Genomic DNA, 115343 nt, shown 5'->3' on the forward strand with positions numbered 1-115343 from the left:
GGCGCTGTCAATCTTCTTAGCTTCTTCTTTCTTCTTGGTAAATTCTTTCCAGTCGCTGATCTCAAGGTCAACGCACTTTTTGTAGTTAACAACTGAAATGAACTCTTGCAGGGATTGATTGTTTTTGACCATTTCTCTTTTCCAGCGGTAAAGAGTAGTTCGGGCAATCCCAGTTTCTTTAGAGATCTTTTGTAAACTAGCATAATTGATAAACCATTCATCTACTATCTTTGAAGCATTTTCAGGATAGGAAAATTCTCGGATTTTTTTAGGCTGCCATTGTTTGGACATGTAAATCAGCTCCTTTATACTTTGTATATTTGTTTTATTATAACACAAGAAAAATTTTAAATAATATATGTGTATTATTTTTATAATTGGTATTGATGGAATATAATTTTAACAAAATTCGGCTTTGTTTTGTTCTATAATTACTTTAAGACTAACTCAAAGTCAAAAAATGTAAAGTATTTAATTAGGAGAAAATAATAATGGAAATAATCAATCTTGATCATATTGTATTAACTGTTAAAAACTTAAATCTCTCTATTAAGTTTTATAACCAAGTTATCGGCTTACCCATTATTCACGAACAAACAAATTCAAATTTTGCCAGCTTAAAGTGTGGTAAATCACTTCTACGATTACGCAAAGTTGAAAATAATGTTAACGCGATTGTAGCAAGTAAACTTGCTGTGGGAGTTTATGATTTTTGCTTAGAAACAAACTCCTCTGTTAAAAGTATTATTTCCAATTATAACAAACACAATATCCCTATTGAACTTGGTCCTATAACTAAACATGGTGCTAAAGGAAAAATGACATCCATTTATGTACGTGATCCAGATAATAATTTAGTCGAAGTATCGACATATAATAACTAGCGACCAATTTTATTAGTTATTCAAGGAATGCCTTACACTTAAATTTTAATTTAAATTATTTTCTAAATAAAAAGCATGTACTAAGTAACACTATTTTTATTATTATCTTTCTAAAATAATAATATATAGTTACTCTATTTATTCATAGCGATATATATTTAACCCCGTCTTAACTATGCGGAAAGAAAATAAAGAAATATATAATTTAAGTGCATATTGGTTTTAAATTAGTTAAAAATGACCTACACTAAATATTGGACAGGAAATAAACCAACACAAAGAGTCTTAACTTTCCACCGCTGAGATTCTACAATTTTCTGTTTTTGTTGTTATAAATTGACCGTTTTTTTAACTTATATTATATTTTTAATAATACAATATGTGCTTTAAAATGCTTATTTTATAAGATTTTTGCACATATAATTAGTCTATATTTATATAATGTAAGTAAATATTATTAAAATAGTCTATTTATTTTTAATAAAAACTTCTATAGTCTATAGCTATAGAATTATAAGTATTTTGAAAGGGTCGAATGCTTCATGGCTAATATAGGACAGGAAATTTCTCGTCGTCGTCGCGAGCAAAAATTAACTCAAGAAGATTTAGCTGAATTAAGTGACTTATCAGTTAATTTTATTTCACGTCTCGAGAGAACTAAAGATCAGAATGTAAGTATTCAGAAGTTAGATGCGATTGCACAAGCATTGAACACCACAACTCCAGAGCTTATTAATAGCGCATACGATGTTGCTCGTTCAAAGAGTGCTTCTACGGACAATACCCCTGTATTTATCCGCAAGGTAATCAATGAGCTTAGAAAGTTGCCTCAAGGCACTTCTGAGAGAGTATGTAAATCACTCATCGTAATGTTAAAAGAGATTACTTCTGCTTCTGGCAACGTTAGTGTTACTCCTCTTTCTGAGGAACAAATTTCCGTTGACAAGAAGCAAAAGTAGAATACTTAATTCTATAAACCAAAATACCCCGTTGTAGTTTTCGAATTGCTACAACGGGGTATTTCTTATTAAAAATTATTATTTAACAACTTATGCTATACGCTAATCATTAAAGCGAGGATCATCTACTTCAATAGTTTCAATAACTACATCTTCAACTGGCTTATCAGCTTTATCCTTTTTAACTTTAGCAATTTTATCAACAATATCCATACCATCAACTACTTGACCAAATACAGTATGACGGCCATCAAGCCAAGGAGTTCCGCCTTGCTTGTATTGCTTAATAATCTCTTTTGGATAGCCTGCAGGCTCCATTTCACGAATCATGCGTTTAGGCATATTTTTGTTTTGCACGATAAAGAATTGGCTACCATTAGTATTTGGACCAGAGTTTGCCATTGAAAGTGCACCACGCAAATTAAATAATTCGCGAGAAAATTCATCTTCAAACGGATGACCCCAGATACTTTCACCACCAGTTCCATCACCTTTAGGATCTCCACCTTGAATCATAAAATCACTGATTACACGGTGAAAAGTAGTTTTATCATAATAGCCTTTTTTAGCTAAACGAACAAAATTTTCAACAGTCATTGGTGCAAGTTCTTCGAATAAAGCTACTGTTACATCTCCCTGATTGGTTTTAATAATAGCCTTAATTGTCTTTGCATCGTCAATATTTAATTGTGGATATGATGACATAATATTCTCCCCTTTAATTAATAATATATTTCAATTTTATCATTATGTATCTCTTAAGCCTATTAAAATATCTTAATGACACAAAAAAACTGGTGGATATACTTTAAAGTATATCTACCAGTTTTTTTATAAATTAGCCTTCAAAAGCATCAGTCAATGGTGGAACAACTTGCTTCTTACGAGAAACAACACCTGGAAGCTTAACTTCTGAATCTTCAAGTTTCTTACCAAACGCCTTTTCAAAAGTAGCCTTGTTATCATCTGAACCAACAACTAAAGCTTCGGAATCTGAATCTAAGATATTAGTAATCAAAAGCATGAACATATCATAGCCATTTTCCTTTGAAGAATTTTCCATTGTCTTAAGGAAAGCTTCTTTACGTGCCATTGCTTCTGGTAAGTCAACAACGTTAATTTGTGCAACACGTACGTTATTACCATTTAATTCAAAACTCTTTGCATCTAAATCAATTAATTCTTCTTCTGACTTATCAGCAATATTAGCACCAGCCTTAAGCATTCTAAGACCATATTCTTCATAATCTACATCGGCAATTTTAGCTAAAGCATCAACTGCTTCTTTATCATCTGCAGTAGTTGTTGGTGACTTCAAAAGCAAAGTATCTGAAATAATTGCTGAAAGCATCAAACCAGCTAAATTCTTTGGAATTTCAACTTCATTTTCATTAAACATCTTCCAAACGATAGTACTAGTGCAGCCTACTGGTTCAGCACGGTAGTAAAGTGGCTTAGAAGTATTAAAGTTCATGATACGGTGGTGATCAACAACATTGGATACGTCAACATCTTCAATATCTGAAACACTTTGTTGAGGTTCATTGTGATCAACAAGCATAACTGAATTAACTTCATTTGCTGCAGTCTTAATTACTCGTGGAGCTTCAAAGCCAAATGTCTTAAGTGCATATGCAGTTTCATCATTTGGATTGCCAAGAGCAACAGCTTCAGTATTATAACCCAACTTGTTTTGTAAATATGAAAATGCAATAGCAGTACCAATTGCATCAGTATCAGGATTTTGGTGTCCAAAAACTAATTCTTTTTCCATTGAAAAGATCCTCTCTTTTTCTGTTTTTATGTTCTCTTCTAGTCTACTAAAATAATGCCTATTATCCAAGTGTTTAATAGGCATTATTTATTGTATATTTTTAATTGAATAAATCTGAAACGTCTCTACTTTTATCGCTGAGAGGTCTACCAAGTTCCAGAGAAACTGGTGCACCATCTACTTTAGGTTCTAAAACAAATGAACCATTAGAATATCTATCTCCTAATGGAAATTCATTAGTCTTAATCTTATAATGACGATCACTACTTGTAGTTAAAAGTAAAGTATGGTTTTGTCCATATGAAGTCATCACAGAAATGCGGTGTGGGTTAGTCTTAAGTTCTCTAAGGACTAATACTCCACGCTTAGCACGAGAGACCTTATTAACTAAATCTAAATTAAATTGCTTAAATGCTCCACGTTGAGTTACAAGTCCCACCTTAACCAAATTTATAAACTCAGGCTTTACTAAGACGCTGCCAACAATAAAGTCAGCATCTTTTAAGTTAACAGATTTTACCCCAACTGCCTTAGCACCAGAAGTTGGAACTTCATTAATATCATATCTTACAGCATAAGCTTGATTAGTAAATAAAGTTATTTCTTGATTTGAATCAACATCTACAATATCAACATTAAGCAAACGACTATCTTCAGTCTTCATCTTAATTGCAGTCATAGCACGAGACTTATAAGTTCTAGTTGGTTGTAAATTAGCAAGTTCTAATTGCTTAATGTAACCATCGTTAGTAACTAAGAGGAAGTTCTTTTGACTAGATAAATCTTTAAAGTCAAATACACGAATTATTTGCTCATCAGGACCCAATCCTATTTCTTGTGATAAGTGCTGACCTGTTTCTTTCCATCTAGTTTCAACTAATTCATGAACTGGACGATAAATTACATTTCCGCGATTGGTGAATAAGTACAAATTATTTAAAGTAGATAAAGTTTTTTCATAAATAACTTTATCACCATCAGGTAATCCATTATCTCCTGGTTCAGTAGATTGGAATGAACGTATAGATGAACGCTTAAGATAACCATCTCGGCTAATTAAGACACGAACTTTTTCTTCAGCAACTAAAGCAGTTTCATCAATCTTAATTTTTGCACTTTCTTCTGAAATTTCAGTCCTACGCTCACTACCAAAGTCTTTCTTTACTTGACGAAGTTCTTTAATAATTTCTTTTTCTAAAGTATCTCTATCAGACAAAAGCTTTCTAAACTTTTCTGCTTTTTTATTTAAGTCTGCTTGTTCAGCCATTAAAGCATCAACATCAGTATTAGTTAAACGATAAAGTTGAAGAGAAACAATAGCTTCAGCTTGACGTTCAGTGAAGGCAAACTTTTTAATAAGGTTCTTTTTAGCATCAGCTTTGTTTTTAGAAGCACGGATTTCTTTAATTACTGAATCTAAGATATCCATTGCATGAATTAAACCTTCAATTATTTCAAGTCGTGCTTCTGCCTTATCTAAATCATATTGAGTTCTTTTAGTAATAACTTCTTCTTCATGTTCCAAGTATGATGATAAAATTCTCTTAAGTCCTACTTGAACAGGAGTCATATGATCAATCGCAACCATATTAAAGTTATAGGAAACTTGTAAGTCAGTATTTTTGAATAAATAATTCAAGATATTTTGTGCATCTGCACCTTTTTTTAGTTCAATTACTACTGAAAGTCCATGACGGTCAGTTTCATCTCTAACTTCAGCAATCCCATCAATTTCTTTATTTAAGCGAATTTCATCAATTTTCTTAACCAACATCGCCTTATTCACATCAAATGGAATTTCTGTGGCAACAATTTCTTGACGATGACCACGAATTTCTTGGATTGTGGTTTTAGCCCTTACTTGAATACGGCCACGACCAGTTTCATAAGCTTCTTTAATTCCTTTAGTGCCCATAATGATTGCACCAGTTGGAAAATCAGGACCTTTCACATATTTCATTAAATCTTCAAGAGTTGCATCAGGATGTTTAAGCAAGTAAATAGTCGCATCAATGACTTCACTTAAATTATGTGGTGGAATTTCTGTTGCATAACCTGATGAAATACCAGTTGAACCATTTACTAAAAGATTTGGAAAACGAGCTGGAAGGACAGTTGGTTCATACTCAGTATCATCAAAGTTAAGAACCATATTGACAGTATTTTTATCAATATCTTGTAAAAGCATATTAGAAATTTTGCTTAAACGAGACTCAGTATAACGCATGGCAGCTGGACCATCACCGTCCATAGAACCGTTATTTCCGTGCATTTCTACAAGTGGTTCGCGCATCTTCCAATCTTGAGATAAGTGCACTAAAGCTCCATAAATAGAACTATCACCATGTGGGTGAAAGTTACCCATAATGTTACCAACAGCCTTAGCTGCCTTTTTAAATGGCTTATCATAAGTATTTCCGTCTTGGTACATTGCATACAGAATACGACGTTGAACAGGCTTTAAGCCATCACGAATATCAGGCAAGGCACGTTCTTGAATAATGTATTTAGAATAACGGCCAAATCTTTCACCCATTACCTGTTCAAGGGGCATTTCTTTAATTCGTTCTTTAATGGTCATTAAATCAAAAACCTTCTTTAATCATTTTCTTTATCAAGAATGGAAGCATCTTCCCCCATTCTAAACTCAACATTTTCTTCAATCCACTTTCTTCTAGCAGCTACTTTATCACCCATTAAAGTGGTTACTCGGCGTTCAGCTAAAGCTGCGTCATCAATTCTGACGCGAATTAGCATTCTTGATTCAGGATTCATAGTTGTTTGCCATAATTGTTCAGCATTCATTTCACCTAAACCCTTAAATCGTTGTAGGGAATAGCCACGTCCCATTTCTTTTTCTTGCTCAGCTAATTCTTCATCAGTCCAAGCATACTTAATATTAGCTTTATTTCCGCGACCCTTTTGAAGACGATATAGTGGAGGAAGTGCAATGTAGACTTTTCCTTGTTCAATCATTGGGCGCATGTAGCGATAAAAGAATGTCAAAAGTAAAATTTGAATATGAGCACCATCATCATCGGCGTCTGTCATAATAATAACCTTATCATAGTTTGAGTCTTCTGCTTTAAATTCTGTTCCGACTCCAGCACCAATAGTATAAATCATGGTGTTAATTTCTTCATTTTTAAAGATGTCTTGTAATTTTGCCTTTTGAGTATTTAATACCTTACCACGAAGAGGTAAAATCGCCTGAAACTTACGATCACGTCCTTGCTTGGCACTACCGCCAGCAGAATCCCCTTCGACTAAGAAAAGTTCATTCTTTTTAGGATTGCGAGATTGAGCAGGGGTTAATTTCCCTGATAAGACTTCTTTTTTGCGGCGTTTTTTACCATTTCGACTCTCATCTCTAGCCTTTTTGGCAGCTTCACGTGCATCCCTTGCCCGTTGAGCCTTTTTAACTAAATCTTGAGCAAGTTCCCCGTTTTCCATTAAGTAATAAGACATCTTCTCATATACTAATGAATCGACTGCTGAACGAGCTTGTGGAGTTCCGAGTTTACCTTTGGTTTGTCCTTCAAATTCAAGAAGCTCTTCTGGTATCTTAATTGATAAAACTGCACTTAATCCTTCACGATAATCAGAACCATCAATATTTTTATCTTTCTTACCAAGTAAGCCTTGTTTCTTGGCGTAATCATTAAAAGCACGTGTAAATCCACTTCTAGCTCCTACTTCATGACTACCACCATCTGCAGTACGCACATTATTAACAAAAGAAACTAAGTTTTCTGAATAACCATCGCTATATTGACCACTGAACTCAATTTCCATACCATCTTGCTTACCTTCAAAGTAAAAGACATCACTAATTGTGCCTTTACCTTCATTAAGATAAGAAACAAATGACTTAATACCATCATCATACTTAAACTCGTCGTGATGTTCTGGATCACGCTCATCAGTTAAAGTAAATTTGACTCCTTTAAGCAAAAAGGCACTTTCACGAATTCGCTCTTGGATAGTTTCGTATTTATATTTAGTTGTTGAAAAAATCGTATCATCTGGTTTAAAAGTTATAGTTGTACCTGTTTTTTCATCAGTATCACCTAAACATTTAAGAGTACCAATTGGATGACCACCATTTTCAAATTCTTCTTCGTAGGCTTTTCCATCACGAACCACATGCACCTTCATATAACTGGACAGTGCATTAACTACAGATGAACCTACACCGTGAAGACCTCCGGAAGTTTTATAATTTTGTTCAGTAAATTTACCTCCAGCGTGCAACACAGTAAGAATAACTTCAATTGTTGGTTTCCCTGATTTGTGCATTCCTGTAGGCATTCCTCGTCCAAAGTCACGCACAGTTATACTATTATCTTTGTGGATGGTTACATCAATTTCTTTACCATAGCCAGCCATAGCTTCGTCAACAGAATTATCGACAATTTCATAAACTAACTGGTTAAGTCCATGTATATCAGTTGAGCCAATATACATACCTGGACGCTTACGTACAGCCTCTAATCCATGTAAAATCTGAATTGAAGAATCATCATAAGTATTAGCTTTAGCCACTAAAATTCCTCCACTTATTCATAAATTTAGTCCACTCCATATATTTATAAGCAAAATTTTGCTAAAATAGCCATAGATTTAAATGGAGTGATTAACATATGTCTGCATTAGAAATTGCATCGTTATTTATTTTAGCATACTTGATTGGGTCCTTCCCAACTGGTGTGATTGTGGGGAAGATATTTTTCCATAAAGATATTCGCAAATATGGTTCTGGTAATATTGGAACAACTAATACTTTTAGAGTTTTAGGACCTGTTGCAGGAGTTATTGTTTTCCTGATTGACTTTTTCAAGGGAACACTTGCAACAATATTACCTGTTTTATTTCATTTGGGACCACATTATTTGTGTCTATTTTTTGGATTAGCAGCTATTTTAGGACATGCCTTTTCTATCTTTTTAAAATTTAAAGGTGGAAAAGCTGTCGCAACAACTGCAGGCTTCCTTTTAGGATACAATGTACATTTCTTCTTGATCTGTGCAATTATTTTCTTTCCCTTATTGTTTATCACAAGTATGGTATCTTTAACGAGCTTAATTTCAATTATTTTGATTTTTATTGCGTCGTTTTTCTTTCATGATATCGCGTTAACTATCTTAAGTGGCTTACTGGTATTTTTAATTTACTGGAGTCACCGTTCAAATATTAAACGTCTTAAAAATCATGAAGAAAACCTTGTGCCATTCGGCTTAGTCTATTGGTATAAAAAATATCGCAATAAAAAATAAGTATTTTTTGCAAACAATAGTTCGTAAGAATACATTCTAAAAGATTTGATTTCAATAATCAAATCTTTTTTATTTTATCTTAATACGTAGTTCAGTAATAAAATGTGTATTTTTTCCAGAATATTTTATAGGCCATGATTCTTCTATAACTAAAAAATCAGATAACTGATACTTGGTTATTGCCATATCTCGTAGTTTATTATAAAAAAACAAATATTTTTCTCTCGACCATTTAAATGCAATACCTAGATATTCCCCATTCATATGACTTATATTATAAGAAGTTCGTATAGTTAAATTTTCCAATAATTCTTTAAACATACTTTGATAATTAATTTGCTCTAATTTATTATACTTTTTTCCATAAAAAATAAAGCCATATTCAGGATTAGGAATTAAATTATGGTTTATAATTTTTTGATCTAATTTTGCAATTTCCTTATCAGGATAGTCATTTGGGGTAACAGGGGTTTGTAAGGATTGAGACAATATCATTTTATCTACTTTTCTTACATATATCTGATTTAAATTATTTTGTAAAAAAGTAAGTTCTACACTCTTATTCTTTTGGAATTGTATTAATTTTAAGGAATGTTGTAAAGTTTTAATTTTATTTTGAATTATTTGCTCTTGGTCTTGCCAAAAAGGAGCTGTGTTTGACTTTTGGTAATTATTAATGATTTGAGAAATATTTTCAAGATTCATTCCACTAGCTTGAAGATATTTTATGATATTAAACAAAAAAACTTGATTTATTTCATAATACCGATATTTTGAATGTGGGTCTTGATAAGAAGCTTTAAGGATACCTTTTTTATCATAAAAACGTAATGTTTGCACGCTAGTATTACAAATCTTAGCCATTTTTCCTATTGAAATTAATTTCATATTTCCTCCTTGACTCTATTGTTACTGTAGAGTTTATCATTTAATTAAACAAGAATAATCATAGAAAAGGAAGGACATTATGAGTAAAACAATAAGATTAGAAATCCCTGACTGGCAAGCTGGTAATAATCCCGTGTATAAACTAGGCTCACAAATACTATCAGTCATTGCTCCAAACAACAATAATCAAAAAGAAATTAAAATTCCAGTTCCTGATACTCCTCAAAAGTTAACAAAAGAAAATGGTATATATGGGAAAAGTATTATCAAACAAACAATGCTTAAAACATATCAAGTAATAAAAAAAGAAAAACCTGATAAAATTATTACTTTTGGCGGTAATTGTTTAGTTTCGCAAGCTCCCATTGATTACTTAAATGACCATTACAATAACTTAGGTGTGATTTGGTTTGATGCTCACCCTGATATATCTAATCCAAAAATGTTTTATAATGAACATGCTATGGTTTTAGGAAATTTGTTAAAACATGGAGATCCAGAACTTGCACAATTAATTACTCATCCTTTAACAAGTAAACAAATATATTATGCAGGTTTGCAATCACCCACTATTCAAGAAAAAAGAGAACTTGATAAATTAGCTATAAATTATTCAATTCAAAAAAATACAATATTAGATCTTAATTTAATTCTTGACTGGATCAAAAAGAATGACTTTGATGGTATATATATCCATTTAGATATGGATGTAATGAATCCCCACACATTTTATGCAACATATTTCAATAATCCTGAACTAAGTGTTATTCCTGATAATGCCGCTACAGGTATTATTAAAAGACAAAGCGTATGGTCAACAATTTCAGAATTAAGTAAAAAAGCCAATTTAGTAGGTTTTACAATGGCTGAATTTTTACCTTGGAGTGCTAAACAATTACAAGACTTAATGAAGAATACTACAATTTTTAACAATTAGGACAGACAAAAAAACACCTTTCGGTGTCTTTTTTTATTTATTTAAATCAATTTTATCGATATCAATCATCCATGCAATGGCAATTGACTTTTCTCCCAAGTGTGTAGCAATTACTGGACTAAATTCCACAACATCAATTGGCATTTCTGGGAAATTATTCTCAATAAACTCTCTGATTCCTTCAGCTTGCTTGGCATCATTAGAGTGAAAGACAAAGAAACGTAATTTATCTTTATAATCTAATTTGCTAGTTCTTTCTAAAGCTAGATTTTCCACTTTAGCTACTGCTCGCTTAAGAGAACGAATCTTATCAAAGGCAATAATCTTACCATCTTCGTTAAATGTAAGAAGTGGCTTAATATGAAGCATAGTTCCAATAAAGGCACCAGCATTGCTAAGACGACCACCACGGCTTAAGTTCTTTAAATCATCTACAACAAATAATTCATCAATTGTTGCTCTAATAGAATCTAGCTTAGCAATAATTTCCTGTGGCTCAAGACCATTCTTAATCATTCTAGCAGCTGCTAAAACTAAATAGCCTTGAAGACGAACGGTCATCTTAGAGTCATATGGATATAATCCATATTCTGGATAATTGCGCGCCATATTCTCTAATGTATTATAAAAACCTGAAATTCCGCTTGATAAAGTAATCGTAATTATTGCTTCATAGCCCTCTTCATGAAGCTTATTAAATAAAGCAAGCATCTCTCCCATACTTGGCTGTGAAGTTTTGGGGAATGCTGCACCTTGTTTTTGGGTTTCAAAAAGTTCGGCAGATGTAATATTAACCCCTTCTAAATATTCCTTGTCGCCAATGATAATTGGAATTGGAGCAACGATTACATTGTTGTCCTTAACTTCCTTTTCAGTTAAGACACTAGTACTATCGGTAACTAATGCAATCTTCATTTCTTTAACCCTTTCCATTCTATTAATTATATAGAGAAATTATAACACAAAAAAGTATATGTGACGACTTTAACAAGATAAGCTTTCAATAATAAGCTCTAAATTCTGTGAAAATTCATTTTGCTGATGTCTATCTAAATCAAAGAAAATTTTTTGTTCAATCAAACATAACTCACTTTTTAATTCATTAGCTTTTCTTAAACCAGCTAAACTAAGATGAATATGCTTACTCGTATCTGTTTTTGATCGTGTTATCTCAACTAAATTACGGGTTTTACTTTGCTGAAGTTGACGGCTAAGTGTAGATAAAGAAATGTGCATTTGTTGAGCCATTTTCCCCATTGCAACTTTTTCATTTTTATTTTTATCAAAAAATAGCAATATTCGCATTTGTGATACATTCAATCCGCAGCGATTATTAACTTCTTTATTGATAAAATCTGAAATTGTACCAAATGACAAAACATCCATTTATATTTTCTCCTAAGCAAAAATTGATAACCAACATTATATCACTATTTTTTAAAAAACAAATTAAAAAAATACCATATACTTATGTCTTTTAAACACAATTATTCTATATTACACTTATGTATTCTTAATAATTAGTCATTCCTCTTATCTATGTTATAATAATTGATGTTTTGAGGTGATATAAATGGCATTTGATGGTTTATTTATCCATAGCTTACTACATGAATTAAGTCCAGAAATCATAGATGGACGTTTATCAAAAATTTATCAACCATTTGAACAAGATTTGGTATTGGTATTTCGAAAAAATCGAAAAAATAAACAATTGCTTATTTCTGCTAACGCACAATATCCACGGATGTACTTAACTAAGCAATCTATTTCTAATCCAGATAAGGCTCCAACTTTTGTAATGGTTCTTAGAAAATATTTAGAAGGTTCTGTATTGCAATCAATTGAACAAGTTGGAGTTGATAGAATTATTAACTATCATTTTAGTAATCGCAATGAACTTGGAGACGAAGTTGAGTTAGTTTTATCAGTTGAACTTATGGGTCGACACAGCAACGTCATCTTATATGATCAACAAGACGGTCATATAATTGATTTGCTTAAAAGAATCAATCCGGATGAAAATCGCGCCCGAATTTTATTGCCAAAGGCTAAATATGAACTCCCTCCACTAAAGCCTGGAATCAATGGTCTAAATGTTACAGAAAATGAATTTAAAGATTTAAAAAATAAATATCCTGATGAAACAGAATTAGCCAAAAACATAGATGGATTAGATCGTGATGACCGTTTAGAACTTAGCGGCTATTTGGAAGACGATTATTCTTATTCTTCTTTTAAAACTTTTTTTGATCAATTTGATAATCCACGCGGTTTTGTTCTTAAAACTCCCAAAAATAAGCGGAAAATTTTTTGTTACTTACCCTACCATCTAGATTTAGAAAAAGAAAGTTCTGATCCTAATTTAGATCATGCTCTAGATGAATTTTATGAGTATCAAGCAAATCGTGACTGGGTAAAGCAACGTGCAAGTCAAGTTGAACGCATAGTTAAAAATGAGCAAAAAAAGCTATCAAAAAAGATTATTAAGCTCAAAAAACAACTTGATTTAGCAGAAAACTCTGAAGGATACAGAATTCGTGGTGAAATCTTAAATGCTAATTTAGGAATGGTTAAGCCAGGAATGACTAAAGTTGAACTTCCTAACTATTATGATAATAATAATCCAATAGAAGTTAAACTTGATCCTGCACTTTCACCTGCTCGCAATGCTCAAAAATATTTTACTAAATATAAAAAACTCCGCGATTCAATTAAACATGTAAACGAACAAATTAAAATAGCTGAAAATAATTTACAATATTTTGACTCAATTCAAACGGCAATTGATAATGCCAATCCACAAGATATTGAACAAATTACTGATGAACTAATTAACCAAGGTTATTTACATAAGAAGCAAACCAAGAAACGTCGCAAGAAGATCACTGAACGCAATCTGAACAAGTTTAAGCTAACTTCTGGTAAAACTGTCCTAGTTGGTAAAAATAACTACCAAAATGATTGGTTAACCCTTAAAAAGGCAAATAAATCTGATTATTGGTTCCATGTAAAAAATATGCCAGGTTCACATGTGATTTTACAAGATGATAATCCAAGTGAACAAGATATTCAAGAAGCAGCCGAAATTGCTGCCTACTTTTCTAAAGGAAAATTATCAGCTCACGTACCAGTTGATTATGTTCAAGATAAACGCGTTAAAAAGCCAAATGGCGCTAAGCCTGGTTTTGTAATTTATACAGGACAAAACTCAATCGAAGTTACACCGGAAGAAAAAGAAGTTCTTACTAAAAAAATAAATTAATCACTTACTAAAGTACAAAGCGCATGTTAAGTATAATTACTTAACATGCGCTTTTTTAGTTTATTTACTTTATATGTACCTTTTCATTAAATTGGCTGAGTTGTCAATGCCAAAGACTCCAATACATCAAGAATCAATTCAGCTGTTTCAATACTTGAAAATACTGGAATATGAGTATAGAGTGCCTGATCTCTAATAATAGTTGCATCATCACTTGCTGCATCTGATAAGTTAGTAATATTTACTACCATTACAATTTTATGCTGACGAATTTTTTCTAATAAATTACGCGGATCAGTATGTACCTTATCAACAACTCCAGTAGTAATCCCCGCTTCAGCGAATATATTAGCAGTTCCTTCAGTAGCAACCAATTTAAATCCTAAACGGTCAAATCTTCTAGCAAGCTTTGTAACTCTTGCTTTTTCTTCATCCCTAACAGAAATAAAAATAGTACCATAACTCGGAATATGTAAATCACTTGCCTCATATCCTTTATATAACGCCTTAGCTAAATGAGTATCACGGCCCATTACCGATCCTGAGGATTTCATTTTAGAATCAAAAGTATTTCCACTACTATAGTTAATATATGAGAATACCGGCATTTTGACATGAATAAAATCATTTGTTGGCCATAATTTTTCTTCATATCCCATTTCAGTTAAATTTTTACCAATTAAAACCTCTGTAGCACATGCAGTAATATTCTTACCTAAAGATTGAGATAAAAAGGCCACATTATGACCAGCATATGGTTTAATCTGTAATAAATATAGTGTTTCTCCTACTCTTAGATAATGAAGATTAAATATTCCTCTCATCCCTACTTTTTTAATTAAAGAGATGGAATACTTAGTTAGCTTTACTTTACCATCACTTGAAAGGTTTTGAGGTTTAAAAACAGCAATTGAATCGGAAGCGTGCGAACCAGTTTGTTCAAGATGTTCAATAATACCAGGAATAGTTACATGATTACCATCAGAAATAGCTGTAACTTCATATTTATTTCCTTCAATAAAACGTGATACCGAAATCTCATCTAATTGATTTTCAGTTAAATATTTATTGAATGCTGGCATATCATATACAACAGCTGATTTTTGTTTGATTTCTTTACTAATTCCTCCAACTAATAAAGGAAAGCCGTATAATTCTACAAACCTTTTAACTTCTGCTTTATCAGTAGTTATCAATGATGGTACACGTTTAAGCTTTTTAAAAGGCTCTGATAATAATTGATTGATTTTATCACGAGGATTAATATCTTCTCGACCTAAGATATGTAAACCGTTATCAATTAATTTTTGACTCAATGCACTAACTTTTTTACCAGAAAATTGTAAAAGAATATCTTTGATTCCCTCTTTTTTGGCTACTGCTAAAATATTTTCCACTGTAATTGGATCAAAATATACTCTATCAACATCTGTATATCTTGTAGCTACAGATTCATCATTATTAGATAATAAAATTGTTGCATAGCCATTTTTGTGAAGTGCCTGTACTGCATGAGCTAACATATAATCAAACTCACTCGTTACCGATACTTGCAAGGGCAGCATCCCTATTACTAAAACCTTCTTTTCAGCAACTAATGGCTTTACTTCATCTTGTACACCATAACCACTATAAAAAGCATGTACATTTGGACGATAAATACCTGCAGAACCATCTATCTCTAAATAAGATGGAGTTAGATTTAAACTTTCAATTTGCTTTTTAACTTGATCTACTGGTATTTGGGCAATTTTAGCAATTAAATAATTTGAAAAACCTCGTTTTTTTGCTTCTTCAAGCAAATCATCACTTAAATTATCATGAATCTTAATTGCTATTTTAACTAAATGACGCAATTTTTGATAATAAATAGGATGTAGATGAGTTATATCTTGAATTTCAGAATAAGGAATTTCTTTAGCAATAGCTGCAAGTAACTTTATTAAGTGCATTTCATCAGCTTCACTTAAGTCTTGTTTAATATCATTGATATCTTTATTAAACTCATCCATAAATATAGAATAAGCAATATCAATATCAATTGTTGAATACAAACCTTTTAAAAAAGCTGTTTCAAAATTACGCCCAATTCCCATTGCTTCTCCACTCGCTTGCATGGCTTTACCTAATTTATAATGATTAGAACCATAGTTCGATAAAGACCAATAAGGCATTTTAATTGCAATTGCATCAAGAGTTGGTTCAATCGCTGCATTTAAACCAGAAAGTGGATCAGTAATTTCATTAAGCATATAACCTATTGCAACCTTAGAAACAATATAACCTACACTATATAATCCTGCTCGCTGAATCCAAACTGAACTTCGAGTTAATCTAGGTTTTATTGTTAAAACTTTAGTTTGAATCTGAGTACCATGAAACTTAACTGCAAAATGTATACTTAAAATTCCCAAAACATCGAGTTCAGAAGCTATTTCTTTAGTTATTTGTCGAATTTCTTGGATTTGATCATTATTAAGTGTAAGTGAAGGCATAACAGTTGCAGAATCGCCAGAATTGATTGCAACAGGTTCAATTGAATCTGCAAAATTAACAAAGACAATATTTCCCTCTTTATCTCGAATAATATTTACAATTACTTCTTCCCAAGAAGATAAATCTTCCGTTAAACGATAATGCTTCCATGAAAAACTTTCACTTTGACTTTCGTTTTTAAAATATGTCATTAACTCTTGAGCGTTTTTAAAGCCAAGATGTTCATTATGCACATACTTATGATATTTAGTAACAAGAACTGGAAATGAAACTTCATCTTGAATCCTTTTAGCTCGAACTTCAAAATCATCATGAGCAATTTCATCAAGTTTCCATGAACGATTGACATCTACACCTAATTTTTGTAAAAACGCGGTCCTTTTTTGCTGGTTACCCATTACAAGCGTTCTTGGATTCAAAGTTAGCAGCTTAATATCCATTTGCTGTAAAATTCCATCTTGAATTAATTTATGTGCAACTTTAAGCGCTGTTGTTGAACCGTATGCTGTCATAATTGCATCTGGCTCTTCCATTCGTAAAATACGCTTTAAAAAATCCAGTGTCATCGGCTCTAAATAAACCGTAACTCCTGGACGTTTATCAGTAGAAATTGTTGCAGGATTTGGATTGACAATTACAACTTCAATTCCTTCTTCAGTAAGTGCTTCAATAGCATCTGTTGCTAATAAATCCATTTCTGCTACACTTCCAATTAATGTAGGGCCAGAGCCAATTATTAAAATTTTGCTCAAATCATTTTCTAAAGGCATTTTCTCTTCCTCCTTTCTTATTCCATCATTTCTAAGAAATAATCAAAAATATCATTTGCATCTAAACTTCCTGGAGCTCCTTCCGGATTAAATGCTGTTGCAATAATTTTTTCTTTATTATTACAAAATCCAGCTAATAAATCAGTATGCAAGTCAAAAAACTCTTGATTCATATTCATTTGCATACTTTCAGGAAGAATAAGTTGATCAATGTCCATTGAAGTTTGCCAGATTTGACTTGAATTTTGTTCAATAACTGGATAATTAATACCATCAAATTCTTGCGGTAATTTTACTAATTCAAATTCTAAGTAGTCACTTAAAGCTAAAAATCCTAATCCTATCCCTAAAATTGGTAACTTACCATAAAAATAATCAAAAACTGGCTTTAATGTATTCTTTAACTCTTCTGGTTTACCTGGACCATTAGAAATAATAATTCCATCGGGGCGAAGATTTTCAATATCACTAGGTTTTGCATTATAAGGCAAAACAGTAACGTTTGCTTGTCTTAAAGAAAGCTCTCTTAACATTGAATGTTTTAAACCTAAATCTAAAACAGCTACCGTTTTTCCCATATTTGGTGCAGCATAAGCATTTTTGGTGGAAACTGTCATTGATTTATTTTTAGGTAAAACCAAAGCCTTAATTTGATCAAAGGCATGAGCATCATCTGTATCCATAATGGATGCTTTAATTGTTCCTTCTTCCATTAAACGATGAACTAAAGCTCGAGTATCAACATTAAAAATAGCTGGAATCTTTTTTTCTTTTAAAAAACTTTCAAGATCTTGAAAGTTTTCACTATCTGAAATATTCCACGCAATATCACTAGCAATAATTCCCTTAACAGTAGGGTCAATACTTTCATAATCAATTGCATTGATACCGGTATTACCTATCATTGGAGTTGTAAAAACTAAAATTTTACCAGCATTTGTTGGATCTGTAAGCGATTCTTGATAGCCAAAATTCCCAGTTTGGATTGCAAGTTCACCAGTAGAAATAATAGTTGAGCCAATCCCTTCACCAGGAAAAGAACTACCATCTTCAAGAATTAAATAGCGTTTCATTATATCACTTGTTTCCTAAGTATTGTTAATTGATCTTTAAAGACTTGTGGTGGTTCTACCGAAAATTCAAGCCACTTTCCTGTAGTTGGCTGCTCAAAACCTAATACTTTAGCATGTAAAAATTGACCATTGCCTTTTAAAGTTTCCCTTGGCCCATATAAAGGGTCTCCAGCAACCGGGTGGCCAATATAATCCATGTGAACTCTGATTTGATGAGTGCGGCCTGTTTCTAATTGACACATAATTAAGCTATAACCCTTAAATTGTTCTAAAACCTGAAAATGTGTTACTGCATCTTTACCGTTTTCCACAACAGCCATCTTTTTACGATTATTAGGATTACGTCCAATAGGCGCATCAATTTTACCTGCTTCTTCACCAAAGTTTCCATGGACAATTGCTAAATATTGACGCTTATTAGTTTTATGAGCAAGTTGAGATTCTAAACTTTCACGAGCCTTTACATTTTTAGCAATCATTAAAAGCCCCGATGTATCCTTATCTATTCTATGAACAATCCCAGGACGAAAACCTTCCGGACTTTCTGCTAAGTCCTTTGTATGATACAAAAGTGCATTAACTAAAGTGTGGTCAGGATGCCCAGCTGAAGGGTGAACCACCATTCCTTGAGGCTTATTAACCACAATTACGTCTTCATCTTCATAAACAATGTCTAAAGGAATATCTTGTGCTTCTAAGTTAAGTGGTTTAAGCGCTGGAACAGTAACACTTATTACATCCCCATTAGAAATTTTATAAGATACTTTTTCTTTTTTATTATTAACTAAAATATTATCATCTTTAACTAACTCTTTAACTCTGCTACGAGATAGTTCATCAATTTTATCAGAGACATATTTATCTAATCTCCCAGATTCATTTTTAACGGTCAATTCATATTTTGACATCATTTTCATCCTTATCAAAAAATATCAAATAAATAAAAATCAAAATCACACCAATAGTAATTGCGCTATCAGCAATATTAAAAATATTAAAATGAATAAAATCAAGCTGAAGCATATCAACTACATATTTTAAATGCAAGCGGTCAATAAAATTTCCAATTATTCCACCAAGCACCAAAGCAATTCCAATATCAAATAGTTTACTAGTATATTTTTTATTAAACAAGAAATATACACATGCTCCAATAGCTATGATACTAATGATATAGAATAACCACATTTTCCCTGGTAAAATATTCCAAGCGGCACCATTATTCTGTAAATAATCAAAGGACAATACACCTGGTATTATTTGATGAACTTCACCAACAGAATAATTATTTACAATATATGATTTTAATCCTTGATCTGCGACTACTACTAATAATGAGATAATTAAATATAAATATTGCATATTTTAAAATAATCCACTAATTTTTCCATTGTTGTCAACGTCAATATCTAAGGCTGCAGGGTGCTTAGGAAGACCTGGCATATCTAATACATGACCTGTAGTAACTACGATAAAATGGGCACCGTTTTTAAGGCTTAGGCCTTTAACGTGAAGGGTAAAATCACTTGGAGCACCTAAAGCAGTCTTATCATCACTAAATGAATATTGAGTCTTAGCAATAATAACTGGTAATTTATCCTTCCCTAGCTTTTTTAATTCTTGAATGTCATGTTCAGCTTTTTCGCTATATTCTACATCCTTAGCATGATAAATTTTTTTAGCTACTTTTTCAATTTTAGTTTTAACATCATCATTTTCATTATAAGTTGAAATTAAATCACTTTTACCAGAATCAGCTAAATCAATAACAGCTTGTGCAGCTTCTACCCCACCAATCGAGCCTTGATCATGATAGTTAACTACTTCTGCATGAATACCTTGCTCTTCTACTAAATTTTTAAGTAAATCTAGTTCTGCACCAGTATCAGTACTAAAACGATTAATCAATACAATAACTGGAACGTTGTATGAACGCATATTATTCATATGACGCTTTAAGTTGTTAAAGCCTTCCCTTAAGGCGGTTAAGTTTTCTTCATCAAGTTTGTCAGTAGACTTTAATGCCTGATATTTTAATGCACGAACAGTTGCTACCACAACACTAGCATCAGGAGTTTTATCTAAATGCTTAGAAACAAAATCCATAAACTTTTGTCCACCAAGATCACTACCGAATCCAGCTTCAGTTAAAGTATAATCACTAAGATGAAGTGCCAAGTTAGTCGCAATTACAGAGTTTGCACCATGAGCAATATTTGCAAAAGGTCCTCCATGAACCAAAGTAGGTGTATGTTCTAAAGTTTGAACAATATTAGGCTTCAATGCTGTTGAAAGAAGAGCCGCAATTGCTCCTTCAAAGCCTAATTGTTTTACATAAACTGGCTCATCATCAACAGTATAAGCTACAAGCATATCACCAATGCGCTTTTTTAAATCGTCAATATCAGTTGCTAAGCAAAGGATTGCCATCAATTCATTAGCAACTGTTATAGCAAAACTAGCTTGATGTTCAATACCATTAAATTTAGAACCTTGCCCTACAGTAACTTTTCTAAGAGTACGATCATTTACATCAATTCCTCGTTTAAGCATGATTCTATTTGGATCAATATTTAAACTATTATCTTGATAAATATAATTATCGACTAAGGCAGCTAATGTATCAATTGCACTAGTTAATGCGTGCATATCACCAGTGAAATGAAGATTAATATCTTCCATAGGAATAATTTGTGCCATTCCACCCCCAGTAGCTCCACCTTTAAGGCCAAAAACTGGACCCATAGATGGTTCACGAAGAGCAATCATAGTTTTCTTGTGTAATTGATTATTAATTGCATCCCCTAAGCCAATCGTAATTGTAGATTTTCCTTCTCCAGCAGGTGTTGGAGAAATAGAAGTTACCAAAATCAATTTCCCCAAATGCTTATTTTGACGTGCTTTATTAAGTGCTTGCCAAGTAATCTTTGCCTTATCATAACCGTATGGCTCTAAATCATCCTTATTTAAACCAACCTTTTCGGCGACTTTAGTAATTGGCAATTCTTCAGTTTCTTGTGCAATTTGAATATCTGTTTTCATCTGCGCGCCTCTTTCTAATTAATATTGATAAAATTCAATCTTTATTATAGCAAACAATCCTAGCTTAACATACAATCTAAAATAGATATGAAAAAAGACATTCAATCATAATGAATTAAATGCCTTTTCATAATTATTTATGTTTTAGTCTTCTGTTATAAAGTTTGTTAAAGGAACTTCTACTTGAGAAGTAATCTTTTCGTCAAGTGTATTAGTTGTTATTAAATAAATTTTATTTGCAACTTTATCATAAATTAGATGAGTATAATTATGAGAAGTATCATCAATATGAGAGTAAACTCGTCGTATCAAACTTTCCAATAATTCTATTTCTACTTTTGTTAATTTATTAGTATTATTCACTTCAATTTTTTTACCATATAAATTTTCAGTTCTAATTTTTAAAATCGATATAGCCAAGTTAACTTCTGCTGATGAAAGATTACGCTTAGAGTTAAGTAAAGATTGATATTCCTTAATAGTTTCATCATAGTTTTGTCTAGTTGAATATGATGATAATTTATATCTTGTAGTATTTTTAGTAGAAAGTGCCTTTTGTATTGAATTGCGTAATTGTAAGATCTGTGTATCAGTAGCTTTTATTTTTGCATTTTCTTTTGCCTCAAGCATAGTATTAATTAATTTAGGTCTCTTTACCCCACTATAATATTCTACATCCGCAGCTTTAATAAACGCATTTCCAAATTTAAATACTTTAGGATTATATACTCCTGGCTTAATTTCTTTATAAAATCCCTTTTCTGTAGCAACAATATGATAGAATAATTCAGCTTTATTTTCACTTGGAATCCATAAGTACATTTTACTATCAACACCGATCAATTGATGTTGTTGATAAAAATAATTATTTGGTGTAATGTTTTCACCCTGAGCATTATAAAATTGCAATCCATCTTTAGGCGGACGAACTAAATAAGTATTCAAATCTGAATATTCACCTAAATCAGTAACATTATTTCTAATAGTTACATCATCTTCCCAAATATAATTGTCAGTTCCTTTAACTCGATAAGCATTTTTCCAGCCATTTCCACCATCAGAAAAATGTACTGTAGCATCAGTAATTAATTTTTGGCCTTTCTTTAATGTTTTTCCACTATCTATTGCATCATTATCAGCATTTACTATTAATAATGGTGTTTTGTTCTTCTTAACAGTAATAGTAGACCGATTAAAAATTAGTGGATTAGATCCGATATTTGAAATATTGGCAACCTTAATATATTGATTTTCATTAATTTTAAAGTAATTATTACCTTTAATCTTAGTAATACTTAATTTATAATTATGACCTTTGCGGTAAAAATAATAATTTGTAGCATTATCATCTTTAATATATTTACCAGAAAAAGGATAACTTAATCCTTCACGTAAAAGTTTTTTAGTATTTTTTCCTTTTTTATTATAAATATATGCATTATGGCTAAGTGATAATACTTCTTTATTATTAATCTTAAAAAGATCATCAGCAGCTACATAAGCACCGTTTCCTACATAATAGTAATAATTATCTTTAATCTTAATCGGATTTCCATAATATTTAAGCGTTGTATCCTTATTAAAAGTCGTAAAATCTTTACCTTTATATTTAAAAATGTATCTTCCTCGAGAATTATACAATGATGTAAATTTAGAAACTGTTAAAGTATCCTTTTGCTTAGCAGCTTGAACAACTTGAATAGGATTAGTATTGTATACTAATCCTATAGTTGGAATTGTCATTAAAGTTGCTACAGAAATTAAAGTGATTTTATTTTTTAGATTCATTATTCCATCTCCTAATATTATTAAAATATAATAGTTATCTTATAACAACTATAATTCAATAATTGAAAATTTACAAAAAAAGATGCTGAACCTTAGTCCAGCATCTATATAATTATCTATTTGGTGTTACTGTAACAGTTACAGTCTTTATTTTTGACCAATTACTCTTTAAATTACTATTAAGTGCACGAACACGAACTTCATATACTTGTCCTTTTTTAAAGTCGCTTCCAGTATCATTTGTAGGATCAGAAATTTCATCACTAGTTTTACTTTTAGTTAAAAATGTAGTCCAATTTTGCGTACCTTTTAAACGATAAGCAATTTCATAACTATCAACATTAGAATTCAAATTCCAGTTAACTGAAATATATGGTTCATCTTGTCCATGATCATCATAATAGCTAACTTCTAACATAGGTGTTTTAGGAGTTATAGGTTTAGTATCATTTACTGCATAATAGGTATATTCAACAGGCTTGGAAATAGGACCATAATTATTTTCAGCATTGATTTTTTTAATGGTACCTACGGCTAAAGTATAAGTTTGGCCGTTTATAAGCTGGACTTTGGGAATTATTTGACTTAAAACATTCGGGTATGGATTTTGATAGTTAAATACACGCGCTGCATCGAGAGAAGCAACATTAAAGGCATTATGCTTATTACTTTCTTGATAATATACCCCATAGCCAGTAGCATCTTCTGCTTTACTATATTCAACAGTTAATCCATCTTTAGTTGACTTAACATCGGTAATGCCACTTACTGATGGAATATTTTCAGCATTTGAAGTAGTTAATCGAAAACTATACCGCCCCCTAGCTGGCGTTAAATTCATTACATAAGTTCCTTTAGTTAAGTTCCAAGAGTACTTTTTATGCGTTATCTTTCCTTTAATCTTTAAACCTGTTTGCTCATAATAATAACTGGATACTGGTGTAATCCTAACAGAATTATCATTAAAAATATTAGATCTTGCGTTTTGATAAACCGGCATTGATGAATAATCAAGCGTTACTTTTTGATCCTTATCAATAGTAAATTGATAATAACCTCCTGCATTATATTTTGGAGTTTGATACATATCCTCCATTCCTTTAACAGTTTGACCAATTTTTATTGAGGTTGGTTTAGAAATATTAGAAGGATATTTTTTATATGAAAATGTTTCTAAATGCTTTCTAATAGAAGTGATTTTAGTATATTTAGTTTTAATTTTCTTGCTTTTTGTATCAGTTGTAGTTAAATGATAATTTCCAGCTCTAAGATAAAATACCTTTGTATCTTTTTGAGAAGTTTTATAAGGAATACATTTCCAATCAGAAGTATTAGAAATAGTATATTTAGCTTTCGTAGTAACGGTTAGCTTGCTTGGTGCTTTAAAACGCAAATTATATGTATTTCCTTTTTTAATATAACTTGTACTATTATTGGGCATAGAAATTTTAGCAGCATTCGCTGGCGCAGAACTTAAGCCCAGTAATATTCCAACTACTGCTATACTTAATAAATACTGTTTTTTCATAAATAAGTTTCTCCTAATATCAAACTTTTTTAACTTTAAAAAACAATCAATGACTTTTACTCTTTACAATATAGCTTCCAGATTAAATTACTTCCCACCAAATCTCACTAAATAAAAAGTTTGATATTTACTTAGCTTAATCTCATAAAAATTAAACTTCCAAATTCTCTTAATTAGTTTTGGTGTTTGCGGTATTTTCACTTTAAACTTAAAAGGAATGCGAAAATATTCCTTATTCCAATAAGAAGTCAAAATAGTATAAATCAAAATTACAAAGAATAATCCCAACACAGCAAGTGAACCCCAACTAATCGCTGTGTTTTTTTCATAAAAAATTATCAAACTGATAAATAAAACTACAAACATCCAGCTATAGTAAATGAGTCCGGCTTTACCTAAAAATACGTAATGTTTTTTCTTCATTCAGTCACCTATTAGTATCTGATTTTAACTTGCAAATTACTATGATTACTTGTATCATACAAAGTTTTTAAATATAGACGATACTCTGGATGCTGCTTAATTAAAGTTTGATAAGCTTCTGTTTTATGAATTTTATTTAATTCTGACACTTTCAAGTTATTATGTCCTGTATAAAAATTATAATTCATTCGAGCAAACAGATTTCCCATCGACCTTACTAAATCCAAGCTATTATGATTTTTACGTAAATCGCTTTGCATTAACTCTGCCGCTATACTTCCAAGTTGTAAGTTCTCTAAGTATTCATGAAAATGACTTAAAGTATAGTCTTCTTTTTCTTCACTAGTTAAGTATTTGTTCATATCAAAAGTCTTGCGGACATAAGTTATATGATGTTGATGAATACGAACTACACCATAGCCTTGATCATTTGAACAAAAACTAGAAGTTACAATTTCCGTAGTTGGTGTTGTACCTTGTGGACCTAAAATATTTTGAGCATGAATATGCCCTGAAAAAGCCAATTTAACATTATAGCGAGAACATAGTCTTTGCAACTCCGTTGCATCATCTAAGACATATCCATGATTAACTGCTGGATTATGAGCATATAAATTATGATGCATAAAAATAATAGATTGCAAATTATTCTCCGAAGCATATTTTAGTTGTTTTTCTATCCATTTTAATTGCTTTTTGCCAATCGCGCCTCGAGTATGTGGAGCTTCAGTAGTTTCTTCTTTACCGTAGTAATTAGAATCTAGCATTAATAAAAAGTAATTTGGATTAAGCTGAACACTATAAGCCAAAGAATTAGAATCTTTATTTTTAGCACAACGATATGATTTACTGAAGATCGACTTCCAAAACATTGGACTAATTTCTCCTGCGAAAAATTGCTTTTTGCCATGAAATTCTCTAGCCCATCCATCAAAAATATCATGATTACCAGGAACAACCAACAACTTTGTTTCTTTTAAAGGCTTAAAAATTTGTGCAAATTTTTCTGCAGAAACTCTTTCTCCATTAAAAGTAACATCCCCTGTAACAATAATGGCCGCAGGCTTTTTTTCTTGAGCCATCCTCATAAAAGCCGTCAAAACTGTCTCTTGATAATATAAATCTTTACCTTGACTTGTTTTTTGCATTCTAGAAAAAGCCTGCCCATTATCATGTAGACTGTCAGCAATTAAATGTGTATCAGAAATTACCCAAAATTCTGTGTTTAAATCTTCAGTTATCATAATTTATCTTCTATTTGCCCAATATTGGTAGAAATCTACTCTCAAATTACCATTGAATAACTTACGCTTCTTAGTAGCTTTTGCACCAAAGAATTTTTCAAAATTAGGATCAGCAGTTAAATAATACTGACTAAAATCAGAATATTTCCCTAGCACTTCTCCCATTTGCTTATATAATTCCTCTGCACCTTTACGGTCCTTTAATCTTTTACCGTATGGAGGGTTAGCAATAATAATTCCATTTTCTAAATCAGTAGTAAAATCTTTTACAGCTACTTGCTTGAAGCGAATATCTTGTAATACACCTGCATTATGAGCGTTAAGTTTAGCAATTTCAAGTACTGATTGATCAATATCACTAGCCCAAATTGGTGCTTCAAGGGGCTTTACCATTGTTTTTGCTTCTTCTAATGCCTTTTGATGAAGAGTTGGATCAAACCAGTCAAAATTATCAAAAGCAAACTTTCTCCATGTGCCCGGTGCAATATTCTTGGCAATTAAAGCTGCTTCAATTGCTAAAGTACCTGAACCTGTCATTGGATCAATTAAAGGGTGAGTACCATTATATGGAGTTAAGCGTAATAAGCCCGCAGCAAAGTTTTCCTTCATTGGGGCCCCACCATGTTCAACGCGATAACCTCGTTTAAATAAACTTTCTCCAGTAGTATCAAGAGAGATTCTTGCAACATCTTTATAAATATGAATATCTAATGGATACTCACTACCAGTTTCTGGCAAAAAACCGCGTCTGTGATACTGATCAGTCATCTTATCTACGATAGCTTTTTTAACAATTGACTGAACATCTGGTTCTGAATGAAGCTTAGATCTTACAGCACGACCTTGAACCGGAAACTTTGCATCAACTGGCAATAACTGAGCCCAATCAAAAGCATAAATTTCATTATATAAAGTATCAAAATCCAGTGCTTTAAACTCTTTAAGCAAAATTTTTACTCGATCTGCAGTTCTAAGCCATAAATTAGTTTTAACAATATCTTCTTGCGTTCCTTCAAAAAAAACACGTCCATTTTCTGTGCGAGTATCATAACCTAATGCTTGTAATTCTTTAGCAACTACACTTTCAAAGCCCGCACCCATTGTTGTATATAATGTATATTTTTTCATGATTTCTCTTTTCAAAATTATTTTTCTTAAAAAAAGAGCCAAGCTCCAAAAGAAGCTCAGCTCTTGCCAGTGCAAATTTCTATAAGCCACGTTCTGTTCCAGTTGCTCTTGGCAAAAACAACCTTCAGCAGCCATCTATCTTTATTGCAGTAGCAATAACCCGACCTTTAGTTCATTTTCTTAGGTCGAAACGCCCCCACCAAATTTGGGTTGCACACTCGCAGGGTTTACCTCGTTCCACCAAAATCGTTTCCAATTTTGCTTCGTCACTGTGGCACTTTCAGGATACTTATGCATATCAAAGACTTAGCATTTTCTCCGCCGTAATATAGATACCTATATTCTCCAGCTTATTAGGCTGAATACGGGCACTACAAGCCATCGCAGCTTGTGTGTGCGTGGACTTTCCTCAGCTAGCTTAAAGCTAACCGCGACTGCTCGAAATTAACACCATTTGATATTATACCAAAACTTTTTACTTTTGTAACCCATAAACATGCTGTTCAAGATTATAAACTTTTCTTTCTAAAGTTGAAATGCGTTGAATAATTGCCATATTAGTAGAAATTTCACCTGAGCTTTCATTATCAACACTGAAAGTCGGCTTTCTACGTTTAGTTGGTGTATATGTCTTGATATCTTCTTGCGCTTCTGGTTCCGCAACAGATTTTTCAGTATTTGCGATTTCAACTTTTTGAGCTTTTTTCTTTTCATCCATTAATTGACGTTGCAAGGTTCCAATTTGACCATACAAATCTTCAATAATCTGATGAAATGTTTCATAATCTGAAATAATTTGATCTAGATAAGCATCAACCTCATCTGGATCATAACCTTTTACTTTTGATCTAAATTGTTTTTTTAATACATCTTGTGCAGATAATTTAATATCATTTAAATTTGCCATCGATATTGACAACTCCTTTACCTAACAATCCCTATTTTAGCAAAAACTTGCAATAGGTAAAACTAAATTTACTAGTTTAGAAAAAGTTTTAATAATTACTATCAATTTCTTAAATTATGATTTTCTTGATATTGTTCAGCGAAATCTTGTAAATCGTAAAAATCAATTAAATCTAAAGGATAATCTTTATTTTCCTGTGTGTTTTTGATTAACTGATAATCGTATTTTGGCTTACCTGGATGTTCAGGATCATAAATCATTAAAGCTTGATCTGTATGATCAATGATAAATTTTTGATAGTTTTTAAGTTGAGCAGGAGTTGAATATGGAAGATTGGAAGTAGAAGCAAAAAAATCTGCTCCATTTTTGATATTAATAAATTTAGCTTGATTATTTTCATTCCACCTATCTGCAAAATTAGTGTAAGGAATAATAACAGAAAATCTAATATTATATTCCTCTCTTAACTTCATCATTATTTCTGAACACCATTGCTCTACACCTAAATTTGCCCCTGTAATGACCCAGTCAATTTCTGAATTTTCAAGTTTATCAATTAAATAGTTTTTCAGAGCATACTTAATTACTTTAATTTTAGGATCATTATCATTGAATACATTTAATTCAAAGCTGCGATATCCAGTAATCCAGATTCTATTCACTAAGATTCCTCCTTATTCAAAAATTTAATCAATATTGTTATAATTGTATACTAACAGGAGTTGAAGGTAATGGTCAAATATCCAAGCGGTAGTACAGCCGCATTTAGAAAACCGGTTAAAAGGCCAAAAGTTCGACGCTCATTTTCTCACAGAAAAGGTGTTAGTTTTTCGGATCGAGGAATGACGCTTGAACAACAGATTAATGAATCAAATAAATACTACCTTGATGAAGGGATTGCCGTAGTGCATAAAAAGCCGACTCCTATTCAAATTGTAAAAGTCGACTACCCTCAACGTTCAAAAGCTGTTATTAGAGAGGCTTATTTTAGACAAGCTTCTACTACTGACTACAATGGCGTTTATCAAGGATACTATCTTGATTTCGAAGCTAAAGAAACCCATAATAAAACAAACTTTCCTCTCAAAAACTTTCATGAGCATCAAATTTTTCATTTGAATGCATGTTTGAAACAACAAGGAATATGTTTTACAATTATTGGATTCTCTAGCTTAGGTCGATACTTTGTTACACCGGCAAGTTTTGTAATTGCGGCATGGCAAGATAAAAATAAAAGTTCGATGAAGCTGGAAGAATTAGAAGAAAACTCAATTGAAATTTCAAGTGGTTTTCGTCCAACTCTTCCTTATATAGATGCAGTCGATCAATTAATTAAAGGTAGGAAATAAAGGATGGCAAGTAATTCAGATAATCATAATGAAATGCGTCGTGAATCACGCAGAGATTATCATGGTCATAAATCTAGACTATGGTTAAAAGTTGTCAGATGGTTCTTTTTAATAGTTTTACTCTTAGTAGTATCTGGGATTGGACTTTTTGCTTTTTATGCAAAAGACACTCCTAATATTAGTCAAGATCAACTTCAAAGCGGAGGAACATCTAGTCTATATACAAATGATGGCAAGTTTTTGCTTTCTTTAGGTTCAGAAAAAAGAATCTATGTAAAAAATAACCAAATTCCTCAACAGTTAAAAGATGCTATTGTTTCTGTAGAAGATAAACGTTTTTATAAAGATAAAATCGGTGTTGATCCTGTAAGAATTGTTGCTTCAATGCTTACTAACGCCAAAAGTAACAGTATTGCAGCAGGTGGGTCAACAATTACTCAGCAATTAGTTAAATTAACAGTCTTTTCAACTGCTACTTCTCAGCGTACTTTAAAACGTAAAGCACAAGAAGCATGGCTAGCTATGAAAGTTCAAAGAGAATTTTCTAAGGATCAAATTTTGGAGTTCTATATAAATAAAGTTTATATGAACTATGGCAATTATGGGATGGGAACTGCTGCAAACTATTATTACAACAAGCCTTTGAAAAAACTAGACTTAGCTCAAATAGCACTTATTGCAGGGATGCCTAATGCACCAGTAGCCTATGATCCATACTTATACCCTGAAAAAGCTACTTATCGTCGAAATATTGTTCTTAAAACCATGCTTGATAATGATAAGATCACTCAAGCTGAATACGATCAAGCAACTAAAGAAAGTATTACTAAAGGACTTCGTCCACGACATTCAAATAATGAATCTCAAAGACGAAAAATTGATGATCCATATATTAAAGAAGTAATTTCTGAAGTTAAACAAAAAGGATTTGATCCATATAATGATAATTTAAAAATTACAGTTAATATTGATCAAAAAGCTCAAAATAAACTTTATGAATTAGCTAACAGTGGCGCTGTTCCATTTACTAATGACAAAATGCAGATTGGTGCAACTATTGTTGATCCAACTAACGGTCATGTAGTCGCAATTCTCGGTGGTCGTCATCTTCCATCAGTCCAATTAGGACTTGATAGAGCAGTTCAAACAGGTCGTTCAACTGGTTCTTCAATTAAGCCGGTGCTTGATTATGCTCCAGCAATTCAATATTTAAATTGGTCAACTGCTAAGATGCTTGATGATAGCAAGTATGTTTATCCAGGTACCAATATTCAACTTTATGATTGGGACAATAAATATGATGGAATGATGACAATGCGTAAAGCCTTGGAACAATCACGTAACGTCCCAGCTGTTAAAACTTTAGCAAAGGTTGGTGTGGGGCGTGCATCAATTTTCGCAAGAAGAATGGGAATCAATGTTCCAGCTAATTCTGGTTTATCAGTTGCTATTGGTGCTAACGCTTCTAGTTTACAAATGGCTGGTGCATATAGTGCATTTGCAACTATGGGTATTTATCATAAGCCACAATTTGTTTCCAGAATTGAAACACCTGATGGTTTAGCGAGAAATTATGATTCCCCTGGTGTACGTGTAATGAAGAAGTCAACTGCTTACATGATTACAGATATGCTTAAAGATGTAATCAAATCCGGCTCTGGTACGAATGCTAAAATTTCTGGACTTTATCAAGCTGGTAAAACTGGTACTGTTAAGTATTCAGATGAAGAATTAGTTAGATACCCTGCATATGCTTCCACACCAAAGGATTCATGGTTTGTAGGTTATACTAAGAGCTATGTAATGGGAGTTTGGACTGGATATGACAATTTGAAGGATGGAACAATTTCTGGCGTTGGCCAACAATCAGCTCAATTAATGTATAAGAATATGATGAGCTACTTAATGCAAGACAAAGAAAACATTGACTGGAACAAGCCAAGTTCTGTAATTCGTGCCAAAATTGTTAATAATTCTAACCCACCTCAAGTTGCTACCAGCGGTGGTACTTGGCAATTATTTGTAAAGGGTCATGCTCCAGCTGGTGCTGGTGATAATGATGCTAGTTATGATGAAGATGATGAAAAGACAGATACTTCATCATCTAGTCGAACTGATGACTCCAATACCACAACTGTAACAGCAGATGACGAAGCTGATAGAGAATCTTCAAGAACTGAGCGAATTGAAGAAAGACGTTCTAGTTCCTCAAGTAGCCAATCAAGTGAAATTAGACAATCATCTAGTGAAAATCATCAATCATCAAGTAGTAGCGCTTCATCTAGCCAGAGCCAGCGTCCAACTGGAGGTCGTGATGAAGATGAAGATAACGATGATTAATTTGATATAAGAAAAAACTACAGATACTTTAATTAGGGTCTGTAGTTTTTTATATGTTTTTTTAAGTGGTAAAAAGTTATAAAATATATTTAAAGTTATTAAATATAAGGAAGGTAAAAATTTGTCAATTACACAAGTTGCTAGTCAAATTATAATTATTTTTTTGTTAATGCTATTAGGTGCATTAATTCGCGAGAGTGGTTTTCTCCATTCTCAATCTATCAGCGATATTACTAATATTGCTTTGTATTTTTTGTCACCAATGGTAATTTTTAAAGCATTTCAACAAGATTTTTCTCTGCAAAAATTTCAAATATTTATTAAATTAGTACTTGCAGTATTTATTGGTTATTTAGTCACTATTATTGTAGCCAAAATTATTTTTCATAAAATCAAAGACGAAAATTTAAAGTCAATTTTGCTTTATGGTAGCATATATTCAAATAACGGCTTCATGGGTGTGCCACTTGCACAAGCTCTATTTGGAAGCACTGGAGTCTTTTATAGTGTGGCATCCCTTATCGGATTCAACGTTATGTCTTGGACTCAAGGCATTAGCATGTTTAAAAAATCTACCCATCCATTATCACATCTTGAAAAATTAAAAAAAATCATCCTAAACCCTAATATTTTAGCTATACTTGCTGGTTTGATTATTTTTATTTTTTCAATAAAATTACCGGCAATTTTATCATCATTCCTAAATTATGGTAGTCAAGCTTTTACACCAATCTCAATGATAGTAATTGGTAGTAATTTAGTAGGACTTAAATTAAAAGATATTAAACTTACAGGTTCTTTAACTGTAGCACTACTTTTACGTAATTTTATTTTTCCATTAGTTAACTTAATGATTCTTTGGGTAATTGGAATCCATGGAATTCCAATGGTTACAACAGTTTTGCTTGCTGCATGTCCAGTAGCAGGCTTGGTTGTATTGTTTACCTTACAAGCTAAAGGAAACACTAAGCCAGCAGTCATTTTAATGAGCATCTCGACAATTTTAAGTTTAATTACAATCCCATTTATTTACTTTTGTACGAGTTGGTTCAAATAAAAAAATCCAAACTACTTAATTTGATATGAACTCTAAAATTAGGGCGAAAATTTCGGGGCTCATATCAATTGTAGCTTGGATTTTTTTGTTAGACTAAGTTCATTTAATAATACGTTAATCTCGTATAATTTTATTTAAATTACCTTTTCTTAATTCCTTATGAGTAATAAAATATAGCAATTTCATGCTACTTTAGTATTTCATTTACATTATAAATAATTTCTTCAGCTTCTGGAATTGAAAGCCATTTTTCAGGAGATCGTTTTAACTGACTAAGCAACTTATTTAATTTAGCATTGACTTTTACTTCAGAATAATAATTAACCACTAATGCTTTATACAGACCTTCTGCTTGAATATCAGTAAAAATCTGATGATTATTTTCATTTATTCTAAAATATCCTTCTGCAATTGCTGCAAAAACCGTATTTTTATTACGAATATTTTTTATAGTGCTGCTAATTTGATAATCATGACTAATAACTTTTAACAAAGCTAAATTATCTTCATTATTAACGCCTAATCTCTTCCAATAATGAAAACCCGCATGAATAGCTTGAGTATGAACATTTCTACTTAAAACTTTTACTTTTCCGCGATTAATTTTAACTAAATAATTTTTCCAGAAATAAACATTACCATTAATTAATTGCCCATTATCCATTACATCTACTGAAGAGATATTCTTTTCTTCTAAAAACATTGAATTTGGATAACCAATAACATTTTTTTCTACTTTTTGTAATAATTCTGAAGAAAGACTTTTAATTGCTACAAGATAAGAACGATTTAATCTAGGATTAAACAGACCTAATTTTTTAATATTAATAAAATCCCTATGAGTAGAATGCATCCCCATTATATAGTAAATTAATATTTGCAAAGTATAGTTACTAGTTGGTGCACTTTTTGACACTTTAAAATCCCATAGAGTATCCTCAGTTAAATAATCACCATTGCCAGAATTTATAAAGTCTGTATATCCACTTTCAAAATCAAAGCCATTCGTAATTATGGGACCATTTTTCTTCCAAAAATTAATATTTCGATTAACCATAACTTCTATATTATGAATTGTATCATTATCAGGATTAATCAGTTCAATTGGCTTATATGCACTAGGATTTACTTGATAACATACATTATATCCAACTAATTTACAAGCATTGATAATCGATTGCTCATCTAATCCTTTAACTTTTGCTAAAAGATCTTTTGCAATAGAATAATGTTCATCTGCAAATGTCATCGTGAATAAATCAGTTACAGTGTTATCTAAATAATATGCACCTTTTAATGAAGTAGCAAAGCTTTCAGCAGGCTTTATACCCATCATAAAACGTGTAAGAGAATCAATTGCTAAGCTTACTAATGAGGAAGAAATATTTTCTTTAGAATATAGTTCTTCTCCATCATTAAATTGTGTCATTTTAAATGATTTTCGTGGTAAATATCCACCGTAGGGTTGCTTTACTTGTTTAATTCTGTCAATTACTGAAGTCATGATCAATGCCTCGCTCAATTTTGTTAAGTTAATTATAACTGTTAATCAAGCAAAAAAATAGCGGGAATTTTTCCTGCTATTTTAAACACTTCCACTTTTATTAATTTTACATAATTTCAGTTATTGCTTTAATTAGCCAATATCTTTTTGAACTCTGCAATTAATTTTTTGTTTATTAAGGAATCACTTTTATACACAGCTGAATAGTTTTGTTTTAATTGCTTTCCATTTTTTAACAAAAACATTTTTTGTAATTGGTCATTTTCTAATAACGGGGCTGTATTTTCATTCATTAGAAAATATCCCGAACCACTTGCAGCCATTAAAGCAGCTTCATTAAAACTATCCACAGCAATAAATGGGCTAGTAATACCTAAAATATCTTTCTGATAATGTAATTCTCCTCTTTCTTCTTTAGGTGTAGCAATTAATATATCAGGTATGTTCTTCAGTTGTTCTAGCTCAACTGTTTGCTCACTTCTCATAAAATTACCAGCTTGTAAAAGGACAACCAAACTAACTTTAGTAATTGATTCAACTAAAAAATCATCAAAGTTATTATCTCGCGGATCAGTAATTGCAATATCTATTTTTTTATCTTCAAATTCATTTTTAACTTGATCTTGATACAAAGGAATTAAATTCACTTGAATATCCGAATTATTTTTTTCAAAAGCCATTTTAGCTTCTGTAATATCTTTTGTACCAAAACTCTTAAAGTAGCCTACATTAATTGTTTTCATAATTTTCCTCCAAAAGAAAAAGGGCATTACGCCCTAAATCTTATTCTTTATCGTCTTCACCGTGGTATGTAATACTAAATCCTGCATTAAATTCTTTACCAGACTCTAAATGATTCATACCATATTTATCTTCTAACTTGCCATTTGCGTCTTGACGATCAGCTATTCCCCACCAAGGTTCTATGCAGACGTAGTTTGCGGTTTCTGGATATTGTGACCAAACACCAACAAATGGTGCATCCCTCGTCCAAACATTGATGTGGAATCTATTTTTATCTGTTTTGAGTGAGAATTTATTATCATGACCACGTAATTCAAAAATCAACGCATCATTTTTAAATAAGTCATCACTCAAAGTAATTAAACTATCAGTTGAAGCAAGAGAACGATTATCCCAATCTAGATATGAACCTTTAAGCGGAATTTGAACTCTTGCCTTAGAAGGTGCTGTAGCAAAGTAATAATCTTCTTTACCAACTTCTTCATCAACTGGAACATTAAATCCAGGGTGACCACCCACGCCAAAAATCAACTCTTTATCATCGGTATTTTTGACTGAAAAGTTTTCTTCTAATAAATTATTGAGCAAGTTATAATTTACACGAAATTCAAATTTGAATGGGTATACTTTACGAGTTTCTTCGTTGTCCTTTAGTAAGAATGTGATACTTTCTTTAGTATGCTTTTCCACTTCAAATTCTTGATCTCTAGCAAAACCATGCTGACCTAAGTGATAGCTTTTTCCATTGTAAGTATATTCATCATTTTTTAAACGACCTACGATTGGAAAAAGAACCGGTGCATGACGACCCCAAACTTTTGGATCTGCTTGCCACATGTATTCATGTCCAGTATGAATGCCCTTTACACTTACAATTTCTGCTCCTTTAGTAGAAATTGTAACTTTTAACATATTATTTTCAATTGTATAGTCCATGTTATTTGCCCTTTATTAAAGAATAAACTTAGTAAGATCCTTATTAGTAATTATATCACTAAGTTTGTCTTCAACATATGCTTCAGTAATGGTAATTTCTCCCATTTCCATATCAGGACCTTCATAAAGAACATCTTCTAATAATTTTTCAAGAATAGTTGAAAGTCTACGTGCTCCAATATTATCAGTGCCTTGGTTGACATCAAAAGCAATTTGAGCAATTTTATCTACTGCTTCTTGAGTAAATACAAGTTTAATTCCATCAGCATGCATTAAAGCAATGTATTGCTTTAATAAGGAGTTTTCTGGATCTTTCAAAATCTTAACAAAATCATCCTTAGTAAGTGCGTTTAATTCTACACGAATTGGAAAACGACCTTGAAGTTCTGGAATCAAATCACTAGGCTTACTTTCTGCAAAGGCACCAGCTGCAATAAATAAAATGTGGTCAGTTGATACTGGACCATATTTTGTTTGAATAGTTGAACCTTCTACAATAGGTAAAATATCACGTTGAACACCTTCACGAGATACTTCTCCTGAAGTTTTCTTGTTGCCAGCAGTAATCTTGTCAATTTCATCAATAAAAATAATACCGTTATTAGTAGTACGTTCAATAGCCTTTTGATAAATATTATCATAGTCGACCATCTTACGTGATTGATCTTGAATCAAAACTTCACGAGCTTCTCTTACAGGTAAGGTACGCTTAACTTTCTTCTTAGGAGTTAAGCGATCAAGCATAGAGCTCATGTCCATACCCATTTGCCCCATCATATCACTCATTGGGTTAACTTTTGGTGCTTGATCAACTTCAATAGTTACTTCTTTATCTTCTAAAAGTCCTTGCTTTAATTTTTCTGCAACACTTAAACGTTTTTCACGAATATCAGCTGGAACTTCATCTTCCTTATTATCGTTTTGATCGTTGCTATCAAGACCTCCACCAAGCATTGAAAGCATACTTTGAAGTTGTTGCATTTGATCTTCGCGCTTTTCTTTCTTTTCTACTGGAACAAGCAAACGAATAAGTTCTTTATTTGCTTCTTTAGTAGCTTCACTACGTACTCGATCAAATTGGTCCTTTTCTTCCATTCTAACAGCTTCATTTACTAAGTCACGAACCATTGATTCTACATCTCGGCCTACGTAACCCACTTCAGTAAACTTAGTAGCTTCCACTTTTACAAATGGTGCATCAACAATAGTTGCAAGACGACGTGCAATTTCAGTCTTACCAACACCAGTAGGTCCGGCCATTAATAAGTTTTTTGGTGTGATATCTTTTTGCATGTCTTTTGAAAGTTGCATTCGACGATAACGATTGTAAAGTGCAATTGCAACTGACTTTTTAGCTTCATCTTGGCCAATAATATATTGATTTAAAATATCTACGATTTTTTTTGGAGTTTTAATTGCCATATCTTTCTCCTTAATTAAAGTTCATCTGTATGAATTTGGTCATCAGTAAAAATATCAATTCCTGAAGCAATCTTTACTGCTTCATGTGCAATTTCTGTTGCGTCCATTTCATCAGTATGTCTTGTCATAGCAATTGCAGCAGCTTGTGCAAAATTACCGCCTGAACCAATTGCAACTACATTTTCATCTGGTTCAATAACTTCGCCACCACCAGAAATCAAAAGTAAATCATCCTTATTAAAAGCAATAAGCATTGCATTTAACTTTTGTAAAGTTGGATCTTTTCTCCATTCTTGTGCCATTTCAACAGCTGCGCGACGAAGATCACCACTATAAGTTTCAAGTTTGCCTTCTAGCATATCTTGCAAACTAACAGCGTCTGCAACACCGCCTGCAAATCCAATAACTACACGATCATGATAAATACGACGAATTTTTTTAGCAGTTGCTTTAGCAATTACCTTTTCGCCTAAAGTTACTTGACCATCTCCAGCAATAGCTGTTTTTCCATTATATTTAACTGAACAGATTGTTGTCATAATTTACCCCTCAATTTATAAATGTCTACTTTTATAATTATATTACTTATTGAAAGCAATTACATTTATTATTTTAAAACACTTTCTTTAAATTTGTCTAAACTTTCTAATCCACGTTCACTAACTTTTAAGTGACGTTCTTTTTTATTGCGGATTTTCTTACCTTCTAAACCTGGCAAAAGCGCAAAGCTAGCATTCATTGGTTGGAAATGCTTCGGATTAGTAGTTGTAACATAATTTGCCATTGAACCTAAAGCAGTATCTTTTGGAAAGGCAACTGTATCCTCACCAAGAGCACGACGTGCTGCATTGATTCCTGCAACTAATCCACTTCCTGCACTTTCTACATAGCCTTCAACTCCAGTCATTTGTCCAGCAAAGAATAAACCAGCTTGATTTTTTGCTTCATAACCAGCAGTTAACACTTCAGGGGAAGCCATATAAGTGTTACGGTGCATTTTACCATAACGAACAAAACGAGCATTTTCAAGTCCTGGGATCATTGAAAAGACACGCTTTTGCTCACCATATTTTAAGTGAGTTTGAAAACCAACAATATTATACATTGAAGCAGCTGCATTATCTTGACGAAGTTGAACTACTGCATATGGAGTTTTACCAGTATGAGGATCTTCCAATCCAACTGGTTTAAGTGGACCAAAAAGCATAGTTTTTGCTCCACGACCTGCCATAACCTCAATTGGCATACAGCCTTCAAAAACATCTTGCTTTTCAAAACCGTGCATTTCTGCAGTTTCTGCTTTGATTAATTCTTTAGCAAACTTTTCATATTGTTCTTTATCCATTGGACAATTGAGATATGCAGCTTCACCACGATCATAGCGAGACTTTTTATAAACAATATCCATATCAATTGAATCAGAAGCTACAATTGGTGCAGCAGCATCAAAGAAGTGCAAACTATCTGTACCAGAAAACTTTTGAATTTCTTTGGCTAAAGCATCACTAGTCAATGGACCTGTTGCAATTACAGTAATACCATCTTTAGGAATTTCTGTAATTTCTTCATCATGAATTGTCACATTGTCTAAATTATGGATAGTATCTGTTACATATTTACTAAAACGATCACGATCTACAGCTAATGCTCCTCCAGCAGGAACCTGAGTTTCATCAGCTGCCTTCAATATAAGAGAATCAAGATGACGCATTTCTTCTTTTAAAAGTCCAACGGCATTTGATAATTGATTAGACCGCATGGAATTAGTACAAACAAGCTCTGCTAATTCTCCAGTCTCATGAGCAGGAGTTGTTTTCTTTGGACGCATTTCATAAAGATCAACGTGGATACCGCGTTTAGCAAGTTGCCAAGTAGCTTCACTACCCGCTAGTCCTCCACCAATAACTGTTACTTTTTTAGGCATGTGTCTCATCCTTTACTTAAAAATTTCCTATTTATCAATATATCATTAAATCATCAAAAGACTATAATTATCTGCATGAATATTAATTATTTTTAATATTTTTTACAAAAAAGCGCATTAAGAACTGATATGATCTCAAATAATTAAAAAATCAATCAATGTTACCTAATGCGTTTTTTATTTGCTAATTTTCATTATCTTCCTGTGGTTCTTCTTTATAATCACCATTTGGACATAGTACTACTAGACCTTTTTTTGTCTTCTTTTGAACTAAGAAATGACCATCATTTGGACAATTACGTCCAATTGGTTGATCCCAAGATACAAAATCACAGTCTGGATAACGTGAACAACCATAAAACTTACGGTTTCGCTTAGATTTCTTTTCTACTACATCACCTTTACCACATTTTGGACAAGTAACACCAACTTTTTTAACTATTGGTTTAGTATTACGGCAATCTGGGAAACGTGAACAAGCATAGAATTTTCCATATCTACCAAGTTTTATTACCATTGGAGCTCCACAAATATCACAGTTAAATCCTGCAGGCTCATCTTTAATTTGAATCTTTTCAATCTTTTCTTCAGCTGTATCCAGTTCTTTTTTTAATGGTTGGTAGTAATTATCTACTACATTGGTCCATTGTTTTTTACCACCTTCAACATTGTCCAGATCATCTTCAAGCTGAGCTGTGAAATCTACGTTAACAATATCTGGGAAAAATTCTTCAATTAACTTATCAACAATTTCTCCTAATTCTGTTGGAACAATTGAACGCCCCTCAAGTTTTACGTAGTAACGTCTTTGAATAGTATCAATAGTAGGAGCATAAGTAGATGGACGACCAACACCATTTTCTTCAAGAGCATGTACTAAACTAGCTTCAGTATAACGAGCTGGTGGTAAAGTAAAGTGCTGTTTATTATCGGATTTATCTAATTTAACCTTGTCGCCTTCTTCAAGATTTGGCAATTCAACATTTTTTTCATGTTGATTATCATAAACTTTAGTAAATCCGGCGAATTTCATTTTTGAACCAGTGGTTCTAAAAATCACACCGTTTTGAACAATATCTGCTCTTACAGTGTCATAAACTGCTGGTGTCATTTCACTTGCTAAAAATCTCGACCAAATAAGTTTATATAAACGATATTGTTCTGTAGTTAAAACTTTTTTCAATGAATCTGGTGTTCTATATACACTAGTTGGACGAATTGCTTCATGGGCATCTTGAGCATCTTCTTGATTTTTAAAGTGACGTTGGCTTTTTGCAGCAAATTCTGCTCCATAATTTTCATGCAAAAACTTAGAAGCTTCTGCTTGAGCAACCGGAGAAGTACGCTTAGAGTCAGTTCTCATATAAGTAATTAAGCCGACAGTTCCTTCTTTACCTAAACTAATTCCCTCATATAGCTGCTGGGCAATACTCATAGTTCTTCTAGTTCTATACCCTAAACGTTTATTAGCTTCTTGTTGCATAGTTGAAGTAGTAAATGGAGCAGCTGGCTGGCGACGACGCTGGCGAGTAACTACTTTTTCAACAGTAAAATCTTTCTTTTTATCAATTTTACTTAAAATTTCCTGCACAGCATCGTTATTCGGTAGTTCTTTCTTTTTACCATCTATTCCATAAAAACTAGACTTAAAGAGCTTCTTACCCTTTTTAAAATCAGCATCTATTGTCCAATATTCTTTAGGCTTGAAATTCTTGATTTCTTTTTCACGGTCGATTACTAATTTTAATGCTACAGATTGAACTCTACCAGCACTGAGGCCTTTTTTGACCTTTGCCCATAAAATAGGAGATAAGGAATATCCCACAATTCTATCTAACACACGCCTTGCTTGTTGAGCATCTACTGTATCCATATCAATTGTGCGAGGATGCTTAAAGCTTTCCTTAACTGCATCTTTTGTAACTTCATTAAAAGTTACACGGTTTTTAGCATTTTCATCTAAATCTAAAGCATGAGCTACATGCCATGCAATAGCCTCTCCTTCACGATCCGGGTCAGAAGCCAAATAAACATCTTTAGCTTTTTTAGCTTCCTTTTTTAATTCTTTAATTGTATCGCCTTTGCCACGAATTGAAATATATTTTGGTTTATAGTTATTTTCAAAATCAATTCCCATTTGTGATTTTGGTAAATCACGAATATGACCTTTAGAAGCAATAACATGATAGTTACTTCCAAGATACTTTTCAATGGTTTTAGCTTTTGCAGGAGATTCCACAATTACTAGTGTCTTTTTACGTTTTTTAGTTGTTTTCTTTTTTGGTTTACTTACTTTAGTAGGCATTAAATGCCTCCTTTATTTTATTATTTAAAAAATCTACTAGCTTGAGAATAAAATACCTGTGTTGGAATTGTCAAATCTTTCTGTTTTTAAATTAAAATCTACTATTGGAGTTGCTCCTGCTTCAATCAATTTGTTAGGTCCTTTAGAAAGGTTACTTGTTATAGGTCCGGGAACTGCATATACATCTCGATTTTCTTGTAATGCGAGATTAGCTGTAATTAATGAGCCGGATTGTTCGCGAGCTTCAGTAACAATTACACTTTGAGATAAACCAGCTAAAATACGATTTCTTTCAGGAAAACGAAACGGTCTAGGAGGAGTATCTGGTAAATATTCACTGAGAAGTAAACCTGATTCAATAATTTCATTTTGAAGATTCTGATTTTCAGCAGGATAATAGTGATTTAACCCATTACCAATAACAGCAATTGTTTTTCCATTATTGGCAAGGGATGCTTCATGAGCCATTTTATCTACGCCTTTTGCTAGGCCACTTGCAACTACATATCCTTGCTTAATTAATTTAGGAGTAAGTTCAGTTATTACATTTTGACTATAAACTGTTGCAGCGCGTGCACCAACAATAGTAATGATATTTTTCTGCATTAAACTAACATCCCCACGAGCAAATAAAATCAAAGGTGGTTGATAAATTTGCCTCAATTTTTCTGGATATTCATCATCAAAGAAACTGACAACTTTACACTGAGCATTTATTCTGTCGATAGTTCTTTTATAATCATCATTATGATACGCATTAAGTGCCTTTTCACGCAAGTCAAAAGATAATTGCATTTGTTCTAAATTTTCTATATCAACTTCATCAGTATCAAGCTGACTTGCGATTTGAAGCATTTTCACGTATCCAATACCCTTTTGCAATTTTAATCTCAATAAAAATTCTTTAATATTCATGGTAAAAGCCTCCATTAACAATTACGTCAAAAAATGGAGACTTTTCGTATTATTTATAAAAATTGCTTACTGGGGCAAAAGTTTTCCTATGGATTGGAGTTGGTCCGTATTTTTTCAAAGCATTAATATGAATCTTAGTTCCATAACCAGCATTTTTTGAAAAACCATATTCTGGATAAATTTTATCATAATCATCCATTAGCTTGTCTCGAAACACTTTGGCGACAATTGATGCAGCAGCAATTGAATTAGATTTTGCATCCCCTTTGATTAATTCTGTTTGTGGAATATCAAGAGGCACATTCATAGCATCTACCAAAAGAGCATCTGGTTTTTGTGATAAATTAAGTACAGCATCTTTCATTGCTAATCTATCCGCCTCATAAATATTAACTTTATCAATTATTTTCGGGCTCTTTATTCCAATTCCTACAGCTACTGCTTTTTCTAAAATTTTAGGATATAATTCCCATCTTCTGTTAGGACTCAGTTTTTTTGAATCATTAACTTCTAATAAATCAAAACTTTCGTCAATAATAACTGCTGCTGTAACTACAGGACCTGCAAGAGGACCACGTCCTACTTCATCTACTCCAGCAACAATTTGTCCTTTTTTCCAAAATTCTCTTTCATACTTAAATCTAGTAAGAAACTCTGTCTTTTTTTGAGCTAATTTTTCTTGTTTTCTAGTATAGCTCTGTAATAACTTTTGAACGCCACTTCTTGAATCTTGACGAAGAGCTATTAATTCTTCTTCATTAACTTCTTCACTATTTAAAAGCTCTTTTATTTCCTTAATTGTCATTTTTTACTCTATCTAAAGTAATTCTACCAATTTTTCCTTTTCTCAATCTTTGAAGCATATAAAGAGAGAATCTATCATAATCATCCCTCATCCCATATACATTAGTCATTGCTAATAATAAATCCGGGTCACTAATGTTTTCAATATTTTCTTTACTTGTTCGAGCAAACTTTACCAAGTCATTCATGTAATACTTACGTAAATTTTTTAAAACAAATAAAGCCACATCGTCTGCATGAAAAATACTGTCTTTTATTGCACCAAATGCTGCCAGCTTGTAACCAACTTCTTGATCTTCAAATTTAGGCCACAAAATTCCCGGTGTATCTAAAATTTGAATATTAGTTTTAGTCTTTAACCAAGTTTGTCCTTTAGTTACACCCGGCTTGTTACCAACTTCAGCAACGTTTCTTCCCACCAAACGATTAATAATCGTAGATTTACCACAGTTTGGAATTCCTGCTAAAGCAATTCTAATTGTAGGATTTGAGGCACCTTTTTCTTCTAGCTTTTTAGTTTTAGCACTGGCTGCTTTTTTTATTAAATGAATTAAAGCTTGCATATTTGTATTATGAAGTGAATCCATTGCCATTACAAACTTACCAGGTTGTTGTAATTTCTTTTGCCATAATTTAGTCATTACAGGATCTGCTAAGTCGGCTTTATTCAAAATGATTAAGTGTGGTTTATTGCCAACAAGTTCTTCAATCATTGGATTACGTGAAGCTTGTGGAATTCGTGCATCTAAAACTTCCACAATCACATCAATCAATCCTAATTTATCTTCTAATTGATTACGAGCCTTGTTCATATGACCTGGATACCATTGAATTGTTGCCATAATATTCTCCTTTTTAATTAAAACTATTCTTCATCACGTAAAAATATCACTTCAGCTAACAAAATTTGTCGATATAACGATTTAAAGCTACTGCGATATTCATCTTGTTGCTGAGCGATTTGACCTAAATAATTTCTTTCTAACCTAAACGCATATCGATAAACTTCATCTCGAAATTCTCTTTCATTTTCTGAAAGTTCAGGATTTTTAATAGATTTTTTTAACTCACGTAAAAAATCTTGCATCGAAGTTTCATTAATTTGTGCATTAAGATCAAACTTTATTTGCTTTCTAATTTTTTTAGGAAGATAAATTTTATCAAGTTCTGTTAATGCATAATCGACCATTTTTCGTCTAATTTTATTTATTTCTGCTTCCTGTTCTAAATCAGTCTTCTGCTTAGGCAAGATAAATTTAAATAAGACGGTCGGAATCACCATACTCAAGATTATCAAAACAGCTTCACTGAATAAAATCAAGTGAAAATTATTACTACTAATTAAAGTATGATCTAATGTGTAAGCTAACGCAAAAGTTACTGCTCCATGAATTCCTCCAAGAGCAAAAATCCACGCATCTTTATTTGATAATTTTTCCACAAAAAAACTATATAAATATCTAACTAATACGTTAGCAATGTATAAAATTATACCAATCCAAATTGCTAAGTCAATTCTATTAGGTAAAAGTGCTCCATCGCTTGTTTCAACAATAGTTAATCCTAGTCCAATAAAAACAATAGTATTCAAAAAATCACTTATAAAATTACTCAATTGAATACTGCTATAAATCATATAGATATTCGTTAATCGACTTCGTTCAAGTTCAGCTCTATGAACTAATCCTGCAACTACAACAGCAATAATTCCTGAAATATGAAGCCATTCAGCAAAATAATACAATAAAAAAGGCGTTAGCAAATATATAGCTATTAAAGCATTAGCTGGATTATAACTTCCTTTGACAAAACGTAAATTAGTACGTACTAATTTTTGCCTGAATAAAACTAAAATTCCTGCTACAAGTAATCCAACAAGTATGCCACCTCCTGCTGAATATAAAAAACTAGTTATGGTATGCGTTATTTCTAGTTTTTTAGATAAGTACCATGTCGTTGCCATTTCTAATAAGATTATTCCTGACGCATCATTAAATAAAGACTCGCTTTGTAAATATTTGCTAACCTTACTTGGCATTTTTAAACCATGAGTAACAGATTCAGTTGCTGTAGCATCAGTTGGAGTTGAAATTGCTGCCAAAATAAAACTTAATGGTAAAGCAAGTCCAATTAACCACTTTATCCCAAAAGCTGCTATAACAGTTGCAAGAACAATCATAATAACCGTAATACTGACAATTGACTTCCAACTACGTGCAATTGCATATAAGCTATTCTTCTGTCCTTCAAAAAATAATAAAGGCGCTACAACTAATCCCATAAATAGTTCCGGATTTCCCATAAATATTCCTGAATCAAATTGAGGAATAAAAGCAATTAAGACTCCAATGCCTAAAGCCACATAGTTTACTGAAATATTTCTTAAAAACCAATTTTGAACAATCATTGCTAAGCAAGAGCTCAAAACTAAAACTGTAATTCCATAAAGTACTTGCATATATTTCTCTCACCTTCAATTAAAAAAGCCCCCCATATGGGGACTAATTTTTAATATGACATTTTTTCTTCATACATTTTATATGTTTCATCAAAAATTGACATACTTGACAAATAACTAGCATTTAATTCTAAATAATCTGATAACTTTTCATAATTTTGTTCTTGTTTTGGAAAAGTTGTATCATATTGTGCATCATTTGCGAATTGAGCTATTTCACTTTTAGAACTAGAATTTCTAAGAGTCATCAAATAACGGTAAAAACTTTCTCGATAAGCCATAACTTACTCCGTATAATAAAGAATTGCATATGCGCCATTTCCTGCGTGTGTAGCAATTATTGGACTGGTTTCTTGAACTAAAACGTTAATTTTAGGATTTATTGCTCGAATTTTATCAGCTAATTCTTCCATTGCCTCTGGCGTATCTACATAAGATATTCCTACTTCTGGAATTCTATCTTTATTTGCTTCAATATCTGCTAAAACCCTTTCATCAAATGCTTTAGAAAACTTCTTACCGCGTCCTTTTTTAGCGACAATTAGTTCACCACCTGGCATTTGAAGCTCAATTCGAATATTGAGAAGAGTAGCTATTTTACCTGATAAAGCACCCAGACGGCCACCTTTAATTAGATTCTTTAAGTCTACAACCATCATATGCAATTTTTGACTCTTTTTAATTTTATTAATATGTTCAAGAATCTCTTCGACGTTTTTACCTTCTTGTGCATCTTTAGCTGCTGCTAAAACTTGAAATCCTTCTGCACGGTCTGTTAATTCTGAATCAACTAGATAAACATGGTCTGACTGATTTGCAATTTCTGCTGCTTGTCTAGCGGCATCAATTGTACCGCTAAGTGCTTTTGCCAAAAAAATTCCAATTACTTCGCTGCCATCTTTTGTAAGATCTTTAATTGTTTCTGCAAAACGACCAATTGGTGGCTGACTAGTTTGCGGAAGCTCTTTAGCTTCATTCATTTTGCGTACAAAGTCGCTACGACTTATGTCTACTCCATCAACATAAGTCTTGCCATCTATGGAAATTGATAATGGAACAACTGTAATGTTGTATTTTTCAATTTCTTCGGATGTTAGTTGAACAGATGAATCTGTCATAATTTTAATTTTTGACAATGTATTCGCCCTCAATTCTAATATACTTTTTTATCCTGTGATAAAATATAAGCATGTATATAAGCTAGTATATCAAAAAAATTAATTAAAAAAACTAGAAAAAGGATGATAAAAATAATTATGAATTTAAAAGAGCTTTGGCAAGAGCCAAAAAATCGCTCCAAAACATACTATATCTTAGATAATATTTTTAGTGCAATAACACATGGGATAGGATTTGGATTATCTGTTGCAGGATTAGTAGTACTTATTGTAAGAGCAGCTCATACAGGAAGTGCGATGCGAGTTGTTACTTTTACAATTTATGGCTCATGTTTAGTCCTTCTTTATCTATTTTCTACTTTGTATCACAGTCTAATTTTTACTAAGGCTAAAAATGTTTTTCAAATATTTGATCATTCATCTATTTTTTTGCTAATTGCGGGTTCTTACACTCCATATTCCTTAGTTGCAATTGGAGGAGCTTGGGGATGGACTTTATTCGGACTTATCTGGGGATTAACTATCTTTGGTATTTTATATTATATTTTTAATCGTGGAAAACACGTAGTATTTGATACTATTTTATATGTTGCAATGGGATGGTTAGTAATTTTATCAGGAAGCTATCTTTATGTTCGTCTTAGTCCAGCTGGATTTTGGCTACTTGTTGGAGGCGGAGTTGCTTATACAGTAGGAGCAATTTTATTTACCATGCGTAATGTGCCTTTTATCCATGTTATTTGGCATATGTTTGTAATGCTGGGATCCATCTTGATGTATTTTTCAGTTTTATTATATGTTTAAAAAACTCAGGAATTATTTCCTGAGTTTTTCTTTTACTAATTTTGTTCTTGAATAAATTTTTTTATTGCCGACTCTGAATTTTCCAATTCATTTGAAACAACTTTTTCTTTAATTTTATCTAGCATCATTCCTAATTTAGGTCCTGGACGCACTCCCTGCTGAATAAGAAAACGACCATCAATAACAAGCTCTGAGGCCTTTTTTATTGGTAAAGAAGTATAACGGTCAACTAATGCCTTTGAATCTACTGGTTGGCCTAAAATATGGGCTACATCAATTGTATTAAGCAGTATTTCTTGACCTATCTTAAATAATTCATAATCACTTGGCGTACGTTCAGCTAATAAATCAAAACATTCTACGATTCTTTCTACTGAATCAGTAGTTGCGTTTGAATTTTTCCAATCACGCATAAATTTGCCAATTTTTTCATTGGGTAATTTTAACAAAATAATTATAATTGCCCAAAGACTAGTTTCTAAGGTTGGACTAAACTTTAAACTTGGAAAAATAGACAATAAATCACTTTGTCCAGCAAAGTCTGGTACATCTTCACTTAATTTAGTATCTAAAAATATCTGAAATGCTTGCCGTGAATGAGGCCCTAATCCCATCTTAACAAACTCATCACGAATTCTTTCTACTGAAATTTTCTGGAGTAACTCATGATTATCACTAACTGCTTGTTGAGTTTTTTCTTCTAAACTAAATTCTAACTGACTCATAAATCTAACTGCACGCATCATTCTAAGGGCATCTTCATGAAAACGCGTCTCAGGATTACCCACAGCTCGTATAACGCGCTTTTGTAAGTCATCCAGTCCATTAAACAAATCAACAATTTCACCGCTTGTACTCATTGCTAGAGCATTAATTGTAAAATCTCGTCTTTTTAAATCTTCTTCCAAGTTTTGAACGAAAGTTACATGATCTGGTCTACGATAATCTTGGTAGCCTGATTCAGTTCTAAAGGTAGTAATTTCATAACTTTCTCCACTGTACAAAACTGTAACAGTACCATGCTTAATTCCTGTATCAATAGTTTTTTCAAACAATTCTTTTACTTCTTCAGGATATGCACTAGTTGCTATATCCACATCATGGATATGTCTATCTAAAAGCAAATCACGGACTGATCCACCAACAAAGTAAGCTTCAAATCCAGCCGATTCTAATTTTTCTAAAACTGGCATTGCTTTTGTAAATATTTCTGGTAATTTTTCTATTTTCATCACTAAATCAACTCGTTTAATCTGTATTTATTTTAAAAATATGATAATTTAAAAGTAAGAGCCATATTTAAAAAGAAGGAGGTAATATTATGAAAAAAATTAATTCTAAAACAATTTTCGAATTGTTTATGATTGCAATTGGATGCGCAATTTATGGCTTAAGCCTCGATATGATTTCTGTTCCTAATAAATTAGCTGACGGAGGAATCAGTGGGATTGCACTAATTCTTCGTCACTTTTGGAAAATTAATATGGGATTATCTACATTAATTCTCAATATTCCTTTAATTATTTTAGGATACCATTTTATGGGAAAACATTTATTAGCATACACTATTTGGGGAACAATCTGTCTCTCCTTCTTTTTAGCATTTTGGCGTCTTGTTCCTATTATATCGCAACTTAATCTTGAGCACGACCTATTCTTGTCAGCAATTTTAGCTGGTAGCTTATCTGGATTTGGTCTGGGGTTGGTTTTTCGCTATAATGGCACTTCTGGTGGCACAGATATTATAGCGCGGATATTTCAATTAAAGTTAGGTATTCCTTCTGGAAAAACCTTACTAGCTTGTGATGCGCTTGTTTTATTGGCTTCACTTTCATATCTTGACATTAAACATATGATGTATACTTTGTTTGCATCATATGTTTTAGCCAAAGTAATGGATACTGTCCAACAAGGTGCTTATTCTGCAAGAGGTTTGTTTATTATTTCCAATAATTACCAAGAAATCGGAACCGTAATTAATAATAAACTTGAGCGTGGCTTTACTTATTTAAAAGGTATTGGTGGCTACCAAAAAACTGAACGTCCTGTAATTTATGTTGTTGTATCTCCGCGAGAAGTGCCAATTATTAAAAATTCAGTCGAAAAAATTGATCCTAATGCCTTCATTTCTATAATAGAAGTTCATGAAGCGCTCGGTGAAGGTTTCACCTATGAACAGAAAAAATTAAAATTATTCAAACACAGATAACAAAAAAACATGCTAAGCATGTTTTTATTTTTACTATCAAAATTATATTTTATTCTTTATAAATATTGATTATAAAGATCTTGCATTTCATCATCTTCTGGAACTAGTTTCAAATAATTTTGTAGTAATTGTTTAACTACAGTTTGAGAACCCGCCTCATTATTGAAGAAAATAATCATTTGTTTTAAAAAGTCTGAATTATTTTTAAAATCTGGATAAGCTAATAAAAACTCTCCTCGTGCTTTTTCACGATTATCTAATTCTTCATATGAAAGAGCCATGTTCCAATGAGCTTGTGGCTCTATTTCATCGTCTTCTAAATCCTTGAACAAGCTTAAGTTTTCTTCATTCTTATTTTCATGTAAGTACAAATTAGACAACTGCATTCTTAAATCACTATTCTCTGGAGCTATTTCTAACCCCTTCTTTAGTAAATCTTCCGCTGTGGTTAAATCATTCAGATTAGCTGCCGCTTTAGCACCTAATGAATATAAAGTCTCATCTAATTCATTATATGCAAGACCTGCTTGAGCAGAACGTAAAACCTGGTCATCATCATGCTTATGTTGATATGCCTGTGCTAATAATGGATAAGCATTAACATAATCTGGGCTTTGATCAATAACTTCATCAAGATATTTAATAGCTTGATCATCATCATTTACAGCTAACATCACAAGACCTGCTTGATATTTACTATCAATATCTAAAATAGCACTACTATTATTTCTAATAACTTCTGCTGCATCTTCATAACGTCCCAATTTAGCCATAGTTTGAAATTCACGTTGAACTAAATTTACTTCGCCAAATGTTTTCTGAGATTCAACTAAGTCTTGATATAAAGCCAGTGCTTGTTCATATTCACCGCTCATATAATCCAATTCTGCTAATCCAAACTTAATTGCATCTTCATTAGGAGCTAATTGAAGAGCTTTCATTAATTTGTTTTTAGCAGTTTCAATAAAGCCATTAGTTTGATAATAATCCGCTTGGACTAACAAACTATCTAAATAGGCAGCTGAATCTTCAGGAACATCATATAACAATGATAATCCATCGTCATCATTACCATCATTTAATAAAATTTCAGCTAAATAAACCTTAAATAAATCTTCTTTAGGAAATCTTACAACTAATGCACGATAAACTTCTTTAGATAAATTAGTAAACCCATAATTAGTTAAGTTTTCAGCAAGAGAAGCCAAAACTTCAGGCTCATCATTATCAAGGGCTTGTTTTAACAAAATTTTTTCTTGTGAAAAATCATGATTTTCTATTGCATCTAATAATTGTTCTGAATAAGTCATATTTTTCCTCCATTCAAATTAATATTGTACACAAAAAAGCACTTGGTATAAAACCAAGTGCTTTTAAATTAAGAACTATTTTAGTCCTTAACTGCATCCTTAAGAGCCTTACCTGCTTTAAATGCTGGTACGTTGCTTGCAGGGATTTCGATTTCATCACCAGTTTGTGGATTACGACCTTTACGAGCTGCACGATGACGTACTTCAAAAGTACCGAAGCCAATCATTTGAACCTTATTACCTTCTGAAAGATTCTTTTCAATTGCACCAAAAATTGCATCTACAGCTGCAGTAGCTTGCTTTTTCTTCATATTAGTTGCTTCAACAACTTCTGAAATCAATTCTGCCTTATTTGCCATATTTAATTCACCTCCCAAAAATTTCCTTACTTAATGATAGAGGAAATTTTATTACTAAACCAAAATATCATAAAAACTCTATAGTAACAAGCTTTTATAAAATATTTGTTACTATTTTCGTCTGCGTGGAATAATTTTTATAGGTGTCCCAGTAAAATCAAAGTTTTCACGTAATTGATTGATTAAAAATCTTTGATATGAAAAGTGCATTAACTCTGGATCATTAACAAATACTACAAAAGTTGGTGGATCAGTTTTAACTTGAGTCATGTAGTATACCCGCAATCTTTTACCTTTTACTAAAGGTGTTGGAACAAGCTTACTTGCTTCCAAAAGTAAGTCGTTAAGTACACTGGATTGAATTCTTTGATTTTGGTTTTTGTATACTTTCTTAACCATCTTTGGAATTTGATCTATTCTTTGACCAGTTTTTGCAGATACAAATAAAATAGGTGCATAATCAAGATACTGAAATTCTTGTCTAATAACCTTTTCAAAATCTTTAGCACTTGTACTGTTTTTCTCTGGCAAATCCCATTTATTAACTAAAATGATAATTCCACGACCTGCCTCATGTGCATATCCAGCCACATGCTTGTCTTGTTCTCTAATGCCAGTACTTGCATCGAGAACCAAACAAACCACGTCTGAGCGTTCAATAGCGCTCATAGCACGCAAAACAGAGTATTTCTCGGTTTTTTCATAAACCTTTCCTCGTCGTCTAATTCCGGCTGTATCAATCAACTTGAATTTAGTATCATCTGCAACAAAAGGAGTATCTACGGCGTCGCGAGTAGTTCCTTCTTGATTAGCCACAATTACACGTTTTTCACCTAAGAGTTTATTAACTATAGATGATTTTCCAACATTTGGACGACCAATCATACTAAATGAAATTACATCATCATCTTTACGGTCAATATCCTGAGGAAATTCACTTACAATTTTATCAAGCAAATCCCCAATACCTGTACCATGACTACTTGAAACAGGAACTGGATCACCTAAACCCAAACTATAAAAATCATAAATATTAGCTCTTTGTTCAGGATTATCTGCTTTATTAACTGCTAAAATGACTGGTTTTTTAGTTCTATAAAGAAGTTGTGCTACTTTTTCATCAAGATCAGTTACTCCATTAACTACACTAGTTAACATAACGATAACATCTGCTTCTTCGATAGCAATTTCTGCTTGAGCACGAATTTCTTCTTCAATTTTGCCATCTTCCCAAGTGATACCACCAGTATCAATTACATCAAACTTGCGTCCTAACCATGCAGCTTGAGCATAATTTCTATCACGTGTTACACCTGGTTTATCCTCTACAATTGCTAAACGTTCATTTATTATACGATTAAATAATGTTGATTTTCCAACATTTGGACGACCAACAATCGCTACTACCGGTAAAACCATATTTCCGCCTCCTTGAAATTATTTTAATTAATAAAAAAAGCCGACATTGTCGGCTTTTTTATCATATGATTATTGACGGTCCTTTAATTGGTCACCAATAATGTCACCCAATGCAAAGCCGTTGTCGTCACCACTCATGTACTTCTTGTTTACAGAGTTTTCGTTGCGTGAACGACGTGGACGAGAACCTTCTGATGAAGCGTTAGGGTCTGCAGCCTTGATTGAAAGTGAAATTCTTCTGTCGCTAGGGTCAATGTTCAATACCTTAACCTTAACAGTTTGACCAACCTTCAAAACATCGCTTGGCTTGTCAACGTGCTTGTTTGAAATTTCTGAAACGTGTACTAAACCTTGAATACCATCAGCAACTTCTACAAAAGCACCAAAGTTAGTTAATGACTTAACTTCACCTTCAAAAACATCACCTTCATTTAAGTCAGCAGTTGCTTGTTCAAATGGGGAAGGTTCTGTTTGCTTAATTGACAAGGAGATACGATGTCTGTCATCGTCAATACCGATAACTTTAACCTTAACATCTTGACCAGCCTTCAAAACATCGCTTGGCTTATCAACATGCTTGTAAGAAATTTCTGAAATGTGAACTAAACCGTCAACACCACCAACATCGATAAATGCACCAAAGTTAGTCAAACGTGAAACCTTACCTTCAACAACGTCACCAACAACTAATTGTGATGCAACGCTTTCGAATGCTTCTTCACGTTCTTCTTCAATTAAATCTTTGTGTGAAAGAATTAAACGATTCTTGTTTGGATCGATTTCAGTGATCTTAAGCTTCATAGTCTTACCAATGTAAGGCTTCAAATCTGAAACATAACGGTTAGAAATAAGTGAAGCTGGTAAGAAACCACGAGTACCAACATCAACGAGCAAACCGCCACGTACTGATGAAGTTACAGTACCTTCAATTGGGTTACCTTCTTCAAAGTCCTTTTGTAACTTATCGTAAGCTTCTCTTTCCTTTAAGCGAGTAACTGAGAAGAAAAATTCTCCGTTTTCTTTATCGCCACCAGCTCTTCTTAATACTAAGGCCTTGAACTTGTCGCCAGACTTAACTAAGTCACGTAAGTCTGCATTACGGTCTGCAGTGAATTCACGGCGAGTGATTACACCTTCAACACCGGCGTTTTCTACACCAACATCGATTTGGCCGTCTTCAACGTCTAAAACTTCGACATCGACAATATCTCCGACCTCAACTCCTTGCATTTGCTTTAATGCGTCTAAAAATTGATTACTGTTTTCTGACATATGTACCTCCCAAATATCATGTCCCATTTTAAATGAAAATCAGATATTTTTCTACTGTTTTGGCTTATTTTTTTACTTTTTTATTTATTTTTTTATTTTATTTAAGATTTCGTCAACAACTTGATCAATCGTCATGCTAGTTGTATCGATTTCAATAGCATCATCTGCCTTTTTTAAAGGTGAGATTTTTCTATGAGAATCTTTATAATCTCTAGCTGCGATATCTTTTTCGATTTCTTCAACTGTTTGATCAGTTTGAATACCGCGCTCTTTAAAATCTAAAAGACGACGTTCAGCACGAGACTTAGCAGAAGCAACTAAAAATATCTTAACTTCTGCGTTTGGAAGCACTGTAGTTCCAATATCTCGACCATCCATAATTACATTGGTCTGACCTGCCATTTTTCTTTGCAAATCAACCATTTTTTCACGTACACCAGCTAAAGCTGATACTTGAGATACATTAGCAGAAATATCTGGTGTGCGAATCTCAAGAGAAATATCCTTGCCATCTGAATAGACTTTTTGTTCACCATTTTCAGATTTCAATTCAATTCCATCTTCATCAATTGCCTTTAATATACCACTTTCATCACCATAATCTAATCCATGATTACGTGCAATTACAGTGCAGGCACGATACATTGCACCTGTGTCAATGTATACAAATGACAATTTATTCGCAATAATTTTTGCGACTGTACTCTTTCCTGCTGAAGCAGGACCATCAATTGCTACTTGCATTTCACATCAGAAAAGTTATAAAACTTTTCTATCCTTTCTCAAAATTTACTGCTCTTCTTGCAGCTTAAGTGTTTGACCAGTTTTAACGCCTGAATCTGAATCTAAATCATTCAAACTCGCTAAAGCGCTAGCACTCATGCCATGTTTATTAGCGATACTTGAGAGGGTATCGCCTTCTTGCACAACATAAACCTTCGGATTTTCAGCAGCTGAAGAACTTGATTGCATATTTTTAGAGCTTGAAGAACTCAAAGAACTTGATTGCGTTGTAGAATTTAGCGTTTGCTTTTTATTGCTCTTCTTAGCTTTTATTTTAGACTTAGCAGCCGTCTTCTTTTTAGAGGATGATTGAGCCACCTTAGCCGTTTCTGCGGGTTGAGAAGCGCCTTTTTGATTCTCTGAAGCAAACTTATGAACAATCGGAATCAAGGCAATAATAATCACAATTAAAATTATAATTACTGCACCCCAGCGACTAGATCCCATATTATCATCATGATAATCAACTCTAGACTTGCTTGGACGTTCAACATGCTTATACGGTCCTTTTGGTTTTTGATCCATTTGGAATTTCCTCCAATCACTTAACTGCTTAATTTTAGCACACTTAACTAATAGTTTGAATACTAAAAAAATCAGCTTTTTGCTGATTTTAAAAATTAATTTCTAATGTTAAATCTTTTCCTCACAAAGGGCTTAATATTTTTTAATGTTGCTTCAAAAAGCAAATATACAACTATGCTATTAATTACACCTTTAAGTAAATTAAATGGGACAATTATACCAAAAATATAGGCACTCATTGACGGTAAATGTAAAAATTGACCTAAGTATACTTTTTCCGTAAAACTAAGTAAAGCACCATAACTATTAATAGCTGGCATGTTAGGAACTGAAAACATAGCATAAACTGGCGTCAAAATAAAAGCATTCATTAATGACAAAACTCCAGTCATCGCTATAATGCCGAGTAATAATCCAACAACAGGCATTAAATGTCCTTTCAAAGTTTTACGATTAGTTTTAGTTATATTTTTTGATAATAAATAAAACGGCAATGCAAATGAAATCGATGCCAAAAATGCTGCAAGTTGTCCAACAATACTCATTGGATTAAAACCGCTAAAAACTAAACTCAATAAAGATCTAATAAACGCAATAAAAATACCAGGACCGGCTCCAAAAATAAACATCCCGATGGTAATAATTACATCAGAAAAATCAAACTTTAAAAATCCAACGCCAGGCATAATTGGAATTTCAAGTTTCATTACAACAAATGAGATAGCTCCAATTAATGCATAAGCAATAACATTAGCTAAATTACTGGATCGTTTATTTACGTTTTCCATAATTGCTTACCTCCATAAAAACAGGTCTGCTGCTCCAGCAACAGACCTTATTAAAAGTAAGCATTATCTTCTTTTAAGTCAGTCTGTCTTCTCCCATCTAGACTATACTATCGGTATCCACATACGGATTCAGCCACTTACGTGGGTCGCGGACTTCCACCGCCGGTCGGGACTTTCACCCTGCCCTGAAGACAACAAACTTAAATATTTAATTACATTTTTAGTTTAGTCCAAGTGTTTTAATCTGTCAACTTCATTGTGGGATAATTCCCGGTATTGACCAGATGTAAGTGATTTCAAATCCAAGAAAGCATATCGTTCTCTAGCAAGTTTTAATACTTTATGACCAACAGCTTTGAACATTCTTTTTACTTGATGATAATGTCCTTCATGAATTGTTAATTGCACAATTTGATTATTTTTGCGTTTATCTGTATGTAATATTTTCACTTTGGCAGGCGCACTTTTATGGCCATCAAACTTAACACCATGTGTCAAAGACTTAATTTCTTCTGGAGTTAAAATTCCAGAAATTTTTGCAACGTAAACTTTTGGCACTTCATGCTTAGGGTGCATTAATTTATTAGCTAATTTTCCATCATTAGTCATCAATAATATGCCTGAAGTATCATAATCAAGTCGGCCTACAGGATATAATCTATAAGGGATTTCTTCAAAATAATCAACTACCGTTTTTCTACCTTTATCATCACTTGCAGTAGATACTACACCACGTGGCTTATAAAAAAGATAAGTATGCAAACTTTCTCTTTCTATTGGCTCACCATCAACAGTAATATTACTAAAAGTGTCTACCTTTGTCCCTAATTTAGTAACTACCTTTCCATCTACACGGACTCTGCCTGCAACAATCATTCTTTCCGCTTTTCTTCTAGAAGCGATTCCTGCTTCGGCAATAACTTTTTGCAAACGTTCTAATGCCATTAATTTTCCTCCTTTTGTTTTCTATCAAATAAATCTACTTCATTATCTTCAGATGTTAACTCATCTTCAAAATCTTCAATTACTGGTAAATCTGCTAAACTCTGATAGCCAAAATACTGCAAAAAATAATCGGTTGTAACATACAAGTTAGGATGCCCGGGAGCATCTTTTTTACCATTTGCTTTTATTAATCCACGCCAAATTAAAGTTTGAATTGCTCCAGAAGAATTTACTCCACGAATATCATCAATTTCAACTCTAGTAATCGGTTGGCGATAAGCTATAATAGATAAAATTTCTAATGCAGATTGACTAATAGTCTTGGAAATATCTTTTTGAAAATATTTTTCAACTATAGAACCTACCTCTGGTTTAGTTGCTAACTTACAATTATTATTAATTTGAAGTAATGTTAAACCGCATGAACTATCAGTAACTAATTTTTCAGTAAGTTCTTTTAATAAAATTAATAATTCATCTTCAGTCAATTTTAACAGATTTTCCAAAGATTCTTTACTTATGCCGTCATCGCCTGCAATGTACAATAAGGCTTCTAATTCAGCCAATTTAGTCATCATTATCAATTCTTTCTAAAGTTAAATCTCCAAAAGTTCTTGCTTGCTTTACTAAGCATTGATGGTTTTTACATAATTCTAATAATGCTAAAAATAAGCCAATCATATCTGAAATATCATTAAAATTATCAACACATGAAAAAAAGCTAATTTGCTTTTCTTTATTAAGTTGTTCTTTCAAGTAAGAAATCATATTATCAATAGATATTTCTTTTACTTTGATTAATGCTTTATCCGGATGTCTAACCTTCATTCTACGCATAACTAATGCAAAGGTATCAGCAAGTTCTGAAGACGTAATTTGTCCTAATGGTAATGGATGTACCTTTTCATTTGTAGATACACTAGCTTCTTTTGAGACTGTAATCGGAACTTCGTTATTTCTTTCTTTAAAGTAATGTGATATTTTCTTAAACAAAGAATATTGAACCAACTGCTGAACCAATTCATCTCTTGGATCTTCTTCCTGGTTTTCCTCATCGACAAAATCATTTTGTGGAAGTAAATATTGTGACTTAATTCTTAAAAGAGTTGATGACATAACAAAATATTCGCCTGCAACTTGTAAATTTAATCTTTGCATTTGTTTTAAATATGCTAAATATTGACTAGTAATTTGAGCAATAGGAATATCATAAATATCAATTTCTTGAGATTTAATCAAATGCAAAAGCAAATCTAAAGGTCCTTCAAAATTAGGCAATTCTAGTGTCAAGTTTTTATTCATCAGAATTATTCAAATCCTTTATCAAAAATGTGTATTCTGGAACTGCAGTAACAGTGAGTTTAGGGTGAGTATTAGCCAAACTTTTTAAAATCTTTTTTTCATACCTTTTTTCTCGAAATCCCGGCGCAAGTGAAAGGTATCGAACAATGATAAAACTTCTATTAATTTGAGTCCCAATAACCCCAATAATATTATTATCTTCGTTTTTATATAAATATAATTTAAATTCATCACTATTACGATTAAGCTTGATTTCTTCCTTAAGATTTTCAAGATTTTTAAAATCTGGCAAATAAGAAAGCAATCCCATTGCAACTTTTTCATTATCTTTTTTATATTCAATTAACATTTTTTCACCTATGCACGTGGATGAGAATTTAAATAAACATCTAAAATTCTCTTTTGCGATAAATCTCCTTGAAATGCAGCTTTACCAGTATACCCTAAAATTGCCTGAATAACTTGCAAATCCGCTCCATTTTTTAATAAATGTACAGTAAAAGTATATCTAAGCATATTCGGAGTTACATCTTTTTCAATGTTTGCATTTTGACAAGCTCTTTTTATTATTTGCCAAATTGCCTGCCTAGTAATTTTGTTTGCACGATTATTCAAAAATAAATTTTTACTTTTAGACTCTTTTTTATCTATTAGAGGTTGCCGAACTTCATTTTCATACTTTAAAATCCAATTTAAAGCTTTGTCATTAATTGGAACTAACCGAGATTTATTTCCATCATAAACTTGAATCAACTGTAAATCTTTATAAATATCACTAGTTTTTAGATTGACTAATTCACTCGTTTTAATTCCAGTAGCATAAAATAGTTCTAATAATGCTCGATCACGTACTCCTATTTTTTTGCTTGTATCTATCTTTTCTAATAGTTGCCTTATTTCATTTTCAGTTAAAGAAACTTGTTGCTGCGGTTTTCTTTCAGGCGCATCAATTTCAAGCATGGGGTTCAGCTTTTGAATACCTTGTCTTGCAAGCCATTGATAAAATTTGTTTAAAGTCGAAACCATCCTGGCAATTGAGTTAACTGACTTTTTCTGACCTTGTCTTGCTAAAAATGCATTAACAATAATTGCATCAGTTGGCCATGTTGAAATATTTTCAGAGTCTAAATAATTTACAAATTCAAGTAAATCTTGTTTATATGCTAAACAAGTATTAATACTTAAACCTTTTTCTACTTTTACAAATTTTAGGTAACTATCTACTTGATCATTTAACTTATTCATTTTCAGAATTTTCTGGATCATTAATCATTGTAATGGTTCCAGCGTCTTTATCCTCAGTAATAAGATTTGCCTTTAACAAGTGACCAAGTGCACGCTTAAACGCAGATTTAGATATACCAAAATAATTCTTTATGTCTTGAGCATCTGATTTATCATAAAAAGGCAACGTCTTAGTTTCTTTTCTTCTCAAACTCATTAAAATCATTTGCGCATCATCGTCGATTTCTTCAAATGCACGAGGTAAATTACTAAGATTTAAACGTCCATATTGACTAATGCCAATTACACGGCCTTTGAATTGCTCTCCAAGACGTAATTGACGTCCCATTTGAGACTCGTGAACAAAGGCTAAATAATAATCACTAGTAATCACAAAAGCACCAATATCTCGACTAGCATAAACTGTGCCAAAGACATTTTTATTCTTCATATCTTTAGGAAAATTAGCAGCTAATTGTTCAAAAATGTTTTCATCAGCTAATTTTGCCCAAATTCTATCTTTTTCATCAGTTTCAAGTCTTACCAAAAGCTTATCATCTTTTCTTGGCCAGCGATTTTTATCAAATGGAAGATCATCCATGGATAAAACAACATCCTTATCTGGCAAGCCAATATCCACAAATACCCCTAAACCAGGTCGGGTCTCTGTAACTTTTCCCCAACCATATTGATCTGGTTGTGCAAATGGTAAAAATTGCGTCATTTCACGGTCATGATTTTTATTATCATAAATAAAACCTTGAATTTCATCCCCTACTTTTGGTATTTCATCTTGAGTAAGTTCGTGCTTCTTAAGTTCATATGTAATGCCATCAATTTGAACGTAAAATGCGTCCTCATTTTGATCAATAATTTTTCCTTTTTCAATTGTTCCAAGCATAAAAGTTCTCTCCTAATTAAGTTCATTAATAATAGTATAAGAGAAAAAGCAATAAAATAAAATAGTTAGCCCCTTGATAACAAAAAAATAGCTAGTTCCTTAGAACTAGCTATTTTTATTATTTAATTCTATGAATTAAAGATTTGAGATTTCGCCTTGGTAAATAGCACCACGACGAGCATCAACAGTGATAGTTGAACCATCAGCAATCTTTTCAGTTGCATCAGTAGTACCAACAACAACTGGGATTCCTAATGATAAACCAACAACTGCAGCGTGTGAAGTCAAACCTGAAGCTTCAACAACTAAACCAGCAGCCTTCTTAATTGCTGGCATGTAGTCTGGGTCAGTAGTCTTAGCAACTAAGATATCGCCTTCCTTAACCTTGCTGTTTGCTTCTTCTGCTGAAGTTGCAACAACTGCCTTACCAACAACTGAGCCGTTACCAACGCCCAAGCCTTGTGCAAGCTTGTTACCGATAATTTGAAGCTTCATCATGTTAGTAGTACCTGATTCACCAACTGGAACACCAGCAACGATGATTACAAGGTCACCATCCTTAACAAGACCTTCTGCCTTAGCAACTTCTGCAGCCTTTTCAAACATGTCATCAGTTGATGATGGCTTGTCTGCCAATACTGGAGTTACACCCCAAACAACTGCTAATGAGTGTTGAATCTTTTCATCAAAAGTCATAGCAACAATATCAGCGTTTGGACGGTACTTAGAAATCATACGTGCAGTGTAACCTGACTTAGTTGCTGCAATAATAGTCTTAACGCCTAATTCTTGAGCAGTACGTACAACTGATTCACCGATAGCTTCAGTAACGTTTGAACCCTTGTAGTCTTCAAATCTTTGAAGTGCTAAAGTGTTACGCTTAAGCATTTGTTGTTCAGTACGTTCGTCAATTTCAGCCATTGCCTTAACAGCATTAACTGGGTACAAACCATTTGCTGATTCACCTGAAAGCATAGTAGCATCAGTACCATCAAGAACAGCGTTAGCAACGTCAGAAACTTCAGCACGAGTTGGACGTGGGTTTTCTTGCATTGAGTCAAGCATTTGAGTAGCAGTAATAACTGGCTTACCAAGTGCATTAGCTTTTCTAATCAAGTTCTTTTGTACAAATGGAACTTCCATAAATGGAATTTCAACACCCATGTCACCACGAGCAACCATCAAACCATCTGAAACTTGTAAAATCTCGTCAGCGTTATCGATACCTTCTTGTGATTCGATCTTAGGGAAGATCTTAACGTAATCAGCACCTGCTTCTTCACAAAGTTCACGAATATCTAAAATATCTTGAGCCTTACGTGCGAATGAAGCAAAGATGAAGTTGATACCTTCCTTCAAACCAAACTTAATGTCGTTAGTATCCTTTTCAGTGATACCTGGGAGGCGAATTTCAACACCTGGTGCGTTAACACCCTTCTTTGAACCAATTAAACCAGTGTTTTGAGCTTCACAAACAAGTTCTTGATTTGCGTCGTCCTTTTCCTTAATCAAAAGGTCTACTAAACCATCGTCGATTAATACGTGACCACCAACATGAGTATCACCGTACAAGCCCTTGTAAGTTACGTAGATCTTGTCCTTGTTACCCTTCTTAGTGTCATCCATTGAGATACGGATAGTGTCACCAGTGTTAATAGTGAACTTGCCGCCTTCTTGTTCAGTAGTTCTAATTTCAGCACCCTTAGTGTCAAGAGCGATACCAAGTGGTCTACCAAGATTCTTTTCTACTTCACGAACCATGTTCATACGTTCACGGTGTTCATCGTGGTCACCGTGTGAGAAGTTGAAACGGAATACGTTTGCACCAGCTTCAGCTAACTTAGTAATAGTTTCAATATTGTTTGAAGCTGGCCCTAAAGTACTAACAATCTTAGTTTTTTTCTTCATTATAATTAAAATCCTCTCCAAAAATTGACTAATTATTCTTAGTCATTTCTTCATTAACATCTAACAATGTGAAATCGCCTTGGTGCTTACCATCGAAAAGATCAAGGATGTCATGGGTATTAAGCTTACCGCCTTCCATACCAACAGCTAAGCCACCCTTACCTTCAAGAAGTAAGTTAACAGCAAAATTACCCATCTTAGTAGCATTTACTCTATCTTCAACAGTTGGTGAACCACCACGTTGCATATGACCAAGCACATTGCCACGAGCATCAAAGTCGCCGTATTTCAAGAGTTCATCCTTGAATTTATCAGCATCCATGACACCTTCAGCTAATACTACAAGACCATGGTCTTTGCCGTCAGCAAAACCACGCTTAAGAGTTTCTGCAATTTCCTTCATGTCGTAAGGACGTTCAGGAATAACAATTGCATCAGCTCCACTAGCTAATCCAACACGCATAGCAACATCACCACAATCGCGACCCATTACATTAACAATGAATACGCGATGGTGACTACTTGCTGTATCGCGAATCTTATCGATTGCGTCCATGGCAGTGCGACAAGCAGAATCATAACCGATAGTATATTCAGTATAAGGAATATCATTGTCGATAGTTCCTGGAAGACCTACTGAATTAATACCAAGACGAGTCAAAGCTAAGGCACCATGGTATGAACCGTCACCGCCGATAACGATGACAGCATCAATACCATGCTTTCTTAATTGTTCAGCACCCTTTTTTTGCACTTCTTCTTGTGCAAATTCTGGATAACGAGCTGAATATAAGAAAGTTCCGCCTTGGCTAATCTTATGGTCAACATCTTCTGCAGTAAGCGGAATGAAGTCACCGGCAACTAATCCGGCAAAACCATAACGAATGCCAAAGACTTCAAGTCCGTGATGGATTGCAGTCTTGGTAACGGCTCTGATTGCTGCATTCATGCCAGGGGCGTCGCCACCACTGGTTAAAATACCAATCCGTTTCATGAATTCACCTCATCATGATAATTTGTGTAATTTCTCACATCAAGTAAATATTAACATTTTTTTGCCAAAAAATCTCAAAAAAAATGGTTTAATTTGCTGATTTATCAAGGTTTTTTCTTGTTTGCGCTTACAAGTAGCTCTTTAAAAGACATCTATAATTAATAATTATTCTATAAAATGTACTTCACGCAAATTGGTAAGGAGATATTGCTTACGTTGTGGATCAAATTTATCATTTTGAACACGTAAACCTAAGATATATATCTTTCCTTCTTTTAATTTATTTGCTATTTTTTCATATATTTTTGGAAAAATCGTTACATCTTGAGAATTTGTTGTATCTTCAAATACAGCAAATGCCATTGGATCCCCTTTTTTAGTCCTAATTTGCTTTAATCGTGTAAGTCTACCAACACTGATACCAGTTTCATTTGCAAAAAAATGATTTAATGGTCTTGCATTAAATTTTTTCGCATATTTTTGAACAGCAATCAATGGCGATGTTGCAGTAGAAAAACCTAAAACTTCTTCTTCCATTTCAGCTTTTTCATTTGCTGTAGGAATAACACTATCAGCCATTCTAATGCCGCCCAAACTTTCAGATAAAGATAAATTATCACCAGTTAAGCGAATATTTTCAACAATATCCGCACAATTTTCAAGTAACTTATTTCTATTTGGCTCAATTGAATCAAATGCCCCTGCTTTAATCAAAGCCTTAATAGCATCCACTTGTAAAAACTTAGAATCAATTTTTCGTAAAAAATCACTAATATCTTTTATTGGCTTTTTTAATGATACGATTTGATTAACAAAATCATTTCTTAATCCTTTAATTGCTTTTAACCCTACTAAAATTTGTCGATTATCTAAAGTATAGTTAATTGCACTTTTATTAATATCTGGTGGCAAGATTTTAATTCCTGCCTCTTGAGCCTGTGCAATATAATTTTGGGTTTTATTACCTGAACCACCAGAATTTAAAAGTGCAGTAAAGAAAGCATCTGGAAAATGCACCTTTAAATATGCCAGCCAAAATGCTATTTTTGTATAGGCTACAGCATGAGAACGATTAAAGCCATAATTTGCAAACTGTTCAATATAATTATAAACTCGCTCACCAACTTCCTTTGGGTGACCATTTTTTATGACTCCATTTATAAATTTTTGACGCTGCTTATCAATAATTTCTTGTTGCTTTTTAGACATTGCTCGCCGCAATAAATCAGCTTCTCCAAGAGAAAATCCAGCTAAAATTTGAGCAGTCTGCATAACTTGCTCTTGATAAACTAAAATACCATAAGTTGAAGATAAAATCGGCTTCAAACTAGGATCAGGATACCTGATAGGGGCTTTACCTTTTTTACGATTAATAAACAAATCAATATTCTGCATTGGACCCGGTCTATATAAAGCATTGACAGCAACTAAATCTTCAAAATTATCCGGATGAAGTTTAATTAAAACATTTCTAATTCCGTTAGATTCAAATTGAAATACAGCATCGGTATTACCATTTTGAAAAAGTTCAAGAGTTTTACGATCATTAAGTGGAATATTATCAGGATTAATTTTTATTCCTTGACCTCGAATTAGTTCTAACGTATTTCCTAAAATAGTCAAGTTTCTTAAGCCTAAAAAGTCAATCTTCAAAAGACCTAATGCTTCTACATATTTTTTAGTTTGTTGAGTAACTGGTACTTTTAATTGCCCATCTTGAAGCGCAGAAATTCCAGCAATTGAATCATCACTAATTACCAATCCTGCAGCATGAATAGAATAATGTCTCGGTAAATTTTCAATAGCTCGTGCCGTTTGAAAAAGAAGCTTATTTTCAGGAGTGGAATCTACTATAATGCGTAAATCACGCGAATTTTCGTAAGCTTTATTTAAACTTAGTTTTCCTGTTTTAGGAATTGCTCTAGTCCATTTATCAATTTCAACCAAACTGTATCCAAATGCTCTACCAACATCTCGAAGTGCTTGTTTTGCTGCTAAAGTTCCAAAAGTTAATATTTGAGCTGCATGATCCATCCCATATTTTTGATACATATATTTAATGACTTCATCACGGCGATTATCTGGAATATCAAGATCAATGTCAGGCATTTCATGACGAGCTGGATTTAGAAAACGCTCAAACAACAAATTATACTTTATTGGATCGATTTGAGTAATTTTTAATGCGTATGACACCAATGACCCACAAGCCGACCCTCTACCAGGCCCTGTGGTGATATTAACTCTATGACAAAAGTTAATAACATCCCACACAATTAAGAAATAATCATCAAAGCCCATCTCATTAATAATTTTAAGTTCATAATTTAGTTGCTGTTGATATTGCACAGGTATTTTTCGACCCTTAAATTTTTCTTCAAGTCCACTTTGTGCTAGATAATGCAGGTATTCTTTAGAAGATGGAAACTTATTTTGATGATATTTTGGTAAAACTGGCTTTTGAAAAGTAACTTCTGCTGTACACTCTTCGGCCACTTTCCATGTATTTTTAACAGCTTCATCTAACCCAAACTCATGGTACTTTTCGACTAATTCACTAGCATCTAACATAAAATGCGAACCCTTTTGCTTCGACAATGCGACCACGTCTTGAAGTTTATGGTTATTTTTAATCGCTGCTAGAGTTTTCTGTAAAAATTGCTGACGAGGGTATAAATACTGCACATCTTCCACACCCACCATCGATAAATCAAATTGTCTAGCTAAACTGTGCAAGTAATCAATATAATCTTTCTGAGATTTATTGGCATATACTCCTAAATATAGCGAACTACTGGTAGGAATTAATTTTTTTAATTTTCTAATATAATCACTGCCTAAATTTTGATTACTTTGATATAGCATTACTAATTCACTATGAACATTAGCAGGTGTAATTACAACTAGATTTTCTAAATATTTACTTAATTTTTCTAAAGTTAAAATCTTTTTATTATTACCGTTTTCTGTAAGTAAATTAATTGCACTAGAAAGTTTTAAAATATTCTTATATCCTTGGTTATTCTTAGCTAAAACTATCAAATCATATTTTTCATTAGAATCAATTAATCCATTGATTCTTACTTGCATTCCTAAAAGTGGCTTAATTCCAACTTCTTTAGCTAATTCAAAAAAGTCCACTAAACCATAAGTAATATTAATATCAGTTAATCCAACTGCTTCATATCCTTTATTTTTTGCAGTAATTAATAAATCTTTCACCTTGGTGGGGCTCTCTAATAAAGAAAAGCTACTAATATTTTGAATTGCTGCAATTTTCATTTTTATCACCTCTCTTAAGTTAAATCAATTATACCAAATCAAATTATTCAGTTTGAAAAGACGTTCGAATTTTGCTAAAATTCAACTATGAAAGAAGGAAATTAACTATGGGTCGTTTTATCGTAACAGTTATCTGGAGCGTCATTTACATGCTCGTAATCGGCTTCATCGCTGCTCCTTTAACCCAAAGTGTATTCGAACCTAAAGAAGCTCTTTTAATTGGAGTTATTTTTGGTGTTCTTTTTGCACTTATTATTCCAGCAATCACTGCTGGTTCACATAAGGACAAGAGCAAGTATAGCAAGCTTAACAGATAAAAAGCAAAAAAAATAACCAGTAAGCGCTGATTAGTGCTTACTGGTTATTTTTTAATAAAATTTATAATTTTTCTTAGTGTCGACCGTGATTTTATCATGAGTCAAATATTCAGTAAACATTTGAACATAATCCTTATCCAAGGTCATATCAATCTTGTCTACACTATATTCTGGATAAAATCCTCCACCCATAGCTCGATAATTATTAACAGCTAGATAATAAGTTTTATTATCATCAAGAGGTTTTCCATTTAAAGTTAAATTCTGAATTCTTTCCCCTACTGGTTTAGAAATATCTGCTTCATACTCAATTGGATAGAAAACATCAAAATGATATAATTGTGGCTTAGGTGTAATCCAACGATCTAAAAATTTAATTTTTCCATCACTATCTTTTTCTAAAAAGCTAGCACTATGTTCAATAATATGACGTAATTCTTTACCGGTTAACTTTACACGGCATAATTGATTGGCGTATGGATAATTCAATAAAATGTCACGCAAGGTTACCGTTTTATCAAATCCTTTAGCAACTTCACTCATTACTGCAGTCGCAGAAACATCAGCTTTAGTAAACCACAGCTGCATTTGTTGTAAAAGATTAATAAATGGCGCTCCTTCTAAACGTCCTTTCATTGCATTTTCAATTGGTGCAGGCTCACTTAATTGTGCAATCGGCTGATCAAGCCATTTTTGAGTATTTAAGTCTAAATTCTTAACGATGTTAACTACTTTAGGATCTGGCTTATAGTCCTTAGTATCAATTAACTTAGTAGACATTTCTTTGATTTTTTTAGTATCATCATCAATGTCCAAAATCACTTCTGCAACAGCTTCTCCGCGATATCCTGGCTGCACAATAGCTGTATTTTTTGTGACTAAGTTAAGACGACGATGTTGGTGACCAGTAAGCATTACATCGACTTCTGGAATTTCTGTTAAAATCTTATAGCCTTCATTTTCGCCTCTATGAGGTTCAGTAGCTTCTCCTGTAACAGGATCACTTTCAAAACCACCGTGATACATTACAGCTAAAACATCAACTTGTGGGCGTAAAATTTTAGCATAATGCTTTATTTTTTCAAATGCTGAAACAAACTTTAACCCTTCAATATGTTCTTTTGGTTCCCAGTGAGGTACATATTGAGTTGTAATTCCAAGTAATCCTACTTTTACGCCCTGCTTTTCAATAATGACATATTCTCGACCAAATGCTGGTACATTAGTTTCTGCATCAAGAACGTTATCATTAACCATTGGAGCCTTATTGTTATCAATATAATAAGCTAAATAATCAAGTCCAAAATTAAAGTCATGGTTTCCAAGACATCTTGCATCATATCCTACTTCGTTATAAGCATCAGTGAACTTGCTTAATCCCGAATAATCGTCCATTGAATGCGTATAAGAAGCTAGTGGTGAGCCTTGTAAGCAATCTCCCGCATCAGTTACAATTACGTTGTCAGCGCCATATTTAGCTTTCTCTGACTTAATAGCTGAACTCACACGACTTAAACCAATTGGAGCATCATAATTTTCTTTATTTTGATAGTCTGTTGGAAGCATAAAGCCATGTGTATCACTTGAATGTAAAAATACTAATTTCATATCTCAAAAACTTTCTAAAATAATATAATAAAAAAGACACCGACCGGTGTCTTTTTTATTAGTTATTGCCGTTAGCGTTGTTAACAACTTGACGACCCTTGTAATAACCCTTTGGTGAAACACGGTGGCTTAAGCGGTATTCACCAGTAGTTGCATCATAGTGCATTGCTGGTACTGAAAGCTTAATGTGACCACGACGTGAACGTTTCTTTTGCTTTGAAGTATGTCTTGCAGGAACTGCCATTATCTTTGATCTCCTTTATTATAATATTTAAGTCTCAAGCTAATTCAACAGCCTGATTAACTCACGTGATTCAATGATACTATTGAATTGCTAATAAATCAAGGTTAATTAATTTTTCTTATTACTAATTTTTTTATCTTGTCCTAAAAACCAGCCTAATAATACACCGATAATCACCATTACAACAAGCACAATTATCAATGGTAATTTAACTTTAAAAAAGCCAAAATTAATTGCAACCGGATTTGTATTCATCACTACAAAAATCACAGCAATTAAAGCTACAACTAAACTGATAACTAGGTTGATTTGCTTTTTCTTATCCTCCATAAACCTTTAGTCTACTTTCTTGAAGCAAATTCTAAAGAAACTTTATCTCCCAAAGTTGGGAACAAATTATAAAGTCTTGCTAAAATAGCTAAACTAATTGGCAAGTTCAATTCTCGCTTGTCACTGCCGAAATAATGAACTACTTGCCAAGCCACATCATCTGGATCAAGCATAAATTCTTCTACATTTTTAACATAGTTGCCAGTTGAATCTGCAATATTAAAGAAATTAGTATATACAGGTCCTGGATTGACGGTCATAACCTTTATTCCAAATGGCTTAAGTTCTAAACGCAAAACATTTGAAAATTGAATAACCGCAGCTTTTGATGCACTATATGCAGCTGATTTTGTAGTTGGAACTTTTCCAGCAATAGAGCCAAAATTAACAATTTGTCCTGTCTTTTGACTCATCATCACTCTACCTACTAAACGGGTAAAGTACATTAAACCTAAAACATTTACCTGGAACATATTGGTAGCGTCTTGAATATCGCTTTCCATAAAATTCTCAAACTTGCCATATCCAGCACAGTTAACTAAGTAATCAATGTGCTTAACAACCCTCGTCATTTTATTAAAAGTGTCGCCAATTTCATCAGCCTTACTCATATCAGTTGGAAAAACATAAGCATCTGCACCCGACAATTCACGAGCTTCTGCAGCAATTTCTTCTAAACGGTCTTTTCTTCTTGCAATTAAAATTACAGTTGCTCCGCGACCTGCACTTTCTAACGCAATAGAACGACCAATACCACTGGAAGCTCCTGTTACAACAACTACTTTATTTCTTAATGAATCACTCATCAGTCTGTAGCACCTTTCATTGGAATTATAATATTATCAAAATCATTCACTAACTTAGTATTAGGGAAAACTTCTTTGGCTTGTTTTTCCAAAGCCTTCGCCTTTGCTCCTAAATACCTAGCAGAAATATGATCTAAACACAATTCTTTTACTCCATTATCGCGCGCAATTGTCGCAGCTTCAACTGCTGTTGAATGATAATATGAATGAGCCAATTTTGCTTCATGACCTGCAAAGGTGGATTCATGCACTAATACATCCGCATTTTTAGCTAGTTTGGCAATTGTTGGAGTCGATCTTGTATCATAAATTACAGTTATAATTCTACCAGGTCTATTAGGACCAAGAAAGTCCTTACCATCTAAAATTGTGCCATCGTTTAAAACAACTTGTTCTCCATTTTTCAATTTACCTAATAATGGACCATTAGGTACATTATATTGAGCTAACTTGTCCATTAATAACTCTCCAGGACGAGAATCTTCAACCACTCTATAACCAAAACTTGGCACACGATGATCTAATTTATCAGTATAAACTTTAAATCCTTGTCCATTATAAATTAATCCTCCTTCTTTAAGTTCTACAAACTTAATTGGATATGATACCTTTGTTCGTGAAACTCGTAAGGAAGTCTTTATAAATTGTTCTAAACCGGGTGGTCCATAAATTGTAATTGGACCTACATCCCCTTGAAAAGAGCGCGTTGCAAGCAAACCTGGCAAACCAAAAATATGATCTCCGTGATTATGAGAAATAAAAATTTTGGTAATTTTTCTTAAACGAATATTTGTCCGTAAAATTTGATGCTGAGTTGCTTCCCCTACATCAAAAAGCCAAATTTCATTTAATTCATCTAAAAGTTTTAGCGCTAAGCTTGACACATTTCTTTGCTTCGAGGGCTGTCCAGCCCCTGTTCCTAAAAATTGTAATTCCATGTATTTCCTATTCTAAAATTTTGAATGTTTAACTATTGTTTTAACAATAAAACTACTGTAATATTTTGAGCCTTTAGGAGTTGGGTGAGTATGGTCATCATAAAACCAATTAGGGTGATTTTTAGAATATCCATACCAATCAATCACAGTTAAATTGTGATATTTTTTTGCAGCTTGTTTTAATAAATTATTAACTTGACCTTGCCACTGTCTAGTCGGTACATGAGTATTTATCCAAAAGACATGACGTTTTTGCCCCACTTGATGTATTAAGCGATCTACATCTCCCATTGAAAATGGTCCATTAGTGCCAAGTCCAATCAAAACATTGTCAGCTAAAACACCCTCACTTTTATATTTATCTAATAATCCAAACGCAACATTTAGCTGTCTTGATACAGCTGCATCAATTAATGCCTTGGGCATGAGTTGTTTTAAATCATCACTTGAACCAGCCATTACTGAATCACCAATTGCTGTAATTTGGATATTTTGAGCCAATTGTAAATCTAGTTGTGAAATTCCATATTTAACAAAAGATTTATTAACTGGATGTTTTTTTGCGGCTGCTTTGGCTTCTTTAATAACATTCGAAGCACTAGTTTTTACTTTTTTCCGCTTCTTCAATTTCGCAATTAACTGTTTATTTTCTTTTTCTTGTTCTTGTTTATTAGCAGCAATTCTTTTTGCTAATTGACTTTTATTGAAGTCTACTGCTTTAGCATGAGGAGATACTAAAATCCCAATTGAACCAAATAAAAATACTATTGTTGCTAAAATTGCCTTAGTTCTTTTAATATAATCTTTTTCTTGATTGTCAATTACCTGTAAGAAAAATTCCTTTGTCTTTTGCCAAGTAATCTTACCCATTGGTTTTTCTATTAATCTATATGTTATTTCACTTAAAATTAAAATTAAACTAACTTCAATCACATGATATAAAAATACATGGTCAGCTAAGTTAGTAACCTTATCTTCGAAAAAGATCATTACTGGAAATTGATATAGATAAATTCCATAACTTCTTGATCCAATCCAATTAAATACTGGATTAGTTAACCATTTGTTCCAGTGACTTCCTGGATGAGCAATTACTCCAACTAAAGTAGTAGTAAAAAATGTAAACAAAAACATCCCACCACAATATACAAATGCAGATTGAGCTTCGACTTGTTTACTAAAGAACATTGCGAGCATTACCACTAAACTTGTAAATCCAATTAAGTCTAACAATTTAGTATCAGTCTTACTGATATTGGCCCGTAAGTTTTCTATTGGCCATATAACTGCTAAAGCAGCTCCTAGTCCTAATGCAAAAAAGCGTGTATCAGTCCCGTAATAGATTCTATTAATATCGGTACCTTTTAAATATAAAATAGCCATTTCTACTGCTGAAGCAATTGACAAGCCAAACAATATCCAAAAAACTCGTTTACGTTTTTTAGCAAATTTAACTAATAAAAAAATTACAATAGGCCAAATTATATAAAATTGTCCTTCAATCGACATAGTCCACAAATGTGTAAAGGGAGATTCATTAGCAGCAAAACGTTCAAAATAACTTTGTCCATTTGAAATTTGCCAGAAATTATACACATTCAATAAATTAGCTGCCACTATCTGATTTAATTTTGCCAAAAGATTTCTTTGAAACAAAAATATATAAGCAGAACATAACCACAAAAGAGTAATCATTTGTGGATATAATTTTTTAACTCGAGCTAAATAAAAATGCTTATTATTATACTTTCCTGTATGCTTATATGATTTAAGCATATGATCTGTTACAAGATATCCTGACAAAACAAAAAAGATCGGCACACCAAGATACCCGCCAATAAAGGTGTTAGGATCTAGGTGATAAAGAATGACCCCAATAACTGCTAACGCTCTAAGTCCAGAATATCCTGTAATAAACCGATTTTTTGTCATATTTTTAACTTCTCTACTATTATTTTATTGTACAAATTCAAAGCTAAAGTTTCCAATTGCTACATCATCACCATCAACTGCACCTTTTGCTCGAAGAGCATCGTCAACACCTAAGTTCTTCAACTTTCTAGCCAGACGCATGATACCATCTTGGTGATCCAGATTAGTCATTTGTACCAATCTTTCTAAGCTATCGCCTTTAACAATAAATTCATGTTCTCCAACTTTTTCAACTGTAAATTCATTCTTTTTAGGTGCAGAGTATTTATATTCATGAACTTTTTGCTTTTCAACTGGTTGTTCAACAGCCTTCTGCTTTTCTACTTCTTCAACTAGATCCGCAGTATTTTGCATTAAAGTTTCTACACCTTTATGAGTCACACTTGAGATTGCATAGACTGGTTCATCTATGCCTTCTTTTTTGAGTGCTTTTTTAAATTCTTCAAATTTTTCATCAGCACCAGGAATATCCATTTGAGTTGCAACAATTAATTCTCGCTTATCAGAAAGATCAGCATCATAATTTGCAAGCTCTTTGCGGATGGTCTTATAATCTTCTAGCGCTTCACGTCCATTATTAGGATCCATAGATACTAAATGTAAAATTACCTTAGTTCTTTCGATATGACGCAAAAACTGAATTCCAAGTCCTACACCCTGACTAGCGCCTTCAATAAGTCCTGGTAAATCTGCCATTGAAAAATCTCGTCCATCTGGCAAGATTACCATTCCCAAGTTTGGAGTTAACGTAGTAAATGAATATGCTGCAATCTTAGGTTTAGCCTTAGTTACTACTGAAAGCAAAGTTGATTTACCAACTGATGGAAATCCAACTAATCCAACATCAGCAAGCATCTTAAGTTCTAATCGTAAAACTCGATTTTCACCAGGCTCACCATTTTCAGCAATTTCTGGTGCAGTATTTACACTGTTAGCAAAGTGGATATTACCGCGACCTCCGCGACCTCCATGGGCTACAACTAATTCTTGCTTATTTTCAACTAAATCTCCAATTAATTCGCCAGTATTAAAATCATAAACTGTAGTACCAACAGGAACTTTTAAATATAAGTCCTTAGCACCACGACCATATTGAGACTTTATTCTTCCATTTTCACCGTTATCTGCTTTAAATTTTCTACGATAACGAAAATCCATCAAAGTACGCAAACCTGAATCAGCAACAAAGATAATACTACCTCCGCGACCTCCATCGCCACCAGCTGGTCCGCCATTTGGAACGTATTTTTCATGGCGGAAAGCAACCATGCCGTCGCCGCCTTTACCGGCTTGAACTTCGATTTTAGTTTGGTCAACAAATGTTGGCATGTTACCTATCTCCTTCCGTCTTTAAAATTCTTTTTCTAACTAATCTAGTTTACCACATCAAGGTTAGTTTCTTATAGTATTACAAAGTTAATTTTATAGTTTGTGCTTGAGTTAAGCTTAATCCTGCAGCTCGTAAATCATCAATTGAAGCCTCTTTAATTTTTTTAAGAGAACCAAATTTACGTAAAAGCTTATTCCGACTCTTAGGACCAATCCCCTTAATTGAATCTAGCTTACTTGATAAAGCATTTTTTGCGTGAGTACGTCTATGAAAGGTAATTGCAAAGCGGTGTACTTCATCTTGAATACGGGTCATTAAATAAAAGCCTTGAGATTTAGGATCCATTGGAATCATTCTAAATTCTTGACCATTAATTGGATCTCCATAAAGCAAATGATTCGTTCGGTGTTTATCATCTTTAACCATTCCAGCTACCGGAATATTCAAATTTAATTCATTTCTTAAAACATCCTCACAAGCTTCTACCTGGATTTGTCCACCATCCATTAAAATCAAATCTGGCATTGGTTTATGTTCTCTTAATAGTCTTCCATATCTGCGGCGCACTACTTCGCGAGTATTGCGTAATTCATCAGCCATATTCTGATGCTCTACTTCACCTTTTAACTTAAATTTACGATAAGCTGTCTTATCAGGTTCCCCATCTTTAAAAACAACCAATGCTGAAACTGGATCTGCACCTTGAATATGTGAATGGTCAAAACTTTCAATTACATGTCCATATGGTAAATTTAAAGCATCAAAAATTTCTTTTTGCGCTCCTTTAGTTTTTCTGTTTCCAAGTTCCAATAAGCGAAACTTATCATCAAGCTTTAATTTAGCATTTTCTTCAGCCATATCAAGCAATGACTTTTTTTGACCACGCTTAGGGGTTCTAACTGCTACTTTTAAAATTTCTGATAGACTTGAATTATCTAATCCTTCAGGTACTAAGACTTCTTTAGGTAATACATGGTTTTTTTGATCATAAAACTGTGCAATAAAAGAAGTAAACTCATCTTCTGGATCATTAGTATCAGTTAATGGAAACATTCGCGTTTCTCTACGCAAAAGCTTAGCCTGTCTTAAGAAAAAAATCTGAATAGATATCCAAGACTTATCTACATAAAAATTAAATATATCTCGTTGAGTACCATCATTGGAAATGATTTTTTGTTTTTCAACAGTTTCTTCAATATATTTTAACTGGTCACGAATCTCGCCAGCTCTTTCAAACTCTAAATTTTCAGAAGCAGACATCATTTTTTCAGTTAATTCTTGCTTAACGCTTGCAATATCACCATTCAAGAAACTTTTAATTTCCTTAATTTGTGCATCGTATTCACTTTTTGGCACTTTTTTAAAACAAGCTCCTAAACACTGTCCCATATGATAATAAAGACATGGTCTGCCCTGATTGCCACTACAGCGACGAAGCGGAAAAACTTTCTGAATAAACTTTAATGTAGCTTGAGCTGCATAAACATTAGGATACGGTCCAAAATAATATCCACCATCCTTACGAATGATACTAGTTAATTTTGTTTGTGGATCATGCTCTCGTGTAATTTCAATGTAAGGATAGCCCGTCCCTTGCTTCAATTGAACATTATAATACGGTTGATATTTTTTTATCAAAGTTATTTCTAATAAAAAAGCTTCCTTATCAGTTGAAACTGTAATAATATCATAGTCTCGAATTTCTTTTACAAGTTCAGCTCTTCTACCTACTTGCTTACTTTTAAAATAAGAACGCACACGATTTTTTAAATTTTTAGATTTTCCTACATAAATAACCTTACCATTAATATCTTTCATTAAATAGCAACCTGGTTTTTCAGGTAAAAGTTTTAATTTGTTTTCAATTAATTCAGTTGTCAACTTGCTCCCTCCTCAAAATTAGCACTCCAATTCTAGCATAGATTTTAACAATTTATTTATTTTTTGCTTAAAGAATTGTTATCTTGCTCTTTTTTTGATATATTTGTCAATAAAACTTTTTATATTTATTAAGGAGAATTTAATGACCGCTTGGATTTTTTCATTGATCGATCATTTTGGCTATTTAGCAGTAATGCTTTTAATTGCCATTGAGAATGTTTTCCCGCCAATTCCATCAGAAGTAATCCTTTCTTTTGGTGGTTTTATGACTACACATACTAAGATGAATGTCTTAGGATTGATTATTTTTTCAACTATAGGAGCCTTAATCGGAGCCTTAATTCTTTATTGGGTCGGAACACTGCTTAATGAAGAACGTCTTGAAAAGCTATTTAATCATAATTTTTTTAAAAAACTGGGCTTTAAAAAAGACGACGTCAAAAAATCAATTGTTTGGTTTGATAAACATGGACTAAAAGCTATCCTTTTTGGTAGATGCATCCCTGTTGTGCGAAGCCTTATTTCCATCCCAGCTGGAATAGCTAAAGTTTCCATGACCAAATTTATCATCCTAACAACCCTAGGAAGCTTAATCTGGAATAGTGTTTTAATCTCATTAGGAGCCTATATGGGAGCAAAATGGGAAAAGATTGTTTTGATTTTTGAAGAATATTCATTAATTGTCATTATTCTTTTATTGATAGCTTTCGTCTATTTTGCTATCACATGGTATAAAAAGCGCATTAAGAATGCATAAAACACGACTAAAGGAGTTGTTTGAATTTGAATATTTTTCGTAAGCAAAGTGTTAAAACTTATTTAGGCGAGGATGTTAAATTTTCTCGTACTTTATCTGCCTTTGACTTAATTGCAATGGGAGTGGGAGCTGTAATCGGAACTGGGATATTTATTCTTCCAGGAACTGTTGCTGCAACAACTGCAGGACCAGGAGTCAGCTTATCATTTTTAGTTGCTGCACTAATTTGTGCTTTAGCAGGGATGTGCTACGCTGAATTTGCATCTGCAATTCCTGTTGCCGGAAGTGCTTATTCATATGGAAATATTATTTATGGTGAGTTTACAGGATGGCTAATGGGTTGGGCACTTATTTTAGAGTATATGCTTGCAGTAGCTACAGTAGCCGCTGGTTGGTCCTCATACTTTTCCTCATTTATTAAACCATTTGGATTAAACTTGCCAAAAGCTATCTCTGGACCTTTTGATCCACAACATGGTGTATATTTTGATTTAGTTGCAGTTGTTGTTGTTGTTTTGATTGCACTTTTATTAGCTCAAGGAATGAAAAGTTCTATCAAAATCAATAACTTTGCCGTTATTTTAAAAATTGCTATCATTCTAATCTTTGTGTTTGTTGGATTGCAATTCATTAAGCCAGCTAACTATAAACCATTCTTGCCCTATCATATGTCAGGTGTGATCAAAGGAGCTACAACCGTATTCTTTGCATTCTTAGGCTTTGATGTAGTATCTTCTTCAGCTGCTGAAGTTAAGAAACCACAAAAAAATATGCCTTTGGGAATTATCGGTACTTTAGCAGTTGCCGTAGTTTTATATATGGGAGTTTCTATAGTTTTAACTGGAATGGTTAACTATACTAACTTAAACATTGCTAATCCCGTTGCCTTTGCACTTCAATATGTTCACCAAAATTGGGTCGCAGAATTACTTTCTCTAGGTGCAATGGTTGGTATGGCAACTATGATGCTAACTATGATTTATTCTAGCTCACGTTTAATTTACGCAATGGCACGAGATGGTCTTCTTCCTCACCATTTTAGTAAATTCGATAAAAAACATAACACTCCTCAAATTTCATTATTTGTTGTAACAGTTATTATTGCATTAGGATCTGCATTTTTCTCAGTAGACCAGTTAACTAATTTAGTAAGTTTTGGTACATTATTCGCATTTACACTCGTGTCATTTGGAATTCTACGTTTAAGAAAGCGTACAGATATTTCAAACGAAGGCTTTAAAGTCCCAGGCTATCCAGTCATTCCTATTATTTCTGGACTATTTTGTATTTTTATGATTTGCCAATTAAATAAAGATGTTTTTATCATGGCAGCAATTTGGTTGGTAATCGGAGCAATAATTTATTTAGTTTACGGCTATCACCATAGTCAATTAGAAGTTAAAAATTCTAAAGCAGAAAAAGCTTAATTTAAGATAAAAAAGAAACGTCTTTCGACGTTTCTTTTTTAATTGATTTTATTTATTGTTTTATTATCTACCAAAAATGAATAAATGTTATTTACTGCTTCTTTTGATAAATTATAGCGAGCTACATGAGTTGCAGAACCAGCATGAGGGGTCAATATAACATTATCAAGCTTAACTAATTCAGGATTAATATGCGGTTCATCTTCATATACATCTAAGCCAGCACCAGCAATTTCACCATGCTTTACTGCCTCAATTAATGCTTCTTCATCCACTAATGAGCCACGAGCTACATTAATGAGAAAGGCTGTAGTTTTCATATTCTTAAATACATCTTTATTAATAATATGCTTAGTTTCTTCAGTAGCAGGAGCATGAAGAGTCAAGAAGTCAGATTCTTTAATTAAAGTGTCAAAGTCAACATAAGAAGCACTTAATTTTTCTTCTAATTCATGACTTAATTGATGACGATTATGATAGATTACTTTCATCCCTAGAGCAGAAGCAAATTGAGCAACTAACTGACCAATATTCCCCATTCCTAGAATTCCTAAAGTTTTTCCTTCAATAGTGTAACCTTGATTATCGTATTCACTAACATTTAAGAAGACTCCTTCTCTTATAGAATGATCATAAAAATGAACCCTTCTAGCGCTAGCAAGTAATAAAGTTAAAGCTAATTCAGCAGTTGGACGACGAACACTTATTGGACAATTAGAAACTACAATTCCCTTTTTTGCCGCGTATTCAGTATCTACATGGTCATAGCCTACACCATAAGTTGAGATAATTTTTAAGTTTTTAGCTGCATCAATCATTTCACGATCAAAAATCATTTTTGCAACAATTACACCATCATAATCAGCAATATGATCTAAGACCCATTGACGATCATCTTTCATTCTATGACCTTCTGGTCCAATTACTACTTCACATTTTTCTTTTAAATCTTCTAAGACATCTTGTCTAAGTTCACCTAAAACCAAAACTTTTGCTTTTGTCATAATTTTCTCCTTTTGGTAAGCACTTATTCCAAATTCATCTTATTACAAAATTGTCTTAATTGCTACAGCTACACCGTTATGATCACAATCAGCTGTAATCATATCTGCATGGTCTTTTGTAACTTGCACAGCATTTCCCATTGCTACACCAATACCAGCATACTTAATCATCGGCATATCATTTGCTTGATCACCAATTGCCATAACATTTTGTGGCTCAATTCCTAAATGCTTGCATAAAATCTGTAATCCTTTTCCCTTGTCTACTCCTGCAGCAGTAGCTTCAAAGTAAAAAGGCTCCGTCTTAGATAAAACTACCCTATCTTTAATTGTTTCAAAAATTGGATCATTAATTTTTCTATCTAGATAATCGGGTTCATCAATATACATGCACTTAATTATTGGAATATTACGCATTTCTTCTGGTGTACGATATGATACATTTAATTTTACAACACTTGAATTATAAATAGTGTACGGACTTAAATCTCGGTTAGCCGTGTAGATACGATTAAGAGCTATTCCTTGAAAATGTAACTGCAATTTACGAGCAATAGCTTCTAAGTTAATATATTCTTGATAATCTAAACCCTTTTCAAAAATAACCTTTCCACTTGTAGATTCAACTACTGCTCCATTAAAACTTACTACATATTGATTATCTTGATTATTTAACCCTAACTCATCTAAATATCGTTGTGCTCCAGATAATGGCCTTCCTGTACAAATAACAATTTTTTTACCAGCCTTTTGAGCTGTTTTGATTGCAGATTTAACTTCTGGAGTAAGTTCCTTCTTTGAATTTACTAAAGTTCCATCAATATCAATTGCAATTAATTTTATATCTGTCATTTTTTCATCTACTTCTATTTGAATTTAACTCTATTATCTCACTTAATCCAAATGAAGACTTAGTATTTTTCAAATATTAGATATAGAAATTATAGATTCATTTTTTGTAAATTCATCATATCTTCGTTACAAATTTCAAACCCTAATTGTAAGTTTTCTGTCATTTCTTTACAATTATCACTCTTTGGTAAGACCACACACCCAAGTTCCAAGTCATATTGAAGCATAAATTGTGCTGGTGTTACGTGATATTTAGAAGCATACTGCTTAATAATAGGATTATTTAATAATCTACCATGTGCTAGTGGTGAATAAGCTTCTATGGTAATTCCTTGTTCTTGACAATAATTAATTACGTTCACTGGAGTATTACCAATGTGAACTTCAATTTGATTAACTGCAGGTACAGTTGAACTATTTTCTAAAATATTAGCTACATCATCTTCTACAAAATTAGAAACGCCAATAGAGCGAACTTTTCCATCCTTCACCGCTTCTTCCATCGCTCTCCAGCATTCTAAATTTCCCTCATAATGTCGGTCAGATATTCTATTAACTTCAATCCATGGTTGAGGTGTATGAATTAGCATTAAGTCAATATAATCTAATCCAAAAGTATCCAGTGCTTCATCAATTGCACCTTTAGTATTTTGATAATCCTTAATATTTGAAGGAATTTTTGTAGTTAAAAATAAATCCTCACGTTCAATATCAGAATTCCAAATACCTTTTCCTACACCTTTTTCATTACCATAGTCTTTAGCAGTGTCAAAAGCACGATAACCAATATCAATTGCATTTTGAACTGCCGTTCTTGCTTCTTGATTATTCATTAACCATGTACCCAACTGGATTACAGGAATTTGAATTCCATTATTCATCATAATCGTTTCATTTAAATACATGTTTATTCACCTCGCATTTTTTCAAATGTCTCCGGTGCTTCTTCATCCCCATTTTTAAGTATTATGATATAGTATATAATTTTACCGCAATTAAATAATTAATTAAACTTCTATAAAATAATATGTACAAATACACAAAAGCTACAATATTATTTTTAAGCATTAAAAAAGAAAGGGCTGACAAAGTATCGTCAACTCTTTCCCTTCAGTCTCTTAATTCCCACAACCTATAATACTAGATTTAAATAATAAAACAAGCATAAGCTATACAATCATAACCAAAGTTATGTTATAAAATTTCTATAAATCTAGCATTTATGCCTATTTAGCTCTATAATAGGCATTTACAATGTTATATTACATTTTGGTTACAATTGATTAGACAATAAATCAATAATCTTTTGAGCAATTTTTTGTTTACTCATTCTTGGCCAAACTTGATTCTTAGCATTTTTTTGTAAAATAGTTACTTGGTCTTCATCATTACCAAACACATCTTTAGACACATCATTAGCAACAATATAATCCGCGCCTTTTTCTTCTAACTTTCGATTGGCATTTTCTAATAAATTATTTGTTTCTGCAGCAAAACCAATTATAATCTTATTGTCTTTTTTCTGTGTTGAAACTGCTTTTAATATATCTGGAGTTTTGACTAGGGTTAATTGCAATTCATTTTGATTGGCTTGTTTCTTAAGTTTATGATCAGCTACTTCTTTCATACGCCAATCAGCTACAGCTGCTGCCATAATTAAGGCATCTGCACTTTTAAATTCCTCTTGAACTTTTTCTAGCATATCTTCTGAACTAGTTACCTGAATTTTATGAATATTATTGTCTTCTGGTAGTTCTACACTTATATTTCCATAAATTAAGCTTACATCAGCTCCAGCATCTGCTGCTGCACGTGCGAGTGCAATTCCCATTTTTCCACTAGAATTATTACCTATATATCTAACTGGATCAATTGCTTCTATAGTTCCACCAGCAGTAATAACTATTTTTTTGTTCACTAAATTTTGCCTATTTTGCAAAAAGTCATGTACATACTTGACAATCTCTTCTGGATCTGGCATTCTGCCTTTTGCACTATATCCTTCTGCTAGCATCCCTGTTACGGGTGGCATTACTTTAACTCCATCTTTCATAAGCAGTGAGATATTTCTTTTAGTTGCTGGATTTTCCCACATATTATCATTCATAGCTGGAATTACTATTTTAGGTGCACTAGTTGCTAAAATAGTGGTAGATGCAGCATCATTTGCAATTCCATTTGCCATTTTGGCAATAAAATCCGCACTTGCTGGAACAACTATAGCTAACTCTGTCCACTTTGCTAGGTGCACATGAGGAATTTCTGCTTCATTACTTTTTAACCACAAATCATCTAAAACTGGATACTTAGTTAAAGCGGCGAATGTTTGACTTGTTACAAATTTTTTTGCATTTTCAGTCATTACAACCCTTACTTTATGGCCCATTTTTTCTAAATTTCGTACTACTATCGCAGCTTTATATGCTGCTATTCCACCAGTAATATAAGTCGTTATATTCACAATATTTCTCCTTAAAAAAATATTATTATTTTATTTTTACCAATTTTAACAGATTTTTTAAAACTAAAAAGGATGTGCTTCAAACACATCTCTTTGTTTTATTGATTTGCTATATTTGCAAAGCCTGTTTGCAAAGTAGAATTTTTTGTTTTTATCAAAGTAATCGGATTAGTATTTCCACCCTGATCTAAAAGAATCACTGGTTTATTATTGTGAAAACAGAACAAATAAGTATAATGCATATTTGCTTCTTTAAAGTTATCATTGTAAATTGCGACAACTTTATACTCTGCTTGTCCTTTTAAATTAGGACTCCAACTCAAAGTAACATTTTGACCATTTAACAAAAACTGTCTCTGAAACAAAACATCTGGATAAACTGTTCCTACATTGGTTTTTAAAGGCTGAGTACCGTCATATTTTTGATAAACTTGATTAATTCCTGTACTCCAATTAGTTACAAAGCTAGCTAATTGTTGCGCTTTAGTATTATTCCAACTTATTTTTTTAGTTCTACTTTTTTTATGCTTTATTTTTTTAGAAATTTTATTTTTAGTTGACTTCTTAACTGTTTTCTTTTTAGCCTTTTTTGGAGCTTCTTTTGTAGCTTTTTTATCGTTTAAGCTTGAGCTCGAACTTGTACTTGAGGACTGACTAATTTTTTTAGAAGTTTTATCTTTTTCTGGTTTTACAGCTTTAGATTTAGTTTGTGAATCAAACTTAATTCCCTCTTTGTTAAATTGGACTCCGCATCCACTCAATGTTCCAGCTATTAGTGCAATTGATACTCCTACCCAAATTTTTTTATTCATGTAAATCTAGCTCCAAATCTATAGATTCTTCATCTAAATAATTCTATATTTATTATAAACTATTTTAAGGTAAAAGAATAAACAAAATAAGAGGAACCTACCACTATTGTGATAGATTCCTCTTTTGACTCTTAAGATGAGTTAATTGCTCACTTTAGGAGTTAGTATTAAGTTACTTTAACTTACCAGCTTTTTCAAGAATTTCCTTTGACTTCTTAATATAGTCATGTTCAGCTCTAAATGCCTTGATCTTGTAACCATCCACATCATTCAAGCCCTTCAACTTCTTTTCAAGTTCAGCATATTCCTTCTTAAGGTCCTTAATAACTGGTTCTTCATCTTCAATATATACATAGTGATCTTCTACAGAACCTTTACGACCTTCACCTTCATGTTGAATAATCTTGTCTTGGTACTTGTCAACCTTACGAGCATGCTTCAAGATTGACTTGATATCCTTGATAGTTTCGTGTTGAGCAGTGTGGTGCTTCTTATCATCCATACTGTCTTCAATTTCAGTTAAGTGACTGTCAGCATCAGCAATCTTCTTTGCTAATCTGTCCAATGCCTTCAATTGTCTTTTTTCGTAATCTGCCATAATACTATGCCTCCTAAAACATATCTTTTACTTAATACGCCTTTAGTTTATTGCTATAAGGTATAGTTAGCAAACAAAAGCACTTAATATTCTTTTATTATATATTTTGTGAAAAAATAAAAAGAGTTGAAATAAATTTCAGCTCTTTTCACAAAATATTAATTACTTAGCAGTTGCTTTCTTTACGACTTTCTTTGCAGCAGCCTTCTTAGCAACCTTCTTATCAGCTTTCTTAGCAACTTTTTCTGATTTTTTAGTTACCTTTTCTTTTTTAACTGACTTTTTAGCAGTCTTCTTTGCTGCCTTAGTTTCAGTAGTTGCTTTTTCTGAAGAATCAGTAGTAGTCTTCTTTGCATTTACATCAGCAGTTTTTTCTGACTTAGCATCTTCTTTAACTGCCTTTGCAAGTTTAGCATTAGCTGCTAAAACAAATTCATTCTTTGCTACTTGGTAGTACTTCTTACCAGCAATCTTAACAAGCTTGTTAGCAAATAATTCTACAGTTTGACCCTTCTTTAAAGTCTTCTTAGTAGTCTTAGCATTTTTATCAACTACAACAGTTTTCTTAGTTAAAACGATTGATTTCTTTGCTGCCTTTTCCTTTTTTACAACAGCTTTTTTAGCAGCCTTCTTATCAGCTTTCTTAGTTGCTTTTTCTGACTTTTTAACTGCTTTCTTGTTAGTTTTCTTAGTTGCTTTCTTTGCAGTATCTTTTGCAGACTTCTTTACAGTAGCCTTCTTAGTTGTTTTAGTTGCAACAACTTTTGCTTCCTTTGTATCTGCTGCGTGAACAGTTGATGATGCAAGTGGAGCCAAAGCTAACACTGCAGCTGCTGAGAATAATGTAACCTTCTTCAATTTCATATCTGAAACGACCTTTCTTAAATAAATAGATTTCTCTAAAATTATAATCCAAATTTTTAAAAATACTAGTCTATTTTCTAAAAAAATTCAAAAAAACATTATTGACAGCGTTTACATAAAAAGCTACTCTGTAATAAAAGTATAGATTTTATCAAGGAGAAAATTATGAATTTAGCAGTAATTGATATTGGCGGAACTACTATTAAGTTTGCCACTTGGAAAGAAAACAAACTCCAAAATAAACATAGCGTTAAAACCCCCTCAAACTTGGAAGATTTTTATCAAATTTTGACAACTGAAGTTAAAAATATTCAAAAATCTACTCCTATAAAAGGTGTTGCAATCTCATCCCCTGGCGCAGTAAATAAAAAAACTGGAATAATTGGCGGCTCCAGTGCACTTCCTTATATCCATAACTTTAATATTGTTAGTGAATTAGAAAAAAGATTTAATCTACCTATTTCAATTGAAAACGATGCAAATTCTGCAGCTCTTGGAGAACTTGCTGCTGGAAGTGGAAAAGGTCATGATAGTTTAGCATTTTTTGTAATTGGAACTGGAATTGGTGGTGCTATAATTATTAATCAAAAAATCTGGCATGGAGCTCACCTCTTTGGTGGGGAATTTGGATACATGATAATTAATGGAAATCAACTTAGTAATTTAGCTTCTCCAGTTTCTATGGCAAGACGTTATAATGAACAAACTGGTAAAAGTTTAGATGGTAAGACTGTATTTGAATTAGCGGATAAAGGAGATGTAATTGCTGAAAAAGAGCGTGATACATTGCTTCATTCTTTAGCAATTGCAATTTTTAATATTCAGCATAGTTTTGATCCAGAAAAAATCATTTTAGGCGGAGGAATTTCTAATAATCCGAAATTAATTCCGCTCTTAAATCAAGAAATTGAAAAATTACGTTCTAAAATGCAAATTACCAGTGTCAAACCACTCTTAGCCCCATGTAAATTAACAAGTGATGCCAACTTACGGGGAGCGGTTGCTGATTTTGAACAAGAACACCAACATTAATCTTAATTATAAGTGTTTAGGAAATACATGTTCCTAGACACTTATTTTTTTGTTTCTTATTTTTCATTTTATAAAAGTATATATTTTTATAGTTATTTATCTTTATTTTTATATAAATACGTGTTATATTTTATATGTAATCAATTGAAAGCACTTACAATAAGGAGAAGTATATGACTGAATTTCGTAAATTACCCAATACTTTCTTCTGGGGCAATTCAGTTTCCAGTATGCAAACTGAAGGAGCTTGGAACGAAGATGGCAAAGGATTGTCAGTCTATGATGTTCGACCTGCAACAAAAAATACTAGCGATTGGCATGTTGCAATTGATGAATATCATAGATATGAAGAAGACTTAGATTTAATGAAGGCTATGAATATGAATATGTATCGTATTCAAATTTCATGGTCACGTGTTTGTCCTGAAGGTGATGGTGACTTTAACCAAAAAGGAATCGACTTTTATGACCGTTTAATCAATGCAATGCTTAAGCGTGGAATTGAACCAATGGTTTGTCTTTATCATTTTGATATGCCACTGCATCTTGCTAAACAATATAATGGTTTTATGTCACGTCATGTTGTAGACGCATTTATTAGATTCGGCAAAAAAATGATTGATCATTTTTCTGATCGAGTTAAATACTGGATTGTCTTCAATGAACATAATTTATATTTTCAAGACGAAGTTTTTAATATTTCAGGTTATGAAAAAGGCAACAAAACTTTAGCAGACATGTACCGCATTTTTCATCACACTATGGTTTGCCATACAAGTTTAGCTAATTATATCCATGAAAACTATTCTGATGTAAAAATTGGTGGAATGCTCGCTTATCAGCAAATTTATCCTGAAACTAGCAAACCAGAAGATGTTTGGGAAGCTAAACAAGTAATGGAATTTTTAAATTCTAATATTTATGATGCAGACACTGGACAAGGTTATTCGCCAGAAGTATTACAGTATGCTAAAAACCATAATTTAGATATAGACATAACCGAAGAAGATAAAAAGGCAATGAAAAAAACTTACGCTGACTTTCTCGCCTTTTCATATTACTCATCTTGGGTATTATCCGCTAATAAAATTCCAAAAGGCGAAGCTCCTAATCGTTATTTAAATGAAGGGGGAGTTCCAAACAAATACGTCAAAACAAATGATTGGGGCTGGGCGATTGATCCATTAGGTTTTAGAAATGCTATTACTACTATTTATAATCGGTATCATATTCCTGTCTTCCCTATTGAAAATGGAATTGGACTTAAAGAAACGTGGGATGGGACTCACGAAATCCAAGACGATGAGCGAATTAAATATCATGAAAGCCATATAAAAGCATTAAAAGATTCTGTTTTCTTAGATGGAGCAAGGGTTTTAGGATATCTTGGCTGGGGCTTAATTGATATTCCAAGCTCACATGCTGATATGGAAAAGCGCTATGGTGCTGTCTATGTAAATCGCTCTAACCATGATTTAAAGGACTTAAAGAGAGTACCAAAGAAATCATATTATTGGTTCCAAAAAGTGTTTAAAGATAATGGAGATGCATTATAATGACTGATAAAAAATCAAGCTTTAGCAATTTTGTTAACAGCAAAATCTTGCCACCAGTAATGAAATTTGTTAATACTAAAGCAATTGTCGCCCTACAAAATGGGATGATTTACACTTTACCATTTATTATCATTGGTTCGATTTTCCTAATTTTGGGAAACATCCCTATTCCCGCAGTTGCAAACGCAATTAATAATTCTGGTTGGGGAGCATTCTTCAATCAAGCTTATGTGACTACTTTTTCAGTGATGTCACTTTGGACATCGATTGGTATTGCCTATATTTACGTAAAAAACGAAGGCTATGAACCATTAGCTCCAGGACTTACATCTTGCGCAGTATTTTTAATGCTTCAAACCCTCAATATTGCTAGCCCTATCAAAACAGCTCTAAGTGGCGGCATTAAAAATGGTGACAAAGTTGTAATGAGTGCCAAAGCAGTTACAGAAAATATTGATAAATTGCCACATGCTCTTCAAAGTTATATTGAAGCTCCAGTTACAGGCGTCATAAACATGACTTGGCTCGGCGGTGATGGTATGATTGCCGCAATTATTATTGGCCTTTTAGTAGGTTGGATTTATAGTTCAATTGTTAAAAAAGGCTGGACAATTAAGTTGCCAAAGCAAGTTCCCCCTGCCGTAGCTAACCAATTTACTGCTATGATTCCTGCTGGACTTATTTTAATCAGTTCAATGTTCATCTATGCAGGTTTTAATATATTTGCTCACACTGATTTTCTTCAATGGATTTACAAAACTGTTCAAACTCCACTTCAGGGGATGTCAGACTCCTTTGGTAGTGCAGTCGCAATTGGATTCTTAGTTCCATTCTTCTGGTTCTTTGGTGTACACGGTGGTTTAATCGTGGGTTCCTTAGCAGGTCCACTTCTACAAGCAAACTCTTTTGAAAACGCTCAATTATACAAAGCTGGTAAATTAACTATTGCTAACGGCGCACACGTTGTAACCAATGAATTTTACAACAACTTTATTAATTTAACTGGTTCAGGAATTACTATTGGTTTAATTATATTTATCTTAGTTGCCGCAAAATCAGCTCAATTAAGATCAATTGGTAAGCTAGAATTAGTACCTGGTATCTTTAATATTAATGAACCATTTCTATTTGGTCTGCCAATCGTTATGAACCCATTTTTGGCAATTCCTTTCTTCTTAACACCAGTTGTAGTTTCAATTTCTACTTATTGTGTTATTAAATTTGGTATTGTTCCACCGCTTAATGGATTCGCTGCGCCATGGACAACTCCTGCAGTTATTTCTGGATTTTTAATTGGTGGTTGGAAAATGGCCATCTGGCAAGCTTGTACATTGTTAATTTCTACTGCAATTTACTGGCCATTTGCAAGAAAATACGATAAAGTTTTATGTAAGAGAGAAGCTGAAAAAGCAGCTAAAGAAAATAAATAAGTACAATGCTTTATAGCTGAATAGACGTTGTCATCATGCTAAGATAGATGTAGATGATAGCGTCTTTTCTTGTTTATAATATAAGGAATAAAAATATTAAAATAGAAACTGGATGATTAATTTATGACACAAGCAAAATATTTAGAAGTCGCGAAAATTATTACTGATCGTATTGATGATGGAACTTATAAAACTCGTAAACCTCTTCCTGACCAGTCAACTCTGGCTCAAGAACTAGGCGTTAGTCGTTTGACCGTTAAAAAGGCACTCGACGGGTTAGAGCGTCAAGGTCGAGTATATAAGCAGTCAGGTTTAGGAACTTTTGTATCAAGTGACATTCCTATTAAAGACAAAAATGACTCCCCTGCCAATGTCTTTTCAGGATTAAAAAATCAACTCAAATCTGACAATGTTCGTAGTAAAGTTTTAAGTTTTTCTGTTGAATTTCCGGATGAACAAATGCAAAAAAATCTCGACTTAAAGAAAACTGAACCAGTTTATAACATTGTTCGGCTAAGAATTGTTGATGATCAGCCTTTTATTATCGAACACACATATATGCCAGTAAAATTGGTGCCAGATTTAGATGAAGATATTTTAAATGATTCAATTTATAATTATTTGCATCATAAATTAAAACTAAAGTTTGGTCATGCTTATCGTAAAATAAGAGCAGCTAAGTCTAATGATTATGACCAAAAATATTTAAATGCAGCTAAAGATGACCCTATGCTTGAACTAGAACAAATAGTATGGTTAAGTAACGGTCAACCAATTGAGTATTCTGAAAGTCGAAACCGTTATGATCAACGTACTTATACTATTTTGGAAAATAATAGATTCTAAAACTTTTTCTATAAATAATAAAGCATCCTCCTAATAAAAGTATATACTTACTTTAGGAGGATTTTTTATGATTACTATTAGTAAAGAATTTGATTTTACAGCTGAAGATTTTTTTGATTATCTTGATAAGCAACTAATATCAGCCATTAAAACAGCACGTGGCAATAACCTTCCTGTTAAATTAACTTCTGGAACGCATTACACGCAAGGCGATATTGATACAGAAATTACAAACTATAAACGAGGTCAACTTTATGAAGCACACTTTAAAAATGACCGCTTAGATATTGTAATAAGCTATAAAACTATCAACATAAATAAAGGCGTTAAAATCACCTTTTCAGAAGAAATTAAAAGTTATGATCCATCTAAATATAGCTCATTTAATAACTGGTTATATAACTTTCAATTAAAACATGGTGCTAAAAAAGAGTTAAACAAAATGGCAAAAGGTGTTTATTCAAACATGCAAAAATAATTAAAAAGCGGCAAATTAATGCCGTTTTTTAATATAACTTTATTTTTAGACTTTGCTTTTTAGGTTTAATCCTTTTTACTGAAATAGTTACAGCACTATTATACTTTGCTTTAAAATGATATTGAGTTGGAATTTGATTTTCATTTACTAGTTTGTAACCTTCTGGAACATCCTTTTGACTTATATTAATTTCAATCGTCTCATCAGTTCTACCTTTTAAAGGAATGCTTTTAATTACTCTTTTATCATGACTATCTATATCAATAAGTTCAATTGACGTATTATGCAAGTTCGGCTTAATATATACAATCACATCTTCATTTTTAGTATTAAAGCTAGGTTTAACAGCATCTATAGCAAAAATGCTTCCATCTGCTTTTTTAATAATTTTTTCGTAATCTTGCCCATCTGCTTTTTTAACCGACGAAATCGAATATCCTTGAGGAACATCTGGAGTAACAATGTTCCATTTACGCTTTGTTCCAGGAGCAAGTTTCCAAATTCCATTAACATCTTCAAATTCAACTTCTTGAAAATGGATTTTTTTACTTCCATTAATTTGAACTTCAGTTACCATCCTCATAACTTTATGAAATTGACTTTTTTTGTTTAAATGATAAGTCAAAATAGTATCCACACCAGGGTCACTCGGCGTTATTGAATGCGGTAATTCACTAATTGATTTATAACCTTCTGGAGCACTTGGCACTAATATTTCAGCAGCTTTTGTTGAATCAAGAGTATTAACATAGCTAAATTTAGCTAAGACATTTCCATTAAGGTCTTGCTGAACAAGATGAGCAAGCGGTCTATAAATAATTGATACATGTTCATCAATTTTTTGTTGATTAGCGATAATTTTTTCTATTGAAACTTTTTTATTATCAGCTTGAACTTGACTTGCATAGTAACCCTTCTCTATTGGTGTAGTGACAGATTTATAATTATCTTGTCCCTTTTGCCAATCGTAATAAATTTTTCCTGTTAATAAGTCAGTTGTTTTCATTGCCTTAAATTCTGATTTTTGTTGCCCATCATTAAGATTATGAATCATTCCTTCACGATTAGCAATTTTATAATTAATCGTTCTTTTACCTATAAGACTAATTTCTTCAATTTCTTTTTTATGAACTAAAGGAATTACTAAGATATTTTTTTGATTATCAAGAAAAGTATATTTATCAGGAAGGCGATACCCATTAGCTAACTCGTATTTTTTAGGAATTGTTATTTTTAAAGAAAATGTCTCTCCAATTCTTCCCTGAAAACTAATACTATCTCCTACTTGTTTATTCAATTGAGAATTCAACTTATCTGTATCAACAAATTTAATATATGCTGTTTTAATTTCTGATAATTTTGCCATATTATCAACTATCCTTATATATCTATATTTGGATTCATTATAACATACGAAAAAATCTTTCAGCTAATCATATGCTGAAAGATTTTTTATAGAAATATTCTGGAGAAAACTCGGGAATTCATTCCCGATGTAGTTCATTAAGCCTTAGCACTATCTTCTTTTTCCTTTTTAAGCAAAACATTATCGTAATGTTTAATAAATGGATACCAAATTATGAATGCAACCAATGCACAAACAATTGACAAAACTGCTCCCTTCCAGCTAGCAGTAGCAATAAAACCACTAAGTCCTACAGGAGTTGGCCATGGTTGTTGAACAATAATTTTTGGTACTAAGTGTGAAGTTACTCCCAAATATCCCACAATACCTGAAGCTAGTGGAGCACAAATAAATGGAATCAATAAGTTAATATTATAAACAATTGGTAAACCAAAAATAATTGGCTCATTAATATTAAAGATAGCTGGAACTAATTCAACTTTACCAATTTCTTTTAATTGAGTTGAACGAGCACCAAACGCAAGCCAAATTGCCATTCCTAAAGTAGCACCTGCACCACCAATGATTACAAAAGAATTCAATGGATCGCCTGCAAAGAAGTGATTTGCTCCTTGTACATTGGCTGCCATATTTGCTAGAACAATTGGAGTATAGAAGGAACTCATGATAGTTGAACCGTGAATACCAAACCACCATAAGAAGTGAATAAGAAAAATTATAATTAAGAATCCCCACCACGTATCAGCAATTGCACTAATGAATGAAAATGGAATATATAAAACTTTAAAAATATCAGTTCCAAGCATTACCAAAATTAAGTTAAGTACTGCAACAACAACTGCAACACAAAAGCCTGGAATCATTGCACTAAATGAATTTGATACACCTGCTGGAACACTAGCTGGCATTTTAATTTGCCAGTTATGTTTAACAGTATAGCGGTAGATTTGAACTGTTAACCATGCAATTACAAGACCAGTAAAAATACCAACCGATGCAATTCTAGTGATACCAGAAGTAGAAGCTTCATAGCCACCTACAACCATCTTAGTTTTGGTGAAAATTTGGATAAATTGAATGGAGCCATTTTTCCAAACAAGTTCAGGAACCGTAATAAAGAATGCCATTAAAAACATTAATAAAGCATTCATTGGAACAAGATCAATTTTTTCTTCTTGTTGATAAATCTTAGCATATGAGTAAGCAAAAGTACCAGCAAAAATCAATGCTAAAATTCCCATAGTTGAATTATAAACAACTTGAAATAAGTTGGTAAAACGCCCTACGGTATTTGCATACCAACTTGCAAAACCCGGAATTGGAAATGCTTGTGGCAATACAGTCAAAATTAGAAAGATTGCACCAATAATTGAAAACGAAATAACGCTATATCCAGCGTCCATAATTGCTCTAACAAAGCGCGAACCAGCAAATTTTCCAGCCTTTGCTGCTAGCTTTTCTTTAAAAGAGCCAGAATTAGTATCAGACATAATTACTTCCCCCGTATAATCTGAAATACTTATCAATACAACAATCACATTATAAACTAAATCGCTTTCATATGTAAGCGCTTTTTGATACATACTGACTTACATAAGCAATAATATAACTAAAGATTTGAAATTATTTGGAAAGCGTTTTCTTTAATAGCTATTATTATGACTGGTTTTTAATGAAACTTTTACTACTTTACTTATGTACATAAATAACAAAAATAATTATAAAAATATTTATCATTTATTTTAAAAGATAAAAAATAAGCTTGGTATAATTACCAAGCTTATCCTGCATATAAAATATTATTCTTGTTTAAGAGTGCCAGATTTGTACAGCTTTTCATAAAGATCCACCATTTCTCCGGCTAAGTCTCTAAAAGTAATTGCGTTCATTAAGTGGTCTTGTGAGTGAACTACTAACAAAGTGACTTTCATATGATCACCTTGAGCTTCTTTAGTTAACATTTTGGTTTGAGAATTATGAGCTTCAAGAAGTGACTTGTCGCTTTCTTCTAGCTTTTCACGTGCGCCTTTAATATCACCAGTTTTTGCTTTACGAATTGCTTCAAAAGCCAAACTCTTAGCATTGCCTCCATTTGCAATTAATCCCATTGCAGCCATCAATGCTTCTTGCTCTTTTTGTTCACTAGTTTGTTTAGTTTCGTCTGCCATACAAATCTTACACTTTCTATTGTCTACTTATAGACAAAATTAGCCATTGATCATTTCTTCAGCTTGCTTTAAAACTTTCTCACCATTCATCATGCCGTAAGCTTGCATATCAATTACGCCTAAAGGAATATCTTTGCCATCTTTGCCTTTTCCGGCAACTTTATGTTCAAAATCACCCTTCATGTAACTTACTTGAGGCCCAAGAAGAACACAGTCAATTTCTTCTTGTTCAATATGTTGATCAGCTTCAGAAGCTGGGCAAGCAAAAATTTTTGCATCAATGCCATCATTTTTAGCAGCTTCTTGCATCTTAGTTACCAAAAGTGAAGTACTCATACCTGCACTACAATTTAACATAATAGTTTGTTCAGCCATAATTGTTTCCTCCTGAAATTTTGAGTTGTATTTTCTTTTAATATAGACTTGCCTTTATCTACACAAATTATTATAAAGCGTTTTCAAACTAATGTAAACGCTTTTTCGAGTATCTAGAGTTTACTATATTTTTTAATCTTTCTATTCCTTACTCCCTCTAGGGATTCAAAATTATTAAGTTTTCATAAAAGTATAGACTTTTTGTAAAAAGCAACCCTTTTGCTTTACATATGAATATTTTTTATAAAAATATAGAAAGCGCTTTCTGTTTAGAGGTATAATTAACTTAAAATGTTACATTTTTGATTTACAAATGAAAGGAAGGGAGGAAATAATGAGTCTCTATTTAGAAATTGCAAATGATATCGAAAAAGATATTATTGAAAAGAAATACCAAGGACAAATTCCCGAACAAGTTATCCTTGCTAAAAAATACAATACTAGTCGTGTGACTATTGTTCACGCATTGAAAGTTCTTCAGAATAAAAAATTAATCAAAACAGTTAAAGGACATGGTACATATATCACTTCCAAGGCAATTCCTGATATATTTTTAAATTCAGGAGCTAGCGAAAATGATGGCTTCACTAGTCATATTAACGGTGCTGGATGTATAAAAAGTCATGTTATTTCTTTCAGCATTCGCAATCCAACTGATGAAGAAAAAAGAGCCTTAAATTTACCGCCAGATGAAAAGGTTTATGATATTATTCGGCAACGCATTCTAAACGATCAACCAGCAAAGTTAGAATATACTATTATGCCTGTTAATCGCATCCCTGGTATAACTATTAACATTTTACATAAGTCTGTTTATGCTTATATTCAAGATGTTTTAGGACTTAAAATCGGTAAAGACGATCGTGTCATCACTGCTGAAAAATCAGATGCATATGATATAAAATATCTAAATTGCGCTAAAGACGATCCTGTATTATGCGTTCATCAAAAAGCCTATCTCAGTAATGGGGTCCCTTTTGAAATTTCAGAATCCCGTAATCGCTATGATCGAGGTGCTTTAACAGTAAACAACAGCAAAAGTTTTTTATAATTTTAAACCTGCTCTTGCTTATTTATTAAAACTATGTTTACAATATTATATGTAAACGTTTCCAAATACATACAGTGAAAGAGAGGTTTTTTATATGTATTCAGCAAAAATGCCAAAAGATTTTATGTGGGGTGGCGCTGTTGCTGCTCACCAATTAGAAGGCGCATGGAATAAAGATGGTAAGGGAATGTCCGTTGCAGATGTAATGACAGTTGGCTCTGCAACTAAGCCACGTGAAATTACCGACGGTGTAATTGAGGGTAAAAACTACCCTAATCATTCTGCAATTGACTTTTATCATCATTATAAAGAAGATATTAAATTAATGGCTGAAATGGGCTTCAAGGCTTTCAGAACTTCTATTGCTTGGACTAGAATTTTTCCAAATGGTGATGATGAAAAGCCTAATGAAGCTGGGCTTAAATTTTATGATGATTTATTTGATACTTGTCATGAATACGGAATTGAACCAGTTGTAACACTCTCTCACTTTGAGATACCTTACCACTTGATTACCAATTATGGTGGCTTTACAAATCGAAAGACTATTGATTTCTTTGTAAAATTTGCTGAAGTTTGTTTTACCAGATACCAAGATAAAGTTAAATACTGGATGACTTTTAATGAAATTGATAATCAAACAAGCTTTAACAATGACTTTTTGATGGCTACTAATTCTGGAATCTTATTTAAAGATGGAATGAGTGAACGTGATAAAGAAGCTGCAATGTATCAAGCTGGTCACTATGAGTTAGTTGCTTCCGCATTAGCTGTAAAAATTGGACATAAAATTAACCCTAACTTTCAAATTGGCTGTATGATTAACTATTCACCAGTCCGTCCTCTCACCCCTTCTTCAGATGATGTGCTTTTAGCAGATAAGTTTGAGCAACGTCGTGACTGGTTCTCTGATGTACATGTATTTGGAAAATATCCTAATGAAGTTGAAACTTATATTGAACGTGAAGGATTTCGTCCCGACATAACTGATGAAGATCGTATCGTGTTATCAGAAGGTACAGTTGATTACGTTGGTTTTTCATACTATCAGACTACTACAGTTTCAAGTAAAAAAGTTAAGCCTGATAATTTGACTGATTTACAAGCAGCAATCGCTGAAAATCCAACTTTAAAGCGTAATGATTGGGGCTGGGAGATTGATCCTAAAGGATTAAGAATCGCTCTTAATCAATTGCAAGATCGTTATCACCTTCCTCTATTTATTGTTGAAAATGGTTTAGGTGCTTACGATAAGGTAGAAGATGATGGATCAATCCACGATGATTATAGAATAGAATATTTAAAGAACCACATTTCCGAAATGGAAAAAGCTGTAGTCTTGGATGGTGTCGATTTAATGGGATATCTTCCATGGGGACCAATTGACCTAGTAAGTGCTGGAAGTGGCCAAATGGATAAACGCTATGGCTTTATATATGTAAATAAAAATGATAAAGGCGAAGGTGACTTAAGTCGTTCACGCAAAGATTCATTTTTCTGGTATAAAAAAGTAATTGATTCTAATGGTCAAGACTTAGATGATTAATAGCTACTTATAACAAAAATGCAATGCTTGTAATAGTTACAAACATTGCATTTTTTTAATTATTTATAATTTCATGTATTTCTTCATCAGAAAAATGCTTACAAAAATCTTTTTTTAAATTAATAAAAATCTCTTCATCAGTAAAATCTAATTTGCGTAACTTATTTATTCTATCTTCTGCTACTTGTTTAGGACTACCATCTTGAGCATGTAATTTTGCAAAAATTTTTTCTTGCTTTGAACGTATTGGGTTGTCAATCAATAGAAACATCTCCTTTAAATGTTTACCAGCCTTCAATTTTAGTATACACGTTTTTGTAAACGATTACTATCAAGATGCAAAAAAGAAGACCATTTACGGTCTTCTTTTTACTTATTTAAAGATTAATTTATTCTTCTGGGCGGTAATCTTTATCAATGATTAAGACTGGTTTAATGGTTTTTCCAGAACCTGAATCTGCATTAGCTTGATTGATATCTTCAAAATCATAAAATTTTTCAGTTTTATCAAAATCAAACATTCCCATTTTCCAAAAACTAATTAAACGTGGAACATCAATCTGAGGAATAGCATCCCCCATATTAACGCCAATAACCTTCTTATCTCCAACACAAAGGTCATTCCAAGTTGAAAATTCAAAATTATGAGGAGTTACAGCAATAGCTGCTTCAGTCCCTCCTTGAGCTAAACTATCTAAAGCATTTTTCATTACCGCTGGTAAACCTGTAGTATCTACTGCGTAATCTACACCATAACCATTAGTCAAATCTCTAATAGTTTCAACAGGATCTACTTCTTTAGAATTGATTACATTAGTTGCACCAAGTTCCATAGCAAGTTCAAGACGAGATGGTACAATATCAACTGCAATAACTTTAGTACAACCAGAAATTTTACCAGCCATCATTGCTGCAAGACCAACTGCACCTGTACCAAATACTGCTATTGTTTGACCAGGGCGAGGCTTTAAGGTGTTAAATACAGTCCCAGAACCTGTAATATAGCCACAGCCAAGTGGCCCAACTTTACGAAGATCAACATCTTTATCAATCTTTACACAATTACGCTGATTGGTAACAGTAGTAGTCGTAAATGACGATTGGTTAAACATATCAGAAATGTGTTCACCATTTTCTTTAAATTGGTCATCACCATCAAACCTTACTCCTGACAAGTTATAGTCAGCATAATGACGACATTGAGTTGGAATTCCTTCTAAACATTTATCACAAAGCCCATCAGCATAAAACGCCATTACTACATGATCACCTGGTTTAAAGTTTTTAACTTCTGAGCCAACTTTTTCAACAATTCCTGCTCCTTCATGTCCTAAAATCACAGGATAACCAAGACTTGCATCCCCACGTCTAATTGCTTCATCTGAGTGACATATACCACTTGCAACTACGTGAACTTGAACATCTGTTGGTCCTACTTCATGTAATTCAATATCATCTTTAATTACAAATGGATCGCCCATTTTTTCAACGACAGCAGCTTTAATTTTCATTGTTTTTCCTTTCTTTAAGTTTTTAAAGCGTTTTCATCTCACAAATCTATCATACTCTTTGTTTTGATTTTATCAAGTAAACGTTTACATTTATTTTCATAAGGCTAATTGGTATGCTTTTATTTATATGAATGTCTCACCACTAATAGCTACATTAATTAAAATTAGACTTTTTCACATGAAAAAACTAGGCATAAAGCCTAGTTACATTTAAATATATCTAACTGCTGTTCCATACGCTACAACTGACTGCATATCTCCTGCAATTGATCCAGTATCAAAACGCATCATTACAACTGCATCTGCTCCCATTTTGTTAGCTTTATCACGCATTCGTTCAATAGCTTCATCACGAGAAGATGTAAGCATTTTGGTATATGCTTTAATTTCTCCACCAACTAAACTTTTAAGTCCAGCTCCAATATCAGAAATCGCATTCCGAGATTGTGTAGTTACACCAAATACTTCTCCAATAATTTCGTAATCTTTGCCAGGAATACGTTCAGTTGTTGTTACTAAAATTGCCATTACTATGCACTTCTTTCATTATTTTTATTTATTATCGCATGAATTAGCTTCACTTTGCTAATATTTAGATTAGTTTTACATGTTTTTTATATAGAATTACAGCAATCCAAACTGAAATAAATGATGGTAAAACTAATACAACAATTAAATTTGGATCTAAAAAATTACCAACTTCAATGAATTCAGTGATTGTTTTTATTCGCCTAATATTACTGAATATTGCTTGGTAAACTGTAACATAAATTAAACTCCATTGAATATAATATTCAACTAAAGTTAAAGTTGTAGAGGAAAATTTAAATATTTTTGCAGCAGCTAACATTCCCCAGAACAATAAGATACCTGATAAAATCACAAATATAGCCAACAGTAAAAATAAGTTTCCCAACTTAATATGGTCTTGATTATTCATTAATAGATATGCTATTACAAAAAATACCAAGAAATTAATCATTGAAAAAAGAATCTGAATCGCAAATAAAATTCCTGCTTTTAAAAATTGAAATTTATTCTCAGATCTAAATAAAATTATCATCAGCGTTATAATAATAAACACTAAGAAAAAATATGTAACTTTCACTTTATTTTCCTTTCTCAAAAAGAAAAAGATAGGCGTACACCTACCTCTTCTTTTGGATTCATTGTTAATCTATTTATAAAAAATTAACTTCTATTCATTATAAATGTTATTTCAAAATAAGTTAAGAGTTTTTAAGTTAAAAACTGGTAGAATTTGATAAAATCATCTATAATCAATAAAAACGAAAGGAATGATATATATGGGTTTAACTTTTGACAATCCTAACAACTTAAACAAAATGTTAGACAAGTTTGCGGTAGTTCCAGATCCTAAAAAGACTCCCAAAAAACCTGATTCTAAAGATAAAAAAGATAAGAAGTCTAAAGACTAAACATAAAAAAGCTGCCAAATATGGCAGCTTTTTTATTAATAAATATTTTCTACTTGTTCTTGAGTTGATTCACTTGCTAAGAAGTCATCATAAGTTGTATCAGCACGACTAATAGTACCCTTTGGTCCAACTTCAATAATATGGTTAGCAATTGTTTGGATAAATTCATGATCGTGAGAAGTGAATAAAATTGAACCCTTATAATCCTTTAAAGCATCATTCAATGATGTAATTGATTCTAAGTCTAAGTGATTAGTTGGATCATCCATTACTAAAACATTAGCTGGTTGAAGCATCATACGAGATAATTGACAACGTACCTTTTCCCCACCGGATAGAACCTTAATTTTCTTCTCAATTTCATCACCGCTAAAGAGCATTCTTCCTAAAAATCCTCTTAAGAAAGTATTATCATCTTGTTCTTCTGTAGCATATTGACGAAGCCAATCTAAAATAGTCAAATCATCATTATTAAAGTTAGCATTTAAGTCTCTTGACATATAACTAAAAGCGGTAGTTTGTCCCCAAGTAACTGTTCCAGTATCTGGTTTAATCTTACCAGCAATAATTTGCATAAGAGCAGTTGTTGCCAAAGTATTACGTGATAAAAATGCTACCTTGTCACCTGGACGAACAATGAAAGAAACATTATCTAAAATCTTTTCACCATCAATTGAATATGAAACATTTTCAACTTTAAGTAAATCATTTCCTAAATCACGGTGTAAATCAAACTTAACAAATGGATATTTACGAGAAGATGGACGAATATCTTCTAAAGTAATCTTTTCAAGTTGCTTTTTACGAGAAGTTGCTTGACGAGATTTTGAAGCATTAGCAGAAAATCTAGCCACAAATTCTTGTAATTCTTTAATTTTTTCTTCTTTTTTAGCATTTTGGTTAGCTGCAAGTTCTGCTGCCAACTTACTTGATTCATACCAAAAGTCATAATTACCTACATAAAGTTGAATCTTACCAAAGTCAACATCACACATTTGAGTACATACTTGATTCAAAAAGTGACGGTCGTGAGATACAACAATAACAATATTAGGATAATCAGCTAAAAAGTTCTCAAGCCAATCTACTGTATGAACATCAAGACCGTTAGTAGGTTCGTCTAATAAAAGGATATCAGGATCTCCAAATAAAGCTTGAGCTAAAAGTACCTTAACTTTGTCAGATTCTGGTAATTCACTCATTTTACTTTGATGAAGATCTTCAGGAATATTCATTGATTGTAAGAGCTTAGAAGCATCTGCTTCTGCATTCCAACCATCAAGCTCAGCAAATTTGCTTTCAAGCTCAGCTGCCTTTACCCCATCTTCATCACTAAAGTCAGGCTTTGAATAAAGTGCATCTTTTTCTTGCATTACTTTATAAAGCTCTTTGTGTCCTTGAATAACTGTATCCATAACCGTATAATCTTCAAAAGCAAAGTGGTCTTGATTAAGACTAGACATACGTTCATTTGGATCAATTGAAATATTACCAGTAGTTGGTTCAAGCTTTCCTTCTAATAACTTTAAAAAAGTGGACTTACCAGCACCATTAGCACCAATAACCCCGTAGCAGTTGCCTGGCGTAAACTTTAAGTTGACATCTTCATATAATGTACGACCAGATAAATTAAGACTTAAGTCAGAAACTGTAATCAAAAATTTTTCCTCCCAAAATAAAAAAACATATTCAAATTATTTTATCAAATTCTAGCCAAAAATCTATAATAATTAGCGATAGTTTAGCATTTTTTAGAAAATTAATTATTTATAAAGAAAAAACTCCTGCCGAAGCAAGAATTTTTGATAAAAAGATATAAAGATAATTGAAGAAAGTATATCAATTTATGTAAATAACTGATATACTCTATATGGGTCTCGAAAAAATCTATAAGTCCTTATGATGACCCCTTCAATCAGGTAGTTGAATCCCCTTCTACCTGATTTTATTATACCATAAAAAATAACAAAAGTTATAATATTTTTTATATTTTTTGAAAAAATTGTAAAATTATATATTTTATTAACTCCATTCTCCACTTTAAGGTAAAATTGACTATAGATACTTAATTGGAGGTGGAATTTTTTGTACCCTGATAACAATATGTATTCATATCTTAAATGGCGTGGCGATATTGATTTGGCTAAGGCCCCTTTTAATGAAATTGACGCCTTAGTGCTTTCTATATTTTCGTATTTAAATTTACCTAATATAGTTTCAGATGGTCCTAAAACCATCACCGTTCAAGAAGCCGCAAAGATATATTTTTCACCTGACTATTACAGAAGTGATCACAGTTACTATCAAAAACTATTTAAATTAATGTCGGAAGCTAACCGTTTTAAAAATGCTAAATTATCTTATTATGTCAACACTTTAACTGACCAAACTCAATTTAGCGCAATTAAAATTCAATTAACTAATGGAATTAATTTTATTGCCTTTCGTGGTACCGATGATTCTTTGGTTGGTTGGAAAGAAGATTTTGAAATTAGCTTCAAAACAACAATCGCTCAAGAACAAGCAGTTCGTTATTTAAGTACAATTATGGACCGTGATAATGAAAATTATATGCTAGGAGGTCATTCAAAGGGCGGAAACTTAGCAGAATATGCAGCGCTTAATGTAAAAGAAGATTTGAGAAAACGCATTACAAATATTTATACTTTTGATTCACCAGGGATTGCTCAAGAAGTAGGAAATCAAATCCCCGAAAAATATTTAAAAAATACTCTTCATCGTTATGTTCCAGAGTTTAGTATTATTGGACGGCTTTTTGAACCTGAACAAATTGACGCTACAATTGTAGAAAGTAGCCGAAAAACTTTGAGTCAACATGATGCATTTAGCTGGGAAATTACCGGTTCACATTTTGTAACTAGACGACATCGTAATCCTCAAGCAAAAATTTATAATCAAATTATAAGTGAATGGATCGGGGATGCTAGTTTAGAAGAACGTGAAGCTTTAACAAATGATCTTTTTGGTGCTTTTGCTGCTAGTGGCGCTACCAAAATCAATGAATTAAGTAAAAATGGCTTTGGTGGATTTGGAGCGATTTTAATTTCTCTTGCTAACTCTTCCAGAAAAACTCGTTTTGTAGTTGGTAGCTTATTTACTACTTTATGGCAAGCTATTAAAAATATGGAAATTATCAAAGCATTATTTTCACGAGACACTATCGTGGGATGGATAATGGTGATTTTGGGAATTGTTAGTTTAACAGCTCCACAATATGCTATTCGTGCTTTTGGGGCATTAGTTGCTTTTGCAGGAATTGGCTTTAGTGTGCAGCAAATTTTAAAAACTGCTAATACTGCTTTACAGAAAAAGCAAAAACAATCCTTCATTATTAGTTATTTATTGATTTTTGCTCTTTCTATAGCTCTTCTCTCTAACAATCGGCTATTAATATTCTTAGCGCACTACTTTTTAGGAATATTTTTAGTGGTTTATTCATATATTCGACTCAGACAAGTTATACTTCGAGCAGTTGTCGGTGTATTTCAAAAAATAATTGTTTGTATCGAAGCAATTATCGCATTTGCATTAGGAATAGTTGTTGTAGTAAACCCTAAATACTTTAATAAGCAATCAATTATAATTGTTGGAATTTTACTTATTATTTATGGTTTCTTTAAACTTGTTGATGAACTTTTCAAGCAGCGAAAGAAACTCCCAACTAAACATAGATAAAAAAACTAGAAGTAAAACTTCTAGTTTTTTTATTAAATCAAATCCATTTTTACCAAATATTCTGCATTTTCGACGGTATTCCAAGCTGCACCCTTTAATAAATTATCAGCTACCACCCACATATTAAAGCAGCCTGGATTTTCATAATCAGGACGAATTCTACCTACATAAGTCTCTCTAGTTCCTTCTGCATTAAGAGGTTGTGGATAAAGTTGATTTTTAATATCATCTTGTAAAATATTTCCAGGAAAACTTGCTACTGCATCTTTAATATCTTGAGCAGTAGCTTTTTCATCTTCAACTTCAAAATAAACACTTTCTCCATGAGAAATTATTACTGGAACTCTAACACAAGTTGCAGTTACCTTGATATCTTTTGAATTCATATCTCCTAACATGATTTTCTTAGTTTCATGAATCATCTTCCATTCTTCATGAGAATATCCACTATCTTCTAAAACATCAATTTGTGGAAGTAAATTAAATGCTAGCGGATAATGTCTTTTATCGCCTTTTGTTGGTAAAATTTTAGCATTTCCACGAATATCTTCACCATTAAGATAATCTTGAGCTTCCTTTTTTAATTCATCAATAGCAGCTTGCCCTGCACCAGAAGCAGCTTGATAAGTTGAAACAATTATCTGCTTTAAGCCAAACTTACGTCTAATTGGTTCCAGTGCCATCATCATTTGAATTGTTGAACAATTTGGATTAGCAATAATTCCATGGTGGTTCTTTAAGGCTTCTGGATTTACTTCAGGCACTACTAACGGTACGTCTGGATCCATTCTAAATGCACTTGTATTATCTACACAAACTGCTCCGCGTTTAACAGCTTCTGGTAAAAACTTCTTAGAAACTGCTCCACCTGCAGAAGACAAAACCAAGTCAATTCCATCAAAAGATTCTGGAGTAGTTTCTTCAACAGTTAATTCTTCATTTTTTAATTTTAATTTTTTACCAGCAGATCTAAATGAAGCTAGTAATTTTACACTTTTTACAGGAATAGTTGAATGCTCTAACTGTTCAATCATTCTCCGCCCGACTGCACCAGTAGCACCTAAAATTGCAATATTATATTCTTTAGTCATTATTTTCCCCTCTTAAAAATTCACCAATTCTTCTCATCGCTTCTTTTAAATCCTCATCCGAAGAAGCATAAGATAAACGAACATAACCATCTCCACCAGGTCCAAATGCGCTTCCGGGAGTAACTCCAACTTTAGCTTTAAATGCCAAATCTAATGCAAATTGCATATCATCTTTAGCATATTCATCCGGAATTTTAGCAAATATATAAAATGCTCCTTGTGGCTTAATAGTTGAAATACCAAATTTATTTAACTCATTAATGACAAAATCTCTGCGTTTTTGATAAATTTTACAAAAAACTTTTGGATCATCTTGTCCATTAACTAAGGCTTCTATAGCTGCAGCTTGAGCCGAATCATTAGCAGTTGTAACCATCAAACCATGCACTTTTCCAATTTGTTCCATAATTTCTTTTGGGCCTGCAATATAACCCAAACGATAACCTGTCATAGCATGAGATTTTGAAAAACCAGAAATATATATAGTTCTTTCAGGAATTTCTTGCGCAATTGAATAATGATCAATTCCGTAAGTAAGAGAACTGTAAATTTCATCAGTAATCATATATAAATGATTATCTTTAATAACTTTAGCTAAGTTTTGAATTTCATCTTTACTATATTCAACACCAGTTGGGTTAGTAGGATAATTTAAAACTACAGCTTTAATTGATGGATCTTTTTTCACTTCTTCTTCAAGTTTTTGTGCTGATAATTTAAAATTTTCACTTGAAGTATCAACTAATTTATATGAAGCATCTGCTAAATATGCTACTGGCCAATAAAGTGAAAAAACCGGCGTAGGAATTAAAATCTTATCCCCTGGATTAGTAAGTGCAAAAATTGCTGCATTAATAGCTTCGGTAGCACCAATAGTTACTACAATCTCGTCTTCTGGACTATATTCTACTCCTACTTCTTTTTTGAGGAATTTACTAATAGCTTGACGCAATTCTAACTTTCCTTTTTGCGGAGCATAATGTGAGTCATTATCTTGTATACTTTTAATAGCTGCTTTTTTAACATGCTCTGGAGTATTAAAATCTGGCTCACCTAAAGTTAATTTAATAATTCCAGAAATTGTCGAAACTTTATTATCAAAAATTCTAATTCCAGAAGCCTTTACATTCTTTATTTTTTGACTAAAATCCAAATCTTGAGCTAAATGTGGCATAAATCCACCTCACATCCTATAAAATATTTTCTAAACCAACTATTAATTGTTTTAAATCTGAAACTTGTTCAAGTGCGACCTTTACGCCACTCATAAATGATGATCTATCAAAAGAATCTTGACGAATAGTCAATGCCTCTCCTTTTGAACCAAACAAAACCTGTTCATGTGCAATATAACCAGGTAAGCGAACTGAGTGAATTCTAATTCCTTGATAATCACCACCACGAACTTGGCTAAGGGTTTCTTTCTCATTAGGGGAAGTTTCATGAGAAGGACGAACTTGAGAAATGAGCTTAGCAGTAGCTAAGGCAGTACCAGAAGGAGCATCTTTTTTATCTGCATGGTGCATTTCAATGATTTCAACATCTGGAAAGTATTTAGCAGCTTCTTGAGCAAATTTCATAAGTAATACTGCAGAGATTCCAAAATTAGGAGCTATTAAACCACCTACTGCTTCTTTTTGAGATAAAATTATCAATTCTTTCTCTTGCTTATCAGTTAATCCAGTAGTTCCTACAATTGGATTAATATGATGACTTATAGCGAATTTAACATTCTCAAAAACTGCACTAGGACTTGTAAAATCTATCCAAATATCAGCAATATTATCCGGGATTTCAGCTAAATTATTAAAAATTTTTACATCCCCATCCAAGCCATACTTCTCAGGCTTTTTTTCAGCACGCGGAGCTAATCCACCCACCAATCTAAAACCAGCTAATGAATTAACTAACTTTACAGCTTCTTGGCCCATTGAACCAGTAAAACCTGCAATCAATACTCGCTTATTCATTTTCTTACTCCTCACCTAAATTAAGAGATAGTTTTTCCATTAAAGCACTATCCTTTAAGCCTAACTTTTGAGCTAGTCGTACTTTTTCTTCATCATTTAAAGTTACAAGTGGCAATCGTACTCCGCCAACTTTAAATCCTTGTGCATTTAAAACAGCCTTTACAGGGGATGGAGATGGATACATAAATAAAGCATTCATTCTTGGGGTGAGCCATCTTTGAAGTCTTGCTGCTTCAGAATAATTACCTGAGTATAAGTTGTCATACATTTCACGCATTTGTCGTGGATAAACATGCTCTGCAACAGAAATTACTCCATTTGCTCCCAAAAGACGTGCAGTTAAAGCCTGTGCATCTTCTCCAGTAAAAACTTGAAAATCCTGATCTTTATGATCAATAATGTATTCTAATTCTTCAAGTGATGCACATTGCTTAATACCTTTAATGTTTTTTAGATGGGATAATTGAACAATGGTTTCCTTAGCCATTTTTACTCCAGTTCTGCCAGGAATATTATAAATAATGAGTGGCAATTGACTTGCATCATTTACTGCAGTAAAGTGAGCAACCATCCCTCTTTGATTAGGCTTATTATAAGGCGGTACTACAACTAAGCCATAATCAATCCCATCGATACTTGCTACTTCATTAGCAAAAGCTATCGTTTCTGCAGTGTTATTGGATCCAACTCCAGCAATAACAGGAACACGGTGATTTACAATTTGACCAAATCTAGTATAAAGTTCAATCTTTTCATCATGACTTAAAGTTGGTGTTTCACCAGTGGTCCCTCCAATTACAAAACCATTAGAACCATTATCAATTAAATAATTTGTTAACTTTTCTAAACTATCAAAATCAATCTTATCATCTTCATTAAACGGAGTAATAAGTGCTGTAATTAAATCTGCATCAATTAAATTTGCCATTTTCATTTCTCCATTCTATTAATTAAAAATCCTTTAATTGCTGTAATACCTTTATAAATACTATCTTCATTTGGAGTAAGTGTTGCACAATGAAGCTGAGAATCATCTTCAACTCCTAACCAAAACATAACCCCTGGAAATTTATTAAGCAAAAATCCAAAATCTTCTCCTGTCATTGCTGGGGATGTTTCAATATAGGTTACATTTGGATTATTTTTCATATAAGAAATAAATTCACAGGCTAAATCAGAATTATTTTCTACTGGCCAATAACCACCTTGATTCAATTTTAATTCCACTTTAACGTTATAACTTTTTGCAATTCCTTCACAGACTTCTTGCAAGCGCCGATCAATATTAAGAATCATTTTTTGAGTTAATCCACGAATAGTCCCCTCAATCCGAGTATGTGATGCAATCACATTACGAATTGTACCAGCTTCAACTTTTCCTAAAGTTATTACCCCACTTTGAATAGGGTCAATACTACGCGAGATAATAGTTTGAATTTGCATAATTAAACTTGCGCTAGCAACTACAGTATCATTAGCATCTTGGGGAAAAGCAGCATGACCACCTTTTCCATAAATATCAATATCAACTTCTGTGGTTCCTCCAAAAAGCGTTCCATTAAGACAACCAATAGCTCCAGCAGGCAAAGCAGGATTAATATGCAATCCATAAAACTCATCAGGCTTCCATTTACCTTGAAAGATTCCATTATCATATGCAAGTTTAGCGCCACTTTCACTTTCTTCAGCTGGCTGAAAGAAGAATAACAAATTATCTTTCGGTTGATTTTCACTAAAATAATCAAGTAAACCTAATGCAACCGTCATATGTATATCATGCCCACAAGCATGCATTACTGCAGGATGGTTTGAAGCAAAATTCAAACCTGTTTTTTCTACAATAGGCAAAGCGTCAATATCTGCTCGATATGCAATAGTTCGTTTAGGACATTTACCATGAACTAAAACTAAAATTGATGTAGGAAGCTGCTCTGGAACGTAAATTTCCAAATTATCTTGTTTAAAATTTTTAATTATTTCTATTAAATAGTCATGAGTTTGCTTTTCATGGAGTGCTAATTCTGGAATTTGATGTAGATGTCGTCTAATATTAATTAATTCGTTTTTATTTAACATACTAAATCTTCCTTAAATCATCCTCTAATTCAGTTTTATTTGCAGTTTTTTCATCAACTTGTTTAATAAATTTAGCAGGAACACCAGCTACCATTGTGTGAGCAGCAACATCATGAGTTACAATTGCTCCAGCAGCTATAACAGCTCCTTCACCAACATGCACACCTTCAATTACTACGGCGTTTGCCCCAATTAAAACATTATCATCTATTCTTACAGGCTTAGCAGAAGCTGGTTCAATTACTCCAGCTAATACAGCTCCTGCTCCTACATGACAGTGCTTACCAACAATTGCACGTCCTCCTAGAACTGCCCCCATATCAATCATCGAGTCAGCCCCAATTTCTGCTCCAATATTGATGATTGCTCCCATCATAATTACTGCATTGGCACCAATTTCTACTTGCTCACGAATAATAGCTCCCGGCTCAATTCGTGCATTAACTTTTTTAAAATCAAGAAGTGGAACAGCTGAATTTCTAGCATTATTTTCAACACGATAGTTAGAAATATTTGCTTGATTTTCATTTAAAAACTTTTCTATATTTTTCCAATCACCAAAAATCACACCACTTTTAGAATTGACATAATCTTCAATCTCTTCTGGAAAAATTAATTCATCCATATTTCCTTTAATAAAAACTTTAACAGGCGTCTTCTTTGGTGCATTGCCAATATAGTTAATAATTGATTGCGCATCTAACTTTGTCATTTTTATTCCTCCACTTTTATAAATATTGATCTAAGTGAACTAAATCTTCTAAACTTTCTCTTTTTATAATTAATTTTGCTTTTCCATTTTCTGCAAAGACAACTGCAGGACGGGGATTTCGATTATAATTTGAAGCCATTGAATATCCATATGCTCCAGTATCTAAAACTGCTATAATATCTCCTGATTTAAGAGAAGGTAATTGTGCGTTTTTTATCAAAATATCACCAGATTCGCAATATTTTCCAGCTAAGTTAACAACCTCATCCGCTGTTTTATTAAGATTATTTGCTAAAACAGCTTCATAATTTGCATTATATAAAGCTGGTCGAATATTATCTCCCATCCCTCCATCAACCATAATGTAACTTATAAGTCCAGGAACATCTTTGCGACTTCCAACAGTATATAAACTATATCCTGCAGGACCAACAATTGAGCGTCCTGGTTCAATGTCGATTTCTGGCATTGGAAAATTAAGTTTAGTTGTTTCTTCTTTTATAGTTGCAACAATTGCTTTTACAAACTCTTCAGCTTTTAAAGGTCTATCTTGTTTTACATATTTAATGCCAAAACCTCCGCCAACATTAATTACTTGAGCAGTGTAATTATATTTTTCACGCCAAGCTGCAGCGACTTGAATTAATTTTTGAGCTGCCATTTTAAAACCATTCAACTCAAAAATCTGTGAACCAATATGAGCATGAAGACCTAAAACATTAATTCTAGAATTAGCTAAAGCTTGATTCAATGCTTGATCTGCTTGACCTGACTCTAAATCAAAACCAAATTTACTATCCACTTGACCAGTCTGATCGTATTCATGAGTATGAGCTGAAATTCCAGGAGTAATTCTCAAAACAATATTAGTTTTAGTGTCTTTTTCCTCCAGAATTTGATTCAACAAATCCAATTCATAAAAATTATCGACCATAATTCTGCCAACATGATTTTCAATTGCCATTTCAAGTTCAAAACGAGATTTATTATTTCCATGAAAATTAACCTTTTCCATTGGGAACCGTGCCTTAATCGCAGTATATAATTCTCCAGCTGAAACCACATCAATTGCTGCACCTTCCTCATTAGCAACTTGATACATTGCAATTGCAGAAAAAGCTTTACTTGCATAGCTAACTTCATACTTGATATTTTCTTGCTCAAATATGGTTTCAAACTGGCGAATTTGATTGCGAATTTTGCTTACGTCATAAACTACCAAAGGAGTGCCATATTCATGTGCTAATTGCACAGTATCAACACCGCCAATTAGTAAATGACCTTCTTGATTAATTTCTTCTGGGTTAATTTGTGAATTCATTATATTCTCCTACTTTCTTTTTGTAGGAGCGCCAATAAAAAAATCCATTGTCTGCGCCAAACAAACAATGGATTAAATTATTTTTTAATCTTATGGTCGATAGCGCTCCGCGATTATATTTCGCGACAGTCCGTAATTTATTCAATTACGCCCCAGCAAATAGTACTGACAAATACTACAGCTTCGGCAATCTTCCCTTTCACATTAATCATTAGCATTGTCTTGCTTCATAGATGTTACTAATGTCGATTGCACCTCTTCGATTTGGTTAAATTGTATATTTTATTAAAATTGCTGTCAATACTTTTTTCATAAAATTTAATTTTTATTTTTTACTACTATCTATGCCATCTTTATAAAGCTTGATTTATTAACATTTGTGCTTGCAAGAATAAAAAAGCATGTTAAAATTCAATTAAATTAATTTACTAAGTGCACTTTTTAAAAATTAAAATCCAAAAAACATGAAAGAAGTTTTAAATTATGAAAGTAATTAAATTTGGAGGTAGTTCTTTAGCTTCTGGTGAAAGTGTATCAAATGCCATAGATATTTTAACTGCAGAAGATCAACGTCAAGTAATGGTTGTTTCTGCACCCGGAAAAAGATTCCCTGAAGATACTAAAGTAACAGACTTATTAATTGAATATGCTGAAAAGACTTTGCATCATCAAGATACAAATAATATTGTGTCCGAAATTTTTAATCGTTATCAAAAAATTGGAAAGTACTTTGGTATTAGCAATACAGAACTTGATGTTATTCATTACCTTCTTTTGAACTTACCAAAGCAAAACTATCCTAATGATGACTATCTTTTAGCAGCTTTCAAAGCTCACGGTGAAAGGCTCAACGCAAGATTAATTGCTTTAATTTTAAATCAGTTAGGAATCAAAAGTCGGTACATTGATCCAGTTGAAGCTGGCCTAATAGTTACAGGAGAACCTAATGATGCTTTAGTAAATCCCGAAAGCTATATAAATCTAGACCATTTAAAAATTGATCCTAATGAAAAAATAGTTTTTCCTGGATTTTTTGGTATTACTCCGTCAGGTCACATTGCCACTTTTTCTAGAGGAGGTTCTGATATTACTGGAGCAATTTTAGCTAGAGGATTACATAGTGAGCTTTATGAAAATTTTACCGATGTTAGCGGTATTTTTTCAGTAAATCCAGCTATTGTGTCTCATCCAGCTACAATTAAAAAAATGACTTACCGTGAAATGCGTGAACTCTCCTATGCAGGCTTCTCTGTCTTTCACGATGAAGCGCTAATTCCCGCAATCCAAGGTGAAATTCCTATCAATGTTAAAAATACTAATCTTCCCACAGAATCTGGAACGATGATTTTACCTAACAGAAATTTCGTCCCTGATCGAGTTATTACTGGTGTAGCAAGTCAAAAGCATTTTTCAGCCTTATATTTGCATAAATACCTACTCAATAAAGAGGCAGGTTTTACATTGAGAATTTTACAAATTCTAGATAAATATCATGTTCCCTATGAACATATGCCTTCTGGAATTGATGATATTACTATTATTTTCAATCGTAAATTTTTAACAGATCAATTAATTGATTTAATTTGTAATGAAATCCAAGCACTTATTAATCCTGATCAACTAGAATGGATCAATGACTATGCAATAATTATGGTTGTTGGTGAAGGAATGAAGAACAAAGCTGGAGTTAGTGCTACAATTCTTTCCTCTCTTCAAGAACAAGGAATTACACCTCAAATGATTAATCAAGGTGCTTCACAAATTTCAATTATGATTGGTACCAAAAAAGAAGAAGCCAGTTTAGCAGTTAAAACTATCTATCGACAATTTTTCTAAAGGAGATTTGCATATGAAATTAATTAAAGTTCATGGCTCAAAAAACTATTTTTTTATTTTAGATCAAACTGAATTATCCACTCCGCTCAAAGATGAGGATTTAATTGCTTTTACTCAAAAAATAACTTCTTCTAAAGGGCTTTTAGGGGGTGCTGATGGCGTTTTGGTAATCACGACCTCTACTCATCCAGATGCTCTTGCAAAAATGCGTGTAATAAATTCTGACGGTAGTGAAGCATCAATGTGTGGTAACGGATTAAGAACCGTTGCACGTTATCTTTCGGAAAAATTTAATCAAGACAACTTTTTAGTTGAAACTATGAACGCAAATTTACGCGTTAGAAAAGAGAAAAAGCTTGCCGAGGGCGTTCATACCTTTGCAGTAGAAATCTCTCCTGTAAGCTTTAATAAATCCTCTTTACCCTTTAAGAATTTAGGTCATAAGCGAATTATTGATACATTTTTGCCAGAGATATATCCTGGTCTTAAATTTACGTCAATTGCCGTTCCTAATCCACACTTAATAAGTTTTATGAGTCAAAAGCAAATTGAAAGTAATATTTTAGAAGAAGTGGGGCAATTCCTAAACTCTAATAATCCTTATTATCCTGATGGTGTCAATGTCAACTTTGCTCAAATTTTAGACAAAAATCAGCTTTTTGTACGTACTTATGAGCGTGGAGTAGGTTTTACAAATGCTTGCGGAACCGGTATGTCTGCTACAAGTTTGGCATTTTGTTTAACTAAGCCTCAATTAGCAAAATTTAATACTCAAATCAGTGTCTATAATCCTGGTGGAATGGTCAAAGTAATTGTTCATTCAAAGCCAAATTATTGGATGGAATTAATTGGAAATGCAACCTTTACTGAAATAATTGATATTCCAGAAAATTCACTTTATGATCTTGATTTTTCTAAGGCTAAAATTACAAAAACTACTGAACAAAAGGCTTATGAAAATTTTGTTACTTCTCTTCCACACTTTAATAATTTAACTGCAAATTAAAAAAGCATAGAGCTTCAAGCTCTATGCTTTTTATAGATGTTCTTCTATCCAATCTCCAAGTTCTTTAACATGGAGTTTAGAAACTGAACTAAAAGTTAATACTGATACATTTTCATAACTCAAGTCCAAATGTTTCTTAAGTTCAGACATTACTTTATTTGTCTGACTTTTTTTAATTTTATCCATTTTTGTGCAAACTACTAAAATTGGTAGATCTAAATATTGTGCATAATTATACATAGCAATATCATCTTTAGTTGGCGCATGACGTGAATCAATTAGGATAATTAATCCTTTTAAATTAGCGCGGGTTTCTAAATAATCTTGAATCATTTCACCAAACTGTTCGCGCTGTTTTTGTGATACGCGTGCATAACCATACCCTGGAACATCTACTAGATAAAACGCATTATTAACAATATAGAAATTTAAGGTTTGCGTTTTTCCTGGCTGAGAAGAGGTTCTAGCAAGATTTTTACGCTTTAAGAGGGTATTTATTAAACTTGATTTTCCCACGTTTGAGCGTCCTGCTAAGGCTATCTCAGGCAAGTTATTTTTAGGATATTGATCTTCTCTTACAGCACTAACTGCATAATCACTATTTTTAATTATCATTTGCTTTTACCTCTGCTTTATCAGAGTTTTCAGCATTTTTACGAATTATCTTAGGTTCAGCGCCTTTAGTGATAACATCCTTAGTAATTTCAACCTCCTCAATATCACTTTCACTTGGAGTCTTATACATAATATCCATCATTGAATTTTCAATAATAGTTCTAAGACCACGCGCACCCATATTACGTTCAATTGCTAAATCTGCGATTGCACCGAGCGCACCATCAGTAAATTTAAGCTTTACATCATCAAGTGATAATAGTTTTTGATATTGCTTAACTAATGCATTCTTAGGTTCAGTAAGAACTCTTACCAAATCCTTGCTGTTCAATTTATCCAAAGTTGTAATAATTGGAATTCTTCCGATAAATTCTGGAATCATACCAAATTTCACCAAATCACCTGTAGTCAAATGGTGAGTCCAATCATCAGCATCAACTTTATTTGCAAAACTTTCAGCACCAAAACCAATAGTTTTCTTACCTAGACGGTTTTTAACAATTTGTTCAATACCATCAAAAGCTCCACCAACAATAAACAAAATGTTAGAAGTATCCATCTTTATCATTTCTTGTTGAGGATGCTTACGTCCACCTTGAGGTGGAACTGAAGCAATAGTACCTTCTAAAATCTTAAGAAGTGATTGCTGAACACCTTCACCTGAAACATCACGAGTAATTGACACATTTTCTGACTTTTTGGAAATTTTGTCAATTTCATCAATATAAATAATACCTCGCTGAGCACGTTCAATATCATAATCAGCATTTTGCAATAA

The 115343-nt window shown here is 32.7% G+C and carries 106 protein-coding genes, 1 other RNA gene, 1 pseudogene and 2 riboswitches (1 of these 110 running past the window's edge); of the genes and pseudogenes, 24 read left to right on the top strand and 84 right to left on the bottom strand.

What is annotated here, in order from left to right; all coding sequences use genetic code 11:
* Nucleotides 1-291 (bottom strand): hypothetical protein (locus ACTHPI_RS03945; protein ID WP_445352879.1); only part of this gene is annotated, 291 nt, incomplete at its 3' end.
* A 200-nt stretch (nt 292-491) separates the two neighbouring features.
* Here ACTHPI_RS03945 and ACTHPI_RS03950 point away from each other — a divergent pair.
* Complete coding sequence (locus tag ACTHPI_RS03950; protein WP_445352880.1) at nt 492-884, top strand: VOC family protein; 393 nt, start codon at nt 492-494, stop codon at nt 882-884.
* A gap of 542 nt (nt 885-1426) precedes the next feature.
* A pseudogene (locus tag ACTHPI_RS03955) lies at nt 1427-1768 on the top strand (helix-turn-helix domain-containing protein); the annotation flags it as partial.
* 177 nt (nt 1769-1945) lie between these two features.
* Here the strand turns inward: ACTHPI_RS03955 and ACTHPI_RS03960 are convergent.
* The 4 genes from ACTHPI_RS03960 to parE form a co-directional block, all read right to left on the bottom strand.
* Nucleotides 1946-2548, bottom strand: coding sequence for a peptidylprolyl isomerase (locus tag ACTHPI_RS03960; RefSeq protein WP_445352881.1), 603 nt, complete (start codon nt 2546-2548; stop codon nt 1946-1948).
* A gap of 133 nt (nt 2549-2681) precedes the next feature.
* Nucleotides 2682-3617 carry a manganese-dependent inorganic pyrophosphatase gene (locus ACTHPI_RS03965; RefSeq protein WP_445352882.1) on the bottom strand — a complete coding sequence of 312 codons (936 nt, stop codon included), beginning with the start codon at nt 3615-3617 and terminating at the stop codon, nt 2682-2684.
* Nucleotides 3618-3717: 100 nt separating this feature from the next.
* Complete coding sequence (parC, locus tag ACTHPI_RS03970; protein ID WP_445352883.1) at nt 3718-6198, bottom strand: DNA topoisomerase IV subunit A; 2481 nt, start codon at nt 6196-6198, stop codon at nt 3718-3720.
* Between the two features lie 17 nt (nt 6199-6215).
* Nucleotides 6216-8162 carry a DNA topoisomerase IV subunit B gene (parE, locus tag ACTHPI_RS03975; protein ID WP_445352884.1) on the bottom strand — a complete coding sequence of 649 codons (1947 nt, stop codon included), beginning with the start codon at nt 8160-8162 and terminating at the stop codon, nt 6216-6218.
* Between the two features lie 98 nt (nt 8163-8260).
* Between parE and plsY the strand changes: the two genes are divergently transcribed.
* A complete protein-coding gene (plsY, locus tag ACTHPI_RS03980) occupies nt 8261-8893 on the top strand; it encodes a glycerol-3-phosphate 1-O-acyltransferase PlsY (RefSeq protein WP_445352885.1) in 633 nt (210 codons plus the stop codon).
* 69 nt (nt 8894-8962) lie between these two features.
* Here plsY and ACTHPI_RS03985 read toward each other — a convergent pair whose 3' ends face one another.
* Nucleotides 8963-9781 (bottom strand): MerR family transcriptional regulator, encoded by an 819-nt coding sequence (locus ACTHPI_RS03985; protein ID WP_445352886.1) that lies wholly within the window; start codon nt 9779-9781, stop codon nt 8963-8965.
* A 79-nt stretch (nt 9782-9860) separates the two neighbouring features.
* On the opposite strand from ACTHPI_RS03985, the gene ACTHPI_RS03990 reads away from it, so the two are divergent.
* Nucleotides 9861-10718 carry an arginase family protein gene (locus ACTHPI_RS03990; protein WP_445352887.1) on the top strand — a complete coding sequence of 286 codons (858 nt, stop codon included), beginning with the start codon at nt 9861-9863 and terminating at the stop codon, nt 10716-10718.
* A gap of 33 nt (nt 10719-10751) precedes the next feature.
* Here ACTHPI_RS03990 and ACTHPI_RS03995 read toward each other — a convergent pair whose 3' ends face one another.
* Nucleotides 10752-11633 (bottom strand): DegV family protein, encoded by an 882-nt coding sequence (locus ACTHPI_RS03995; protein WP_445352888.1) that lies wholly within the window; start codon nt 11631-11633, stop codon nt 10752-10754.
* 69 nt (nt 11634-11702) lie between these two features.
* The gene (locus ACTHPI_RS04000) at nt 11703-12104 is read right to left on the bottom strand and encodes a MarR family winged helix-turn-helix transcriptional regulator (protein ID WP_445352889.1); all 402 of its coding nucleotides are present in this window, start codon (nt 12102-12104) and stop codon (nt 11703-11705) included.
* A 187-nt stretch (nt 12105-12291) separates the two neighbouring features.
* Here ACTHPI_RS04000 and ACTHPI_RS04005 point away from each other — a divergent pair, with 187 nt between their 5' ends.
* Nucleotides 12292-13983, top strand: coding sequence for an Rqc2 family fibronectin-binding protein (locus ACTHPI_RS04005; protein ID WP_445352890.1), 1692 nt, complete (start codon nt 12292-12294; stop codon nt 13981-13983).
* A gap of 86 nt (nt 13984-14069) precedes the next feature.
* On the opposite strand, the gene ACTHPI_RS04010 is transcribed toward ACTHPI_RS04005, so the two are convergent.
* The 13 genes from ACTHPI_RS04010 to ACTHPI_RS04070 form a co-directional block, all read right to left on the bottom strand.
* A complete protein-coding gene (locus ACTHPI_RS04010; RefSeq protein WP_445352891.1) occupies nt 14070-17249 on the bottom strand; it encodes a carbamoyl phosphate synthase large subunit in 3180 nt (1059 codons plus the stop codon).
* A gap of 17 nt (nt 17250-17266) precedes the next feature.
* Entirely contained in the window at nt 17267-18322 is a 1056-nt protein-coding gene (locus tag ACTHPI_RS04015) for a carbamoyl phosphate synthase small subunit (RefSeq protein ID WP_445352892.1), read from the bottom strand.
* Nucleotides 18322-19233 carry an RluA family pseudouridine synthase gene (locus tag ACTHPI_RS04020; RefSeq protein ID WP_445352893.1) on the bottom strand — a complete coding sequence of 304 codons (912 nt, stop codon included), beginning with the start codon at nt 19231-19233 and terminating at the stop codon, nt 18322-18324. The genes ACTHPI_RS04015 and ACTHPI_RS04020 overlap by 1 nt, the downstream gene beginning before the upstream one ends.
* Nucleotides 19217-19684 carry a signal peptidase II gene (lspA, locus tag ACTHPI_RS04025; protein WP_445352894.1) on the bottom strand — a complete coding sequence of 156 codons (468 nt, stop codon included), beginning with the start codon at nt 19682-19684 and terminating at the stop codon, nt 19217-19219. Before lspA ends, ACTHPI_RS04020 begins: the two co-directional genes overlap by 17 nt.
* A 3-nt stretch (nt 19685-19687) precedes the next feature.
* Nucleotides 19688-21364 (bottom strand): formate--tetrahydrofolate ligase, encoded by a 1677-nt coding sequence (locus tag ACTHPI_RS04030; protein WP_445352895.1) that lies wholly within the window; start codon nt 21362-21364, stop codon nt 19688-19690.
* Nucleotides 21365-21508: 144 nt separating this feature from the next.
* Complete coding sequence (locus ACTHPI_RS04035) at nt 21509-23152, bottom strand: SLAP domain-containing protein (RefSeq protein WP_445352896.1); 1644 nt, start codon at nt 23150-23152, stop codon at nt 21509-21511.
* Between the two features lie 112 nt (nt 23153-23264).
* Complete coding sequence (locus tag ACTHPI_RS04040; protein ID WP_445352897.1) at nt 23265-24680, bottom strand: fibronectin type III domain-containing protein; 1416 nt, start codon at nt 24678-24680, stop codon at nt 23265-23267.
* 87 nt (nt 24681-24767) lie between these two features.
* Nucleotides 24768-25103, bottom strand: coding sequence for an acyltransferase (locus tag ACTHPI_RS04045; RefSeq protein WP_445352898.1), 336 nt, complete (start codon nt 25101-25103; stop codon nt 24768-24770).
* A gap of 11 nt (nt 25104-25114) precedes the next feature.
* Nucleotides 25115-26347: a metallophosphoesterase gene (locus ACTHPI_RS04050; RefSeq protein WP_445352899.1), complete on the bottom strand. Its 1233-nt coding sequence runs from the start codon at nt 26345-26347 to the stop codon at nt 25115-25117.
* Nucleotides 26348-26350: 3 nt separating this feature from the next.
* Nucleotides 26351-27475 carry a THUMP domain-containing class I SAM-dependent RNA methyltransferase gene (locus ACTHPI_RS04055; RefSeq protein ID WP_445352900.1) on the bottom strand — a complete coding sequence of 375 codons (1125 nt, stop codon included), beginning with the start codon at nt 27473-27475 and terminating at the stop codon, nt 26351-26353.
* A gap of 77 nt (nt 27476-27552) precedes the next feature.
* An RNA gene (gene rnpB / locus ACTHPI_RS04060) (RNase P RNA component class B) lies at nt 27553-27921 on the bottom strand.
* Between the two features lie 29 nt (nt 27922-27950).
* On the bottom strand, nt 27951-28382 hold the full coding sequence (locus ACTHPI_RS04065) for a DivIVA domain-containing protein (RefSeq protein WP_445352901.1): 432 nt from the start codon (nt 28380-28382) through the stop codon (nt 27951-27953).
* Between the two features lie 101 nt (nt 28383-28483).
* Nucleotides 28484-29044, bottom strand: a complete 561-nt coding sequence (locus tag ACTHPI_RS04070) for a DUF1273 domain-containing protein (RefSeq protein WP_445352902.1) — start codon at nt 29042-29044, stop codon at nt 28484-28486.
* Nucleotides 29045-29113: 69 nt separating this feature from the next.
* Here ACTHPI_RS04070 and recU point away from each other — a divergent pair, with 69 nt between their 5' ends.
* From recU to ACTHPI_RS04085, 3 genes are all read left to right on the top strand, one after another.
* Nucleotides 29114-29731 carry a Holliday junction resolvase RecU gene (gene recU, locus ACTHPI_RS04075; RefSeq protein ID WP_445352903.1) on the top strand — a complete coding sequence of 206 codons (618 nt, stop codon included), beginning with the start codon at nt 29114-29116 and terminating at the stop codon, nt 29729-29731.
* Between the two features lie 3 nt (nt 29732-29734).
* A complete protein-coding gene (locus ACTHPI_RS04080; RefSeq protein ID WP_445352904.1) occupies nt 29735-32071 on the top strand; it encodes a PBP1A family penicillin-binding protein in 2337 nt (778 codons plus the stop codon).
* A 121-nt stretch (nt 32072-32192) separates the two neighbouring features.
* Nucleotides 32193-33128, top strand: a complete 936-nt coding sequence (locus tag ACTHPI_RS04085) for an AEC family transporter (protein ID WP_445352905.1) — start codon at nt 32193-32195, stop codon at nt 33126-33128.
* A 187-nt stretch (nt 33129-33315) separates the two neighbouring features.
* Here the strand turns inward: ACTHPI_RS04085 and ACTHPI_RS04090 are convergent, their stop codons facing one another.
* From ACTHPI_RS04090 to ACTHPI_RS04150, 13 genes are all read right to left on the bottom strand, one after another.
* Nucleotides 33316-34632, bottom strand: coding sequence for a hypothetical protein (locus ACTHPI_RS04090; protein WP_445352906.1), 1317 nt, complete (start codon nt 34630-34632; stop codon nt 33316-33318).
* A 128-nt stretch (nt 34633-34760) separates the two neighbouring features.
* Entirely contained in the window at nt 34761-35375 is a 615-nt protein-coding gene (locus ACTHPI_RS04095) for a LysR substrate-binding domain-containing protein (protein ID WP_445352907.1), read from the bottom strand.
* 40 nt (nt 35376-35415) lie between these two features.
* Nucleotides 35416-36312 carry an aldose 1-epimerase family protein gene (locus tag ACTHPI_RS04100; protein WP_445352908.1) on the bottom strand — a complete coding sequence of 299 codons (897 nt, stop codon included), beginning with the start codon at nt 36310-36312 and terminating at the stop codon, nt 35416-35418.
* A gap of 15 nt (nt 36313-36327) precedes the next feature.
* Nucleotides 36328-37734, bottom strand: coding sequence for an ATP-dependent protease ATPase subunit HslU (gene hslU, locus ACTHPI_RS04105; protein ID WP_445352909.1), 1407 nt, complete (start codon nt 37732-37734; stop codon nt 36328-36330).
* A gap of 14 nt (nt 37735-37748) precedes the next feature.
* Nucleotides 37749-38273, bottom strand: coding sequence for an ATP-dependent protease subunit HslV (gene hslV / locus ACTHPI_RS04110; RefSeq protein WP_445352910.1), 525 nt, complete (start codon nt 38271-38273; stop codon nt 37749-37751).
* A gap of 68 nt (nt 38274-38341) precedes the next feature.
* Complete coding sequence (trmFO, locus tag ACTHPI_RS04115) at nt 38342-39658, bottom strand: methylenetetrahydrofolate--tRNA-(uracil(54)-C(5))-methyltransferase (FADH(2)-oxidizing) TrmFO (protein WP_445352911.1); 1317 nt, start codon at nt 39656-39658, stop codon at nt 38342-38344.
* 184 nt (nt 39659-39842) lie between these two features.
* The gene (gene topA / locus ACTHPI_RS04120) at nt 39843-41963 is read right to left on the bottom strand and encodes a type I DNA topoisomerase (protein WP_445352912.1); all 2121 of its coding nucleotides are present in this window, start codon (nt 41961-41963) and stop codon (nt 39843-39845) included.
* A 36-nt stretch (nt 41964-41999) separates the two neighbouring features.
* Complete coding sequence (gene dprA, locus ACTHPI_RS04125; protein WP_445352913.1) at nt 42000-42878, bottom strand: DNA-processing protein DprA; 879 nt, start codon at nt 42876-42878, stop codon at nt 42000-42002.
* Nucleotides 42879-42927: 49 nt separating this feature from the next.
* A complete protein-coding gene (locus tag ACTHPI_RS04130; RefSeq protein ID WP_445352914.1) occupies nt 42928-43683 on the bottom strand; it encodes a ribonuclease HII in 756 nt (251 codons plus the stop codon).
* Nucleotides 43673-44524 (bottom strand): ribosome biogenesis GTPase YlqF, encoded by an 852-nt coding sequence (ylqF, locus tag ACTHPI_RS04135; RefSeq protein WP_445352915.1) that lies wholly within the window; start codon nt 44522-44524, stop codon nt 43673-43675. Before ylqF ends, ACTHPI_RS04130 begins: the two co-directional genes overlap by 11 nt.
* Nucleotides 44525-44547: 23 nt before the next feature.
* Entirely contained in the window at nt 44548-46140 is a 1593-nt protein-coding gene (locus tag ACTHPI_RS04140) for a cation:proton antiporter (protein WP_445352916.1), read from the bottom strand.
* A gap of 50 nt (nt 46141-46190) precedes the next feature.
* Entirely contained in the window at nt 46191-46421 is a 231-nt protein-coding gene (locus tag ACTHPI_RS04145) for a YozE family protein (protein WP_445352917.1), read from the bottom strand.
* Between the two features lie 3 nt (nt 46422-46424).
* Nucleotides 46425-47276: a DegV family protein gene (locus tag ACTHPI_RS04150; RefSeq protein WP_445352918.1), complete on the bottom strand. Its 852-nt coding sequence runs from the start codon at nt 47274-47276 to the stop codon at nt 46425-46427.
* Between the two features lie 120 nt (nt 47277-47396).
* On the opposite strand from ACTHPI_RS04150, the gene trhA reads away from it, so the two are divergent.
* Nucleotides 47397-48062, top strand: a complete 666-nt coding sequence (gene trhA / locus ACTHPI_RS04155; protein WP_445352919.1) for a PAQR family membrane homeostasis protein TrhA — start codon at nt 47397-47399, stop codon at nt 48060-48062.
* A gap of 35 nt (nt 48063-48097) precedes the next feature.
* Here the strand turns inward: trhA and ACTHPI_RS04160 are convergent, their stop codons facing one another.
* Nucleotides 48098-49297 (bottom strand): CCA tRNA nucleotidyltransferase, encoded by a 1200-nt coding sequence (locus ACTHPI_RS04160; protein WP_445352920.1) that lies wholly within the window; start codon nt 49295-49297, stop codon nt 48098-48100.
* A gap of 86 nt (nt 49298-49383) precedes the next feature.
* Here ACTHPI_RS04160 and ACTHPI_RS04165 point away from each other — a divergent pair, with 86 nt between their 5' ends.
* Entirely contained in the window at nt 49384-50271 is an 888-nt protein-coding gene (locus ACTHPI_RS04165) for a YitT family protein (protein ID WP_445352921.1), read from the top strand.
* Between the two features lie 56 nt (nt 50272-50327).
* Here ACTHPI_RS04165 and ACTHPI_RS04170 read toward each other — a convergent pair whose 3' ends face one another.
* The 16 genes from ACTHPI_RS04170 to ACTHPI_RS04245 form a co-directional block, all read right to left on the bottom strand.
* On the bottom strand, nt 50328-51581 hold the full coding sequence (locus ACTHPI_RS04170) for a tetratricopeptide repeat protein (RefSeq protein WP_445352922.1): 1254 nt from the start codon (nt 51579-51581) through the stop codon (nt 50328-50330).
* A gap of 80 nt (nt 51582-51661) precedes the next feature.
* Nucleotides 51662-51940 (bottom strand): HU family DNA-binding protein, encoded by a 279-nt coding sequence (locus ACTHPI_RS04175; RefSeq protein WP_445352923.1) that lies wholly within the window; start codon nt 51938-51940, stop codon nt 51662-51664.
* Nucleotides 51941-52051: 111 nt separating this feature from the next.
* Nucleotides 52052-53359, bottom strand: a complete 1308-nt coding sequence (gene der / locus ACTHPI_RS04180) for a ribosome biogenesis GTPase Der (RefSeq protein ID WP_445352924.1) — start codon at nt 53357-53359, stop codon at nt 52052-52054.
* A 69-nt stretch (nt 53360-53428) separates the two neighbouring features.
* Complete coding sequence (rpsA, locus tag ACTHPI_RS04185) at nt 53429-54631, bottom strand: 30S ribosomal protein S1 (RefSeq protein ID WP_445352925.1); 1203 nt, start codon at nt 54629-54631, stop codon at nt 53429-53431.
* 84 nt (nt 54632-54715) lie between these two features.
* Entirely contained in the window at nt 54716-55375 is a 660-nt protein-coding gene (gene cmk, locus ACTHPI_RS04190) for a (d)CMP kinase (RefSeq protein WP_445352926.1), read from the bottom strand.
* Between the two features lie 45 nt (nt 55376-55420).
* Complete coding sequence (locus ACTHPI_RS04195; RefSeq protein WP_445352927.1) at nt 55421-55939, bottom strand: SAG1386/EF1546 family surface-associated protein; 519 nt, start codon at nt 55937-55939, stop codon at nt 55421-55423.
* A 95-nt stretch (nt 55940-56034) separates the two neighbouring features.
* Nucleotides 56035-56727 carry an ECF transporter S component gene (locus ACTHPI_RS04200; RefSeq protein ID WP_445352928.1) on the bottom strand — a complete coding sequence of 231 codons (693 nt, stop codon included), beginning with the start codon at nt 56725-56727 and terminating at the stop codon, nt 56035-56037.
* 81 nt (nt 56728-56808) lie between these two features.
* A riboswitch (FMN riboswitch) is annotated at nt 56809-56924 on the bottom strand.
* Nucleotides 56925-56952: 28 nt separating this feature from the next.
* Nucleotides 56953-57672 (bottom strand): pseudouridine synthase, encoded by a 720-nt coding sequence (locus tag ACTHPI_RS04205; RefSeq protein WP_445352929.1) that lies wholly within the window; start codon nt 57670-57672, stop codon nt 56953-56955.
* Nucleotides 57672-58250 (bottom strand): SMC-Scp complex subunit ScpB, encoded by a 579-nt coding sequence (scpB, locus tag ACTHPI_RS04210; protein ID WP_445352930.1) that lies wholly within the window; start codon nt 58248-58250, stop codon nt 57672-57674. The genes ACTHPI_RS04205 and scpB overlap by 1 nt, the downstream gene beginning before the upstream one ends.
* Nucleotides 58240-58974 (bottom strand): segregation and condensation protein A, encoded by a 735-nt coding sequence (locus tag ACTHPI_RS04215; RefSeq protein WP_445352931.1) that lies wholly within the window; start codon nt 58972-58974, stop codon nt 58240-58242. The genes scpB and ACTHPI_RS04215 overlap by 11 nt, the downstream gene beginning before the upstream one ends.
* Nucleotides 58967-59323 (bottom strand): reductase, encoded by a 357-nt coding sequence (locus ACTHPI_RS04220; RefSeq protein ID WP_445352932.1) that lies wholly within the window; start codon nt 59321-59323, stop codon nt 58967-58969. The genes ACTHPI_RS04215 and ACTHPI_RS04220 overlap by 8 nt, the downstream gene beginning before the upstream one ends.
* A gap of 8 nt (nt 59324-59331) precedes the next feature.
* Nucleotides 59332-60219: a tyrosine-type recombinase/integrase gene (locus ACTHPI_RS04225; RefSeq protein ID WP_445352933.1), complete on the bottom strand. Its 888-nt coding sequence runs from the start codon at nt 60217-60219 to the stop codon at nt 59332-59334.
* Nucleotides 60212-61099 carry a CvfB family protein gene (locus ACTHPI_RS04230; RefSeq protein ID WP_445352934.1) on the bottom strand — a complete coding sequence of 296 codons (888 nt, stop codon included), beginning with the start codon at nt 61097-61099 and terminating at the stop codon, nt 60212-60214. The genes ACTHPI_RS04225 and ACTHPI_RS04230 overlap by 8 nt, the downstream gene beginning before the upstream one ends.
* Before the next feature lie 135 nt (nt 61100-61234).
* Nucleotides 61235-63007, bottom strand: a complete 1773-nt coding sequence (gene pyk, locus ACTHPI_RS04235; protein ID WP_445352935.1) for a pyruvate kinase — start codon at nt 63005-63007, stop codon at nt 61235-61237.
* 28 nt (nt 63008-63035) lie between these two features.
* A complete protein-coding gene (gene pfkA / locus ACTHPI_RS04240; protein WP_144355210.1) occupies nt 63036-64001 on the bottom strand; it encodes a 6-phosphofructokinase in 966 nt (321 codons plus the stop codon).
* 165 nt (nt 64002-64166) lie between these two features.
* Nucleotides 64167-67283, bottom strand: a complete 3117-nt coding sequence (locus ACTHPI_RS04245; RefSeq protein WP_445352936.1) for a DNA polymerase III subunit alpha — start codon at nt 67281-67283, stop codon at nt 64167-64169.
* Between the two features lie 107 nt (nt 67284-67390).
* Between ACTHPI_RS04245 and ACTHPI_RS04250 the strand changes: the two genes are divergently transcribed.
* A complete protein-coding gene (locus tag ACTHPI_RS04250) occupies nt 67391-67600 on the top strand; it encodes a YjzD family protein (RefSeq protein ID WP_445352937.1) in 210 nt (69 codons plus the stop codon).
* A gap of 51 nt (nt 67601-67651) precedes the next feature.
* On the opposite strand, the gene ACTHPI_RS04255 is transcribed toward ACTHPI_RS04250, so the two are convergent.
* The 8 genes from ACTHPI_RS04255 to uvrC form a co-directional block, all read right to left on the bottom strand.
* Entirely contained in the window at nt 67652-69208 is a 1557-nt protein-coding gene (locus ACTHPI_RS04255; RefSeq protein ID WP_445352938.1) for a bifunctional metallophosphatase/5'-nucleotidase, read from the bottom strand.
* Between the two features lie 58 nt (nt 69209-69266).
* Complete coding sequence (gene rpmF / locus ACTHPI_RS04260) at nt 69267-69452, bottom strand: 50S ribosomal protein L32 (protein WP_144355206.1); 186 nt, start codon at nt 69450-69452, stop codon at nt 69267-69269.
* Nucleotides 69453-69560: 108 nt separating this feature from the next.
* Nucleotides 69561-69782, bottom strand: coding sequence for a lipopolysaccharide assembly protein LapA domain-containing protein (locus tag ACTHPI_RS04265; protein ID WP_445352939.1), 222 nt, complete (start codon nt 69780-69782; stop codon nt 69561-69563).
* An 11-nt stretch (nt 69783-69793) separates the two neighbouring features.
* The gene (locus ACTHPI_RS04270; RefSeq protein WP_445352940.1) at nt 69794-70588 is read right to left on the bottom strand and encodes an SDR family NAD(P)-dependent oxidoreductase; all 795 of its coding nucleotides are present in this window, start codon (nt 70586-70588) and stop codon (nt 69794-69796) included.
* Entirely contained in the window at nt 70588-71526 is a 939-nt protein-coding gene (rnz, locus tag ACTHPI_RS04275) for a ribonuclease Z (protein WP_445352941.1), read from the bottom strand. The genes ACTHPI_RS04270 and rnz overlap by 1 nt, the downstream gene beginning before the upstream one ends.
* A 12-nt stretch (nt 71527-71538) precedes the next feature.
* Nucleotides 71539-73458 (bottom strand): acyltransferase family protein, encoded by a 1920-nt coding sequence (locus ACTHPI_RS04280; RefSeq protein ID WP_445352942.1) that lies wholly within the window; start codon nt 73456-73458, stop codon nt 71539-71541.
* 24 nt (nt 73459-73482) lie between these two features.
* Nucleotides 73483-74787 carry a GTPase ObgE gene (gene obgE, locus ACTHPI_RS04285; RefSeq protein ID WP_445352943.1) on the bottom strand — a complete coding sequence of 435 codons (1305 nt, stop codon included), beginning with the start codon at nt 74785-74787 and terminating at the stop codon, nt 73483-73485.
* Nucleotides 74788-74866: 79 nt separating this feature from the next.
* Nucleotides 74867-76669 carry an excinuclease ABC subunit UvrC gene (gene uvrC, locus ACTHPI_RS04290; protein WP_445352944.1) on the bottom strand — a complete coding sequence of 601 codons (1803 nt, stop codon included), beginning with the start codon at nt 76667-76669 and terminating at the stop codon, nt 74867-74869.
* A 142-nt stretch (nt 76670-76811) separates the two neighbouring features.
* On the opposite strand from uvrC, the gene ACTHPI_RS04295 reads away from it, so the two are divergent.
* Both ACTHPI_RS04295 and ACTHPI_RS04300 read left to right on the top strand, forming a co-directional pair.
* Nucleotides 76812-77426, top strand: coding sequence for a DedA family protein (locus ACTHPI_RS04295; RefSeq protein WP_445352945.1), 615 nt, complete (start codon nt 76812-76814; stop codon nt 77424-77426).
* Between the two features lie 20 nt (nt 77427-77446).
* Nucleotides 77447-78853, top strand: a complete 1407-nt coding sequence (locus ACTHPI_RS04300) for an APC family permease (protein ID WP_445352946.1) — start codon at nt 77447-77449, stop codon at nt 78851-78853.
* Between the two features lie 38 nt (nt 78854-78891).
* On the opposite strand, the gene ACTHPI_RS04305 is transcribed toward ACTHPI_RS04300, so the two are convergent.
* The 7 genes from ACTHPI_RS04305 to ACTHPI_RS04335 form a co-directional block, all read right to left on the bottom strand.
* Nucleotides 78892-79857, bottom strand: coding sequence for an NAD(P)-dependent oxidoreductase (locus ACTHPI_RS04305; RefSeq protein ID WP_445352947.1), 966 nt, complete (start codon nt 79855-79857; stop codon nt 78892-78894).
* Between the two features lie 42 nt (nt 79858-79899).
* Nucleotides 79900-80709: a sugar-phosphatase gene (gene yidA / locus ACTHPI_RS04310; protein WP_445352948.1), complete on the bottom strand. Its 810-nt coding sequence runs from the start codon at nt 80707-80709 to the stop codon at nt 79900-79902.
* An 89-nt stretch (nt 80710-80798) separates the two neighbouring features.
* A complete protein-coding gene (locus ACTHPI_RS04315) occupies nt 80799-81614 on the bottom strand; it encodes an aldo/keto reductase family protein (RefSeq protein ID WP_445352949.1) in 816 nt (271 codons plus the stop codon).
* A gap of 368 nt (nt 81615-81982) precedes the next feature.
* Complete coding sequence (gene coaBC, locus ACTHPI_RS04320) at nt 81983-83173, bottom strand: bifunctional phosphopantothenoylcysteine decarboxylase/phosphopantothenate--cysteine ligase CoaBC (RefSeq protein ID WP_445353222.1); 1191 nt, start codon at nt 83171-83173, stop codon at nt 81983-81985.
* Between the two features lie 95 nt (nt 83174-83268).
* Nucleotides 83269-83982, bottom strand: a complete 714-nt coding sequence (locus ACTHPI_RS04325) for a DUF4767 domain-containing protein (protein WP_445352950.1) — start codon at nt 83980-83982, stop codon at nt 83269-83271.
* 172 nt (nt 83983-84154) lie between these two features.
* Nucleotides 84155-84580 carry a hypothetical protein gene (locus ACTHPI_RS04330; protein ID WP_445352951.1) on the bottom strand — a complete coding sequence of 142 codons (426 nt, stop codon included), beginning with the start codon at nt 84578-84580 and terminating at the stop codon, nt 84155-84157.
* A gap of 162 nt (nt 84581-84742) precedes the next feature.
* A complete protein-coding gene (locus ACTHPI_RS04335; protein WP_445352952.1) occupies nt 84743-85444 on the bottom strand; it encodes an SLAP domain-containing protein in 702 nt (233 codons plus the stop codon).
* A gap of 165 nt (nt 85445-85609) precedes the next feature.
* On the opposite strand from ACTHPI_RS04335, the gene ACTHPI_RS04340 reads away from it, so the two are divergent.
* From ACTHPI_RS04340 to ACTHPI_RS04360, 5 genes are all read left to right on the top strand, one after another.
* Nucleotides 85610-86476 (top strand): ROK family protein, encoded by an 867-nt coding sequence (locus ACTHPI_RS04340; RefSeq protein ID WP_445352953.1) that lies wholly within the window; start codon nt 85610-85612, stop codon nt 86474-86476.
* Between the two features lie 173 nt (nt 86477-86649).
* Nucleotides 86650-88032, top strand: coding sequence for a glycoside hydrolase family 1 protein (locus ACTHPI_RS04345; RefSeq protein ID WP_445352954.1), 1383 nt, complete (start codon nt 86650-86652; stop codon nt 88030-88032).
* A complete protein-coding gene (locus ACTHPI_RS04350) occupies nt 88032-89462 on the top strand; it encodes a PTS sugar transporter subunit IIC (RefSeq protein WP_445352955.1) in 1431 nt (476 codons plus the stop codon). Before ACTHPI_RS04345 ends, ACTHPI_RS04350 begins: the two co-directional genes overlap by 1 nt.
* Nucleotides 89463-89585: 123 nt before the next feature.
* Complete coding sequence (locus ACTHPI_RS04355) at nt 89586-90308, top strand: GntR family transcriptional regulator (protein WP_445352956.1); 723 nt, start codon at nt 89586-89588, stop codon at nt 90306-90308.
* Nucleotides 90309-90375: 67 nt separating this feature from the next.
* The gene (locus ACTHPI_RS04360; protein ID WP_445352957.1) at nt 90376-90786 is read left to right on the top strand and encodes a DUF3284 domain-containing protein; all 411 of its coding nucleotides are present in this window, start codon (nt 90376-90378) and stop codon (nt 90784-90786) included.
* Nucleotides 90787-90814: 28 nt separating this feature from the next.
* Here ACTHPI_RS04360 and ACTHPI_RS04365 read toward each other — a convergent pair whose 3' ends face one another.
* The 4 genes from ACTHPI_RS04365 to ACTHPI_RS04380 all read right to left on the bottom strand — a co-directional run bounded on the left by ACTHPI_RS04365 (nt 90815) and on the right by ACTHPI_RS04380 (nt 94695).
* On the bottom strand, nt 90815-92152 hold the full coding sequence (locus ACTHPI_RS04365) for a mucin-binding protein (RefSeq protein ID WP_445352958.1): 1338 nt from the start codon (nt 92150-92152) through the stop codon (nt 90815-90817).
* A gap of 137 nt (nt 92153-92289) precedes the next feature.
* A complete protein-coding gene (gene celB / locus ACTHPI_RS04370) occupies nt 92290-93642 on the bottom strand; it encodes a PTS cellobiose transporter subunit IIC (protein WP_445352959.1) in 1353 nt (450 codons plus the stop codon).
* A gap of 309 nt (nt 93643-93951) precedes the next feature.
* Nucleotides 93952-94320 (bottom strand): PTS lactose/cellobiose transporter subunit IIA, encoded by a 369-nt coding sequence (locus ACTHPI_RS04375; RefSeq protein ID WP_445352960.1) that lies wholly within the window; start codon nt 94318-94320, stop codon nt 93952-93954.
* 39 nt (nt 94321-94359) lie between these two features.
* On the bottom strand, nt 94360-94695 hold the full coding sequence (locus ACTHPI_RS04380; RefSeq protein WP_445352961.1) for a PTS sugar transporter subunit IIB: 336 nt from the start codon (nt 94693-94695) through the stop codon (nt 94360-94362).
* A gap of 334 nt (nt 94696-95029) precedes the next feature.
* Here ACTHPI_RS04380 and ACTHPI_RS04385 point away from each other — a divergent pair, with 334 nt between their 5' ends.
* Both ACTHPI_RS04385 and ACTHPI_RS04390 read left to right on the top strand, forming a co-directional pair.
* Nucleotides 95030-95746: a GntR family transcriptional regulator gene (locus ACTHPI_RS04385; protein WP_445352962.1), complete on the top strand. Its 717-nt coding sequence runs from the start codon at nt 95030-95032 to the stop codon at nt 95744-95746.
* A 94-nt stretch (nt 95747-95840) separates the two neighbouring features.
* On the top strand, nt 95841-97292 hold the full coding sequence (locus ACTHPI_RS04390; protein WP_445352963.1) for a 6-phospho-beta-glucosidase: 1452 nt from the start codon (nt 95841-95843) through the stop codon (nt 97290-97292).
* A gap of 55 nt (nt 97293-97347) precedes the next feature.
* On the opposite strand, the gene ACTHPI_RS04395 is transcribed toward ACTHPI_RS04390, so the two are convergent.
* The 4 genes from ACTHPI_RS04395 to ACTHPI_RS04410 all read right to left on the bottom strand — a co-directional run bounded on the left by ACTHPI_RS04395 (nt 97348) and on the right by ACTHPI_RS04410 (nt 99911).
* Nucleotides 97348-97554 carry a hypothetical protein gene (locus tag ACTHPI_RS04395; RefSeq protein WP_445352964.1) on the bottom strand — a complete coding sequence of 69 codons (207 nt, stop codon included), beginning with the start codon at nt 97552-97554 and terminating at the stop codon, nt 97348-97350.
* Between the two features lie 127 nt (nt 97555-97681).
* Nucleotides 97682-98803 carry an NAD(P)-dependent alcohol dehydrogenase gene (locus ACTHPI_RS04400; protein ID WP_445352965.1) on the bottom strand — a complete coding sequence of 374 codons (1122 nt, stop codon included), beginning with the start codon at nt 98801-98803 and terminating at the stop codon, nt 97682-97684.
* 210 nt (nt 98804-99013) lie between these two features.
* Nucleotides 99014-99331: a heavy metal-binding domain-containing protein gene (locus ACTHPI_RS04405; protein WP_445352966.1), complete on the bottom strand. Its 318-nt coding sequence runs from the start codon at nt 99329-99331 to the stop codon at nt 99014-99016.
* Nucleotides 99332-99395: 64 nt separating this feature from the next.
* A complete protein-coding gene (locus tag ACTHPI_RS04410) occupies nt 99396-99911 on the bottom strand; it encodes an SA1002 family membrane protein (protein ID WP_445352967.1) in 516 nt (171 codons plus the stop codon).
* 199 nt (nt 99912-100110) lie between these two features.
* On the opposite strand from ACTHPI_RS04410, the gene ACTHPI_RS04415 reads away from it, so the two are divergent.
* Nucleotides 100111-100242 (top strand): SPJ_0845 family protein, encoded by a 132-nt coding sequence (locus ACTHPI_RS04415; protein WP_445352968.1) that lies wholly within the window; start codon nt 100111-100113, stop codon nt 100240-100242.
* A gap of 35 nt (nt 100243-100277) precedes the next feature.
* Here ACTHPI_RS04415 and ACTHPI_RS04420 read toward each other — a convergent pair whose 3' ends face one another.
* Nucleotides 100278-101900 carry an ABC-F family ATP-binding cassette domain-containing protein gene (locus ACTHPI_RS04420; protein ID WP_445352969.1) on the bottom strand — a complete coding sequence of 541 codons (1623 nt, stop codon included), beginning with the start codon at nt 101898-101900 and terminating at the stop codon, nt 100278-100280.
* A gap of 427 nt (nt 101901-102327) precedes the next feature.
* On the opposite strand from ACTHPI_RS04420, the gene ACTHPI_RS04425 reads away from it, so the two are divergent.
* Complete coding sequence (locus ACTHPI_RS04425) at nt 102328-103938, top strand: Mbeg1-like protein (protein ID WP_445352970.1); 1611 nt, start codon at nt 102328-102330, stop codon at nt 103936-103938.
* A 32-nt stretch (nt 103939-103970) separates the two neighbouring features.
* On the opposite strand, the gene ACTHPI_RS04430 is transcribed toward ACTHPI_RS04425, so the two are convergent.
* Genes ACTHPI_RS04430 through lysA form a run of 7 tightly spaced genes read right to left on the bottom strand, consistent with a single transcriptional unit; the run spans nt 103971 to nt 111108 of the window.
* Nucleotides 103971-105029: an aspartate-semialdehyde dehydrogenase gene (locus tag ACTHPI_RS04430; protein ID WP_445352971.1), complete on the bottom strand. Its 1059-nt coding sequence runs from the start codon at nt 105027-105029 to the stop codon at nt 103971-103973.
* Nucleotides 105022-106203 (bottom strand): aminotransferase class I/II-fold pyridoxal phosphate-dependent enzyme, encoded by a 1182-nt coding sequence (locus tag ACTHPI_RS04435; protein WP_445352972.1) that lies wholly within the window; start codon nt 106201-106203, stop codon nt 105022-105024. Before ACTHPI_RS04435 ends, ACTHPI_RS04430 begins: the two co-directional genes overlap by 8 nt.
* Before the next feature lie 16 nt (nt 106204-106219).
* Nucleotides 106220-106999: a 4-hydroxy-tetrahydrodipicolinate reductase gene (gene dapB / locus ACTHPI_RS04440; RefSeq protein ID WP_445352973.1), complete on the bottom strand. Its 780-nt coding sequence runs from the start codon at nt 106997-106999 to the stop codon at nt 106220-106222.
* A gap of 4 nt (nt 107000-107003) precedes the next feature.
* Complete coding sequence (gene dapA / locus ACTHPI_RS04445; RefSeq protein ID WP_445352974.1) at nt 107004-107927, bottom strand: 4-hydroxy-tetrahydrodipicolinate synthase; 924 nt, start codon at nt 107925-107927, stop codon at nt 107004-107006.
* Between the two features lie 2 nt (nt 107928-107929).
* Nucleotides 107930-109075 (bottom strand): N-acetyldiaminopimelate deacetylase, encoded by a 1146-nt coding sequence (locus tag ACTHPI_RS04450; RefSeq protein ID WP_445352975.1) that lies wholly within the window; start codon nt 109073-109075, stop codon nt 107930-107932.
* Nucleotide 109076: 1 nt separating this feature from the next.
* Complete coding sequence (gene dapD, locus ACTHPI_RS04455; RefSeq protein WP_445352976.1) at nt 109077-109787, bottom strand: 2,3,4,5-tetrahydropyridine-2,6-dicarboxylate N-acetyltransferase; 711 nt, start codon at nt 109785-109787, stop codon at nt 109077-109079.
* A gap of 16 nt (nt 109788-109803) precedes the next feature.
* Nucleotides 109804-111108 carry a diaminopimelate decarboxylase gene (lysA, locus tag ACTHPI_RS04460; RefSeq protein WP_445352977.1) on the bottom strand — a complete coding sequence of 435 codons (1305 nt, stop codon included), beginning with the start codon at nt 111106-111108 and terminating at the stop codon, nt 109804-109806.
* A gap of 91 nt (nt 111109-111199) precedes the next feature.
* Nucleotides 111200-111376, bottom strand: a riboswitch (Lysine riboswitch).
* Nucleotides 111377-111591: 215 nt separating this feature from the next.
* On the opposite strand from lysA, the gene ACTHPI_RS04465 reads away from it, so the two are divergent.
* Both ACTHPI_RS04465 and dapF read left to right on the top strand, forming a co-directional pair.
* On the top strand, nt 111592-112944 hold the full coding sequence (locus ACTHPI_RS04465) for an aspartate kinase (protein WP_445352978.1): 1353 nt from the start codon (nt 111592-111594) through the stop codon (nt 112942-112944).
* 13 nt (nt 112945-112957) lie between these two features.
* Nucleotides 112958-113950, top strand: coding sequence for a diaminopimelate epimerase (dapF, locus tag ACTHPI_RS04470; protein ID WP_445352979.1), 993 nt, complete (start codon nt 112958-112960; stop codon nt 113948-113950).
* A gap of 30 nt (nt 113951-113980) precedes the next feature.
* On the opposite strand, the gene yihA is transcribed toward dapF, so the two are convergent.
* Entirely contained in the window at nt 113981-114565 is a 585-nt protein-coding gene (gene yihA, locus ACTHPI_RS04475) for a ribosome biogenesis GTP-binding protein YihA/YsxC (protein WP_445352980.1), read from the bottom strand.
* A protein-coding gene (gene clpX / locus ACTHPI_RS04480) for an ATP-dependent Clp protease ATP-binding subunit ClpX (protein WP_445352981.1) crosses the window boundary here: on the bottom strand, nt 114555-115343 show its 3' portion. 483 nt of this gene lie beyond the right edge of the window; only the last 789 of its 1272 coding nucleotides appear in the window; its start codon lies beyond the right edge, outside the window — the gene reads right to left on this strand; the stop codon is at nt 114555-114557. Before clpX ends, yihA begins: the two co-directional genes overlap by 11 nt.

This window comes from Lactobacillus sp. PSON (assembly GCF_052615405.1).

Bases quoted from the DNA above. Each gene is read 5' to 3' on its own strand.
- ACTHPI_RS04080 (WP_445352904.1), top strand. From the start codon at position 29,735: ATGGCAAGTAATTCAGATAATCATAATGAAATGCGTCGTGAATCACGC.
- ACTHPI_RS04230 (WP_445352934.1), bottom strand. From the start codon at position 61,099: ATGCTTGGAACAATTGAAAAAGGAAAAATTATTGATCAAAATGAGGAC.
- plsY (WP_445352885.1), top strand. From the start codon at position 8,261: ATGTCTGCATTAGAAATTGCATCGTTATTTATTTTAGCATACTTGATT.
- yidA (WP_445352948.1), bottom strand. From the start codon at position 80,709: ATGACAGATATAAAATTAATTGCAATTGATATTGATGGAACTTTAGTA.
- topA (WP_445352912.1), bottom strand. From the start codon at position 41,963: ATGCCTACTAAAGTAAGTAAACCAAAAAAGAAAACAACTAAAAAACGT.
- cmk (WP_445352926.1), bottom strand. From the start codon at position 55,375: ATGCAAGTAGCAATTGATGGTCCTGCTTCAGCAGGAAAGAGTACAGTC.
- rpsA (WP_445352925.1), bottom strand. From the start codon at position 54,631: ATGTCAGAAAACAGTAATCAATTTTTAGACGCATTAAAGCAAATGCAA.
- ACTHPI_RS04130 (WP_445352914.1), bottom strand. From the start codon at position 43,683: ATGACAATTAAGGAAATAAAAGAGCTTTTAAATAGTGAAGAAGTTAAT.
- rpmF (WP_144355206.1), bottom strand. From the start codon at position 69,452: ATGGCAGTTCCTGCAAGACATACTTCAAAGCAAAAGAAACGTTCACGT.
- ACTHPI_RS04010 (WP_445352891.1), bottom strand. From the start codon at position 17,249: ATGCCTTTAGAAAATGATTTGAGCAAAATTTTAATAATTGGCTCTGGC.
- ACTHPI_RS04380 (WP_445352961.1), bottom strand. From the start codon at position 94,695: ATGGCTGAACAAACTATTATGTTAAATTGTAGTGCAGGTATGAGTACT.
- ACTHPI_RS04305 (WP_445352947.1), bottom strand. From the start codon at position 79,857: ATGACAAAAGCAAAAGTTTTGGTTTTAGGTGAACTTAGACAAGATGTC.
- ACTHPI_RS04360 (WP_445352957.1), top strand. From the start codon at position 90,376: ATGATTACTATTAGTAAAGAATTTGATTTTACAGCTGAAGATTTTTTT.
- dapD (WP_445352976.1), bottom strand. From the start codon at position 109,787: ATGACAAAGTTAGATGCGCAATCAATTATTAACTATATTGGCAATGCA.
- ACTHPI_RS04345 (WP_445352954.1), top strand. From the start codon at position 86,650: ATGACTGAATTTCGTAAATTACCCAATACTTTCTTCTGGGGCAATTCA.
- ACTHPI_RS04215 (WP_445352931.1), bottom strand. From the start codon at position 58,974: ATGAATAAAAACTTGACACTAGAATTGCCTAATTTTGAAGGACCTTTA.
- ACTHPI_RS04040 (WP_445352897.1), bottom strand. From the start codon at position 24,680: ATGAAAAAACAGTATTTATTAAGTATAGCAGTAGTTGGAATATTACTG.
- ACTHPI_RS04100 (WP_445352908.1), bottom strand. From the start codon at position 36,312: ATGGACTATACAATTGAAAATAATATGTTAAAAGTTACAATTTCTACT.
- ACTHPI_RS04015 (WP_445352892.1), bottom strand. From the start codon at position 18,322: ATGAAACGCTATTTAATTCTTGAAGATGGTAGTTCTTTTCCTGGTGAA.
- pyk (WP_445352935.1), bottom strand. From the start codon at position 63,007: ATGAAGAAAAAAACTAAGATTGTTAGTACTTTAGGGCCAGCTTCAAAC.
- ACTHPI_RS03965 (WP_445352882.1), bottom strand. From the start codon at position 3,617: ATGGAAAAAGAATTAGTTTTTGGACACCAAAATCCTGATACTGATGCA.
- pfkA (WP_144355210.1), bottom strand. From the start codon at position 64,001: ATGAAACGGATTGGTATTTTAACCAGTGGTGGCGACGCCCCTGGCATG.
- ACTHPI_RS04390 (WP_445352963.1), top strand. From the start codon at position 95,841: ATGTATTCAGCAAAAATGCCAAAAGATTTTATGTGGGGTGGCGCTGTT.
- ACTHPI_RS04335 (WP_445352952.1), bottom strand. From the start codon at position 85,444: ATGAAATTGAAGAAGGTTACATTATTCTCAGCAGCTGCAGTGTTAGCT.
- ACTHPI_RS04250 (WP_445352937.1), top strand. From the start codon at position 67,391: ATGGGTCGTTTTATCGTAACAGTTATCTGGAGCGTCATTTACATGCTC.
- ACTHPI_RS04340 (WP_445352953.1), top strand. From the start codon at position 85,610: ATGAATTTAGCAGTAATTGATATTGGCGGAACTACTATTAAGTTTGCC.
- ACTHPI_RS04090 (WP_445352906.1), bottom strand. From the start codon at position 34,632: ATGACTTCAGTAATTGACAGAATTAAACAAGTAAAGCAACCCTACGGT.
- ACTHPI_RS04330 (WP_445352951.1), bottom strand. From the start codon at position 84,580: ATGGCAGATTACGAAAAAAGACAATTGAAGGCATTGGACAGATTAGCA.
- ACTHPI_RS04270 (WP_445352940.1), bottom strand. From the start codon at position 70,588: ATGAGTGATTCATTAAGAAATAAAGTAGTTGTTGTAACAGGAGCTTCC.
- ACTHPI_RS04145 (WP_445352917.1), bottom strand. From the start codon at position 46,421: ATGGCTTATCGAGAAAGTTTTTACCGTTATTTGATGACTCTTAGAAAT.
- dapA (WP_445352974.1), bottom strand. From the start codon at position 107,927: ATGGCAAATTTAATTGATGCAGATTTAATTACAGCACTTATTACTCCG.
- ACTHPI_RS04205 (WP_445352929.1), bottom strand. From the start codon at position 57,672: ATGGCATTAGAACGTTTGCAAAAAGTTATTGCCGAAGCAGGAATCGCT.
- ACTHPI_RS04430 (WP_445352971.1), bottom strand. From the start codon at position 105,029: ATGACTAAAGAATATAATATTGCAATTTTAGGTGCTACTGGTGCAGTC.
- yihA (WP_445352980.1), bottom strand. From the start codon at position 114,565: ATGATAATTAAAAATAGTGATTATGCAGTTAGTGCTGTAAGAGAAGAT.
- ACTHPI_RS04175 (WP_445352923.1), bottom strand. From the start codon at position 51,940: ATGGCAAATAAGGCAGAATTGATTTCAGAAGTTGTTGAAGCAACTAAT.
- rnz (WP_445352941.1), bottom strand. From the start codon at position 71,526: ATGGAATTACAATTTTTAGGAACAGGGGCTGGACAGCCCTCGAAGCAA.
- obgE (WP_445352943.1), bottom strand. From the start codon at position 74,787: ATGCCAACATTTGTTGACCAAACTAAAATCGAAGTTCAAGCCGGTAAA.
- ACTHPI_RS04055 (WP_445352900.1), bottom strand. From the start codon at position 27,475: ATGAAAAAATATACATTATATACAACAATGGGTGCGGGCTTTGAAAGT.
- scpB (WP_445352930.1), bottom strand. From the start codon at position 58,250: ATGATGACTAAATTGGCTGAATTAGAAGCCTTATTGTACATTGCAGGC.
- ACTHPI_RS04365 (WP_445352958.1), bottom strand. From the start codon at position 92,152: ATGGCAAAATTATCAGAAATTAAAACAGCATATATTAAATTTGTTGAT.
- trmFO (WP_445352911.1), bottom strand. From the start codon at position 39,658: ATGCCTAAAAAAGTAACAGTTATTGGTGGAGGACTAGCGGGTAGTGAA.
- trhA (WP_445352919.1), top strand. From the start codon at position 47,397: ATGAATTTAAAAGAGCTTTGGCAAGAGCCAAAAAATCGCTCCAAAACA.
- ACTHPI_RS04435 (WP_445352972.1), bottom strand. From the start codon at position 106,203: ATGCCACATTTAGCTCAAGATTTGGATTTTAGTCAAAAAATAAAGAAT.
- ACTHPI_RS04050 (WP_445352899.1), bottom strand. From the start codon at position 26,347: ATGATAACTGAAGATTTAAACACAGAATTTTGGGTAATTTCTGATACA.
- hslU (WP_445352909.1), bottom strand. From the start codon at position 37,734: ATGGCAATTAAAACTCCAAAAAAAATCGTAGATATTTTAAATCAATAT.
- celB (WP_445352959.1), bottom strand. From the start codon at position 93,642: ATGTCTGATACTAATTCTGGCTCTTTTAAAGAAAAGCTAGCAGCAAAG.
- ACTHPI_RS04415 (WP_445352968.1), top strand. From the start codon at position 100,111: ATGGGTTTAACTTTTGACAATCCTAACAACTTAAACAAAATGTTAGAC.
- ACTHPI_RS04065 (WP_445352901.1), bottom strand. From the start codon at position 28,382: ATGGCAAATTTAAATGATATTAAATTATCTGCACAAGATGTATTAAAA.
- ACTHPI_RS04245 (WP_445352936.1), bottom strand. From the start codon at position 67,283: ATGAAAATTGCAGCAATTCAAAATATTAGTAGCTTTTCTTTATTAGAG.
- dprA (WP_445352913.1), bottom strand. From the start codon at position 42,878: ATGAATATTAAAGAATTTTTATTGAGATTAAAATTGCAAAAGGGTATT.
- ACTHPI_RS04265 (WP_445352939.1), bottom strand. From the start codon at position 69,782: ATGGAGGATAAGAAAAAGCAAATCAACCTAGTTATCAGTTTAGTTGTA.
- hslV (WP_445352910.1), bottom strand. From the start codon at position 38,273: ATGACAACAATCTGTTCAGTTAAATATAATGGAAAAACAGCTATTGCT.
- ACTHPI_RS04355 (WP_445352956.1), top strand. From the start codon at position 89,586: ATGACACAAGCAAAATATTTAGAAGTCGCGAAAATTATTACTGATCGT.
- ACTHPI_RS03995 (WP_445352888.1), bottom strand. From the start codon at position 11,633: ATGAAGATTGCATTAGTTACCGATAGTACTAGTGTCTTAACTGAAAAG.
- dapB (WP_445352973.1), bottom strand. From the start codon at position 106,999: ATGAATAAGCGAGTATTGATTGCAGGTTTTACTGGTTCAATGGGCCAA.
- ACTHPI_RS04005 (WP_445352890.1), top strand. From the start codon at position 12,292: ATGGCATTTGATGGTTTATTTATCCATAGCTTACTACATGAATTAAGT.
- ACTHPI_RS04295 (WP_445352945.1), top strand. From the start codon at position 76,812: ATGACCGCTTGGATTTTTTCATTGATCGATCATTTTGGCTATTTAGCA.
- ACTHPI_RS04195 (WP_445352927.1), bottom strand. From the start codon at position 55,939: ATGGATCAAAAACCAAAAGGACCGTATAAGCATGTTGAACGTCCAAGC.
- ACTHPI_RS03990 (WP_445352887.1), top strand. From the start codon at position 9,861: ATGAGTAAAACAATAAGATTAGAAATCCCTGACTGGCAAGCTGGTAAT.
- ACTHPI_RS04315 (WP_445352949.1), bottom strand. From the start codon at position 81,614: ATGTATTTAAATGAAACGATTATGATGAATAATGGAATTCAAATTCCT.
- ACTHPI_RS04255 (WP_445352938.1), bottom strand. From the start codon at position 69,208: ATGAAATTAGTATTTTTACATTCAAGTGATACACATGGCTTTATGCTT.
- ACTHPI_RS04375 (WP_445352960.1), bottom strand. From the start codon at position 94,320: ATGGCAGACGAAACTAAACAAACTAGTGAACAAAAAGAGCAAGAAGCA.
- ACTHPI_RS04220 (WP_445352932.1), bottom strand. From the start codon at position 59,323: ATGTTAATTGAATATAAAAAAGATAATGAAAAAGTTGCAATGGGATTG.
- ACTHPI_RS03950 (WP_445352880.1), top strand. From the start codon at position 492: ATGGAAATAATCAATCTTGATCATATTGTATTAACTGTTAAAAACTTA.
- dapF (WP_445352979.1), top strand. From the start codon at position 112,958: ATGAAATTAATTAAAGTTCATGGCTCAAAAAACTATTTTTTTATTTTA.
- ACTHPI_RS04020 (WP_445352893.1), bottom strand. From the start codon at position 19,233: ATGATGTCAAAATATGAATTGACCGTTAAAAATGAATCTGGGAGATTA.
- ACTHPI_RS04165 (WP_445352921.1), top strand. From the start codon at position 49,384: ATGAAAAAAATTAATTCTAAAACAATTTTCGAATTGTTTATGATTGCA.
- ACTHPI_RS03985 (WP_445352886.1), bottom strand. From the start codon at position 9,781: ATGAAATTAATTTCAATAGGAAAAATGGCTAAGATTTGTAATACTAGC.
- ACTHPI_RS04000 (WP_445352889.1), bottom strand. From the start codon at position 12,104: ATGGATGTTTTGTCATTTGGTACAATTTCAGATTTTATCAATAAAGAA.
- ACTHPI_RS04035 (WP_445352896.1), bottom strand. From the start codon at position 23,152: ATGAATCTAAAAAATAAAATCACTTTAATTTCTGTAGCAACTTTAATG.
- ACTHPI_RS04225 (WP_445352933.1), bottom strand. From the start codon at position 60,219: ATGAATAAGTTAAATGATCAAGTAGATAGTTACCTAAAATTTGTAAAA.
- ACTHPI_RS04350 (WP_445352955.1), top strand. From the start codon at position 88,032: ATGACTGATAAAAAATCAAGCTTTAGCAATTTTGTTAACAGCAAAATC.
- ACTHPI_RS04400 (WP_445352965.1), bottom strand. From the start codon at position 98,803: ATGAAAATTAAAGCTGCTGTCGTTGAAAAAATGGGCGATCCATTTGTA.
- ylqF (WP_445352915.1), bottom strand. From the start codon at position 44,524: ATGGCAACAATTCAATGGTATCCAGGTCATATGAACAAGGCTCGTAAT.
- lspA (WP_445352894.1), bottom strand. From the start codon at position 19,684: ATGCAATATTTATATTTAATTATCTCATTATTAGTAGTAGTCGCAGAT.
- lysA (WP_445352977.1), bottom strand. From the start codon at position 111,108: ATGAATTCACAAATTAACCCAGAAGAAATTAATCAAGAAGGTCATTTA.
- ACTHPI_RS04170 (WP_445352922.1), bottom strand. From the start codon at position 51,581: ATGACTTATTCAGAACAATTATTAGATGCAATAGAAAATCATGATTTT.
- ACTHPI_RS03960 (WP_445352881.1), bottom strand. From the start codon at position 2,548: ATGTCATCATATCCACAATTAAATATTGACGATGCAAAGACAATTAAG.
- recU (WP_445352903.1), top strand. From the start codon at position 29,114: ATGGTCAAATATCCAAGCGGTAGTACAGCCGCATTTAGAAAACCGGTT.
- ACTHPI_RS04405 (WP_445352966.1), bottom strand. From the start codon at position 99,331: ATGGCAATTTTAGTAACAACAACTGAACGTATTCCTGGCAAAGATTAC.
- ACTHPI_RS04280 (WP_445352942.1), bottom strand. From the start codon at position 73,458: ATGACAAAAAATCGGTTTATTACAGGATATTCTGGACTTAGAGCGTTA.
- parC (WP_445352883.1), bottom strand. From the start codon at position 6,198: ATGACCATTAAAGAACGAATTAAAGAAATGCCCCTTGAACAGGTAATG.
- ACTHPI_RS04325 (WP_445352950.1), bottom strand. From the start codon at position 83,982: ATGAATAAAAAAATTTGGGTAGGAGTATCAATTGCACTAATAGCTGGA.
- der (WP_445352924.1), bottom strand. From the start codon at position 53,359: ATGGTTTTACCGGTAGTAGCGATTGTTGGTCGTCCAAATGTTGGAAAA.
- ACTHPI_RS04045 (WP_445352898.1), bottom strand. From the start codon at position 25,103: ATGAAGAAAAAACATTACGTATTTTTAGGTAAAGCCGGACTCATTTAC.
- ACTHPI_RS04095 (WP_445352907.1), bottom strand. From the start codon at position 35,375: ATGAAAACAATTAATGTAGGCTACTTTAAGAGTTTTGGTACAAAAGAT.
- ACTHPI_RS04030 (WP_445352895.1), bottom strand. From the start codon at position 21,364: ATGAAAACAGATATTCAAATTGCACAAGAAACTGAAGAATTGCCAATT.
- ACTHPI_RS04385 (WP_445352962.1), top strand. From the start codon at position 95,030: ATGAGTCTCTATTTAGAAATTGCAAATGATATCGAAAAAGATATTATT.
- ACTHPI_RS04465 (WP_445352978.1), top strand. From the start codon at position 111,592: ATGAAAGTAATTAAATTTGGAGGTAGTTCTTTAGCTTCTGGTGAAAGT.
- ACTHPI_RS04140 (WP_445352916.1), bottom strand. From the start codon at position 46,140: ATGCAAGTACTTTATGGAATTACAGTTTTAGTTTTGAGCTCTTGCTTA.
- ACTHPI_RS04200 (WP_445352928.1), bottom strand. From the start codon at position 56,727: ATGGAAAACGTAAATAAACGATCCAGTAATTTAGCTAATGTTATTGCT.
- ACTHPI_RS04450 (WP_445352975.1), bottom strand. From the start codon at position 109,075: ATGTTAAATAAAAACGAATTAATTAATATTAGACGACATCTACATCAA.